Annotated in this window: 101 protein-coding genes and 4 pseudogenes (1 of these 105 only partly in view); 55 read left to right on the top strand and 50 right to left on the bottom strand. The window is 70.5% G+C overall.

The features are described 5' to 3' along the window. The 3 genes and pseudogenes from H180DRAFT_RS10390 to H180DRAFT_RS10380 form a co-directional block, all read right to left on the bottom strand. Positions 1–351, bottom strand: the 5' portion of a protein-coding gene (locus tag H180DRAFT_RS10390; RefSeq protein ID WP_055485743.1) for a hypothetical protein. It extends 246 nt beyond the left edge of the window; only the first 351 of its 597 coding nucleotides appear in the window; its start codon is at positions 349–351; the stop codon falls past the left edge of the window. 26 nt (positions 352–377) lie between these two features. Beyond that, positions 378–455: pseudogene (locus H180DRAFT_RS30940) on the bottom strand (MerR family DNA-binding transcriptional regulator); the annotation flags it as partial. Between the two features lie 97 nt (positions 456–552). Beyond that, positions 553–1074 (bottom strand): DinB family protein, encoded by a 522-nt coding sequence (locus tag H180DRAFT_RS10380; protein WP_079100029.1) that lies wholly within the window; start codon positions 1072–1074, stop codon positions 553–555. 226 nt (positions 1075–1300) lie between these two features. On the opposite strand from H180DRAFT_RS10380, the pseudogene H180DRAFT_RS29065 reads away from it, so the two are divergent. After that, positions 1301–1708: pseudogene (locus H180DRAFT_RS29065) on the top strand (helix-turn-helix domain-containing protein); the annotation flags it as partial. A gap of 460 nt (positions 1709–2168) precedes the next feature. Here H180DRAFT_RS29065 and H180DRAFT_RS10370 read toward each other — a convergent pair. From H180DRAFT_RS10370 to H180DRAFT_RS10350, 5 genes are all read right to left on the bottom strand, one after another. Next, positions 2169–2780 (bottom strand): ClpP family protease, encoded by a 612-nt coding sequence (locus H180DRAFT_RS10370; RefSeq protein ID WP_055485741.1) that lies wholly within the window; start codon positions 2778–2780, stop codon positions 2169–2171. Position 2781: 1 nt separating this feature from the next. After that, complete coding sequence (locus H180DRAFT_RS10365; RefSeq protein ID WP_055485740.1) at positions 2782–3435, bottom strand: ATP-dependent Clp protease proteolytic subunit; 654 nt, start codon at positions 3433–3435, stop codon at positions 2782–2784. 561 nt (positions 3436–3996) lie between these two features. Beyond that, positions 3997–5082: a cobalamin B12-binding domain-containing protein gene (locus H180DRAFT_RS10360; RefSeq protein ID WP_055485739.1), complete on the bottom strand. Its 1086-nt coding sequence runs from the start codon at positions 5080–5082 to the stop codon at positions 3997–3999. Next, positions 5079–6743 (bottom strand): PP2C family protein-serine/threonine phosphatase, encoded by a 1665-nt coding sequence (locus H180DRAFT_RS10355; protein ID WP_055485738.1) that lies wholly within the window; start codon positions 6741–6743, stop codon positions 5079–5081. The genes H180DRAFT_RS10360 and H180DRAFT_RS10355 overlap by 4 nt, the downstream gene beginning before the upstream one ends. Positions 6744–7026: 283 nt before the next feature. Continuing rightward, a complete protein-coding gene (locus tag H180DRAFT_RS10350; RefSeq protein WP_055485737.1) occupies positions 7027–8937 on the bottom strand; it encodes a CocE/NonD family hydrolase in 1911 nt (636 codons plus the stop codon). A gap of 245 nt (positions 8938–9182) precedes the next feature. On the opposite strand from H180DRAFT_RS10350, the gene H180DRAFT_RS10345 reads away from it, so the two are divergent. Both H180DRAFT_RS10345 and H180DRAFT_RS10340 read left to right on the top strand, forming a co-directional pair. After that, positions 9183–10757, top strand: coding sequence for an AbgT family transporter (locus H180DRAFT_RS10345; protein ID WP_055485736.1), 1575 nt, complete (start codon positions 9183–9185; stop codon positions 10755–10757). 19 nt (positions 10758–10776) lie between these two features. Next, positions 10777–11868, top strand: a complete 1092-nt coding sequence (locus H180DRAFT_RS10340) for an ArsR/SmtB family transcription factor (RefSeq protein ID WP_055485735.1) — start codon at positions 10777–10779, stop codon at positions 11866–11868. 274 nt (positions 11869–12142) lie between these two features. On the opposite strand, the gene H180DRAFT_RS10335 is transcribed toward H180DRAFT_RS10340, so the two are convergent. From H180DRAFT_RS10335 to H180DRAFT_RS10320, 4 genes are all read right to left on the bottom strand, one after another. Next, positions 12143–12979 (bottom strand): carbohydrate ABC transporter permease, encoded by an 837-nt coding sequence (locus tag H180DRAFT_RS10335; RefSeq protein ID WP_055485734.1) that lies wholly within the window; start codon positions 12977–12979, stop codon positions 12143–12145. Then, positions 12976–14010 carry a carbohydrate ABC transporter permease gene (locus tag H180DRAFT_RS10330; RefSeq protein ID WP_055485733.1) on the bottom strand — a complete coding sequence of 345 codons (1035 nt, stop codon included), beginning with the start codon at positions 14008–14010 and terminating at the stop codon, positions 12976–12978. The genes H180DRAFT_RS10335 and H180DRAFT_RS10330 overlap by 4 nt, the downstream gene beginning before the upstream one ends. A gap of 2 nt (positions 14011–14012) precedes the next feature. Continuing rightward, a complete protein-coding gene (locus H180DRAFT_RS10325) occupies positions 14013–15314 on the bottom strand; it encodes an ABC transporter substrate-binding protein (protein WP_055485732.1) in 1302 nt (433 codons plus the stop codon). 68 nt (positions 15315–15382) lie between these two features. Then, on the bottom strand, positions 15383–16603 hold the full coding sequence (locus tag H180DRAFT_RS10320) for an aminotransferase class V-fold PLP-dependent enzyme (RefSeq protein WP_055485731.1): 1221 nt from the start codon (positions 16601–16603) through the stop codon (positions 15383–15385). 242 nt (positions 16604–16845) lie between these two features. Here H180DRAFT_RS10320 and H180DRAFT_RS10315 point away from each other — a divergent pair, with 242 nt between their 5' ends. Both H180DRAFT_RS10315 and H180DRAFT_RS10310 read left to right on the top strand, forming a co-directional pair. Then, positions 16846–17568 (top strand): FadR/GntR family transcriptional regulator, encoded by a 723-nt coding sequence (locus H180DRAFT_RS10315; RefSeq protein WP_055485730.1) that lies wholly within the window; start codon positions 16846–16848, stop codon positions 17566–17568. A gap of 264 nt (positions 17569–17832) precedes the next feature. Further along, complete coding sequence (locus H180DRAFT_RS10310) at positions 17833–18684, top strand: hypothetical protein (RefSeq protein ID WP_217628748.1); 852 nt, start codon at positions 17833–17835, stop codon at positions 18682–18684. 223 nt (positions 18685–18907) lie between these two features. On the opposite strand, the gene H180DRAFT_RS10305 is transcribed toward H180DRAFT_RS10310, so the two are convergent. The 6 genes from H180DRAFT_RS10305 to mca form a co-directional block, all read right to left on the bottom strand. Beyond that, positions 18908–19180 (bottom strand): hypothetical protein, encoded by a 273-nt coding sequence (locus H180DRAFT_RS10305; RefSeq protein WP_055485728.1) that lies wholly within the window; start codon positions 19178–19180, stop codon positions 18908–18910. Beyond that, positions 19177–19530 (bottom strand): hypothetical protein, encoded by a 354-nt coding sequence (locus tag H180DRAFT_RS10300; protein ID WP_074466722.1) that lies wholly within the window; start codon positions 19528–19530, stop codon positions 19177–19179. The genes H180DRAFT_RS10305 and H180DRAFT_RS10300 overlap by 4 nt, the downstream gene beginning before the upstream one ends. 580 nt (positions 19531–20110) lie before the next feature. Beyond that, positions 20111–20614 (bottom strand): GNAT family N-acetyltransferase, encoded by a 504-nt coding sequence (locus H180DRAFT_RS10295; protein ID WP_055485726.1) that lies wholly within the window; start codon positions 20612–20614, stop codon positions 20111–20113. 374 nt (positions 20615–20988) lie between these two features. After that, complete coding sequence (gene msrA, locus H180DRAFT_RS10290; RefSeq protein WP_055485725.1) at positions 20989–21654, bottom strand: peptide-methionine (S)-S-oxide reductase MsrA; 666 nt, start codon at positions 21652–21654, stop codon at positions 20989–20991. A gap of 31 nt (positions 21655–21685) precedes the next feature. Beyond that, on the bottom strand, positions 21686–21979 hold the full coding sequence (locus tag H180DRAFT_RS10285; protein WP_055485724.1) for a hypothetical protein: 294 nt from the start codon (positions 21977–21979) through the stop codon (positions 21686–21688). Between the two features lie 4 nt (positions 21980–21983). Beyond that, positions 21984–22853 (bottom strand): mycothiol conjugate amidase Mca, encoded by an 870-nt coding sequence (gene mca, locus H180DRAFT_RS10280; protein ID WP_055485723.1) that lies wholly within the window; start codon positions 22851–22853, stop codon positions 21984–21986. 113 nt (positions 22854–22966) lie between these two features. Here mca and H180DRAFT_RS10275 point away from each other — a divergent pair, with 113 nt between their 5' ends. Together H180DRAFT_RS10275 and greA are read left to right on the top strand one after the other, a co-directional pair. Next, entirely contained in the window at positions 22967–23425 is a 459-nt protein-coding gene (locus H180DRAFT_RS10275) for a DUF4307 domain-containing protein (protein WP_055485722.1), read from the top strand. 131 nt (positions 23426–23556) lie between these two features. After that, a complete protein-coding gene (gene greA / locus H180DRAFT_RS10270; RefSeq protein ID WP_055485721.1) occupies positions 23557–24054 on the top strand; it encodes a transcription elongation factor GreA in 498 nt (165 codons plus the stop codon). Positions 24055–24187: 133 nt separating this feature from the next. On the opposite strand, the gene H180DRAFT_RS10265 is transcribed toward greA, so the two are convergent. From H180DRAFT_RS10265 to ilvA, 3 genes are all read right to left on the bottom strand, one after another. Then, on the bottom strand, positions 24188–25054 hold the full coding sequence (locus H180DRAFT_RS10265; RefSeq protein WP_055485720.1) for an ABC transporter permease: 867 nt from the start codon (positions 25052–25054) through the stop codon (positions 24188–24190). Continuing rightward, complete coding sequence (locus H180DRAFT_RS10260) at positions 25051–26106, bottom strand: ATP-binding cassette domain-containing protein (RefSeq protein WP_055485719.1); 1056 nt, start codon at positions 26104–26106, stop codon at positions 25051–25053. The genes H180DRAFT_RS10265 and H180DRAFT_RS10260 overlap by 4 nt, the downstream gene beginning before the upstream one ends. Before the next feature lie 247 nt (positions 26107–26353). Then, positions 26354–27598 (bottom strand): threonine ammonia-lyase, encoded by a 1245-nt coding sequence (ilvA, locus tag H180DRAFT_RS10255; RefSeq protein WP_055485718.1) that lies wholly within the window; start codon positions 27596–27598, stop codon positions 26354–26356. A 290-nt stretch (positions 27599–27888) separates the two neighbouring features. Between ilvA and H180DRAFT_RS10250 the strand changes: the two genes are divergently transcribed. From H180DRAFT_RS10250 to H180DRAFT_RS10240, 3 genes are read left to right on the top strand one after another with little or no spacing between them, the layout of a single operon-like run. Beyond that, a complete protein-coding gene (locus H180DRAFT_RS10250) occupies positions 27889–28338 on the top strand; it encodes a MarR family winged helix-turn-helix transcriptional regulator (protein WP_055485954.1) in 450 nt (149 codons plus the stop codon). 45 nt (positions 28339–28383) lie between these two features. Next, the gene (locus H180DRAFT_RS10245) at positions 28384–28986 is read left to right on the top strand and encodes a sigma factor-like helix-turn-helix DNA-binding protein (protein WP_175437754.1); all 603 of its coding nucleotides are present in this window, start codon (positions 28384–28386) and stop codon (positions 28984–28986) included. Beyond that, entirely contained in the window at positions 28983–29231 is a 249-nt protein-coding gene (locus H180DRAFT_RS10240) for a hypothetical protein (RefSeq protein ID WP_055485717.1), read from the top strand. Before H180DRAFT_RS10245 ends, H180DRAFT_RS10240 begins: the two co-directional genes overlap by 4 nt. Positions 29232–29386: 155 nt before the next feature. Here H180DRAFT_RS10240 and H180DRAFT_RS10235 read toward each other — a convergent pair whose 3' ends face one another. Then, the gene (locus H180DRAFT_RS10235; protein ID WP_055485716.1) at positions 29387–30553 is read right to left on the bottom strand and encodes a cystathionine gamma-synthase; all 1167 of its coding nucleotides are present in this window, start codon (positions 30551–30553) and stop codon (positions 29387–29389) included. A 109-nt stretch (positions 30554–30662) separates the two neighbouring features. Between H180DRAFT_RS10235 and H180DRAFT_RS10230 the strand changes: the two genes are divergently transcribed. Together H180DRAFT_RS10230 and H180DRAFT_RS10225 are read left to right on the top strand one after the other, a co-directional pair. After that, the gene (locus H180DRAFT_RS10230) at positions 30663–31835 is read left to right on the top strand and encodes a hypothetical protein (RefSeq protein ID WP_055485715.1); all 1173 of its coding nucleotides are present in this window, start codon (positions 30663–30665) and stop codon (positions 31833–31835) included. A 247-nt stretch (positions 31836–32082) separates the two neighbouring features. Continuing rightward, entirely contained in the window at positions 32083–34119 is a 2037-nt protein-coding gene (locus tag H180DRAFT_RS10225) for a thioredoxin domain-containing protein (protein ID WP_055485714.1), read from the top strand. A gap of 76 nt (positions 34120–34195) precedes the next feature. Here H180DRAFT_RS10225 and H180DRAFT_RS10220 read toward each other — a convergent pair whose 3' ends face one another. After that, positions 34196–34879, bottom strand: coding sequence for a TetR/AcrR family transcriptional regulator (locus tag H180DRAFT_RS10220; RefSeq protein WP_055485713.1), 684 nt, complete (start codon positions 34877–34879; stop codon positions 34196–34198). 38 nt (positions 34880–34917) lie between these two features. Beyond that, on the bottom strand, positions 34918–36507 hold the full coding sequence (locus tag H180DRAFT_RS10215; RefSeq protein WP_079099997.1) for an MFS transporter: 1590 nt from the start codon (positions 36505–36507) through the stop codon (positions 34918–34920). 133 nt (positions 36508–36640) lie between these two features. Between H180DRAFT_RS10215 and H180DRAFT_RS10210 the strand changes: the two genes are divergently transcribed. Further along, the gene (locus H180DRAFT_RS10210; protein WP_055485712.1) at positions 36641–37852 is read left to right on the top strand and encodes a pyridoxal phosphate-dependent aminotransferase; all 1212 of its coding nucleotides are present in this window, start codon (positions 36641–36643) and stop codon (positions 37850–37852) included. A 166-nt stretch (positions 37853–38018) separates the two neighbouring features. Here the strand turns inward: H180DRAFT_RS10210 and H180DRAFT_RS10205 are convergent, their stop codons facing one another. Continuing rightward, on the bottom strand, positions 38019–38426 hold the full coding sequence (locus H180DRAFT_RS10205) for an SCO4983 family protein (RefSeq protein WP_055485711.1): 408 nt from the start codon (positions 38424–38426) through the stop codon (positions 38019–38021). Between the two features lie 235 nt (positions 38427–38661). Beyond that, the gene (locus H180DRAFT_RS10200) at positions 38662–40500 is read right to left on the bottom strand and encodes a phosphoenolpyruvate carboxykinase (GTP) (RefSeq protein ID WP_055485710.1); all 1839 of its coding nucleotides are present in this window, start codon (positions 40498–40500) and stop codon (positions 38662–38664) included. A gap of 467 nt (positions 40501–40967) precedes the next feature. Here H180DRAFT_RS10200 and H180DRAFT_RS10195 point away from each other — a divergent pair, with 467 nt between their 5' ends. Both H180DRAFT_RS10195 and H180DRAFT_RS10190 read left to right on the top strand, forming a co-directional pair. Further along, positions 40968–41603 carry a PAQR family membrane homeostasis protein TrhA gene (locus H180DRAFT_RS10195; protein WP_079100027.1) on the top strand — a complete coding sequence of 212 codons (636 nt, stop codon included), beginning with the start codon at positions 40968–40970 and terminating at the stop codon, positions 41601–41603. Positions 41604–41919: 316 nt separating this feature from the next. Next, complete coding sequence (locus tag H180DRAFT_RS10190) at positions 41920–42300, top strand: VOC family protein (protein WP_055485709.1); 381 nt, start codon at positions 41920–41922, stop codon at positions 42298–42300. 161 nt (positions 42301–42461) lie between these two features. Here the strand turns inward: H180DRAFT_RS10190 and H180DRAFT_RS10185 are convergent, their stop codons facing one another. Together H180DRAFT_RS10185 and H180DRAFT_RS10180 are read right to left on the bottom strand one after the other, a co-directional pair. Continuing rightward, positions 42462–44111, bottom strand: coding sequence for an N-acyl-D-amino-acid deacylase family protein (locus tag H180DRAFT_RS10185; protein ID WP_055485708.1), 1650 nt, complete (start codon positions 44109–44111; stop codon positions 42462–42464). A 40-nt stretch (positions 44112–44151) separates the two neighbouring features. Continuing rightward, complete coding sequence (locus tag H180DRAFT_RS10180; protein WP_055485707.1) at positions 44152–45423, bottom strand: type III PLP-dependent enzyme domain-containing protein; 1272 nt, start codon at positions 45421–45423, stop codon at positions 44152–44154. A gap of 119 nt (positions 45424–45542) precedes the next feature. Between H180DRAFT_RS10180 and H180DRAFT_RS10175 the strand changes: the two genes are divergently transcribed. From H180DRAFT_RS10175 to H180DRAFT_RS10155, 5 genes are all read left to right on the top strand, one after another. Then, entirely contained in the window at positions 45543–46631 is a 1089-nt protein-coding gene (locus tag H180DRAFT_RS10175) for a sugar kinase (RefSeq protein ID WP_254665958.1), read from the top strand. Continuing rightward, positions 46628–47392 carry an IclR family transcriptional regulator gene (locus tag H180DRAFT_RS10170; protein WP_055485951.1) on the top strand — a complete coding sequence of 255 codons (765 nt, stop codon included), beginning with the start codon at positions 46628–46630 and terminating at the stop codon, positions 47390–47392. Before H180DRAFT_RS10175 ends, H180DRAFT_RS10170 begins: the two co-directional genes overlap by 4 nt. Continuing rightward, entirely contained in the window at positions 47389–47802 is a 414-nt protein-coding gene (locus tag H180DRAFT_RS10165; RefSeq protein WP_055485705.1) for a RidA family protein, read from the top strand. The genes H180DRAFT_RS10170 and H180DRAFT_RS10165 overlap by 4 nt, the downstream gene beginning before the upstream one ends. 218 nt (positions 47803–48020) lie before the next feature. Next, positions 48021–49487: a GntP family permease gene (locus tag H180DRAFT_RS10160; RefSeq protein ID WP_055485704.1), complete on the top strand. Its 1467-nt coding sequence runs from the start codon at positions 48021–48023 to the stop codon at positions 49485–49487. Positions 49488–49651: 164 nt separating this feature from the next. Beyond that, on the top strand, positions 49652–50554 hold the full coding sequence (locus H180DRAFT_RS10155; RefSeq protein ID WP_055485703.1) for a S1 family peptidase: 903 nt from the start codon (positions 49652–49654) through the stop codon (positions 50552–50554). Between the two features lie 217 nt (positions 50555–50771). On the opposite strand, the gene H180DRAFT_RS10150 is transcribed toward H180DRAFT_RS10155, so the two are convergent. Beyond that, the gene (locus H180DRAFT_RS10150; protein ID WP_368073121.1) at positions 50772–51725 is read right to left on the bottom strand and encodes a chitinase; all 954 of its coding nucleotides are present in this window, start codon (positions 51723–51725) and stop codon (positions 50772–50774) included. A 288-nt stretch (positions 51726–52013) separates the two neighbouring features. Between H180DRAFT_RS10150 and H180DRAFT_RS10145 the strand changes: the two genes are divergently transcribed. The 12 genes from H180DRAFT_RS10145 to H180DRAFT_RS10090 all read left to right on the top strand — a co-directional run bounded on the left by H180DRAFT_RS10145 (position 52014) and on the right by H180DRAFT_RS10090 (position 63994). Then, positions 52014–53396 (top strand): Nramp family divalent metal transporter, encoded by a 1383-nt coding sequence (locus tag H180DRAFT_RS10145; protein ID WP_055485701.1) that lies wholly within the window; start codon positions 52014–52016, stop codon positions 53394–53396. A 216-nt stretch (positions 53397–53612) separates the two neighbouring features. Further along, positions 53613–54698: a hypothetical protein gene (locus H180DRAFT_RS10140; RefSeq protein ID WP_175437753.1), complete on the top strand. Its 1086-nt coding sequence runs from the start codon at positions 53613–53615 to the stop codon at positions 54696–54698. A 3-nt stretch (positions 54699–54701) separates the two neighbouring features. Then, positions 54702–55433: a Flp pilus assembly protein CpaB gene (cpaB, locus tag H180DRAFT_RS10135; RefSeq protein WP_055485700.1), complete on the top strand. Its 732-nt coding sequence runs from the start codon at positions 54702–54704 to the stop codon at positions 55431–55433. A 16-nt stretch (positions 55434–55449) separates the two neighbouring features. Next, the gene (locus tag H180DRAFT_RS10130; protein WP_055485699.1) at positions 55450–57519 is read left to right on the top strand and encodes a CpaE/TadZ family protein; all 2070 of its coding nucleotides are present in this window, start codon (positions 55450–55452) and stop codon (positions 57517–57519) included. A gap of 7 nt (positions 57520–57526) precedes the next feature. Then, entirely contained in the window at positions 57527–58078 is a 552-nt protein-coding gene (locus tag H180DRAFT_RS30780; RefSeq protein ID WP_079099996.1) for a TadE/TadG family type IV pilus assembly protein, read from the top strand. Positions 58079–58109: 31 nt separating this feature from the next. Continuing rightward, positions 58110–59462: a TadA family conjugal transfer-associated ATPase gene (locus tag H180DRAFT_RS10120; RefSeq protein ID WP_055485698.1), complete on the top strand. Its 1353-nt coding sequence runs from the start codon at positions 58110–58112 to the stop codon at positions 59460–59462. A 210-nt stretch (positions 59463–59672) separates the two neighbouring features. Next, positions 59673–60617: a type II secretion system F family protein gene (locus H180DRAFT_RS10115; protein WP_055485697.1), complete on the top strand. Its 945-nt coding sequence runs from the start codon at positions 59673–59675 to the stop codon at positions 60615–60617. Between the two features lie 11 nt (positions 60618–60628). Beyond that, on the top strand, positions 60629–61528 hold the full coding sequence (locus H180DRAFT_RS10110) for a DUF5936 domain-containing protein (protein WP_055485696.1): 900 nt from the start codon (positions 60629–60631) through the stop codon (positions 61526–61528). 295 nt (positions 61529–61823) lie between these two features. Further along, positions 61824–62027: a hypothetical protein gene (locus tag H180DRAFT_RS10105; RefSeq protein WP_055485695.1), complete on the top strand. Its 204-nt coding sequence runs from the start codon at positions 61824–61826 to the stop codon at positions 62025–62027. A gap of 35 nt (positions 62028–62062) precedes the next feature. After that, positions 62063–62614: a hypothetical protein gene (locus H180DRAFT_RS10100; RefSeq protein ID WP_254665957.1), complete on the top strand. Its 552-nt coding sequence runs from the start codon at positions 62063–62065 to the stop codon at positions 62612–62614. Between the two features lie 32 nt (positions 62615–62646). Beyond that, entirely contained in the window at positions 62647–63237 is a 591-nt protein-coding gene (locus tag H180DRAFT_RS10095) for a hypothetical protein (RefSeq protein WP_055485694.1), read from the top strand. Between the two features lie 4 nt (positions 63238–63241). Continuing rightward, positions 63242–63994 (top strand): OmpA family protein, encoded by a 753-nt coding sequence (locus H180DRAFT_RS10090; protein WP_107097625.1) that lies wholly within the window; start codon positions 63242–63244, stop codon positions 63992–63994. A 173-nt stretch (positions 63995–64167) separates the two neighbouring features. On the opposite strand, the gene H180DRAFT_RS29780 is transcribed toward H180DRAFT_RS10090, so the two are convergent. Further along, on the bottom strand, positions 64168–64344 hold the full coding sequence (locus tag H180DRAFT_RS29780; RefSeq protein WP_175437752.1) for a hypothetical protein: 177 nt from the start codon (positions 64342–64344) through the stop codon (positions 64168–64170). Positions 64345–65063: 719 nt separating this feature from the next. Next, positions 65064–66116: an L-glyceraldehyde 3-phosphate reductase gene (gene mgrA, locus H180DRAFT_RS10085; protein ID WP_055485692.1), complete on the bottom strand. Its 1053-nt coding sequence runs from the start codon at positions 66114–66116 to the stop codon at positions 65064–65066. A gap of 83 nt (positions 66117–66199) precedes the next feature. Here mgrA and H180DRAFT_RS10080 point away from each other — a divergent pair, with 83 nt between their 5' ends. The 4 genes from H180DRAFT_RS10080 (at position 66200) to H180DRAFT_RS10060 (ending at position 71608) form a co-directional block, all read left to right on the top strand. Further along, positions 66200–67000, top strand: a complete 801-nt coding sequence (locus tag H180DRAFT_RS10080; protein WP_302622437.1) for an isoprenyl transferase — start codon at positions 66200–66202, stop codon at positions 66998–67000. A gap of 371 nt (positions 67001–67371) precedes the next feature. Next, positions 67372–68694 (top strand): PhoH family protein, encoded by a 1323-nt coding sequence (locus tag H180DRAFT_RS10075; protein ID WP_055485691.1) that lies wholly within the window; start codon positions 67372–67374, stop codon positions 68692–68694. Positions 68695–69172: 478 nt separating this feature from the next. Beyond that, complete coding sequence (locus tag H180DRAFT_RS10070; RefSeq protein ID WP_055485690.1) at positions 69173–69853, top strand: aggregation-promoting factor C-terminal-like domain-containing protein; 681 nt, start codon at positions 69173–69175, stop codon at positions 69851–69853. Positions 69854–70057: 204 nt separating this feature from the next. Beyond that, the gene (locus tag H180DRAFT_RS10060) at positions 70058–71608 is read left to right on the top strand and encodes an AI-2E family transporter (RefSeq protein WP_079099995.1); all 1551 of its coding nucleotides are present in this window, start codon (positions 70058–70060) and stop codon (positions 71606–71608) included. A 240-nt stretch (positions 71609–71848) separates the two neighbouring features. Here the strand turns inward: H180DRAFT_RS10060 and H180DRAFT_RS10055 are convergent, their stop codons facing one another. Next, positions 71849–73579, bottom strand: a complete 1731-nt coding sequence (locus tag H180DRAFT_RS10055) for an alpha/beta hydrolase (RefSeq protein ID WP_254665982.1) — start codon at positions 73577–73579, stop codon at positions 71849–71851. A 523-nt stretch (positions 73580–74102) separates the two neighbouring features. Here H180DRAFT_RS10055 and H180DRAFT_RS10050 point away from each other — a divergent pair. From H180DRAFT_RS10050 to H180DRAFT_RS10015, 8 genes are all read left to right on the top strand, one after another. Continuing rightward, positions 74103–75002, top strand: coding sequence for a helix-turn-helix domain-containing protein (locus H180DRAFT_RS10050; protein WP_055485689.1), 900 nt, complete (start codon positions 74103–74105; stop codon positions 75000–75002). Further along, entirely contained in the window at positions 74999–75385 is a 387-nt protein-coding gene (locus tag H180DRAFT_RS10045) for a DUF397 domain-containing protein (protein ID WP_079099993.1), read from the top strand. Before H180DRAFT_RS10050 ends, H180DRAFT_RS10045 begins: the two co-directional genes overlap by 4 nt. Positions 75386–75526: 141 nt before the next feature. After that, on the top strand, positions 75527–76978 hold the full coding sequence (locus H180DRAFT_RS10040; protein WP_055485688.1) for a catalase: 1452 nt from the start codon (positions 75527–75529) through the stop codon (positions 76976–76978). A gap of 211 nt (positions 76979–77189) precedes the next feature. Then, positions 77190–77717, top strand: coding sequence for a PadR family transcriptional regulator (locus H180DRAFT_RS10035; protein ID WP_055485687.1), 528 nt, complete (start codon positions 77190–77192; stop codon positions 77715–77717). Next, on the top strand, positions 77714–78481 hold the full coding sequence (locus tag H180DRAFT_RS10030; protein WP_079099992.1) for an ABC transporter ATP-binding protein: 768 nt from the start codon (positions 77714–77716) through the stop codon (positions 78479–78481). The genes H180DRAFT_RS10035 and H180DRAFT_RS10030 overlap by 4 nt, the downstream gene beginning before the upstream one ends. 227 nt (positions 78482–78708) lie before the next feature. Beyond that, complete coding sequence (locus H180DRAFT_RS10025; RefSeq protein ID WP_254665956.1) at positions 78709–80952, top strand: FtsX-like permease family protein; 2244 nt, start codon at positions 78709–78711, stop codon at positions 80950–80952. A gap of 170 nt (positions 80953–81122) precedes the next feature. After that, a complete protein-coding gene (locus H180DRAFT_RS10020) occupies positions 81123–82097 on the top strand; it encodes an SPFH domain-containing protein (protein ID WP_055485686.1) in 975 nt (324 codons plus the stop codon). 128 nt (positions 82098–82225) lie between these two features. After that, positions 82226–82405: a type II toxin-antitoxin system antitoxin gene (locus H180DRAFT_RS10015; protein WP_107097624.1), complete on the top strand. Its 180-nt coding sequence runs from the start codon at positions 82226–82228 to the stop codon at positions 82403–82405. A 90-nt stretch (positions 82406–82495) separates the two neighbouring features. On the opposite strand, the gene H180DRAFT_RS10010 is transcribed toward H180DRAFT_RS10015, so the two are convergent. Further along, on the bottom strand, positions 82496–82723 hold the full coding sequence (locus H180DRAFT_RS10010) for an ANTAR domain-containing protein (protein WP_302622436.1): 228 nt from the start codon (positions 82721–82723) through the stop codon (positions 82496–82498). Positions 82724–83394: 671 nt separating this feature from the next. Here H180DRAFT_RS10010 and H180DRAFT_RS10005 point away from each other — a divergent pair. Continuing rightward, the gene (locus H180DRAFT_RS10005; protein ID WP_055485684.1) at positions 83395–83937 is read left to right on the top strand and encodes an alkylhydroperoxidase, AhpD family; all 543 of its coding nucleotides are present in this window, start codon (positions 83395–83397) and stop codon (positions 83935–83937) included. 105 nt (positions 83938–84042) lie between these two features. Here H180DRAFT_RS10005 and H180DRAFT_RS10000 read toward each other — a convergent pair whose 3' ends face one another. The 5 genes and pseudogenes from H180DRAFT_RS10000 to H180DRAFT_RS09980 form a co-directional block, all read right to left on the bottom strand. Further along, a complete protein-coding gene (locus H180DRAFT_RS10000; RefSeq protein ID WP_074466717.1) occupies positions 84043–86469 on the bottom strand; it encodes a SpoIIE family protein phosphatase in 2427 nt (808 codons plus the stop codon). 50 nt (positions 86470–86519) lie between these two features. Continuing rightward, on the bottom strand, positions 86520–87149 hold the full coding sequence (locus tag H180DRAFT_RS09995; protein ID WP_055485942.1) for a class I SAM-dependent DNA methyltransferase: 630 nt from the start codon (positions 87147–87149) through the stop codon (positions 86520–86522). 646 nt (positions 87150–87795) lie between these two features. Further along, positions 87796–88542, bottom strand: a pseudogene (locus H180DRAFT_RS28550) (DUF402 domain-containing protein); the annotation flags it as partial. A gap of 97 nt (positions 88543–88639) precedes the next feature. Further along, on the bottom strand, positions 88640–90034 hold the full coding sequence (locus tag H180DRAFT_RS09985; protein ID WP_055485682.1) for a class II fumarate hydratase: 1395 nt from the start codon (positions 90032–90034) through the stop codon (positions 88640–88642). 282 nt (positions 90035–90316) lie between these two features. Next, a complete protein-coding gene (locus tag H180DRAFT_RS09980; protein WP_055485681.1) occupies positions 90317–92014 on the bottom strand; it encodes a fumarate hydratase in 1698 nt (565 codons plus the stop codon). Positions 92015–92269: 255 nt separating this feature from the next. Here H180DRAFT_RS09980 and H180DRAFT_RS09975 point away from each other — a divergent pair, with 255 nt between their 5' ends. Together H180DRAFT_RS09975 and H180DRAFT_RS09970 are read left to right on the top strand one after the other, a co-directional pair. Then, complete coding sequence (locus H180DRAFT_RS09975; RefSeq protein WP_254665981.1) at positions 92270–92947, top strand: DUF1707 SHOCT-like domain-containing protein; 678 nt, start codon at positions 92270–92272, stop codon at positions 92945–92947. Positions 92948–93168: 221 nt separating this feature from the next. Then, entirely contained in the window at positions 93169–93537 is a 369-nt protein-coding gene (locus H180DRAFT_RS09970) for a WhiB family transcriptional regulator (protein ID WP_055485679.1), read from the top strand. 176 nt (positions 93538–93713) lie between these two features. Here H180DRAFT_RS09970 and H180DRAFT_RS29055 read toward each other — a convergent pair. Next, positions 93714–93818 (bottom strand): annotated as a pseudogene (locus tag H180DRAFT_RS29055) (fructose-bisphosphatase class II); the annotation flags it as partial. Between the two features lie 115 nt (positions 93819–93933). Here H180DRAFT_RS29055 and H180DRAFT_RS09965 point away from each other — a divergent pair. Beyond that, on the top strand, positions 93934–94383 hold the full coding sequence (locus H180DRAFT_RS09965; RefSeq protein WP_055485678.1) for a GNAT family N-acetyltransferase: 450 nt from the start codon (positions 93934–93936) through the stop codon (positions 94381–94383). A gap of 81 nt (positions 94384–94464) precedes the next feature. On the opposite strand, the gene glpX is transcribed toward H180DRAFT_RS09965, so the two are convergent. Next, positions 94465–95499 (bottom strand): class II fructose-bisphosphatase, encoded by a 1035-nt coding sequence (gene glpX / locus H180DRAFT_RS09960; protein ID WP_055485677.1) that lies wholly within the window; start codon positions 95497–95499, stop codon positions 94465–94467. 190 nt (positions 95500–95689) lie between these two features. Here glpX and H180DRAFT_RS09955 point away from each other — a divergent pair, with 190 nt between their 5' ends. Continuing rightward, a complete protein-coding gene (locus tag H180DRAFT_RS09955) occupies positions 95690–96370 on the top strand; it encodes a DUF4245 domain-containing protein (protein ID WP_254665955.1) in 681 nt (226 codons plus the stop codon). 68 nt (positions 96371–96438) lie between these two features. Here H180DRAFT_RS09955 and H180DRAFT_RS09950 read toward each other — a convergent pair whose 3' ends face one another. The 3 genes from H180DRAFT_RS09950 to xseA form a co-directional block, all read right to left on the bottom strand. Then, the gene (locus tag H180DRAFT_RS09950; protein WP_055485675.1) at positions 96439–97032 is read right to left on the bottom strand and encodes a malonic semialdehyde reductase; all 594 of its coding nucleotides are present in this window, start codon (positions 97030–97032) and stop codon (positions 96439–96441) included. 169 nt (positions 97033–97201) lie between these two features. After that, the gene (locus tag H180DRAFT_RS09945) at positions 97202–97549 is read right to left on the bottom strand and encodes an exodeoxyribonuclease VII small subunit (RefSeq protein WP_055485674.1); all 348 of its coding nucleotides are present in this window, start codon (positions 97547–97549) and stop codon (positions 97202–97204) included. Between the two features lie 9 nt (positions 97550–97558). After that, positions 97559–98773: an exodeoxyribonuclease VII large subunit gene (xseA, locus tag H180DRAFT_RS09940; protein WP_055485673.1), complete on the bottom strand. Its 1215-nt coding sequence runs from the start codon at positions 98771–98773 to the stop codon at positions 97559–97561. 224 nt (positions 98774–98997) lie between these two features. On the opposite strand from xseA, the gene H180DRAFT_RS09935 reads away from it, so the two are divergent. Beyond that, entirely contained in the window at positions 98998–99951 is a 954-nt protein-coding gene (locus tag H180DRAFT_RS09935) for a 4-hydroxy-3-methylbut-2-enyl diphosphate reductase (protein WP_055485672.1), read from the top strand. A 76-nt stretch (positions 99952–100027) separates the two neighbouring features. Here H180DRAFT_RS09935 and H180DRAFT_RS28545 read toward each other — a convergent pair whose 3' ends face one another. Then, positions 100028–100555 carry a DUF6542 domain-containing protein gene (locus H180DRAFT_RS28545; protein ID WP_175437751.1) on the bottom strand — a complete coding sequence of 176 codons (528 nt, stop codon included), beginning with the start codon at positions 100553–100555 and terminating at the stop codon, positions 100028–100030. Between the two features lie 406 nt (positions 100556–100961). On the opposite strand from H180DRAFT_RS28545, the gene ychF reads away from it, so the two are divergent. Next, positions 100962–102050 (top strand): redox-regulated ATPase YchF, encoded by a 1089-nt coding sequence (gene ychF / locus H180DRAFT_RS09925; RefSeq protein ID WP_055485671.1) that lies wholly within the window; start codon positions 100962–100964, stop codon positions 102048–102050. 374 nt (positions 102051–102424) lie between these two features. Here the strand turns inward: ychF and H180DRAFT_RS09920 are convergent, their stop codons facing one another. From H180DRAFT_RS09920 to H180DRAFT_RS09900, 5 genes are read right to left on the bottom strand one after another with little or no spacing between them, the layout of a single operon-like run. Continuing rightward, entirely contained in the window at positions 102425–103471 is a 1047-nt protein-coding gene (locus tag H180DRAFT_RS09920; RefSeq protein ID WP_217628747.1) for an ABC transporter ATP-binding protein, read from the bottom strand. After that, positions 103468–104457: an ABC transporter ATP-binding protein gene (locus H180DRAFT_RS09915; protein WP_055485669.1), complete on the bottom strand. Its 990-nt coding sequence runs from the start codon at positions 104455–104457 to the stop codon at positions 103468–103470. The genes H180DRAFT_RS09920 and H180DRAFT_RS09915 overlap by 4 nt, the downstream gene beginning before the upstream one ends. After that, a complete protein-coding gene (locus tag H180DRAFT_RS09910; RefSeq protein ID WP_055485668.1) occupies positions 104454–105317 on the bottom strand; it encodes an ABC transporter permease in 864 nt (287 codons plus the stop codon). Before H180DRAFT_RS09910 ends, H180DRAFT_RS09915 begins: the two co-directional genes overlap by 4 nt. Beyond that, positions 105314–106258: an ABC transporter permease gene (locus H180DRAFT_RS09905; protein WP_055485667.1), complete on the bottom strand. Its 945-nt coding sequence runs from the start codon at positions 106256–106258 to the stop codon at positions 105314–105316. The genes H180DRAFT_RS09910 and H180DRAFT_RS09905 overlap by 4 nt, the downstream gene beginning before the upstream one ends. Next, on the bottom strand, positions 106258–107772 hold the full coding sequence (locus H180DRAFT_RS09900) for an ABC transporter substrate-binding protein (RefSeq protein WP_055485666.1): 1515 nt from the start codon (positions 107770–107772) through the stop codon (positions 106258–106260). The genes H180DRAFT_RS09905 and H180DRAFT_RS09900 overlap by 1 nt, the downstream gene beginning before the upstream one ends. 184 nt (positions 107773–107956) lie before the next feature. On the opposite strand from H180DRAFT_RS09900, the gene H180DRAFT_RS09895 reads away from it, so the two are divergent. Further along, entirely contained in the window at positions 107957–108802 is an 846-nt protein-coding gene (locus H180DRAFT_RS09895; protein WP_055485665.1) for a DUF1028 domain-containing protein, read from the top strand. Here H180DRAFT_RS09895 and H180DRAFT_RS09890 read toward each other — a convergent pair. Next, positions 108783–109424 (bottom strand): helix-turn-helix domain-containing protein, encoded by a 642-nt coding sequence (locus tag H180DRAFT_RS09890; protein WP_079099988.1) that lies wholly within the window; start codon positions 109422–109424, stop codon positions 108783–108785. The genes H180DRAFT_RS09895 and H180DRAFT_RS09890 overlap by 20 nt on opposite strands. A gap of 439 nt (positions 109425–109863) precedes the next feature. Here H180DRAFT_RS09890 and H180DRAFT_RS09885 point away from each other — a divergent pair, with 439 nt between their 5' ends. The 3 genes from H180DRAFT_RS09885 to H180DRAFT_RS09875 form a co-directional block, all read left to right on the top strand. Beyond that, a complete protein-coding gene (locus H180DRAFT_RS09885) occupies positions 109864–110934 on the top strand; it encodes a monodechloroaminopyrrolnitrin synthase PrnB family protein (RefSeq protein ID WP_159033571.1) in 1071 nt (356 codons plus the stop codon). Then, on the top strand, positions 110849–111565 hold the full coding sequence (locus H180DRAFT_RS09880) for an aminotransferase class V-fold PLP-dependent enzyme (protein ID WP_079100024.1): 717 nt from the start codon (positions 110849–110851) through the stop codon (positions 111563–111565). The genes H180DRAFT_RS09885 and H180DRAFT_RS09880 overlap by 86 nt, the downstream gene beginning before the upstream one ends. 117 nt (positions 111566–111682) lie before the next feature. Further along, positions 111683–112626: DUF885 family protein (locus H180DRAFT_RS09875; protein ID WP_139151373.1), on the top strand; the 944-nt coding region annotated here is incomplete at its 3' end.

The following is a 112626-nucleotide window of genomic DNA, read 5'->3' as shown; positions in this document are numbered from 1 at the left end:
GATCAGCCGGCGAGGTGTCCGCAGGTCGAAGAACGCCCCGCAGCGGATGCGCAGTTCACGGTCGTCGACGACATGCGGCCGGGTCACGCCCGCCGCGACGATCGCCAGCACCGCCACCGTCGCGTACAGGTCCACCACCAGTACCAGGTTGCGCAGGCCCGCCAATGCGCCCAGCCCTCGCAGCAGCACCTCCGTGGCGGCCGTCTCCAGCACCGTCACGAAGAGGATCAGCAACAGGGTCGGGCTCTGCTCACGCGAGTACGGCACGGCGACGGCCCCCGCCGGCACCCCGTCCCGGCGGCGGGCGATCCACAGCGCGAGGCTCGCCGTCCCCCGTACGTCGAAGGACATGAGGCGGCGCGGCCCGGGCGGCCGGTGAGGAGCCCGAGGCGGTGGTAGTGCCGCACGGTCCTGGTCGAGACCCCGACCAGGGCGGCGAGTTCGCCGATTCGCATGCCTTGATTGAAGACCTTGACGCAACGGCAAGGTCAACACGAGGCCGAGCGCATCGCCGCGGAGCGCCCCGCGCGAGGAGCCGCCACCACGGCGTCGTTACTGGCCGACCCGCCCGTCGATGCGCTCGCGCAGCAGGTCCGCGTGGCCGTTGTGGCGGGCGTACTCCTCGATCATGTGCACCAGGACGTCCCTGAGGGTGAGCGGCTCCCCCTCGTGCGTGACGGTGAAGTCCATGTCCGGTGCGTCCCGCACGAACCGCTCGGCGAAGGCGACCTCCGCACGCCATGTCTCCCACGCCTCGGCGACGACGTCCGGATCCGCGACCGCTCCGTGGAAGTCGCCGTCGCGGTCGGCCTCGGAGCGGTAGTGGCGCTGCACGTCCTGTCCGGCCAGCACGCCCCGGAACCAGATCTGCTCGACCCCCGCCAGGTGGCGCACCAGGCCCAGCAAGGACATGTCGGACGGCTCCACGGAGCGCCTGGCCAGCGCCGAGGCGTCGAGACCGGAGCACTTCAACTGCAGCGTCAGCCGCTGGGCGTGCAGAACTCCGGTGAGCGAGGCCCGTTCGTCCTCGAATCCCTCCTGGGAGCGGGGGTCGTCGTCGGGGTGCACGAACATGTCCGACCACCCGAAGCGTCGTTCGGTTTCCTTCTCCGCTGCTGATTCCGCGCCGGTCGTCTCCATCCCCTGAGCTTCCGCCCGAACGGGCGTGCACCGCCACGGGTTTTCCGGCAACGGCCGTTCCGGGGCGCGGTGAGGAGCATATGGCGTGGGATCGTTTCGCCGGTGGCGGAAGTGGCTCCCGCCCCCTTCCGGCCCGGCGCGGTGCTCCTAATCTGAAGTGGTGAGCACCCACACGCCCGGCAGGCCCCGCGTCGTTCCGCTGCGTCCGGCAACCGCCGTGCCGGTTCCCGAGGCTCCAGTCCCCGAAGCCGCCGGCCCCGAAGCCGCAGCCCCCGAAGGCACAGTCCGCGAAGGCACCGCAGCCCCCGGAGCCGTGCCCGGAGCAGTGCCCGATGCAGTGCCCGACTCCGCCGGCCGCGCGGCCAAGGAGCCGCTCTGGCGGCACGTCGTCGGCGGCGTGCTGCGCGGTGAACGGCTCGGTCAGAGGCGAACCCTCAAGGACGTCGCCGAGGCTGCCCGCATCTCCATGCCGTACCTCTCCGAGGTCGAACGGGGACGCAAGGAGGCCTCGTCGGAGGTGCTCGCCGCTGCCGCACAGGCGCTGGGGCTGAGCCTGGCCGACGTGCTGGGCCTGGTCCAGGGCGAGTTGGAACGGGAGCTGGAACGGCGTGCGCGGCGCGGTCGCCCGTCCGTGGTCCGCCGGGTGCGGCCGTCCTCTCCCGGCGCTTCGCCGGCTGACGCGCTCCGGGTGCCCGGCGGGGCTCTCCCCGACAGCGGCGCGGCGCACGAGGAGAGCGACGACGGCTCTGCCACGTCCGTGTCGACGCTGAGCACGCGGAGCAGCGGCACCCGGCCGGCGGCTCCGCGGCCGGGTGATGTGCGCCTCGCCGCCTGAAGAACGTCCGAGGAACGGTTCGAGGAACGGTCCGAGGGAGGGCCTGAGAACGCCGCGTGGCACGACGCCGTCCCACGGCACCGTGCCACGGCACCGTGCCACGACGTCACGTCACGCTCGCCGGCATCCGACTGCCGTCGTACGAGGCCGGTCAGGCCGCGCCGGTATCCGACTGCCGTCGTACGAGGCCCCGTCAAAGCCCTCCGGCCGCCAACTGCCGTCGGCTGAGCACTTCGTCCGCCAGCCCGTACGCGACGGCCTCGGGCGCGGTGAAGACCTTGTCGCGGTCCATGTCCGCCCGGAGGACCGCGACTTCGTGGTGGGTGTGCCGCGAGAGGATCTCCTCGACCTCTGAGCGGATCCTCAGCATCTCCTTGGCCTGGAGACTCAGGTCCGAGACGGTGCCACGGCTGCCGCCGCTGGCCGGCTGCCCCAGCAGCACGCGGGAGTGCTCCAGCACGAACCTCCGCCCGGGGTCGCCCCCGGCCAGCAGCACAGCGGCGGTCGAAGCGGCCTGGCCGACGCAGAACGTCGAGATCGGCGCGCCGACGAAGGTCATCGTGTCGTAGATCGCGGTGAGTGAAGTGTAGGAGCCGCCGGGCGAGTTGATGTAGACGGCGATCTCGCGTTCGGGTGCCGAGGACTCCAGGTGGAGGAGCTGCGCGATGACGACGTTGGCCACTCCGTCGTCGATCTCCGTCCCGAGGAAGATCACGCGCTCGGAGAGCAGCCGGCTGTAGATGTCGTACGCGCGCTCTCCGTGCGGCGTGCGTTCCACGACGGTCGGGATCGTGTACTGGCTCATCTCAGAGACCCACCCTCCGCTTCGGTGCGGCCGGGCGCACGTCGTCCAGCGACTGCACGACCCGGTCGACCATCCCGTACTGCAGGGCCTGTTCGGCCGTGAACCAGCGGTCACGGTCGCCGTCCCGCGCGATCGTCTCCTCGCTCTGGCCGGTGTGCTCGGCGGTGATCCGCTCGATGGCCTTCTTCATGTACTCGAGGTTCTCGGCCTGGATCGCGATGTCCGCCGCCGGCCCGCCGATGCCGGCGGAGGGCTGGTGCATCATGATCCGCGAGTTGGGCAGGGCGTAGCGCTTTCCCGCCGCTCCCACCGTGACGAGGAACTGGCCCATGCTCGCGGCGAAGCCCATGGCCAGCGTGGAGACGTCGTTCGGGATGAGCCGCATCGTGTCGTAGATCGCCAGCCCCGCGGTGACCGAACCTCCGGGGCTGTTGACGCACAGGCTGATGTCGGTGCGGGGGTCCTCGGCGGAGAGCAGGAGCAGCTGCGCGCAGATGCGGTTCGCGGAGGTGTCGTCGACCTCGCTGCTCAGGAAGACGATGCGCTGCGTGAGGAGCTGGGCGGCAAGGTGGTCGTCGAACCGCGACCGAAGGTTCTCGCCCTCCTCGGCACGTGGGGGCGAGGGGCGGTCCAGTGGGACGGCGAGTGGAGACATGGGCCCTCCTGATCGTCGTGCGCCTCGGCGTGGTCCGCGGCGCTCACCCCACTGTCGGCCCGTCCGGCCCGTGGGATCAGGGATCTCGCCCCGCAGCAGATTCGCCCAGGGCAGAGCACGTCGTTCCCGCAGGTCACGGCGGGGCCCTGGTGGCCGGGGCGTGGCTCGCCGCTTGCCGGGCCCGCGGCAGCTCCCCACGGCGCGGCCTTCCGCGTCGAGGTCTCCGTCAGACCGGCAGGGACTCCGGCAAGGACGGCCGCGCCCCGGGCTCCCGTCTCGGCAGCCCGCTTCCATGCAGGTGGCGGCGCCCCTTGACCGTGGAGCAAATCGGAGTAATCCTGGCAATTGAGTCGGTGAACAACGGCAAAGCTTCGATACGGAGCATTTGTCGATTCACCGGCTCGTATCCCCCGAAAATTCTGGAAGACGTGAGAGCGCCGACCGGGATTTCCGGGGGTTCTGCGTGTGCGGGGCTTCTCCGGGGGCGGGGGCCGGCCCCGGCGGGCCGGCTCACCCTCCCCACGGGGGTGCCCTCTCACTCACCCTCTCCGCCGTCCTCGCTCATGAGGGACGGCGGGAGCCGTCCTGCTCGACGAGGGTCCGGCGCCCCGCCGCGAGTTTGTCGAGGGCCCGGGGAGACCCGCGTAGCCGGTCCGCCAGCGCATCCGTCATCACGACGAGGCAGCGGGGGTCCACCGAGCGCGTGGCGAGGTATCTCCGGGCGAAGTCGAGCTGACCGGTGAAGACCCGCGCGTCATCCACGAAGACCGCCGCGGCCAGGGCGTCCAGCAGCCGCCCGAGGAGCTCGGCGCTCTCCACGTGCTCCTCGCTCTCCACGTGCTCCTCTTCGGCGGAGCGTCCTCGCAAGCCAGGGAACGGCTCGCACGGCGTGTGAGCCAGGCGCTCCAGCACGGGACGCCGCCGGACGAGCTGTGCGTACGCCTCCACGGCACCCGGCTGGACCGACGACTCCCCACGCAGCACCGGTGGCCAGTGGCGACGCAGTGCTTCCGCGCCGCTGCGGGCGTCGGCCGCGTACAGGTCCGCACCCAGGGTGTCCGCCCAGACGCCCCCGGGTCCGAACCCGGGTCCGCCCGCCATGACGGGGACTCCGGCCCACCGGCATGCCTCGATCTGCCGGTACGCGAGCGGAAGGTTTCCCGGCAGCGTGCACGAGATCGCGACGACGTCGGGGCCGCTCTGCTGTACGTCGGACAGAAGCTCGTAGGGCGACACCGACCCGCCGAGCGGCCGTACGTGGAAGCCGTGCAGTCGCAGCACCGCGGCGAGGATGTGGGAGGGCAGAATGTGCCACTCGCCGTCGCTGCAGGCCACCAGCACGTGGCCCTGTGAGCCGGTCCCGGAGGGGAAGCGGGTGGTGCTGCGGGCGGCGGACGCGACCGCGTCCACGACCTGCCGGCTGACGTGAGTGGCCGCGTGCTCCTGTGCCACCGTCCACTCCCCGGACTCCCACCTGGCCCCGACCTCGATCTGTGCCGGTGACACCAGTTCGAGCAGCACATCCTCAGCGCTCACGCCGCTCGTCAGCAGACGGTCGGCCAGTTCGAGCGCACCGCCCTCGTCCGCACCCGCCAGGCAGGCGTAGAAGTCCGCGCGCACAGCGTCGGTGATCCCGGGGCCGCTCATCGGTTCTTCCGCATACCGTTGCCCGCGGGCCCGCCCGGTTCCTCGTGCCGGTGGCGCGGCGGGGAGCCATGGCGGGGAGGTGCTTGCAGCGTCAGGATGGAGATGTCGTCGTGGGGGCGTCCCGCGAGCCACTCGGTCGTCAGCAGCTCCAGACGCTCCGCCACCGACGCCGCCTGCATTCCGACGCAGCCGGCCAGCGCGTTGACGAGGCGTTCGTCGCCGTAGATCTCCCGCCCGCTCACCCCGCCCCGTGCCTCGGTCACCCCGTCGCTGTAGAGAAGCATCAGCTCACCGGGTGCGAGGCGGAACTCCGTACGGCTGAAGCTGGGATCGGGCACCGCGCCGATGAGCGTTCCTTCGCAGACGATCTCCTCCACCCGTCCGCCGCCGCGGAGTGCGAGCGGGGGGAGGTGACCGCCGCTGGCGATCCCCACGGTCACGGAGCCGTCATGGCCCGGGCGGGCGAAGCCGGAGATCAGGGTCGTGAAGCGGTGGCCTTCGTCGATGACGATGTCGTTGAGCAGCTGCAGATCGTGCAGGGGGTCGGCGCCTTTCGTCACCAGGGTCAGGGTCCGCATGCTCTGCCGGACGTGCCCCGCCAGTACCGCGGCCTCGGCGCCCTTGCCGGAGACGTCACCGAAGAAGAACGTCACCCCGCCCGAGGAGCAAGGGGAAACGTGGTAGAAGTCGCCGCTGACGCGCAGTGCCTCCGCGGCCGGTCGGTAGGCGGCGCCGAGCTGCAGGCCGTCCGCCGAGGGCAGCGGTTGCGGAGCCAGGCTGTCCTGAAGAACGGCGATGGTGTGGGCCTGCTGCGAGTACAGCGCCGCCGTGGCCAGGGCCAGTCCGGCCCTGGCGGCGAACTGGCGCGCCAGTTCGATGTCCACGTCGTCGAAACGGTCACGCTCCGGGCCCCGCAGCATGATCAGCGCGCCGGCCGGCAGGCCCCCTGCGTCGAGCTGGGCCACGAGCGCATCCTCGACCTGAAGGAGATCCCCGGGCACGACGTCGCCGAGGGGCCCCATCTCGTGGGCGCGTACCGCAGCGGGGCGCGGCTGCAGCCCGTGCAGCGCGTCTCTCACCTCGGGCACCCGTTCGAGGATCTCGACGGGCACTTCCCCAGAGGACCGTGCCTCGCCCGGCCCCGCCCGGTGCCAGCCCGTACGCCGCCCTGTCACCGGCAGCACCACCACGGACACGTCCGCCAGCTCCGGGATCACGAGCTCGACGACCGTACGGACGGTGCGGGCGTGATGGAGCGAGGCGCCCAGACGCCTGGTTGTCTCCTCCAGGAACGCCGATCTGCCGCGTTCGTCGACGAGGGCCGCCTCGGCGTCCTCGGCACTGCTCACGTCACGGACCAGCCACACCGCGCGTCCGCCGACGTTCTGCAGGCGGCCGCGGAGCCTGCGGCCCTCGTGACTGGTCGAGAAGCGCTCCGCCCGACGGGCGGCGGCATGAGCGAGAGGTGCGGCCGCGGACGTGCTCAGCTGCTCGCCGGGGCGCAGCCGGGGGAACAGGCAGGCCGCGGCACGGTTGAATCCGCGGACCGTCCCGTCGGCCCGGTCGCACACGACGACGGCCTCTTCGACGAGATCCAGCAGCTCGCCGAGCTCCGCCCGGGGTCTGCCCCGCGCGCCCCAGCCATCCCCGTCGTCCGTCATCGGCCACCACCTCGTGCGCGTTCGACTGCTGCGCCTACAGTGCCCGTGTTGCCCGTTCTGTTCCTGTTTGCTCCTTGGGTTTGATGCAAGTGGCCCGGCTCGGCTCCCTGCGGGTGCTGTGACGGGCCGGCTCGGGTGCGGACGTCGACTTCCGCGGCCCCGCTCCCACCGGGCAGCTCGGGCCGGTGTGGGCCGACTCGCCTCGGGAGCAGGGATGCGGAGGGTGGAGTCGTTCGGCAAGGTTGCACCTCGGGTCCTTCCCGGTCAGCCCTGGCGGCGGGCACTACGTCAGCGCCGTCCGCCCGCCCTCCAGCCACACCAGCACGTGGGAAGGGTGCTCGGCATCCATGTGCACGGTGTTCGCAGCTACGGCGGTACGCCGGACGTCGGCCTCCGGTTGGCCGGTGTTGGTGTTGACGTCGAAGCGGGGGAAGTTGCTGGAGGAGATGTCCAGCCGGATGCGGTGGCCTGCGCCGAAACGGTTGGCCGTGTCGGGGGCGGTCACGTCGATCTCGTACACCTCGCCGGGGGTGAGCAGCTCCGGCCTCTCGTAGGAGCGGTGGAAGCGGCAACGGAAGATGCCGTCGGTGAGGATCATGGCGAAGCCGTGCGGATAGTCCGCGTTGGGCGGGTGCACGTCGATCAGCTTGACGGTGAAGTCGGTGTCCGGGGCCGTGGTGGATATGAAGAGCTTTGCCGTGACCGGACCGGCCAGCACCACGTCCCGCTTCAGCGGTGGCGTCGTCAGGCTGATCACGTCCGGGCGGGAATCCAGCGGCAGATACGGTTCACGTGCGCCGAACACGCGGGAGTCCGGGGCGTTCTGGTCGTACGCCCCGCCCGACATCACCGGCTCGCCCGAGGTGATCTGGCCGCCCATGGTCGGCACCGGGTTGCGCGGATCGAAGTCGTACGTCACCGACCCTGCGACCGCGGTCGGCGGGGTGGTGGTGATCGCGCCGCCGGTGTCCAGGTACAGCGCGACGGGGTTCATAGACGAGGGGGGCCACCGAGTGTCCGTCCGCCACTCGCCGCCGTGCCGCATCCGCCCGTCCGCGTTCCGCAGTCCGTCGCCGCCGCCCATCAGGAAGTACTGGACGGCGGGCGCGTTCCCGGGCTCCGGTCTCCCGCTGCCGATCCGCCCCAGCGCCCGGTCGAACCAGCGGCGGCGGAACTCCAGGTACGACGGGGCGAGGTTGCCGTCCAGTCCGGCCCGTGGGCCGAAGTCGACATCTCCGGCATAGGTCTTGCAGCGGTCACCGTGCGTCCAGGGGCCCATCACCAGGTACGCGGGTGCCGATTTCAGCTGCCGCAGCGCGGTGAAGTTCTCGATGGTGGAGCGGACGTAGGGGTCGTACCAGCTGCCCATGTGCAAGCTCGGTGCGTCCGGGAAGCGCTCGTAGAAGCCGCGCCCGTAGATCGCCGGGTTGCGGTAGTAGTCCCCGAAGGCGTCCTGCCGCCATTGCTCCAGCAGATAGTCCTCGTACGCCGGCAGATGCCGCAGCGGCGAGAGGCCCGGCCGCCACGGCATCGCCCTGAACCAGCCCGCCACATCAAGCCGGCTCAGCTCCTCGGCCAGTACCAGGTCCGCCGTCACTTCCGGGCTGCTCATGGCGTGCCGCAGCGTCCACGTCACCTGCTTGAGTTCGAAGGCGCCGCCCATTCGCATCCCCGCGTCGTATGCGGAGGAGAAGCCCCCCGAGTCCTGGAACATCGCCGCAAGCCCGGCCACCCCCTCGGCGGCCGCGGCCGCCTGGACGTGTGCGGAATAGGACACTCCGGTCATCACGACCCTCCCGTCGCACCACGGCTGCTCCCTCAGCCAGGCGATCGTGTCCGCCCCGTCCGGACCCTCGCCGAGATACTTCACGAACGTCCCCCCGGAGCCGCCACGGCCCCGGCAGTCCTGCCGTACGACGTGGTAACCGGCGTCGGTGAAGTACCGGGCGATGTCCTCCGGCTGCGGGACAGGCGCGTCGCTGCGGTCCTGATCCGATCCGCGCGACTTGCGCCGCCCGTAAGGAGTGCGTTCGAGAAGCACGGGCAGTGGGCTTGCATCCGGTTCCGGTGAGGCGGAGTACAGGTCGGTGGCGAGACCGACGCCGTCCCGCATCGGGATGCGCAGGGTGCGGCGCCACAGGGCGCCCCCCTGGAGGGGCTCGGGGCTGAGGGCAGGGGTGTCGTAACAGGTCACGCACGTGACGCTAGGCAGTGGTCGACGTCATGGGCGATCACTTGACGTCATCAGGTCAACTGTTCCGCCAGACGGTGACGGAGCCGAATACGCGACCTACTGTGACGCGCAACCCAGACGGCCCCGTGCCCCACCACGGCGGCACCCGCGCACCGATCGTGCCCGGCCTTCGTTCGCTTTCCCGCAGCCCGCCCTTGAGCAGCCGCGCCGCCGTGCCCTCACTCGTCGCTCCCCAGGAGATCGCTATGAGTACAACCGACAATCCCACCCGGAAAGTGCAGGCTGTCGAGCCTGACAACGGGGGCCGTGGTTCGCGGTTCCTCGATCTGGTTGAGCGCGCGGGGAATGCGCTGCCGCATCCGTTCTGGCTGTTCTGGATCCTGTGCGGGGTGGTCACCCTCGCAAGCTGGGCCCTGAACGCTGCCGGCCTCGAGGTCGAGGACCCCTCCTCGGGCGACACGGTCGGCGTACGCAGCGCACTGTCGGCGGACGCCGTGCGGGACCTGATCAGCGGGGCTCAGGACTCCTTCGTCACCTTCGGGCCGCTCGGCACCGTGCTGATGGTGATGCTCGGTGTCGCGGTCGCCGAGCGCTCCGGGCTCTTCGAGGCCCTCGCCCGCCGCATGCTCTCCGGCCTCTCCCCGCGCATGGTCGTCCTCGGGGTGGCCCTGGGCGGCGTGCTGGGGAAGTTCCTCTCCGACTCCGCGTACGTGGTGCTCATCCCCCTCGGAGCAGTGGCTTTCCGCGCCGTCGGCCGCTCTCCGATGCTCGGCATGATCGTCGCGTTCGTCTCAATCAACGCCGCGGGCGACGCCAATCCGCTGATCGCCCCGGGAGACGCCCTGTTCGCCTCCGTGGCCACCGAGGCCGCGCAGCTCGTCGACGAGGACGCAGTTGTCCGTGCGACGGACAACATGTACTTCACCACGGTCTCGGCGTTCGTTCTCGCGGGCACCATCGCCCTGGTCGTCGACAAGATCCTCGCGAAGCGCGAGCACCATCTGACACCCGACGAGGACCTGGAAGCCGTCGCATCCCAGCAGGTGGTCGCCGCCGAGGTCGACGACGCCACCGAGGTGCGGGCCCTGAGGCTGACCGCGCTGGCCGTACTCGGTTACGCCGCACTGATCGTGCTCGCCATGCTGCCCGCTTCGTCGCCCCTTCGCGGCGACGGAGGCGCGCTCGTGGAGTCCACCTTCATGAACTCCATCGCCGTCTTCCTCACGATCTTCTTCCTGCTCATCGGCGCGGTGTACGGGCGGCTCACGGGGCGGATCCGCGGGAGCCGCGGTATACCCGAGGCCATGGCGGAGGGAGTGCGTTTCATCGCACCGCTCCTGGTGCTCTTCTTCGCCGTCGCCCAGTTCGTCGCGCTGTTCAAGTGGACCAACATCGCCACCGTCGTCGCGGTCGAGGGGGCCGGCTTCCTCAAGCAGATGGGTGCCCCCACCCTGGTGCTGTTCTCCCTGCTGATCGCCGCGGTTGCCCTCATGAACCTCCTCATCACCTCCGGCTCCGCCCTGTGGGCCCTGGTCGCCCCGGCGCTGATACCGATGCTCATGCTGCTGGGCACCAACCCGGCCACGACCCTGGCGCTCTACCGCATCGCCGACTCCTGCACCAACTCCATCACCCCGATGAGCACCTCGTTCATGCTCTGCGTCGGTTACCTGCAGACCCTCCGCCGCAAGGCCGGCATCGGCACCCTGGTCTCCTTCACGTTGCCTGTCGCCATGATCATGCTGGCGGTGTGGGTGCTGCTGTTCTTCGTCTGGTACCTGCTGGGAATCCCGCTCGGACCAGGGGCGCCGGTGCGTTGAGCAGCCGTACGCTGGCCGAGTGAGCATCGTCCTCGATGTCGGAGGGCTCAGCGCCACGGACCTCGTGGCAGGGCCCTCCGCTCTGTCGGAACTGATGGCGAGCCTGCATGTGCTCGCCGAACCCGAGCACCACCCGGAGGCCACCGGCTGGGCGGCCCGGGCCGTCGCGGCGCGCCCCGGACTGCGGGACGAGCTCTCGGTGTTCGCCCCGTTGTGGGTCCGCTTCCGCTGCCGCCTCTTCTTTCCCCGCACGCTGCCGCTCGCGGCGAGCCTGGACGAAGAGCTGGCAGGGATAGCGGCGCTGTCGGCGGAGGAATTCGTCGAGCTGGTGGCGCCCGGAGTGCTCGGCACTCTCGTGCAGCCCATGCCGCCGGCCCGCGAGCTGCGCCAAGGCACCGCCGCCGCGGAGGAGTACGTGCGGCGTTGCGTGCGCCGCTCGTACGCCCGCGGCGAGCTGGCGCGGCTTCTGATGGCGGCGCCCACGGACACGCGCGACCGGCTGCTGGCGCTGCTGCGGGCCGCCGACACCGCATTCTTCGCCGCGGACTGGCGCGCCCTGCGCCCGGGCCTGGAGCACCACGCGCGTGAGGTGCGCCGTCGGCTGGCTGCCTGGCCGCCCGCGGACGTGCTCGCCGAACTGCTGCCGACGGCGGACAGAGTCGGACCGGGCGAGCGGGTCAGGCTGGACAAGCTCCAGATCGACGAGGTGAAGGTGGCCCCGCGCTCACTGGTCCTCGTCCCGTCCACGCGGGTGTGGCCGCATCTGACGGTCAAGAAGGAGCATTCGTCGTGCGTTGTGGTGCAGTACGCGGCGCGCGGTACCGCCCCGGCCGGGGCGCTGAGCCTTCGGGATCTGCACGACCGGCTACTGGCTCTGGGTTCTCCGACGCGGATGGAACTGTGCCGCCACCTGCTGGGCGAGCCCATCACCACCTCGGAGCTGGCCGTCCGGCTCGGCTCCAGCGAACCGCAGGTCTCCCGCGCCCTGCGGACGCTGCGCGACGCGGGCTTGGTGCGCTCCACCCGGGACGGGAAGCTGGTGCGGCACCGGCTGGCCACGGATGTCATACGGCGGCTGGGCGACGACGTCCTCGCTACCGTGACGCGGTGAGTCGCCGCACGGCGGCGTCTTCATCCGGCGTATGTACTCTGCGTCCGTCCTCCGCTCGAAGAGCACCTGATCACTGCCCGGCCCCGGCGGCGGAAGCCCGGCCTCCGTCGACGAGCTCGGCGAAGTCCTCTTCGCGCCACGGGCGTTGAGAGTGGTCCGGTGAGCCCGGACTCACGGTCGGGTTCGGGCTCATGGCGGGCGGGGGCGGGCGCCCCGTAGTCCCGCACCGGGCGGCCGAGCGCCGGCGGCCCCCGGTTGCAGAGCGCCGTCCCGATCAGCCCTTGGTTGCGCCGGCGGTGAGGCCCTGGACGATGTGCCGGCTGGCGAAGGCGAACAGCACCATCGTCGGCAGGATCGTCAGCACCGCGGCCGCCGACATCGAGCCCCAGTCGATGTTGAAGCTGGAGATGAATCCGTTCAGGGCCGTGGGGATGGTCTTGTTCGTATCGCTGTTCATCAGCGTCACCGACAGGAACAGCTCGTTCCAGCAGTTGATGAAGTTGAAGACGAACGCGGCGATGATGCCGGGCCGCATCACCGGCAGCAGCACCCGGAACAGCGCCCCGAACCGGGACAGGCCGTCGATCATCGCGGCCTCCTCCAGTGCGTCGGGAATGTTCTCGAAGAAGCCGCGCAGCATCACCGTGCAGAACGGGATGCACACGGCGATGTAGACGAGGACGAGCCCGAGCCGGTTGTCGACCAGCTTCAGGTCGGTCATCAGCAGATACAGCGGACCCAGCGCGATGAACGCCGGGATCATCTGGGTGACCAGGGCGGCCATCAGCAGCGCGGACTTGGAACGGAACTCGAAGCGCGCCAGCACGTATCCCGAGAGCATCGCGATCGCCGTGGCCGTGAGACCCGCGAGGGTCGCGACGACCAGGCTGTTGACGACGTACGTGCCGAAGTCCGCCTTGCTGAACAGCCCGCGGTAGTTCTCCAGCGAGAACGTCTCGGGCCAGTAGGCGATCGGGAAGGTGAAGATGTCCCCGGGCGCTTTGAGCGAGGTGATGGTGATCCAGTAGAGGGGGAAGGCGGTGAAGACCAGCCACAGGCCCAGGAAGGCGAACTTCACTGCCCGGCCGCCCGCGGTCTCGTTGCGAATCACGAGTTCACCCCGTCCCGTCGGCTCTTCCGCGTGGTCCGGCTGCTCTTCTCCCGGGTGGCCAGGAGGAAGAACACCGCGAAGACGAGCAGCGACGCGACGATGAGCAGGCCGAGCGCGGAAGCCCTGCCGTAGTCGCCCTGCTGCGTGATCCGGATCATCCAGGTGGTCACGATGTGCGTCTCGTTGTTCGGTCCCCCACCGGTCATGCCGAAGATCAGGTCGGGGAAGTTGAAGATCCAGATGATCCGCAGCAGCACCGTCAGGGCGAGCGTGGTGCGGATGTACGGAATGGTGATCTGGAACAGTGTGCGCGCCTTGCCCGCTCCGTCGAGAGCGGCGGCTTCGTACAGCTCGTCCGGGATGGACTGCAGTGCGGCGAGGATCATGATTGCGAAGAAGGTGACGCCGTACCAGATGTTGGCGACCAGTACGGCGGCCATCGCGCTGTCCGGGGCGGCCAGCCAGGCGATCGGGGCGTCGATGAGACCGGCCTTGTGCAGCAGGTCGTTCACGGCGCCGAACTCACTGTTGAAGAGCCATCGGAAGAGGATGCCGATGAGGAACCCGGAGATCGCCCAGGGAAAGAAGATCAGCGCCTGGTAGAGACCGCGGAAGCGGAACTTCCGGCGCAGCCACAGGGCGAGGGCGAAGCCGATCACGAGCTGCGGGACGATCGAACCGAACACCCAGACTGCCGTGTTGCTCACCACGGTGTCCCAGGCCGGGTCGCCGAAGACGTCCCGGAAGTTCTTCAGGCCCACCCAGGACGTGTCGGTGAGGTCGGTGAGCTTCCAGTTGCGGAAGGCCATCTGGCTGCCCGCGAGCACCGGGTAGTAGGTGAAGACCGCGACGAAGACCGCGGCCGGGGCCATGAAGGCGGCGATGAGCAGACCGCGGCGGTTGCTGAACTCGGGCTTGCGCCGCCCCGGTGCCGTGCCGCGCCCGGGCGGGGCGCCCCCCTTGCGGGAGGGGAGCCCCGCCGCCGGCTGGTTCGACTGGTTCCTCTGTTTCGTCGGGTACGCGGTGGGCACGGCTACTTCTCCTTCGCCCACTTCGCGGTCCAGAAGGCGTCCCATTCGGCCAGCAGCTTCTCGGGCGTCATCTTGCCGAGCAGCACCTTCTGCACGTCGGCGTCGGCCTTCTGCTCCCACTCGGTCCACCAGGAGACACCGCGCGGCTGGGTGACGTTGAGGTACGTGTCCGGGTTCTCCGTCATCGTCACGTAGCTCGCCCAGGGACCGGTCTTGTAGAAGTCGTCCTCGCCCGCCGACTTCAGGATCGGCACCAGGCTGTTCTTCTTGCTGAACGTGGTCGAGGCCTTGCCCTCGGAGAGGAACTTCAGCAGCTTCACGGCCTCGGGCTTGTGGTCGCTGCCTTTCGCGATGCCCCAGCCCGCGGTGGCCAGCGGCTGGACGGTCTTGCCGCTCGGCCCCGTCATCAGCGGTGCCGTGCTCCACTGTTCCTCGGAGACGGTGCTGGACTCCCGGACGGTGGCGATCACTTCGGGGTCCTGCAGCAGGAAGGCGGTGGAGCCGTTGGAGAATCCCTCGACCATCTCCGGATAGCCCCAGGAGACCGACGACTTGGGGGATGCCTTCTTGAAGAGGCCGAAGTACGTCTCGACGGCGTCCTGCGCCTCGGGCGCGGAGAAGATGGTGCTGCCGTCCTTGAGCTTGAAGCCGTTCCGGGGGTCGATCTTCCCGGCGACGTACGCCGAGACGGCGGCGGTGACGTTGCTGTTGCCGTTGGTGCCGCCCCGGAAGGCGTAGCCGTACCGGCGTTTGTCCGGGTCGTGGACGGCGGAGGCCTGCTTCAGCAGGTCCTCCCAGGTGGACGGCGGCTTGCTGAAGCCGGCCTTCTTGATCAGGTCGGTGCGGTAGAAGAGGCTGAGGCCGTAGAAGCCGTAGGGGACGAAGTACGTCCGGCCCTTTTCGTCCTCGGCCGCATTGACGGCGTTGTCCGTCATCTCCTGCCAGCCGTCCCAGCCCTTGAGATCCTTCTTCATGTCGTGGAGCCAGCCGTTGGTCGACCACGGCCCCACGGTGATGTCGCGCACTTCGAGCACGTCGACGCCGGTGCCGGACTGGAGCATCTGCCGCAGCTTCTGATCGGCCTGCTCCGTGGGCGGCGAGATCAGGTTGACCTTGATGCCGGGGTTCTCCGCCTCGAACTGCGCTATGAGGTCCTTCAACAGGTCCGTGCGGGTGGGGTTCGTGAGGCTCTCGGCCATGTTGATGGTGACCGTGCCGCCGTCGCCGCCGCCCATGGCGGAACAGCCGGTCATGACCATCGCGGCGGCGGTTCCGAGTGCCAGGGCTGCCGTCCTTCTTCTCATCGTGCTGACCTCTTCCTTTGTGTGCGCCGCGCCGGAAGCGGCGGCCGGGGGACCGGGGGTGCGCACCGCTACCGCTCGCGGGCCCACTCGCCGAGTGCGGGCACGCATGCCTCGGCGAAGTGCTCGTAGTCGGCGGCGGTGTTGTAGACGTGCGCGGAGAGGCGGAGGTAACCCGCACCTCCGAAACTGGTGAACGCGACCTCGACGCCCAGCTCGCGGGCCACCCGGTCGCGCAGGGCGTCGGCCTCGACACGGTTGGCGGCCAGCCCTTCGGGCAGCCGCACCAGCCGCATGCCGGGCACCGGCATGCCGACGTCGACGGGGCCGGCTGCGTCTGTCAGCTCGGCGAATGCCGCGCCGGTGATCTGCGCGCCGTAGTCGGCGAGCTCGTCCATGTACCGGCGGACGGTCTGCCAGCCCCAGGTGCGCTCGATGAAGCCGAGCGCGGCCGGCGCCGCCAGATAGCCGGTGGCGTCCACCGTGCCCTGCTGGTCGAAGCGCTCGGGATACGGGTCGTCGGCACCCCACGAGTCGATCAAGGGGTGGAGCAGCTCGCGCAGGGGGCCGCGGGCGACCAGCGTGGCGGTCCCCCGCGGTGCGCAGCACCACTTGTGCAGGTTGCCGACCCAGAAGTCGCAGGTGATGCCCTCCAGCGGGGCGTCGATCAGGCCGGGCGCGTGTGCGCCGTCCACCAGCAGCGGGACGGCGCGGCGGTGTGCTTCCGCGCCGATGCGTGCCACGGGGAGCCGGCGCGCGGTGGAGGAGGTGATGTGGTCGACCACGACGAGGTCGGTGGCGGCGGACATCTCACCGACCACGGCCTGGTACGCCTGTTCCTCGTCCGCGTCTAGCGGCACCCGGGCGGTGCGGACCGTTCCGCCCCAGCGTCGCGCCAGCCGCTCGGCGCCCATGGTCACCGCTCCGTAGCCGTGGTCGGTGACGAGGATCTCGCCGCCGCGGCGGCGGGGGAGCCCGGCGTATACGGTGCTGGCGCCCGCGCTGGCATTCGGTACGAGGGCGAGCTCGTCGGGTGCGACACCGAGGAAGCCGGCGAGTTCGGCCCGGGTGGCGGCGACCCGCTGCGGCAGCGCGGGAAACCACACCACCGGGGAGCGGTCCATCTCCGCGCGCAGCGCGTTCTGCCGCTCCTGCGCGACGAGCGGAACCGCCCCGAACGAACCGTGGTTCAAGTGCTTCATGGCGGGGTCGAGCGACCATGCCCCGGCTGCCGGCCGGCCGTCGGGCAGCAGCAGCGGGCGGGGCGCGGTGGTGACCTCGGTCTCGCTCACAACACTCCACATCTGCCGGAACCTGAGCGCCCCCGAGAGCCCGGTGAACAACCGAAGAGGGCCAGAGCACCCCAGGACTTATAAGATGACTCGGGATCCTGGCATGCCTCTTTTCGGACATGCAAGGGGTTGAGAGCACGGAATCATCAGATGACTTGTCATCGAGATCTCTGAGACGTCTGATGACTCGCTACAGTGGCCCCGTCCGGCGACAGCGCCGGACCGTCCTGGGGAGGAGTCCGATGTCCGCGGTCGACAAGGCGTTCCACGGTCTACGGCACATGATCGCCACGGGGCGCATCGAGGCGGGCGAGCGCATCCCGGCCGAGGGCGAGCTCTGCGAGGAACTCGGCGTCTCCCGGGGGCCGCTGCGCGAAGCCGTACGGATGCTGGCGGCGCTCGGCGCCCTGGAGCCGCGGCACGGCTCCGGCACATACGTCTCCCCGCTCCGGCCGGAGGACGTGATCGGCAGCCTCTCTCTGACGCTGGAACTGCTGCCGCTCTCCGGGCTGCTGGAGGTCTACGAGATCCGGCGCGTACTCGAAGGCCACGTCGCGGCCAAGGCGGCCGCACGCGCCACCCCCGAGCAGGTCAGTACGCTCTTCTCGCTGATAGAAGCCATGGACGCCACCGACGACCCCACCGAGGCGTCCGAGCTCGACCACCGCTTCCACGCCGAGATCGCCCGGGCCGGCGGCAACCCCACCCTCGCCTCGCTGCTCGCGGTCTTCCGCGCCCGCTCCCGCAAGTACCAGGTCTTCACCCTCCCCGAAGGTCCTGAGCTGCGCCGCAAGAGCGACGAGGACCACCGCGTACTGGCCACCGCGATCGCCGACCGGGACCCGGGCGCGGCCTCCGGCGCGGCCGAGGCCCACGTCGCCCAGACCGAGCGGTGGCTGCGGGCCTTCATGCCACCGGTGGAGGAGGACGGGCAGGGGCGCTCCGAGGCCACTGGGGCCGCGTGAAAGCGCGCAGTTGCCGGGGGACTTGGGGAACTCCCGGTAAAACTGCGGACCTTGCCGTTCCCGTCGGGCACGGCAGATGCGGTGTGACATTCAGAGGCCGAGGCTAAGGCGCGGACACAGGGCCCGCGTTTGTGGGCCCAAGTTTCGTGACGGGAGAGGTGGTTGGCGGGCCGGGCGGGCAGGTGCCCACGGGCGTCGGGGCCGCCCCCGGCGGGGGCGAAGCCGCCGGTCATGTAACCGCACTCACCTGAGACGATGTTGCGTATGAGTGCGTTCCTGCCATGGCTGGACCGTGTCTCCCGGGCGTTCTGGCGCGTCACGGGCCGGCCGGTCGACTTGGCAGGTGAACATCAGTGGCTGGCAGCTCCCACGCACGACGGCCAAACCGTCGGCGACGGATGGCTGGGCGCTGCCGCGGCGGCGCACGGCGGCACGGTCAGGGAAGCGGCCGGCGGGGGCTTGCTGCCGGACATGTCGCAGCTCGACGGGCCGGACTTCAAGGCCGCCGAACTCCGCCCGGAAATCCGTGACTTCTACGAGCACACGTCCGACTGGCGCCTGGAGGTGTGGACCCAGTGGAGTCCGCTGTTCCGGCCCGGCGGTGAACTCATCTCGCGGTTCTTCGGGCGCCGGGTGCAACAGCTCGCGCTGCCGATGCGGCCACTCGACGTCGCCCACGGCATGGACAGCAGAGTGATTGCGATCGTGGGCGCCGACGGCGGACAGCGGTCCGCGGGCTGGATACGCAAGCTCCGCTCGACGGGCGAGTACGTCTACAGCGGGTGCTACTCGGCACGTGTGCTGCCGCGCTCGGTTCAGCCGAGCGTCCACGTGGCCTTTCCCCTCGAAGCAGGCAACGTCCAGGTCTTTCTGCGACCGCGCGTCTCGTCGGACGGTGCGCTGGAACTGACCTCTCCGGCCGGTGACTTCGGGGACGTCGGTGCCTACGTGGTGGTCGAGCACCGTGCCGGCGCCCATGCCGCCCGCGTCCCGATCCACGAGGCATTCCGCGTCTACGTCGACACAGAGGGAACGCTCCGTACCGATCACGTCCTTCGCCTGTGGTCCGCCCCCGTGCTCCGCCTCCACTACAAGCTGGTTCCGGCGGCGCCGTGACGGTGCTCCGGTCGATGGACGCCACGAAGCCGGGATCATCCCTTGGCAGGCCCCACTCCCACCGGGCAGCTCACGCCCGTCCCCACGAGGGTGTACCGATGTGACGCATGGCCAACTCTACGAGGCGAGCGGTGATTTGCCGTTGGACGGGCCAGGGCCGAGGCATCGCTCAAGCCCTGCATCCGGCGGGGCACCGATCATTCGTCCTGGGTTCCGGCGGAGCCTATAGGTCCATGAACGGCGGGATGATCCGGACGACGACGATCAGGTTGACCCGTGGTGCGACGAGGAAATAGAACCAGCCGCCCGCTGCGTCCATTCTGCGTAGGCCGCCAGAGCGCGGTCCGTTACCGAAATCATCGATGTCGACGCCCACTTCGGCCAGCTCGACGAGCTGTCCGGCAAGGCGTTCCACCTCCGCAACCACATGCTTCGGGACTCCACCGGCCACGTTGGCGTGGTCCGGGTCGTACTCCCAGCGCCATTTGCTGCTCACCGCGACGGGAGCTCGAGCGCGGCGTGTGCTTCATCGAGGAGTCGGCCGAGCTCGGACGCGGCGCGTCTGGCTTGCACCGCGTCACCGGATTCAGCGAGGTCTTCCCAGCGTCGGAATTCGTCGGCGAGCTCCGGCTGCCGCTGAATCTGGACGTAGACGGCCCACTGTGCGATGAAGCGTTGCAACGGCGCGAGATCGCCGCCGTGCCGGGACTGATCGGCCGCCAGGTCGAGTTCTCGGGTAAAAGCCGGTAGCGCGGCGGGGGCGATCTGAGCCAACGCCTGCCGCAGGGCAGACACAGTGGCTGGAGGCTGGGGTACGAGTGGCTGTTCAGCGGCGGGGGTCGACATGGCTGCTCCCATGGATGAGAGTCTGATCTCTGCAACAGCGTACCGAGCCGAATCGGCACGTAGTCACCCCGACGGGTGACCTCACGTACTTGTCCCCGGCGGAGAAGCCGACGCAACGAACGAGCCAGACGAGCCATGTCCCAGAGCACCCGTCCCGGTGGGAAGGCCGCGAAGCCCCCCGATTTGCCTCGGCGGCACCCAGAGACCTGCGTTGTCCGATTTCGCGGGCGCATCGTCACATGCTGGCCCTTGCGCCTGGCGAACCGCATGGGCGCGCGTGCCGTAAGCAGTCTCCTCGTGCGAACTGTCGTACGCGGCGCTGACCGCTGCAGTGAGGCAGCGCCGCCCGGTCTGCAGGCACGATGCCGCCCAGTTCCGGGAGCTCAGCCCTCAGCCGGCCCCACTCCCGCCGGGCAGCTCACGTCCGTCCCTGCGGATCCCGGTTGCCATGTGCCTCAGCTTCGTGGGCTCGGTCTGACGTTCTCCGGGACGCGCAGCTCTCGCGGCTCATAGGCGCAGGCGGTCTCATTGCTGCTTGGCTCTCACCGAGCCATGAGCGTGGGGGACCGGCCGTCGACCGCTATGAACCGGGCCTGGCGTCCAGGTCGTGAAACATGACGTGCAGTCCGACCGGACCCAGCATCGGATGCCGAAACGCTCCAGGGACGGTGCCGACGACGGTGAACCCGAGGCGCTCGTACAGTCTGACGGCAGGCGTGTTGGAAGCCGCGACCGCGTTGAATTGCACGCCGGTGAATCCGCAGGCCGATGCCCAGTCGAGCAGATACTCGACCAGCGCTTGACCGACGCCCTGTCCGCGCGCCTCCGGCGCCACCATGAAGTTGCCGCTCGCGATGTGGGAACCGGGACCGGGCCGATTGGGGTACATGTTCGAGGTGCCAAGCACGCGCCGGCCCTCCACGGCCACCACGACATGGCCCGGGGGCTTCACCACCCACATGTCGTGTGCCTGTGCCTCAGTCTGGAGGGGGTCGTAGCAGAAGGTGTCGCCCTTACGGACGATCTCTTCGACGATCGGCCAGACCTGCGGCCAGTCATGCTCTTCGAACGCCCGGATCTCCATCCGTCGTACGCTAGCGGCGCTCTTCAGCCGTTTCGAGCGGTTTTTTTGCGGCGAAGCAGGGGGCGGAAACCGGCCGTCCGCCGGCGGCTGCACACGAGGAGGCCCAGCTTGCACCTGCCGGTGGCGACCGGCTGTGGGAGCGCTTCGGGTAAGCCGCGTTCTTCCAAACCGCCTGTATCGGCCGCCCGGCCGCCACCTCCCTGACGGACTCAGGGACTTCGACCTCGCCTTGCGGCGATGCAGCGATCAACGGGTCATCCACGCGTCGTGGGGTCACGCCCAGGAACCGCCAGGACGCGTCCGGAATGTGGGCCACAGGGGAGCGCGACGACGGAATGGCCGGACAGCGCAGAGTGGGTGCCCCCGGCCAGAACTCAGCCGTCTGCCGGCGCCACCCCGACCGGGCAGCTCACGCCCGTTCCCCCGATCCCGCAGTAGCCCGCCGGGTTCTTGTCCAGGTACTGCTGGTGGTAGCCCTCGGCCGGGAAGAAGGGGCGGTCGCCCGCGGGGAGGATCTCCGTGGTGATGGCACCGTGTCCGGCGGAGGTGAGGACCTTCTGGTAGGCGTCCCGCGAGGCTTCGGCCGCTGCCTGCTGGGCGGGGCCGTGGGTGTGGACCGCCGACCGGTACTGGGTGCCGGTGTCGTTGCCCTGGCGGAAGCCCTGGGTGGGGTCGTGGGACTCCCAGAAGAGCTTGAGCAGGTTCTCGTACGAGATCTTCGACGGATCGAAGACCACACGTACCGCCTCGGTGTGCCCGGTCATGCCCGAACAGACCTCTTCGTACGTCGGGTTCGGCGTGTGGCCGCCCTGGTAGCCGACGAGGGTCGTCCACACGCCGTCGGCGCGCCAGAAGATCCGCTCGGCTCCCCAGAAGCAGCCCATGCCGAAGTCGGCCACCTCGAGGCCCTCCGGGTAGGGGCCCAGGAGGGAATTGCCGAGGACGGTGTGGCGCTCGGGGACGCTGAACTCGCGGTCGGGGCGCCCCGGAAGGGCCTCGTCCGCGGTCGGGAGGTGGTTCTTGTGGCTGCCGAAAAGCATGGCGGAGCTCCCGTCGTACGTCGTGTACCGGTCAGACGCCGGGCCCGGAATTCTTCCCTTCCGGGGCAGGGGCGGACGAGGAGGGGGCAGGCGGGGCGGAGACGGCGGGCTTCTTGCCGTCGTCCGCGCCGTCCGGAGGGGTCTCCTCGAAGTCGACCTTCTCCATGTGCCGGTGCATCGACTTCATCAGCATCCACACCGCAATGCCCATCACGGCGAAGACGACGAAGCCGAGAACGCCTGGCGTCACCTTGTTCTCGTCCAGGTCCTTCGCCAGCGGAAGGACCTGGACCACGGCGGTATGGGCCGGACTCGTCAGGGTCATGCCTTCAATTGTCGCGGATGCCCGCGAAGAGGTCGTCCTCGGGTAGTGAGGTCTGCACGAGCGACTTGGCGAGCTCGTACTCCTCCGTCGGCCACACCTCCCGCTGGAAGTCCAGCGGGACGCGGAACCAGCCGCCGTCGGGGTCGATCTGCGTGGCGTGCGCGATGAGCGCCTTGTCGCGGATCTCGAAGAATTCGCCGCAGGGTACGTAGGTGGTGATCGTGCGTTCACGGCCCCGCGACTTCCAGCGCTCCAGCCACTCTCCGTAAGGGGAGTCCAGCCCGCGCTCCAGCAGGCCCTTGTGCAGGGCTTCGGTGCGCGGGCGGTTGAAGCCCTGGTTGTAGTAGATCTTCTGCGGCTGCCAGGCGGGACCGGCCTCCGGATACTTCTCCGGGTCGCCCGCTGCCTCGAAGGCCGCCATCGAGATCTTGTGGGTCATGATGTGGTCGGGGTGCGGGTAGCCGCCGTTTTCGTCGTACGTGGTCATCACGTGCGGCTTGAAGTCCCTGATGAGGCGCACCAGCGCACCGGCCGCCACGTCGACGTCCTGGAGGGCGAAGCAGCCTTCCGGCAGCGGCGGCAGCGGGTCGCCCTCCGGCAGCCCGGAGTCGACGAAGCCGAGCCAGGACTGCTTCACGCCGAGGATCTCCCGGGCCTCGTCCATCTCCTTCTTGCGGACCTCGTGGATGTGCTCCTCGAGGTAGGGATCGCCCTGGAGCTTGGGGTTGAGGATGGAGCCCCGTTCGCCTCCTGTGCAGGTCGCGACCAGCACGTCCACCCCCTCGGAAACGTACTTGGCCATCGTGGCCGCGCCCTTGCTCGACTCGTCGTCGGGGTGGGCGTGTACGGCCATCAGTCGCAGCTGCTCAGTCAAGACTCGATCCTCGTCAACTCGTTATGGCGGACGCCACCTATAGTGACCGAATCGGCTTCCCGATGTATTCCCGATGTCCCACACCCTTCAATGCGACGAAAGCGGACCCCGCCATGGTTGACGTGCGACGCGCGGACGGTGGTGAGCGCGCCCCCGGCACGGGCGGTCTGCCCGAGGGGCGGTACGGGGCGTCCGGCGCGGGGCGTGATGCGCGCGCCGACCGGAAGCTGAGGATCGTCGGCTGGGTGCTGGCAGTGCTGTCGCTCGCCGGGCTCGGCTGGATCGGCGCGGACTACGTCGGCGGGCAGCCGGTCAGTGGCCGGGTGATCAAGTTCAAGGTGGTCTCCGGCCGTACGGTGGAAGTGCACCTCGAGGTCCACAAGGACGCCGACGCAACGGGAGTGTGCACGCTGCGTACGCGTGCCGCCGACGGCGGCGAGGTCGGACGCAAGGACGTGACGGTCGCCGACCGCGCGGAGCAGGTGGACCGGATCGTCACGGTACGGACCACGAGGCGTGCCACGAGCGCCGAGCTGGTGGGCTGCGAACCGCGGGAAACCGAAGGTCACTGAGACCGCACGCAGTGTTCGACCTTCTTCCCTTTTCCACCTGAATTGTTAGGCTCGTAGTTTCCGCCCCACCCCGAAGGCGCAGCCTCTGGGCAGGGCGATGTTTTTATTCCCAGTACCGACGAGGAGCACCTGTGACCCAGACCAGCGACAACGTCACCTGGCTCACCCAGGAGGCGTACGACCAGCTCAAGGCCGAGCTGGAGTACCTGTCGGGTCCTGCACGTACCGAGATCTCCAAGAAGATCGAGGCGGCTCGCGAAGAGGGCGACCTCCGCGAGAACGGCGGGTACCACGCGGCCAAGGAGGAGCAGGGCAAGCAGGAGCTGCGCGTGCGGCAGCTCGAACAGCTGCTGGAGAACGCCAAGGTCGGCGAGGCTCCCGCGGACACGGGAGTCGTGGCTCCCGGCATGGTCGTGAAGATCGCCTTCGACGGTGACGAGAACGACACGGTGACTTTCCTGCTCGCTTCGCGCGAGTACGCGAGCTCGGAGATCGAGACGTACTCGCCGCAGTCCCCGCTGGGCAGCGGCGTGAACGGCAAGAAGGTCGGTACGGACGCCGAGTACGAACTGCCCAACGGCAAGATGGCGTCGGTGAGGATCCTGGAGGCGAAGCCGTACCAGGGCTGAGGCGCCGGCCGTCTGCGGAGGTGCGCGGACGGCCCGGGCGGAGCACCGGACCGGAGACCGACCCGAATCAGACAGCCCTGTGGGCCCCGTCCGCTCGATGCGGACGGGGCCCACAGGTGTCTTCAGCCGCCCGTCAGGCTGTTGCTGACTTGTACTTGCGGACCGCGAGGGTGCGGAAGAACGCGATGATCAGGACCGACCAGATCAGCGACGCCCAGGCCGGGTGCTGCATGGGCCACGCGTCCGGCACCGGGTAGTTCGGCGGGAGGTTGCCGAAGAGCTCACGGCAGGCCTGCACCGTGGCGCTGAACGGGTTCCACTCGGCGAAGTGCCGCAGCACCGCGGGCATGTTCTGCGACGGGACGAAGGCGTTCGAGATGAACGTCAGCGGGAAGAGCCAGATCAGACCGCCGGAGGTGGCAGCCTCGGGCGTGCGGACCGTCAGTCCGATCAGCGCGCCGATCCAGGTGAAGGCGTATCCGAGCAGGAGCAGCAGGCCGAATCCCGCCAGCACCTTCAGTCCGTTCTCGTGGGTGCGCCAGCCGACGAGCAGGGCGACGAGGGCCAGCACTATGAGCGTCAGCCCCGTCTGTACGAGGTCGGCGAGCGTGCGGCCCGTGAGCACGGCGCCGCGGGCCATGGGAAGCGAACGGAAGCGGTCGATGAGGCCCTTGTGCATGTCCTCGGCGATGCCCGCGCCCGCTCCAGCCGTGGCGAAGGTGACCGTCTGCGCGAAGATTCCGGCCATCAGGAACTCGCGGTAGAGCCCCGGGTCGAGGCCCGCGCCCGGCAGGTTGATGGAGCCGCCGAAGACGTAGCTGAAGAGCACCACGAACATGATGGGCTGGAAGAGCCCGAAGATGATGACCTCGGGGATGCGCAGCATCCGGATGAGGTTGCGTTTGGCGACCGTCAGGGAGTCGCGCACGGACTGGCGGAGGCCGCCTCCGGCCGGTACGGCCGGCGTGGGTGCCGTCGGTGCCGTGGTCGTGGCAGTCACTTGACGGTCTCCTTCTTCTGCTTCCTGCTCCTGCGCTTCTGCTTCTTGTCCGCGGCCGGGGCGTCGGCCGCTTCCGTGGCGCCGTTCTCCTCGCGGTCCTCCGCGGCGTGGCCGGTGAGGGTGATGAAGACGTCGTCGAGGGTGGGGCGGCGCAGGCCGATGTCGTCGATCTCGACGCCGCGGCCGTCCAGTTCACGGATGACTTCGGCGAGCAGCTTCGCCCCGCCCGTCACGGGCACCGTGAGCCTTCGGGTGTGTTGCTCGACGGTGACGCCCTCCGGGCCGGTGCCCGGCATGCCGTGCTTGGCGAGGACGGCCTCGGCCGTGGCGATCTCGTCGCGGTCGTGCACGACGACCTCGACGCGCTCGCCGCCCGTCTGGGCCTTGAGCTGGTCGGAAGTGCCGCGGGCGATGACCTTGCCGTGATCGACCACCGCGATGTCGTGGGCGAGGCGGTCGGCCTCCTCCAGATACTGGGTGGTGAGCAGGAGCGTCGTGCCGCCGGCCACCAACTCCTCGATGACCTCCCACAGTTGCAGGCGGTTGCGCGGGTCGAGGCCGGTCGTCGGCTCGTCCATGAACATCACGGGCGGACGGACGACGAGCGCCGCCGCGAGGTCGAGACGCCGGCGCATGCCGCCCGAGTACGTCTTGGCCGTGCGGTCCGCCGCGTCCGCGAGGTTGAAGCGCTCCAGCAGTTCGCCCGCCCTCCGCTTCGCGTCGCGCGCGGAGAGCTGGTAGAGCCGGCCGACCATCTGCAGGTTCTCCCTGCCGGTCAGGTATTCGTCGATGGCGGCGAACTGGCCGGACAGGCCGATCGAACGCCGCACCTCGTTGGGTTTTTCGAGGACGTCGAGCCCGGCCACGACGGCTTTGCCGCTGTCGGGCCGGATGAGGGTGGTGAGCACTCGCACGGCAGTGGTCTTGCCGGCGCCGTTGGGGCCGAGCAGGCCCAGAACAGTGCCCTCTGGGACGTCGAGGTCGACGCCGTCCAACGCCCTTACCTCGCCGAAGGTCTTCACGAGACCCTCGGCGTAAATGGCGCCTGGCATAAGTGGGCTCCCGGATGTGGAGAAGTGGCAGTGAATGTCGAACAGGCCGGAGATGTCCGGCGTGACGTGGCAAAGCCGTACCGAGGACCGGTAGGCCAGTAGTATGTGTGAACGCGATACATCGCGTCAACCAGGTTCGAAACTCGCGACAGTCGCGAGTGCTCCGACGTGGAGCTCAGGTGGTCGGGCCAGGGCTTTCGAGTGCAGGAGGCGGCTGCTGCGGCCGACCCCCGGCCGGCCGAGGGTCTCAGCGGGTCAGAACGACCGTGTATCCGGCCGCGCGCAGCTGGTTCCTGACGTCGTCGCAGTGCTCCGGCCCCTTGGTCTCCAAGTGCAACTCCACCTCCACCTCGTCGAGCCCGAGCCGCGGATCGGTCCGAACATGGCCCACGTCCAGGACGTTAGCGTCCGCCACTGACAACTCCTTCAGCAGAGCAGCCAGCGCTCCCGGCCGGTCGGTCAGCCGCAGCCGGAGGGACAGATAGCGACCCGCGGCCGCCATGCCGTGACGCAGCGTCCGCTGAAGCACCAGAGGGTCGACGTTGCCCCCGGAAAGCACCGCGACGACGGGCCCCTCGATCGACTCCGGCCGCGAGAGCAGCGCCGCCACGGGGCTGGCCCCGGCCGGCTCGACCACCATCTTCGCCCGCTCCAGGCAGAGCAACAACGCGCTGGAGAGAGCGTCTTCGGACACCGTACGGACCTCGTCCACGAGCCCGCCAACGATTTTGAACGGCACATCTCCCGGGCGACCGACCTTGATGCCGTCGGCCATCGTGGAGACCGTCTCCAGCGCGATCGGCCTGCCCGCTGCGAGCGAGGGCGGATACGCCGCCGCACCCTCCGCCTGCACGCCGATGATCCGCACGTCGGGCCGCAGTTCCTTCACCGCCACCGCGATGCCCGCGATGAGCCCGCCGCCGCCCACCCCCACCACGATCGTGCGCACCTCGGGGCACTGCTCGAGGATCTCCAGCCCGATCGTGCCCTGACCGGCCACCACGTCGGGGTGGTCGAAGGGATGGATGAAGACGGCGCCCGTCTCCTCCGCGTACTCCTGCGCCGCCCGCAGCGTCTCGTCGACGACCTGGCCGTGCAGCACCACCTCCGCGCCGTACTCCCGTGTGGCGGCGACCTTGGGCAGCGGGGCGCCCTCCGGCATGAAGACCGTGGACGCGACGCCGAGCAGGGAGGCCGCCAGCGCCACGCCCTGCGCGTGGTTGCCGGCGCTCGCCGCGACCACGCCGCGTTCACGCTCCCCGGGTGAGAGCCCGGCGATGCGCACATACGCGCCGCGCAGCTTGAACGAGCCGGTGCGCTGCAGGTTCTCGCACTTGAGGTGCACGGGGGAGCCGACGAGACGGGTGAGGTGCCGGCTGCCTTCCAGGGACGTCGTGCGGGCCACTCCGGCGAGTGTCTTCTGTGCGGCACGCACGTCCTCGACGGTGACGGACGCCGGTACGCCTGTGGCATCGGGGGCGGGGGAGACCATGGCGTCAGTGTCGCAGTTCGCGGCACCGCGGGCGCTGGTAGGTGATGGCCCCCTTCATGCAGCACAGGTACGGGTGAGGCATGCTCCGTTTACGCTGGGCAGCAGAATCAGGTCTTTTCCGTGGAACTTCCCCAAGAAGCGAGCGCCTCGGCATGCCCATGCAACCGGACATGATGACAGTGAACAGCACAGATCAGGCCCCGGATCAGCCCCGTACCGGGCATGACGCGGAACACCACGAGAGCCCCGCAGCTGCCGGCACATCCGACGAGGGGCGCGTCCTTGACGCCATGCAGCACCAGGTCGCCGTCTTCGCACGCCGGGCCGAGCAGACCCGCCTCGGAGGCATAGGCCAGGCGCGCAACTCCATGGACCGCGCCGCATACCTGCTGCTCAACAGGCTCGAGCGGAACGGCCCGATGGGCGTCAAGGCGCTCGCCTCCGGCATGGGGATCGACTCCTCGACGGTGACCCGGCAGGTCGCACCGCTCGTCGAGGGAGGCCTGGTCACCCGCACCACACACCCCGACGACGGCCGAGCCGTCGTGCTCAAGCTCTCCCCGCACGGCACCGCCCGCCTCAACCAGGTGCGCTCTTCACGGCGGGAGCTGATGGCGGTGCTCACCGACGACTGGACCGAAGAGGACCGCGAGACCTTCTGCCGGCTCCTGACCCGCTTCAACACGGCCATGGAGGGCATCCACCCCTCCACCGAGACTCCGGAAGTACCGGCCTCTTGATTTGATCAGTGCGCTTGCCGTCCTATTGCGGTACGGGAGGCGCAGGTGGGAGAGCGGCGGGCGCGAGAGCAACGCCGCCGGGCCCGGGAGTTCGAGGCGTTCGTCGCGGGCGCGGCCGGCAGACTGCTGCATGCCGCCACACTGCTCACCGGTGAGCCGTTCGCTTCCGCCCCGGCAGCGCGGGAACTGCTCGTGGGCGCCCTCTCCCGTACGTACGTGGACTGGGACCGCCTGCGCGGCGAGGACCCCTACGAGCACACACGCCAGGACCTCGCCGCCCACTTCGCACACACCGCCCGGCGCTACAGGCGCGCCCGCGGCGGTCTCCTGGCCGGGCTGCCCCCGCAGGAGCGGCTGATGCTGGTGCTGCGGCTGTACGAAGGGGTCGCCGAGGAACAGGTCGCCGCGGCGCTCGGGCTGCCCGTCGAACGGGTGCGGGCACTGTGCACCCGGGGCATGGCGACGGTCCTCAGCCATGAGAGGGCACGCAGGGGCGGGAGCCCCACCGGTGCGGTTCCGGACGCGGAGTCCGCCGCCACCGGGATCGCGTCCCGCATCGTCACCGGCCTGCGGCACAGGGGGGCGGCGGCCGCCGGGGCCGTGCGGCACGGCCCCGGCGCGGGGGGCGAGCCGAGGGGTGCCGCATGAGGCTTCCCGACCGGAAGGAGACGCAGGTCCGCCGCATCCTGGAGTCCGTGCCGCCGGCCCCCGTGCCGACGGACCTGGCCGCGCGGGCCCTGGCCCGCGGGCTGCGCATCGCGCAGCGGCGGCGCACCGCGGCGCTTGTGCTGTGGGTGTTCTTCGCAGTGGCCCTGGCGGTCGCCGTGTGGGCCGCGGTCGCGCAGCCCTGGGCGGGCGAGCCGGCGCGGACGACACCGCCGGCCGGCTGGTAGCGGCGGGCCCGTGCCGGGCCGCCCGCCGGGTGCTGCACCCGGTCCGGATCTCCCGTCGTCCGGATCTCTCGTCGCCCCGATCACTGTCGCCCGGGTCTCCTCGGCGCCGCGGGGCCGAGGAGACCGTCGTGCGCAGACCCGGACGAGCGGACTGCTCAGCCCAGCGCCTGCTGAAGATCCGCCAGCAGGTCCTCCACCGACTCGATTCCGACGGACAGCCGCACCAGATCCGCGGGGACCTCCAGCGCGGAGCCCGCCGCCGACGCGTGCGTCATCCGCGCGGGGTGCTCGATCAGCGATTCGACGCCGCCCAGCGACTCCCCGAGCGTGAACAGCTGCGCGCGGTTGCACACCTGGACCGCCGCCTCCTCGCCGTCCGCCACCCGGAAGGAGACCATCCCGCCGAAGGCCCGCATCTGCTTCGCCGCCGTCTCGTGGCCCGGGTGGGAGGGCAGCCCCGGGTAGTAGACCTGCGTGACCCGCGGGTGCGCCTGGAGCATCTCCGCCACCCGGGACGCGTTCGCGCTGTGCCGCTCCATCCGTACGGCCAGGGTCTTCGTGCCGCGCATCACCAGCCACGAGTCGAACGGGCCGGCCACCGCGCCCATCGCGTTCTGGTGGAAGGCGATCTCCGCGGCCAGCTCCGACTCGTCCAGGACGAGGGCGCCGCCGACGACGTCCGAGTGGCCGCCCATGTACTTCGTCGTCGAGTGGACGACGACGTCCGCACCCAGGGCGAGGGGCTGCTGGAGATAGGGGCTCGCGAAGGTGTTGTCGACGACCAGCCGTGCTCCTGCGCCGTGTGCGAGCTGGGCGAGTGCGGTGATGTCGCTGATGCCCAGCAGCGGGTTGGACGGCGTCTCGACCCACACCGCCTTCGTACGGTCGCGCAGTGCCGCCCGTACCGCCGCCGGGTCCGAGGTGTCGGCCACCGACCATTCCACGCCCCACCGTTCGGCGACGCGTGAGAAGAGGCGGAACGTCCCGCCGTAGGCGTCGTTCGGGACGACCACGTGGTCTCCGGGCACGAGCAGGGTCCGCAGCAGGCAGTCCTCGGCGGCCAGTCCGGACGCGAACGCGAAGGCGTTGCGCCCGCCCTCCAGGGCGGCGAGGTTCTGCTCGAGGGCGGTACGCGTCGGGTTGGCGGAGCGGCTGTACTCGTAGCCGCCGCGCAGGCCGCCGACGCCGTCCTGCTTGTAGGTGGAGACCTGGTAGATGGGCGGTACGACCGCGCCCGTCGCTGGGTCGGCGGTCTGCCCCGCGTGGATCGCGAGGGTCTCGAAGCTCTGGGGCGTGTGCCCGCTGTCGCGCTGGTCGCTCATGGGGCGAGCGTAATGCGCCGTACGGTGTAGTCAGAGCGGCTCAGGCGAACCGCTCCGGAGGATTACTCCTGTCACGTCCCGTCCGCGTACCAACGGGGAGAACGCAGCCATGGAAGCCCTGCTCGTGATGATCGCGCTGACCGCAATCTTCGGGGTCCTGGTCGCCCCTGCGATGCGCCGCCGAAGGCAGCGTCTGCAAGGTGCTCAAGGAGTCGCCCGCGCCGTCGACCCGGGTGCCGGCCACGGCTTCGTGCCGACCGAGCAGCTGGATGTGCGACTGCCCGGACCGGACCAGGAGTTCACGGAAGCGCTGGACGAGACGCAGCGGACCCAGGACTGGCAGCCGGTCGCGAGGCTGCTGGCCCTCACCGGCGACGAGTGGGAACTGCGCTGGCAGCGGGTGCAGTCGATGGCGGGCGCCGCGGCGATGGAACTGGCGCAGGCGCGGGCGCTCGGCGCACCCGATTCACCGGCCACGGGCAGGGGCGGCTCGGCCGGAGGCGTCTCCTTCAGCAAGGAACCGGGCCTGCGCGACGCGCGCTGGCTTCGCGAGTGGCGCACGCAGCAGCCCGCCGACCCCGGCGGCGCCGAGGTCTACGCCCAGTTCCTGGTGTGGCAGGCCGTCGCAGACCCCTCCTCCGCCGACCACCGCATCATCCTGGAAGAGGCACGCACGGTCTGCGAGGAGGCCGCCCGGCTGGCTCCCGAGGACCCCACGCCGCACATAACCGAACTGTTCATCGCCCGCCATCTCTCGTACAGGCGTGCCGACTTCGAGGAACTGTGGGCGACGCTGCGCCGCAAGGCACCGGACCACATGGGTGCGCATCTGGCGGCACTGCCGTACTGGTCGGAGAAGGGCTGCGGCTCGCGCGCCGAGGCCGACGCTTTCGCGCAGACCGCCGCCGCCCACGCCCCCGAGGGCACGCTGCTTCCCGCGCTTCCGCTCTTCGCGGCCTACGAGCACCTGCCGGAGGTCAACGTCGTGCGCGGGCTCTATCAGAGCGCGGAGATCGAAAAGGCCGTGGAGGCAGCGGAGTTCGCCGTCGACCAGGTCGAGGCCGACCATCCCGTGCGGCCGCACGTCCTGCACCTGCTGGTCTGTTTCCTCGTACGCGCCGAGCGGTACGGCGAGGCGATGGACGCGCTGCACGTCGTCGACGGCTACGTCGGCGCGCTTCCGTGGGCGGACTCGGGCGACCCGGCGAGCCACTACTCGGCGTACCGCGCCCTGGCCGTCTCCGGCTGGGAGGCGACGGGCGGAGACCGCGCCCAGCTCTGAGGCGGCGGGCTCACGGCGGGCGGCTCCGGGGCGGACGGCTCCGGGGCGGACGGCTCCGACGCGGCCGGTCCGATACGGACGATGTGGCCGGCTCCGACACGGACGGTGCGAGTGCCGGAACCGCTCCGCCGTGAGGGGCGCGGGGCCGCACGGAGATGAGCCGTCCGGAGGGCGGACGCACCCGCGAAGACCTCCGCCGGGGGTGCGGGTTGTGGGTGCACGGGGGCACGTCAGGCACGATGGACGGATGGCCAACCGACTCGCGGACGAGACGAGCCCGTACCTCCTTCAGCACGCGGACAACCCGGTCGACTGGTGGCCCTGGTCGGAGGCCGCCTTCGACGAGGCGCGCACGCGGGGGGTGCCGGTGCTGCTCAGCGTCGGTTACGCCAGCTGCCACTGGTGCCACGTCATGGCCCACGAGAGCTTCGAGGACGAGGCCACAGCCGGATACGTCAACTCCCACTTCGTCCCCGTCAAGGTGGACCGGGAGGAGCGCCCCGACGTGGACGCCGTCTACATGGAGGCCGTGCAGGCGGCCACCGGCCAGGGCGGATGGCCCATGACCGTCTTCCTCACGCCCGCCGCCGAACCGTTCTACTTCGGCACCTACTTCCCGCCCGCTCCCCGCCACGGCATGCCCTCCTTCCGGCAGGTGCTCGAAGGCGTCGCCACCGCGTGGTCCGACAGGCGCGAGGAGGTCACCGACGTGGCCGGCCGGATCGTGCGGGACCTGGCCGCGCGGAGCATCCGCTACGACCAGCCGCAGCCGCCCGGCCCCGAGGAGCCGGCCACGGCGCTGCTGGAGCTGACCCGTGAATTCGACGCCGAACGGGGCGGTTTCGGCGGTGCCCCGAAGTTCCCGCCGTCCATGGCGCTGGAGTTCCTGCTGCGCCACCACGCCCGCACCGGCTCGGACGGCGCACTGGAGATGGTCCAGAGGACCTGCGAGGCGATGGCCCGCGGCGGCATCTACGACCAGCTCGGCGGCGGATTCGCGCGCTACTCCGTCGACGCGGGCTGGGTCGTGCCGCACTTCGAGAAGATGCTCTACGACAACGCCCTGCTGTGCCGTGTCTACGCCCACGCCTGGCGGAGCACCGGTTCAGCCATGGCCCGCCGGGTCGCCCTGGAGACCGCGGACTTCATGGTCCGCGAACTCGGCACGCCCCAGGGCGGGTTCGCCTCGGCACTCGACGCCGACAGCGACGACGGCGACGGCAGGCACCGCGAGGGCGCCTACTACGTGTGGACGCCCGCCCAGTTGACCGACGTCCTCGGCGAGGAGGACGGGCAGTGGGCTGCCGCGTACTTCGGCGTCACCGACGAGGGCACCTTCGAGGAGGGCGCCTCCGTCCTTCAGCTCCGGGACGGGGCGCAGCCCTCCGACGACTCACGCGCCGCTTCCGTACGGGAGAGGCTGCTGAGCGCCCGCGGCCGGCGGCCGCGTCCCGAACGTGACGACAAGGTCGTCGCGGCGTGGAACGGACTGGCCGTCGCCGCGCTCGCCGAGACCGGCGCCTACTTCGACCGTCCCGATCTCATCGAGGCCGCCTCCGCCGCCGCACACCTGCTGACCCGCCTGCACCTGAACGGCGACGGCCGTATCGCCCGCACCTCGCGCGACGGGACGGCAGGCTCCGGCGCCGGCGTGCTGGAGGACTACGCGGACGTGGCCGAGGGCCTGCTCAGCCTCTACTCCGTGACCGGAGAGGCCGCCTGGCTCGACAGCGCAGGTGTGCTGCTGGAGACGGTGCTCGACCACTTCACGGATGCCGACGGCGCGCTCTACGACACCGCCGACGACGCCGAAGCACTCATCCGCCGCCCGCAGGACCCCACGGACAGCTCCACACCCTCGGGCTGGACTGCCGCCGCGCAGGCACTTCTCTCGTACGCGGCGTACACCGGCAGCTCACGTCACCGCGATGCCGCGGAGCGTGCGCTCGGCATCGTGCGGGCACTCGCACCCCGCGCGCCGCGCTTCATCGGGTGGGGGCTCGCCGCGGCCGAGGCCGCCCTGGACGGCCCGAGGGAGATCGCCGTCGTCGGCCCGCACACGGACCCCGGCACGGGCACGCTGCACCGTACGGCGCTGCTGGCGACCGCGCCCGGAGCGGTGGTCGCGCTCGGCGAGCCGGGTTCCCCGGCGGCGCTCGACGTGCCGCTGCTGCGGGACCGCCCGCTGCTGGACGGGAACCCGACGGCCTATGTGTGCCGCAACTTCACGTGCGACGCGCCGACCGCCGACCCCGAGGTGCTGGAGCAGTCACTGCGGAACTGACTTCCCCGGGAGCCGGGACGTGGCTCCCGGGTCCGGGCGCGGGGGTCCGGGGCTCGGGGTCCGGGGCATTGCGCCCTCAGCCCTGCGGGCCCGGGGGCGTCCCCGCCCCCTGGGCGCCGAGGGCCTGCGGAATTCCCCGCTCCACCACGCGCAGCGCCCGCTCGACGACCGCGAACAGGTCCTCCTCCGGCTCGTCGCTCCCGGCCCAGAAGAACATCGCCTCGGACATGGCACCCACCAACGCACCTGTGCACACCCGCAGTTCGAGGGTGTCCGCGTCCCGCCCGGTCCGCCCGGCCAGTGCCTCCGCCAGCATCCGCACCGTCTGCGACATCTGCTCGGTCATCCGGGCACGCAGCGCCGGCACTTCCAGCACGAGCCGGATCCGCTGGTGGGCCTCGGCGGGCTCGCGGCCGGGCTCCTGGCGCATGCTCTGCCCGATCACCTCCAGCATGGCCTTGCGCAGCGCGGTGACCGGCGGCTCGTCGGCGGGACGGGCCAGCAGCGCGTCGTGCATCAGAGGGTCGTACTCGTCGGTGAGGACGATGTCTTCCTTGGTCGGGAAGTAGCGGAAGACGGTGCTGGGGGAGACTTCCGCCTCCTCCGCGATCCGCTCGACGGACGTGGCGGCGTAGCCCTGCTCGCCGAAGAGCCGGTAGGCGGCCTTCCGGATCGCCTGCCTGGTCTTGATCTTCTTCCGCTCGCGCAGCCCCGGACGGGACTCGGACACGGCGGAGGGCTCGGTACGTGCAGGGGCCATGGGCCTCATTGTCTGCCATCCGGGTCCACCGGGGCCAGCTACGAGCCGTGTGCGGAGCGCACGGAGCCGGGCCCGGGCCCCTCCTCCGCCCTGCCGGCCTCCTCGGCGGCTTCCGTTTCCGGCGCCTGCCGGCGGCTCCCCGCCGGGAGCAGCGCCGTGGTGAGCGCCGCCGCGAGCGCGGCGCAACCGCAGACGAAGAGCACCTGTGTCATGCCGTCGACGAAGGCCGCGTCCGCCGAGGCCGCCAGCTGTGCCGAGTGCATCCTCGCGGCGACGGCGTGGGCGGCGATCACGGAGTCCCCGGCCGCCTCCGCGGCGGCCGCGGGCAGTCCGTCCGTAACGAGCCGGGCGGTGTACGTGCCGGACAGCAGGCTCCCCAGCGCGGCGATGCCGATGGCGGCGCCCGTCTGACGCACGGTCATCAGCAGCCCCGAACCGCTTCCCGCATGCGTGGCGGGCAGCGCCGCGAGAGCACCGTCCATGGCCGGCACCATCGCGAAGCCGACACCGAACCCGGTGATCGTCAGCCAGGTGGCCGTCGGCCCGTATCCGTCGCCCACTTCGGTACGGGCACCGAGGAAGGCGGCGAACGCCAGCACCACCAGCCCTGCGCTGATCACCGGCCGGGAGCCGAACCGTGCGGCCGCCGGCCCCGATGCGCGGGCCGCGACGAGGAGGCCGGCCATCAGCGGCAGCAGGCGCAGCCCCGTGCCGAACGCGTCGACGCCGAGCACCGCCTGGAGGTACTGCGGCAGCACGAACAGCAGCCCCGCCAGCACGAGGGTGATCAGTGTCGCGGTGAAGGCGTGCCGTGCGAACGTGGGCCGTGACAGCAGATTCAGGTCCAGCATCGGCCGCTCGACCCGGCGCTCCCGCAGCACGAGCGCCGCCAGCAGCACGGGTGAGGCCGCGAGAGTCCCGACGACGTACGGGTCGCTCCATCCTCGCGCGGGTCCCTCGATGATGCCGAAGACGAGGGCGCCGAGGCCGGTGACGCTCAACACCGCGCTGAGCGCGTCCACATGGGGCGCTGACTCGTCACGGGACTCGGGCAGCAGCGTGAGGCACACGAGAATGCCGAGCGCGGCGAGCGGCACGTTGACGAGGAAGACCGAACCCCACCAGAAGTGGTCGAGGAGCCAGCCGCCGAGCAGGGGCCCGAGCGGCATGCCTCCGGCCACCGATGCGGTGATGATGCCGACGGCCTTGGTGCGCTCCTTCTCGTCCTGGAAGAGGGACGGGATCACCGACAGTGCGAGCGGCGTGACCAGGGCGGCTCCGAGGCCCATGAGGGCACGGGCCGCGATGACCCACCCGGCGTCGCCGGCGAGGCCGCCGAGCAGTGAGGCGGCAAGGAAGACCGTCAGACCCGCGACGAGCAGCCGTCGCCGTCCGAAGCGGTCACCGAGCAGTCCCGCCGGCAGCATCGCGGCGGCGAAGACGACGATGTACGCGTCCACGATCCACTGCATCTGCCCTGTTCCGGCGCCGAGTTGGCGTCCCATCGCGGGGAGGGCGACGTTGAGGATCGTCAGGTCGAAACCCAGCACCAGCATGCTCGTGCCGAGAGCTGCGAGGGCCCACCAGCGGCGCGGGTCGGGCTGTGTCGTCATGGTCGACGTCGTCATGGCCAACTCCGATGGTCAGTGTCTTTTGACAGTGACTCTCAAAAAGTTTCACCTGTCAAGACGCGTGCCCCGCCGTACCCCGGGTGGCCAATAACACGTGGCCGCGCTCCAGGCCGGCCCGTAAGGTGGCGGAATGCAGGTGATCCAGTCGGCGAAGCTCGCAAACGTCTGTTACGAGATCCGGGGCCCCGTCCTGGAAGAGGCGATGCGGCTGGAGGCAGCAGGGCACCGCATCCTCAAGCTCAACACCGGCAATCCGGCGCCCTTCGGGTTCGAGTGCCCGCCGGAGATCCTCGAGGACATGATCCGCAACGTGGGCGAGGCCCACGGCTACGGCGACGCGAAGGGGCTTCTCTCCGCGCGCCGCGCGGTGATGCAGCACTACCAGACGCAGGGCATCGAGCTCTCCGTCGAGGACATCTACCTGGGCAACGGCGTGTCCGAGCTGATCCAGATGTCGATGCAGGCCCTGCTCGACGACGGGGACGAAGTCCTCGTGCCGGCCCCCGACTACCCGCTGTGGACGGCGTCGGTCTCCCTCTCCGGCGGCAAGGCCGTGCACTACCGCTGCGACGAGCAGTCGGACTGGATGCCGGACCTGGCCGATATCGAGAGCAAGGTCACCGACCGCACCAAGGCGCTCGTCGTCATCAATCCGAACAACCCCACCGGTGCGGTGTACGACGAGGAGATGCTGCGCGGCCTCACGGACATCGCGCGGCGGCACGGGTTGATCGTCTACTCCGACGAGATCTACGACAAGATCCTCTACGACGGCGCGACGCACACGCCCACGACTCTCATCGCCCCCGACCTGCTCACCGTCACCTTCAACGGGCTCTCGAAGGCCTACCGGGTGGCCGGGTACCGCAGCGGCTGGATGGCGGTGTGCGGGCCCAAGAGCCATGCGCAGAACTACATCGAAGGGCTGACGATCCTCGCCAACATGCGGCTGTGCGCGAACATGCCCGCGCAGCATGTGGTGGCGGCGGCGCTCGGCGGCCGGCAGTCGATCAACGACCTCGTGCTGCCCGGTGGGCGGCTCCTGGAGCAGCGCGACATGGTCCACGGGCTGCTGACGCAGATCCCCGGTGTGACGTGCGTGAAGCCGAAGGGTGCGATCTATGCGTTCCCGCGGCTCGACCCCAAGGTGTACAAGATCAAGGACGACCGGGAGATGGTCCTCGACCTGCTGCGCGCCGAGCAGATCATGATCGTCCACGGCACGGGCTTCAACTGGCCCGACCCCGACCACTTCCGCATCGTCAACCTGCCGCCGGTGAACGAGCTGGAGGACGCGGTGACGCGCATCGGAGCCTTCCTGGAGGGCTACAGCCAGCCCTGAGTTCCGCTTCCTCGCGGGTGCGCGGGCGCGCATGTCCCCGCGTCATGGGTGCGGCCCGCACCTCCCGCCGTCGGCGGCCGCCGGCGCAGCTCGACGTTCCTCGGTCCAGTGCCGCTCATCTGCCTCACGCACCTCGGTGCACGTGTGTGCTCTCGGCGCCTCGCGGTCAGGCAGCCGTGAGGCCGAGGGCCGAGGCGTGGAAGTCGCGGGACTGGCTGGCCACCACGACGGCGGGTTCGTCGTTCCGGTACGTGGCGATCACGACCGCGTGGCCCGCGAGGGTGTGGGCCCTGTGGTGCAGGGAGTCGATGTGCGCCGGGTCGGCGAGATGCTCCGACGGCGCGGCCCGCAGGGGGGCGGTACCGTCGCGCAGGCGCGTGACCTGGGCGGCCAGCTCCTCCGCGGCCTCGTCCAGTTCGTCGGACGGAGTGAGGGCCCGCAGCTCGTCCGTCACCGTCAGCAGTGCCGTGAGGTGCCCGGCCAGACGGATGTCCAGCTCCTCTTCCCGCGTGCGGTGGGGGAAGTCGGCCTCGGCCATGGCATGTACCGACTTGCTGCGGATCGGTTCGTACACGGTCGGCCTCCTGCGTCGCGTCGCCTGGATGACAGCCTAACTTAGACTCGGTCTAAAGTTGAGCCATGTACATTTAAGGTCCGGACGACAAGTGCCTCCGTCACATGGCGCGCATGGAACGGGACGGACCGGCACGCACCTGTCCGCGGCGCTCGCGGCGAACGGTGTCCGCACACAATGGCGCCCCTCACCCGACGGTGAGGGGCGCCATTGTGCAACCGGAAGACGGCGGGCGTCAGCCCAACCGCTCGACCAACGCGCGGTATTCGTCCCACAGTTCCTTCGGCGTGTGGTCACCGAAGGTGTTGAGGTGCTCCGGGACCAGCGCGGCTTCGTCGCGCCAGACCTCCTTGTCCACCTCCAGCACGAAGTCGAGCTCCGCGTCCGTCATGTCGAGGCCGTCCCGGTCGAGGGCCTCCTTCGTGGGAAGAACGCCGATGGGCGTCTCGACGCCCTCCGCCTCGCCGTTCAGCCGCTGCACGATCCACTTGAGCACGCGGCTGTTCTCGCCGAAGCCGGGCCAGACGAACTTGCCGTCCTGGTCCTTCTTGAACCAGTTGACGTAGTAGATCTTCGGCAGCTTGGCCTGGTCGGCGTTCTTGCCGACGTTCACCCAGTGGGCGAAGTAGTCGCCCATGTTGTAGCCGCAGAAGGGGAGCATCGCGAACGGGTCGCGGCGCAGCTCGCCTGCCTTGCCCTCGGCCGCGGCGGTCTTCTCGCTGGCGACGTTCGCGCCGAGGAAGACGCCGTGCTGCCAGCTGAAGGACTCCGTCACCAGCGGCACCGCGGTGGCGCGGCGGCCGCCGAAGAGGATCGCGGAGATGGGCACGCCCCTCGGGTCCTCCCACTCCGGCGCGATGATCGGGCACTGCCCGGCCGGGGTGGTGAAGCGGGCGTTGGGGTGGGCTGCCGGCGTCCCCGACTCGGGGGTCCAGTCGTTGCCCTTCCAGTCGGTGAGGTGAGCGGGCGTCTCCTCGGTCATGCCCTCCCACCACACGTCGCCGTCGTCGGTGAGGGCGACGTTGGTGAAGACCGAGTTGCCCCAGAGGGTCTTCATGGCGTTGGCGTTGGTGTGCTCGCCGGTACCGGGGGCGACGCCGAAGAAGCCGGCCTCCGGGTTGATGGCGTACAGCCGTCCGTCCTCGCCGAAGCGCATCCACGCGATGTCGTCGCCGATGGTCTCCACGGTCCAGCCCTTGACGGTGGGCTCGAGCATGGCGAGGTTCGTCTTCCCGCAGGCCGAGGGGAATGCTGCGGCGACGTACTTGGACTCACCGCGCGGCGGGGTGAGTTTGAGCACGAGCATGTGCTCGGCGAGCCAGCCCTCGTCGCGCGCCATGACGGAGGCGATGCGCAGCGCGTAGCACTTCTTGCCGAGCAGGGCGTTGCCGCCGTAGCCCGATCCGAAGGACCAGATCTCGCGGCTCTCGGGGAAGTGGGAGATGTACTTGGTGTCGTTGCACGGCCAGGGCACGTCCTGCTCGCCGGCCTCCAGCGGGGCGCCGACGCTGTGGACCGCCTTGACGAAGAAGCCGTCCTCGCCGAGCTCGTCGAGGACCTGCTGTCCCATGCGCGTCATGGTGCGCATCGAGACGGCGACGTACGCGGAGTCGGTGATCTCGACTCCCAGGGCGGAGAGCGGGGAGCCGAGCGGGCCCATGCAGAAGGGGACGACGTACATGGTGCGGCCGCGCATGCAGCCGCGGAAGATTCCTCCCTCACCGTTCTCGCCCTGGAAGACGGCCCGCATCTCGTCGGGGGCCTTCCAGTGGTTGGTGGGGCCGGCGTCCTCCTCCTTCTCGGAGCAGATGAACGTGCGGCCCTCGACGCGTGCGACATCGCTGGGGTCGGAGGCGGCGTAGTAGGAGTGCGGCCGTTTCACCGGGTCCAGCTTGGTGAACGTGCCCTTCTCGACGAGCTCTTCGCACAGGCGCTCGTACTCCGACTCGGAGCCGTTGCACCAGACGATCCGGTCCGGTTCTGTGAGAGCGGCGATTTCCTCGACCCAGGAGACCAACTCCTGGTGGCGGGTGGGAACGGGGTTGATGGCGGGAGCCGCAGAACTGCGCGCCACGATCTCTCCAGACGTTGAGGGTTCGGCGGACAACTGCACTGGTATCCGCATTTTTTCTGCTTTGTGCTTGAACTCGCCCCTTGGGGGCCGCGACCCGGATGCGTTCGTGGTGGTGGTGCTGTGCTGGTGCGTCGGCGCGGCTCGCTCATCCGGTGTCACCCTTGCTCCTCTGAGCATGGGAGCGTATCGGCCGCCTGTCCAGATGGAAAGGATGTGTCCATCACCACTCCGATGAGCGGCCTGTGGCCTCGAAAGAGCATGTCGCCGGTTACGGCCCCGTAGCTACGATGGGCCGTATGACTGACGCGCCCCCTCCGCTTGAGCCTGTGAACTGCGCGGACTCCGAAGACGGGGCGGACGGGATCCAGAAGCCGGAGAGCACCGGCAGTTCTGCCGCCGCCACCTTGGAGTCGGCCGCCACGGCGGTCACTTCGGCTGCTTCCCGGGGTGCAGCCGCGATCCCCGCGATGATCAAGCCGCGGCTGCGCGGCTGGCTGCACGCCGGGATGTTCCCCGCCGTGCTCGCCGCCGGGATATTCCTGACCGCGCTCGCCGACAGCACCCGCGGCCGCATCGCCTGCGCCGTATACACGCTGACGGCGTGTCTGCTCTTCGGTGTGAGCGCCCTCTACCACCGGGGGGAGTGGGGGCCGAGGGCAAACGCCGTACTGCGCCGCCTCGACCACGCCAACATCTTCCTGATCATCGCCGGGACGTACACGCCGCTGACCATCCTGCTCCTGCCCGCCGGACCCGGATCGCCGCTGCTGTGGGGGATCTGGGCCGCGGCTCTCCTCGGCATCGGCTTCCGCGTGTTCTGGGTCGGCGCCCCGCGCTGGCTCTACACGCCGTGCTACATCGCGATGGGGTGGGCGGCCGTCTTCTACCTGCCCGACTTCCTGCGCGAGGGCGGCATCGCCGTGCTGGTGTGCGTGGTCGTCGGCGGACTGCTGTACAGCGCCGGCGGTGTCGTCTACGGCATCAAGCGGCCCAACCCGTCACCGCGCTGGTTCGGGTTCCACGAGGTCTTCCACTCGTTCACACTGGCCGCGTTCATCGTGCACTACGTGGGGATCTCGCTGGTGGCCTACCAGCACGCGTAGCCCTTGCGCCCGGCGAGCCCGGGACGCAGGCCCGGGCGAGCCGGGGCGGGCCCGGAGCCGGCACGGGCGCCGGGCCGTCCGGGGCGACGCCCGGCACGCACCTGCCGGTCAGGGCCCTGCCCGGTTCCGTCCTCACGGGCGCGAGAGAGCTCAACTCCGGTTCTGCGGCCCGGGGATGCCCCTCAGGAAATCCCTTCGCACCTGCTCGCCCCGCCCAGTACGGTCTCGGGGTCTGTGCCCTTCCGGGAGCCAGGAGATCAAGAGATCCGCGCGCGGCCGTCCCGGCAGTCGGTTCCCACGCTGAGAGTAGGTTCGTATGGCTTGTCGCATCAGTGAACTCGTGCTCGGTTGCCGCGAGCCCGACGTGCTGGCGCGGTTCTGGTGCGAGGTCCTGGACTTCGTGGTGCTCGACCGCGAGGACGACGGCACCCTCGAGATCGGGCCGCGCGAAGGGTTCGGCGGCCCGCAGCCGACGATCATCCTCAGCAGCAGGGACGAGCCGGAGAAGGGGAAGTCCCGGCTGCACATCGACGTCAACGCCACCGACCGCGACATGGACGCGGAGCTCGAACGCCTGCTGAAGCTCGGGGCGCGCCGGGCCGACATCGGCCAGAGCGGCGAGGAGCCCTGGCACGTCCTCGCCGATCCCGAGGGCAACGAGTTCTGCCTGCTCAAGGCCCGCCTCAACCCGCTCTGACGGCTCTGGTCCCGCGGCACGCCCCTGATGCCCGACGTCGGTTCTCCGCCCGGCCGCGGCGAGAGCCGCACGGCGTCCGCCCGGGCCGCAGCCAGGGCCTCGCGTTGTCGGAGGGCTGCGCCGGGGAGGATCCCCCGGGCCCGCGCCGCACGCCGGTAAGGTCAGCGCGGCGGGGCCGCCTGCCGCGGGGTGCGCCGGACCGAGCGCCCGGCCAGGACATCGGTGCGGCGGCCGTCCTCCATGACGAAGCGGCCGTCGATCAGCACGTGCGGGATGCCTGTGGGCAGCACGCGCGGATTGTCGAACGTCGCGCCCGGGGCGACCGTGGCCGGGTCGAACAGGACGAGGTCCGCCCGGTAGCCCTCCCGGACCAGGCCCCGGTCGGGCAGGCGCAGTCGTGCGGCCGGGCGCGAGGTGAGGTGGGCGACGCACTCCTCCAGGGAGAGCACGCCCAACTCCCGTACGTAGCGGCCGAGATACTGCGGAAACGTCCCGTACGCGCGCGGATGCGGCTTCGCGCCCTGGAGGATGCCGTCGCTGCCGCCGGTGTGGGCGGGGTGGCGCATCATGTGGCGCACGTTCTCCTCGTGGCCCACGTGCTGGAGGATCGTCGTGCCCAGCCTGTCCTCGATCAGCAGACGCCGGGCCGTGGCGAAGGGCTCCTCGCCCGCCTCCGCCGCCGACTGCGCGACGGTCCTGCCGACATGGCCGGCCAGGGCCGGGTCGCCGACACCGGAGATCTCGATGGTGTCCCAGTCCATCGGGACGCCGTGGCAGCCGTCGGCTCCCTCGACCTCCATGACATGCCGGATGCGCGCACACGTCTCCTCGTCCGACAGCCTCGCCATGACGGCCTCGGGGCCGCCGGCGCTCGCCCAGCTCGGCAGCATCGCCACCAGCGTCGTGCAGCCGGGAGTGTAGGGATAGGTGTCCAGGGTGATGTCCGCGCCGGCGGCGAGCGCACGGTCGAGGAGGGCCGTCAGTTCGGGCGCTCTGCCCTTGTTGACGCCGAAGTTCATGGTGGCGTGGGCGAGATGGAGGGCGCAGCCCGCCTCCCGTGTGAGGGCGACCATCTCCTCGTAGGCCTGGAGCGCGCCCTTGCCGTACGAGCGGTGGTGCGGGCAGTAGTAGCCGCCGTGGGTGGCCACCGTGCGGCACAGTTCGGTGAGTTCGGCGTCGGAGGCGTACATGCCCGGCGTGTACGTGAGGCCGGAGGACATGCCCACCGCGCCCTGTTCCAGGCCCTCGGCGACCAGGCGCCGCATGGTCCCGGTCTCGGCGGGCGTCGCGGGCCGGTCGTCCCAGCCGACGGCGAGCATGCGGACGCTGCCCTGCGGCACGAGGTAGGCGGCGTTGACGGCGGTGCCCTGGCGGTCGATGCGGTCCAGGTATTCGCCGACGGTGCGCCAGTCGAAGTCGAGGGCATCGGGGGAGGTGTCCCCGGGCGGGCTGCCGTTCCAGCCGCTGATGGCGCTGCGCACCTCTTCGAGGGTGCGGTCGTCCACCGGGGCGTAGGAGAGCCCGTCCTGGCCGAGGACTTCGAGCGTGACGCCCTGCGCGGCCTTCGCCGAGTGGTCCGGGTCGCGCAGCAGGGCCAGGTCGGAGTGGGCGTGCATGTCGATGAAGCCGGGAGCGAGGGCGAGGCCCGTGGCGTCGAGTGTTCGCCGGGCTCCGGCCGCGCGGGCGCCCGCGCCGTCCGACTCGCGTGTGACGGCGGTGATCCGGCCGTTCTCCACGGCGACGTCGGCGCGGTACGGGGCGCTCGTCCCGGAGCCGTCGACGACGTCGGCGTTGCGGATGAGCAGGTCCATGCGGGCGGTCCCTTCGGAGCCGGTGCGGGCCGTCCGGCGCTCAGAAGAACGTGCGGACGTAGCCGGTCACGGTGCCGTCCGCGGTCGTCTCGGGGATGAGCTGCCACTTGTCGAAGATCGTGCACGGGTGCGACAGGCCGAGGCCCACCCATTCCCCGACCTCCAGGGGCGCTTCGGTGCGGACCCAGGCGTGCTGGTCGGAGAGGGCGGTGACGGTGATGCCGTCCGCCGCTCTCGTCGTGCCGTCGCCGGCGCGGACGGTGTGCGGCTGCGGCAGGTGCAGGTCGAAAGCGGCGTCGCGCTTGCCCGCGTTGAGGAACGCCTGGCCGGGAGCGGGACGGGAGACGACCTGCGCCCAGAGCGTGAACGCCGCCTGGAGCGCGCCCTCTTCGGGGACGCGGTTGAAGGGGGTCTTCTCGCGGTAGGCGCCGTCGTCGTGCGACACGTAGGCGCCCGAGCGGAGCAGCTTCAGCACCGGCAGCGTCAGCGGGGGCAGTTCGGCGAAGACGTCGGCGACCGCGTCGAACCATGCGCTGCCGCCGGCGCTGAGGACGATCTCGGTGAGCCCGTCGAAGCGCCCGGCGGCGTCGAAGTCGACGGCCAGCGCGGTCAGGCGGCGCAGCCATGCCGTGACCGTCTCCGGTGAGGCGCCCGGGACTTCGCCCTCGTAGCCCGCGACGCCGGCCAGGCGCAGGGTGGACGCGTCGGCGACGGCGTCGGCGACCGCCTCGCACTCGGCCTCGGTGCGGGCTCCGGTGCGGGCGCCCTCGCCGGCGGCGAGTTCGGCGACGACGTCGACGGGGCGTGTCGCCCCGGCCTCCTTCAGGGCGGCGTCCATCTGTGCCACGCCCTCGGTGGAATCGGCGTAGCAGACGAAGCGGAAGTCCGGGTCGGTGTCGAGCTCCTGGGAGATCCAGCGGAGTGCGGCGGGGTCGACGAGTTCGTTGGCGAGGAAGATCCGCTGGACTCCGAACGCCCTGGCCACACGCACCTGATGGGGCACGGCGAGGGTGATCCCCCAGGCGCCGTGGGCGAGTTGGCGGTGGAAGAGCTGCGGGGCCATGGAGGTCTTGCCGTGCGGCGCGAAGGCGAGGCCGTGCCGCTCCGTGTAGGTCCGCATCAGGCCGAGGTTGTGCTCCAGGCGCTCCGCGGACAGCGCGAGAACCGGTGTGGTGAAACCGCCGGTGAAGAGGTTGCGGCCCTCCGCGGTGAGGGCGGCGACGGTGGAGCCGGCGGCGTCCGGAGGCAGCCCCTTGAAGCGGTGGTCGATGCGCTCCTCGGAGAGGGAGGCGAGAGGGTCCGCGCCGGCCATATGGACTCCTGCTCCGCTGCACCGAGCCGTGCCGTTGCAGCATCTGCAATAGACATTGCGTATTTCGCTCAGAGCTGTTTAGCATCCCGCCGAACACCCGTCAATCGATGAGGGAGCGGATGCCGGCAGTGGTGAGCAGCGACGTCGTCTGCCTCGGCGAATCCATGGTCACGTTCCTGCCGTCGCAGGCCGGACGGCTCGCGGACGTGCCGTCGTTCGACCGGGCCATCGGCGGGGCGGAGTCCAACGTGGCCTGTGCGCTTGCCGGTTCGGGCCACCACGTGCGGTGGGTCAGCCGCGTCGGCACCGACGGGTTCGGCGACCACCTGGTGGAGACCGTCGCCGCCCGCGGGGTCGACGTCGGCTTCGTCGGACGCGACCCGGGACGCCCCACGGGCATCTATTTCCGCACGGAGGGCGAGCGGCCCACCACCCTCGACGCATCCGGCGGCGGCACCGCCGAGGTCGTCTACTACCGCGCCGGGTCGGCCGCTTCCGCCATGTCGCCCCGCACCGTGGACCTCACGTCCGTCGACGACACCTCCGTGCTGCACGTCACCGGCATCACCGCGGCGCTGTCCGAGGAGTGCCTGGAGCTGATGCGGCTGCTCACGGGGCCGCGCCCGTACCGTCCGCTCGTCTCCTTCGACGTCAACTACCGCGTCGGTCTGTGGGACCGCCCGGACGGCGACCCCGCACCCGGCCCCGGCGTGCTCCTCGAACTCGCCCGCGGCTGCGACCTCGTCTTCGCCGGCGAGGACGAGGCGGCCGCGGCGTGGGGCGTGACCGGCGGACCTGAAGGGATCAGGGAACGGCTGCCCGAACCGGCGGTGCTCGTCGTCAAACAGGGACGCAAGGGAGCGACGGCGTTCGTGCGCGGCGACGGAGACGGGGACGGGGACGGGGACGGGGAGGCCGCCGACACCGTCCACTTCGAGCCGGCCCTGCGGATCGACGTCGCCGGAGCCGTCGGCGCCGGCGACGGATTCGCCGCCGGGTTCCTCTCGGCGACGCTGCGCGGGCTGCCCCTGCGCGAACGGCTGCGGCACGGTCATCTCACCGCGGCGGCCGCCCTCACGGTGCCGGGCGATCTCGCGGAGCCCCCGTCGCGCGAGGTCGCCGACCGGCTGGCCGCCCTGGACGACGAGGACTGGCGGGCCCTGCACCTCGCCCCGGGATGGAACACGCGGAAGGCGGACGCATCATGAGCCAGACCGTGGACCGGGCACTGAGCATCCTGCCCCTCCTGGCCGAGGGGCCGGCGAACCTCGAGCAGGTCGCGAACCGGCTCGGCGTGCACAAGTCCACCGCCCTGCGGCTCCTGCGCACGCTCCACGAGCACGGCATCGTCCACCGCCAGCCCGACCAGCGCTACCGGCTGGGAACGCGGCTCTTCGCGCTCGCGCAGCAGGCCGTGGAGAACCTGGACGTGCGCGAGATCGCCCATCCGCACCTCGTGGAGCTGAACGCGAGGACGGGACACACCGTCCACCTCGCCGTCCACGAGGAGGACGAGGTCCTCTACATCGACAAGGTGGAGAGCCGCTACCCGGTGCGGATGTACTCGCGGATCGGCAAGCCGGTGGCCATCACCGTCGCCGCGGTCGCGAAGCTGCTGCTGGCCGATCTGCCGGAGGGCGAGCGCCGGTCGATCGCCGAGCGGCTCGACTACCCCCGCTACACGTCCCGTTCGATCACCGACTCCGCGGCGTTCCTCGCCGAACTGGCGAAGGTGCGCGAGCAGGGCTGGGCCACCGACCTGGGCGGCCACGAGGAGTCCATCAACTGTGTCGGCGCCCCGGTGCGCGGCCCGGACGGGCGCGCCGTGGCCGCCATGTCCGTATCGGCGCCCAACGTCGTCGTCAGTGCCGAGGAACTCCTCACCCTTCTCCCGCTGGTGCGGCGCACCGCCGACGCCATCAGCGACGAGTACTCCGGAAAGACCCCCTCCAAGGAACGGCAGCCATGAGCGAGAAGCCGGCCAAGACGGCCCTCACACCCCCCACCCACACCACTCCGCCCGCGAAGTTCTCGCACGGCGTGCGCAAGGGGAACATCCTCCAGGTCGCGGGGCAGGTCGGCTTCGCGCCCGCCGCGCCGGGCAGGGCGCCGGAGCCGGTGGGCCCGGGGCTGCGTGAACAGACGCTGCGCACCTTCGCCAACGTCGAGGCCATCCTCCGGGAGGGCGGGGCGAGTTGGGAGGACGTGGTGATGATCCGCGTCTACCTGACCGACACCGGGCACTTCGCGGAGTTCAACGAGATCTACAACGAGTACTTCGCGGACCTCACCGAGGCCCCGGCGGCCCGTACGACCGTATACGTCGGCCTGCCGGCCGGGCTGCTCGTCGAGATCGACGCACTCGCCGTTCTGGGCTGAGCAGGACCGGGCCCTGCGCCGGCCGGGCCCTGCGCCGGCCGGGTTCCGCGCCGGCCGGGCATCGCCCGGGCTCCGCCCGGCCGGGCCCCAGCGCGCCGCCGCGATCGGGCGCCCTGCCCCCGCAGGCTCCGCCCCCGCGCTCCCGCGCACCACACCCCCACGCGCCCCCGTCCCCCCGAAAAGCCACGGCTGTTGACACAGAAATCCCGAGGTCCACCATGCTGCTCGCATCCGCGTCCGAGAAGGCGCCCCCGCACACAGGCGGCCTGCTCGCGCTCATAGGCGGCACCCCAGGTCTGCTGACCGTCGCCGCCCTGGGCATCCTGCTGCTGCTGTTCCTGATCATCAAAGTCCGGCTGCAGCCCTTCGTGGCGCTCCTGGGCGTCTCCATAGCCGTCGGTCTCGCCGCCGGGCTCTCCGTGACCGAACTCTTCGGCACCGTGCAGAAGTCCGACGCCGTCTCCCTCATCGAGGACGGCATGGGCGGCATCCTCGGCCACGTGGCCATCATCATCGGGCTGGGCACCATGCTGGGCGCGATACTCGAGGTCAGCGGTGGAGCCGAAGCGCTCTCCAGCCGTCTGCTGGCCCTCTTCGGGGAGAAGCGCGCACCGCTGGCCATGGGCCTCACCGGCCTCATCTTCGGCATCCCGGTCTTCTTCGACGTCGGCATCTTCGTCCTCGCGCCGATCGTCTACGCCGCGGCCAAACGCTCCGGAAAATCGATCGTCCTCTACGCGATGCCGCTGCTGGCCGGACTGTCGATGACGCACGCGTTCCTGCCGCCCCACCCGGGCCCGGTGGCGGCCGCGGGACTGCTGAAGGTCGACCTCGGCTGGGTCATCCTGATGGGCGTCGTCACCGGCATCCCGGCCGTGATCGCGGCCTGGGCGTACTCCGCCTGGATCGGCAACCGCCTCTTCGTCGAGGTGCCGCACGACATGGTCGAGGCGGCCGAGGAGGCCAAGGCGGCCGTCGCGGCCGAGCAGAAGGCGGCGGGAGTCTCCACCGAGCGGCCCGTCTCGCTCGCCGTGGTGCTCGGCATCATCGGCACCCCGCTCGTGCTGATCCTGCTGGCGACGTTCTCCTCGATCGCACTCGGCCCCTCGACGCTCCGCTCGGTCATCGAGTTCTTCGGGCACCCCTTCGTGGCGCTGACGATCGCGCTGCTGCTGGCGTACTGGCTGCTCGGCCTGAGGCGCGGCTGGTCGCGTCAGTCGCTGGAGACCGTCTCTACGGCCTCGCTGAAGCCGATCGGCAACATCCTGCTCGTCGTCGGTGCGGGCGGGGTCTTCGGTGCGGTGCTGGACGGCAGCGGCGTCGCCCAGGCGCTCGCGGACACCTTCGGCGACGCGGGACTTCCCGTCATCGTGCTGTCGTACCTGCTCTCGCTCGTGCTCCGGGTCGCACAGGGGTCCGCGACGGTCGCGATCGTCACCACGGCGGGCATCGTGGCTCCGCTGCTGTCCTCCGGTGACTACTCGCAGCCGCACATCGCGCTCGTCATCATGGCGATCTCGGCGGGTTCGATCTTCGCCTCGCACGTCAACGACGGCGGATTCTGGATCGTCTCGAAGTACTTCGGCATCTCGGAGCGGGACACTCTCAAGTCGTGGACGGTGCTGGAATCCGTCCTGTCGGTGGCCGGCTTCGCCGTGGCGGCGCTGATCAGCCCGTTCGTCTAGACGGATTCCCGCGCGACGGCGCCCCCCTGGCGGAACATCATCATCCGCTTCTGGGGGCGCAGTCGGGGTCTTGTGGGGGTGCCTCTCCTGCCCAAGAATGCACGGCGTCACCCCCGACGAATCACCGTCACATCGATTCGCTCAAGGAGAGGAACCCCCCCACGATGAAAAGACCTCTCGCCGGCGTCCTGGCCACGGCGTTCTTCGGAGCCGTCGCCGTCACCGCCGTCGCCCCCGCACCCGCCTTCGCCGCCGAGGCCCCCAAGGCCGAGGCCGCCGGCAGCGCCGCCGACACTGCCGCCCGGACTGCCGCGAACGCCGCCGCGAAGGCCGCCGCGCCGGACTTCGCGGGCACGGTCGCGCTGAGCAACTGCTCCGGTTCGCTGGTGAAGATGCCCGAGTCGAAGGCGTCCGACCCCGGGCTCGTGCTCACCAACGGGCACTGCCGTGAGGCGGGCATGCCGGAGCCGGGCCAGGTCATCGTCGACGAGGACGTGAAGCGCAACTTCACGCTGCTGGACGCCAAGGGCGGCGACGCCGGCTCGCTGACCTCCACGAAGATCGCCTACGGGACGATGACGGACACCGACGTCGCGCTCTACGAACTCGACGCCACATACGAGGAGATCAAGAACGACACGGGCATCGACCCGCTCGAGGTCCAGGCGGAGCACCCGGAGGAGGGCACGGCCATGACTGTGGTCTCCGGGTACTGGAAGGAGACCTTCAGCTGCTCGATCGACGCCTTCGTGCCCGAGCTGCGCGAGGACGGCTGGACCATGAAGGACTCGATCCGCTACACGAAGGAGTGCGAGACCAAGGGCGGCACCTCGGGTTCTCCGGTCATCGACGACTCGTCCGGGAAGATCGTCGGGATCAACAACACCCGTAACGAGGACGGCGAGGAATGCACCCTCAACAACCCGTGCGAGGTGGACAAGGACGGCAAGGTCACCGTTCACGAGGGGATCGCCTACGGGCAGCAGACCCACACCCTCACCAGCTGCATCGCGGCCGGGAACAAGGTCGACCTGAGCCTGCCGGACTGCAAGCTGCCGAAGCCGTAAGCGCCGGGCCGCCTGTGACGGAGCCCGGCAGCTGCCGGCCGGCGGTGTGGTGCGGCGGCACCATGGCGCCGGCCCGGCGGTGAACTCCGCACACGGCCGAGTACGGAGGACGCCCCCCGGAGATGCTCTCCGGGGGGCGTCACGTGCGAACGGGACCGCGGAGACCCCGCAGCGGCCGGCGGGCCGCCCCGGCGGGGGAGCGCCCGCGCGCCCGGAGTTACGGCAGCCCGTGCACGTGCGGGCCGACCGTGCCCGCCCACTTGTTGCCGTTGGCCGCGTCCCAGTTGGTCGACCAGGTCATCGCCCCGCGGATGCCGGGGTACTTCTTCTCCGGCTTGAAGCTCCCGCAGTTGGTGCCCTCGGCCAGGCAGTCCAGGGCGTCCGTCACCACGCCGGGCTCGACGTGGCCCGAGCCCGCGGCGCTCGGTGAGGCGGGCGTGCCGATGCCCACCTGTGAGGGGTCGAGGCCGCCTTCGAGCTGGATGCAGGCGAGTGCCGTCAGGAAGTCGACGCCGCCCTGCGCGTAGGTCTTTCCGTCGCAGCCGTTCATCGAACCGCTGTTGTAGTACTGCATGTTGACGACCGTCAGGTAGTCCTTGATGTTCAGCGCCGTCTTGAAGTACTCGGTCGAGGTGGACTGCATGTCGATGGTCTGCGGGGCCATCGTCACCACGACGTCGCTCTTCTTGCTGTGGATGTCGTCCAGCGCCTTGGTCATGTAGGTCGAGTTGAGGCCGTTCTCCAGGTCGATGTCGACTCCGTCGAAGCCGTATTCGTCCATGAGGGAGACGATGCTCTCGGCGAAGGCGCCGGCGGAGGCCTCGTCGGCCACGCTGACGGCGCCCTTCTCGCCGCCCACCGAGACGATGACGGACTTGCCCTCGTCGTGCTTCGCCTTGATGTCGGCCTTGAAGTCCTCCTCCGATCCGTAGCCGGTCGCCGGGTCGAGCTTGAAGTCCACCTGGCCCGGTGTGCCCGTGGCGTCGGCGAAGGCCACGGCGATGATGTCGTAGTCGTCCGGCAGGTCGGAGAGCTTCTGGGTCGTTGCGCCGTTGTCGAAGTTCTGCCAGTACCCCGTCACGGCGTGCGCGGGTACGGCGGATGCTCCGACGGCCGGAGCCTTGCCGGCCGCCGGTGCTGCGCCCGCGTCGGCGGCACCGGCTGTGAGCAGTCCGCACAGAGTCAGTGCGCCCGCCGTGACGGCGGCGAGGACGCGGGGGCGTGCGTAGGAGTGGGACAGGAATCTTGCGCGTGCCACAACTGCCTCCGGAGTGGGGGGAGATGGGGAGAAAAGGTCTGGAGCGTGGTGCGCGGGCCCTGCGCTTGACCGACAAGATGGTCCAGACCAATCTTCCTGTCAAGGCTTCCGGCAGCCGTCCCAGCTCTTGTGCTGATCGTCCTCGGGATATTGGATGCGCCGGGCAGGACCTCTTGAGGGGACGAGCAAAGGCGGTCAGTGATGACAACCGAGGACAGCGAGCAGGGCGGAGCGTCCGCCTCCACCCCGGACTCGCCCGGCAGGTCTCAGGCGCAGACCCGGCCGCAAGTACGCAAGGCAAGCTGGAAGTTGATCGGCCCCGGCATCGTCGTCGCCGCGACGGGAGTCGGTGCCGGCGACCTGGTCGCCACCCTGATCGCGGGCAGCAAGTTCGGCTACACCCTCCTGTGGGCGGCGGTCATCGGCTGCATCGTCAAGGTGGCGCTCGCCGAGGCGACCGGCCGCTGGCACCTGGCCACCGGCCGCACCATCTTCGAGGGCTGGCGTTCGCTCGGCTCCTGGACGACGGTCTACTTCGCCGTGTACGTCGTGATCTGGGGCTTCGTCTACGGCGGCACGGCCATGTCCTCCGCCGGGCTTCCACTGGACGCGCTCTTCCCCGGCGTGCTCGACCTCAAGGGGTGGGCGATCATCACCGGGCTCGTGGGCCTCGTCTTCGTCTGGTTCAACCGCTACGCCGTCTTCGAGAAGGTCATGACGGCAATGATCGGCGTCATGTTCGTGGTCGTCGTCTACGTCGCGGTACTCGTCTCGCCCGACATCGGGGCCGCCTTCTCCGGGCTGGTGCCGGTCCTGCCGGACGGCTCGGTCTTCTACACCCTCGGCCTGATCGGCGGGGTCGGCGGCACCATCACCATGGCCGCGTACGGGTACTGGGTGAACGCCAAGGGCTGGACCGACAGCAGCTGGATGAAGATGATGCGGCTCGACAACCGCGTCGCCTACATCACCACCGGCGTCTTCGTCGTCGCCATGCTGATCGTCGGCGCCGAGCTGCTGCACTCGGCGAACATCGCGATCGCCGAGGGCGACAAGGGCCTGGCCGACCTCGACAAGGTCCTCGCGGACCGCTTCGGCTCGTTCACCTCCACCCTCTTCCTCGTCGGGTTCTTCGCCACGTCCTTCACGTCGCTGATCGGCGTGTGGCACGGAGTCAGCCTGATGTTCGCCGACTTCGTGGAACGGCTGCGTGCCGCACGCGCCGCGGGCGGCGAGGACGGCACCGGCGGGGACGGCGGGGACGCCACCGGCGAGAAGGCGGTGCGGGCCGTGGCCGGCGGTCAGCGTGAGCGGTCACTGCCGTTCCGCGCGTACCTGCTGTGGCTGACCTTCCCGCCGATGGCCCTGCTCTGGCTGGAGCAGCCGTTCCTGCTCGTCGTGGTCTACGGCGTGCTCGGCGCGTTCTTCATGCCGTTCCTCGCGCTCACGCTCCTGTGGCTGCTCAACTCGGACCGCACTCCGCGTGAATGGCGCAACGGCATCGTCAGCAACGTGATGCTCTTCGTCTCCGGGATGCTCTTCATCGTGCTGTGCGTGCAGCAGGTCAGGGAGATTCCCTGGTAGGAGGTGCCGAGGACCCGGCACTCGTCCCCGCCCGGGACGAGTGCCGGCCCGCGAGCCGATTGACCTACGGACGGCGCGGGGTATGGCAGGTAGAGCGGCAGGGGCCGAAGTTGTTCCGAGGCAGGGCTCCCGGCCGTAAGGTGTGGTGTCGTCAGATCGGCATCGGTGATCGGGAACTCGGGCCTCAAGGGTCCGACTTGGAGCTCGGGGGCGGGGATGACCACTGCAATAGCAGTCACCAGCCACGGCCACATGCTGCCCCCGCCGGACCGGCACACACCGCGGGCGCATGTCTTCCAGCCGCCGGACGAGCAGCCGTTCGACGTGGCGGTCGCCCAGACGCAGCGGCTGATCGACCAGAACGGTCACCTGATCGTCGTCCACCCCACGACGCTGCCCAAGCCCTTCCTGCACAGGCTCCACGCCATCCGCTCCGTCCTGGAGAGCGACCGGGTCGCCCTGATGCCCACGGCTCTCCCGCCGCTGGGCACGGCAGTCCTCGTACGGCAGTTGAGGCAGCTCTCGCTGTGCGAGTTCAGTCCCGGAGTGCTGGGCGCCTCCGTGCGCCTCCTCGCGCATTACATCTACGCGGGCGCGCTGCTGAGTTCCGTCGCCAAGCTCGACCACCTGCCGCTCTCCTACACGACGGCCGCCAGGTCCTGGAACCCCAAGGCGCAGTTCGCGGTGCTGGCCACGCCCACGCCGCAGCTGGTGCGCACCGACAGCGGCGCGCGCGGCGTGGTCAGGGCCGCGCTCACCGGCCCCCAGTTCCCCACGCATCTCACCTACGCCATCGGCCAGCTCAACTCCGACTGGGTCACCGCCTCCCTCGCCCCGCAGTGGCGCGTCGGCAATGTGCAGGAGGCGTATCTGCCGGAGGAGTCGGCCGGCTGGTGGGGGACCGGCAGGCTCGTCGAGTTCGCCGCCGCGATCCCCGACGTCTCGGTGCTGTACCGGCTGGTCTCCTCCGTGCGACGGGACGAGTGCCACTGGTGCGGCCTCGAACTCATCGGAGACCGCTGCGCGTTCTGCGCGGCGCCCGCACCGTACGGTGCCGGTTCGCGGAAGGCGGCGGCGGTGCGCCCGGCGCCCGCCCGTGGCCGCTCCGGCTCCGCGCTCTCCTCCCGCTCCGCCGCCGGCTCCGCTTCCGGTTCCTCCCCCGGCACCGCCGGAGACCGCGCGGGCAGCGCCCGCAGGGGCTCCGGCCTGGGCACGTTTCTCAAGCAGAGGCACGCGGCCGCCGCCGAACGCTCCGACTCGCACCCCAGTCACGCCGTTGTCGCCGATCCCCGAGGTCTGTAGTCCATGAATTCACGCCAGCGCCGTGGCGTCATCCTGCTGGTCGTCTCCGTCCTGTGCGCCCTCGCGGCGTTCGGTGGCGTACTGGCGTTCATACGCGACGTGGAGTCGAGGGTCGGCTCCGAGACGACGGCCTACGAGCTCAAGGCGGACATTCCCCCCTACAAGTCCCTGGACGAGGGGCAGTTCAAGAAGGTGTCCGTACCGAAGCGCTGGCTGCCGGACACCGCGGTCACCGACCTCGACGAGGTGCGCGACAAGGTCGCCGCCAACAAGCTCCGCAAGGGCTCGCTGCTGCAGACGGACATGATCGACCGGCGGCCCGAACTCAAGCCGGGCCAGCAGGAGATCGCCATCATGATCGACGCCGAGACGGGAGTGGCCGGCAAGATCAACCCGGGCAGCCGGGTCAACATATTCGCCACCTTCGAGGGCGAGCAGCAGACCGCCGGCAAGGGCAGGTCACCGAACCAGTCGAAGGTCATCGTCAGTGACGCGAAGGTCATCGACGTCGGGAAGCTCACCCCGTTCAAGGAGAACTCCGGCGATGAGGACCGCTCCCGGCTGAGCGAACGGGACGGGGTCCCCATCACCTTCGGGCTCTCCACGGCGGACGCGCAGCGCGTCGCCTATGCGGAGTCCTTCGCGGAGCACGTCCGGCTCGCTCTCGTGGCACCCGGCGACGGCAACGACATCCCCGAGAGCGACAGGACGTACACGCTCACCGGGGACAAGTGAGGCAGGGAATCAGCCGATGGTCACCCGCATCCAGCCAGCCGTCAGCGACCAGGAAGCAGCCCGGTCGGTCAGCGGTCTGCTCAGCCAGCTCCCGGACAGCGAGCCGGTGCCGCCCGCCGCCGACTCCACCCAACTGCTCGACTCGCTCGCGCGGTTGGCCGAGGGCACCGTGGCGGACCTGCCGGAGGTCGTGCTCGTCCACGAACTCATCCGCCCGATGCCCGCGCTGGAGCTGATCCGTGAGATCGCGCTCCGCTTCCCCGCCGTCGGCGTCATCCTCATCACCCGCGACACCAGCCAGCCGCTGTACTCGGCGGCGATGGACGCCGGGGCGCGCGGCGTCCTCGGGCTGCCCCTCAGTTACGACGATCTCGCCGCGCGGGTCGGCGCCGCCGCCTCATGGGCGGTGGGCGTGCGGAAGCATCTGGGCACCCTGCCCGAGGAGACGGTCGGTCCGGGCGGGACCGTCGTCGCCGTGACGGGAGCGAAGGGGGGCGTCGGTACGACGCTCACCGCCGTCCAACTGGCCCTCGCGGCACAGGCGTCGGGGCGCGGCACCGCACTGGTGGACATGGACCTCCAGTCCGGGGACGTCTCCTCGTTCCTGGACGTGCAGTTCCGCCGCTCCGCGGCGGACCTCGCGGGCATCGCCGACATCTCCAACCGTGTGCTCCAGGACGCGCTCTTCGCGCACGAGTCGGGGCTCGGGCTGCTGCTCGCCCCCGGCGAGGGCGAGCGCGGCGAGGAGGTCGACGACCGAGCTGCACGGCAGATCATCTCCGCGCTCAAGGCCCGGTACGACATCGTCGTGATCGACTGCGGCACACAGCTCAACGCCGCCAACGCCGCCGCGATCGAGACCGCGGACAACGCGGTGCTGCTGACGACACCGGACGTGATCTCCGTACGGGCGGCCAAGCGCATGGTCCGGATGTGGGACCGGCTTCAGATCCGCAAGGCCGAGGAGACCCTCACCCTCGTCAACCGGACCTCGCGCTTCACCGAGATCCACCCGGGTCTCATCGCCCGCATCGTCGGCACATCCGTGGCCGGGACGACGATCCCCGCCGGTTACAAGGAACTACACGGCGCCGTCGACGCCGGACGCATCCAGGACCTCGACGCCAAGAGCTCGGTGAAGCAGGCACTGTGGTCGTTCGCGGCCGAACTGGGCCTCGTCACGGCGGCGGAGGCCGGCAGCAGCGGCGGCGGCAAGCACAGCGCCAAGGCGGTCAAGGGCCACGGCGGACAGTCCAAGCAGCCGCTGTCCGACTCCGCCTCCGAGCCGGAGAGCCGCGCGCTGCCCCCGGGCGGTCCGGGGAGTTCACAGGTCCAGGCGGTGCAGGGAAACCAGGGAGCCGAGGGCCGGGCGGACCAGTCCGGCCGCGCGGCTCCGCGCCCCCCGGCGACCCCGCCCGCCCCCTTTCCCCCGCCGCGCACCCCTCAGGCGAGGCAGGGCGGCGCCCCCGCGAACGGCCCGCAGGCCCTGCCGCCCGGCGCGTCGGGCGGCAACCACGTCATGCCCGGAGAGGCGCCGGGGGCGCCCGCGGGCAACGAGTACCGCGACCACCGCAGGCCGCACGAACCCAACAGCGCGGCGCCCTTCCACACCCGCACCCGCGTGGGGCCGGTGGGCCCCGAGATCGGGCACGTCCCGGGGGGACGGCCGGCCCGGCAGCCGGTCGACGACTTCGACGACGAGGGCGAGACGAGCGTGTGGGGCGACAAGGGCTCCGTGACCGTGGAGTTCGCGGGAATGGCGCCGATCGTGCTCGCGGTCCTGGCCGTCCTGTGGCAGTGCGTCCTCGTCGGCTACACCTTCTCGCTCGCCGGAAACGCCGCCGACGAGGCGGCACGCGCCGCGACGGCCGCCGCGCTCGGCGGTGACCCGGAGGGCGCCTGCGAGTCCGCGGCGACGAAGAACCTGCCCGCCGAGTGGCGGGAGAACTCCTCGGTCAGCTGCCGTCTCGACGGCCACCTGTGGAAGGCGGACGTCGACCTGTCGGCGCCCGTCCTCTTCCCCGGCGCGGGGAAGCTTCCCTTCAGCATCAGCGGCACCGCAGGCGCCGCGGAGGAGGGGAAGTGAGCACCGCATGAGACGCACGGCACCGGCGGCAGCGACACCCCCGACGTCACCGGCACCGGCACCGGTACGGGCACCGGCCCCGGCACGGGTACGGGCGGCGGCACCGGCACCGGCACCGGTACGGGCCCGGGCGGCGGCACGGGCCTCGGCACCGGCACCGGTACGGGCGGCGCGAATCCGGGGTCCGCGGGCCGCCGGTGTGAGGGGCGCGGAGCGTGAACGCGGCGCTTCCAGCCTGGAGTTGGCAGGCATGATGCCGCTGCTCCTGCTGGTGGCCATGGCCGCGATCCAGCTCGGCGTCGCGGGCTACACCATCCAGCAGGCCGGCACCGGTGCCCGCGCCGCCGCCCGCATCGCCGGCCAGGAGGACATCGCCGAGGACTACGCGGCGACCGGCAAGGCGGCCATGTCCGAGTGGACGGCCTCCCGCGCCAGTTTCGACCTCGGAGGGGGAGAGGACGAGGTGCGGGTGACCACGACCGTCACCATTCCGTCCGTGGTCCCCGGTGTCGACGACTTCGGCGACGCGACCCGCTCCGCGACCATGCCGCGCGACTGACCACCGCGAACGCACAGAGAGGAGGCCGGAGTTGAGTCTGCGGGCCCGCATGACCACGCCCGAGTCCCGGACGCGCACCGGGGCGGCGGCCGACGGCGGCACCGCCCACATGGTGTCCGCCTACCGCACGAAGCTCCTCGAAGAGATAGACCTCGCGGAGATGTCCGCCCTTCCCTCACAGGAGCGCAGGGCCCGCCTGGAGCGGGTGCTGGGACACCTCATCAGCCGCGAGGGGCCCGTACTGTCCACGGTCGACCGGGAGTTGCTCATCCGGCGCGTCGTGGACGAGGCTCTCGGGCTCGGTGTGCTCGAACCGCTGCTGGAGGACGCCTCCATCACGGAGATCATGGTCAACGGGCCGGATCAGGTGTTCGTCGAGCGGGCGGGCCACGTCGAGCAGGTGCCGGTCCGGTTCGCCTCCGAAGAGCAGCTGATGCAGACCATCGAACGCATCGTCTCGACCGTCAACAGGCGTGTGGACGAGTCGAATCCGATGGTCGACGCCCGGCTGCCCTCCGGCGAGCGCGTCAACGTCATCGTCCCGCCGCTGTCCCTCACCGGCCCGACGCTCACCATCCGCCGCTTCCCCCGCGCCTACGCGCTGCACGAACTGATCGCGATGGGCACGCTCGACGAGCACATGGTGGCGCTGCTGTCGGGCTTCATCCGCGCCCGCTTCAACGTGATCGTCTCGGGAGGGACGGGCAGCGGCAAGACGACCCTGCTCAACGCGCTCTCCGGGCTCATCCCCGACCACGAGCGCATCATCACCGTCGAGGACGCGGCCGAACTCCAGCTCCAGCAGCGGCACATCATCCGGCTGGAGACGAGGCCGCCCAACGTCGAGGGCCGGGGCCAGGTCACCGTCCGCGACCTCGTACGGAACTCGCTGCGCATGCGGCCCGACCGGATCATCGTCGGAGAGGTGCGCGGCGGGGAGACGCTCGACATGCTCCAGGCCATGTCCACGGGGCACGACGGTTCCCTGGCGACGGTGCACGCCAACAGCGCCGAGGACGCGCTGATGCGCCTTCAGACCCTGGCCTCCATGTCGGAGGTCGAGATCCCCTTCGAGGCGCTGCAGGACCAGATCAACTCCGCCGTGGACGTGATCATCCAGCTTGCGCGCTTCCCCGACGGCTCGCGGAAGGTCGTGGAGATCGTTCTTCTCGCCTCGCACGGACGCGAGGTCTTCCGCATCGCCTCGGTCGCCCGGTTCGACGCCGAGCCCATGTCCTCGGACGGCCAGGTGCACGGGAGTTTCCAGCATCTGCCCGTCCCGAGGCGTGCCGCAAACCGCCTCCACATGGTGAGCGAGCCCGTGCCGCCGACCTTCGGAGTCGCGGACGACGCCGGCCAACTGGCGACGAGGGAGGCGGTGTAGAGGGCCCCGGAGCCACCGGGTCGCCACCGGGAGACACGGAACACCGCACGCACGCGAACCACGGACCGCACACCACGGGCCGCGAAACCACGGACCGCGTGCCCACGGCCGCATGCGGAACCGGCAGCCACGCACAACCGCAAGCACGAACCGCACTCATGCGGGACCACAACCGCACCCAGGACGGACCACAGGACCCAGGACCACGTCATGGACACCACCGCACAACTCGCGCTCGGCGCCTTCCTGCTGGCCGGCGCCCTCGCCGTCGCCGCGGTCATGGCGTTCGCGTCGGGGCGCGCACAGAACAAGGAGCTCCTCGAGCGCCTCGCCGAGGAATCGGCGGACCGCGAACTGCCGCCCGGCCGGCGCCGTGTCTTCACCGGTGTGGACAAGCGGCTGCGCCGCACCCGGCTGGGAGGCCGCGTGCAGAGCGGACTGGCCGCGACCGGACTCGACATCACGCCGGGGGAGTTCACCGTCTACGTCGGCGTCGTCGTCGCCGGTCTGTGGCTCGTCGCCGCGTCCGTCCTCGCGCCCTTCTTCGGGCCGATCGCCGCGATCCTGGGCGTGCTGGCAGCGAGTGCCTTCCTCAGCCACCAACGGCAGCGCCGCACCGAGCAGTTCATCAGCCAGCTCCCCGAGCTGTCCCGCATCCTCGCCAACGCCACCTCGGCGGGGCTCGCGCTGCGCACGGCGCTCGGCATGGCCGCGGACGAGCTGGAGGCCCCGGCGGGAGAGGAACTCACCCTCGTCAACAATCAGCTGGCCGTCGGCCGCTCCGTCGAGGACGCCCTGAACGAACTCGCCGAGCGTCTGCCGTCGCGTGAACTCGTCGTCCTCGTCACGACGCTGGTCCTCGCCAACCGCGCGGGCGGCACTCTGGTGGCGTCGCTGCGCAACCTCACCGACACACTCGAGGAGCGCAAGGAGACCCGCCGCGAAGTGCGCACCATGCTCGCCGAGGTGAACGCGACCGCCTTCACGGTGCCCGTGCTGGGTCTCGGTGCGATGCTGATGATGAACTCGATGATGCCGGGCGCCCTCGCCCGCGTCACGGGGTCGGCGGTCGGCCAGCTCGCGATCGTCGGGGCTGTCGGCCTCTTCGCCACGGGCTTCTTCGTCATCCGCCGCCTCGGCAAGATCGAGATCTGAGGAGGAGTCCCGTGAGCGCCGTTCTGCCCTACCTCCTCGCCGCCGTCGCCGGCCTCGCCGTGTACGGGGCCATCGCGGGCATACGCATGTACCGCGCCCAGATCGAGCTGCCGAGCGACCTCGCCGTCGCGCTCGAAGTCGGCGCGACGCGAACGACGGCCCGTGAGGCGGCCGTCGACCGGCTCGGCATGCCCCTCGCGCCGCTCGTGCTGCGGCTCATGGGCGAGGAGCGCGTCAACGCCAAGCGCCGCAAGATCGACCGGGCCGGCAACCCGGGCGGCCTGACCATCCACCGCTACGCCGCGCGCCGCGCCGCGTACGGGGTCTTCGGCATCGTCATGGCGATCGTCGGATTCGCCGCCGACAGCTGGCTGTTCGCGTTCATCGTGCTCGCCTTCGGCTTCACGGCCGCCGAGCTGGGCATCCGGCAGGCCGTCCGCGACCGCCGGCGCGTCATCGAGCGGACGCTCCCCGACTTCCTCGACGTGCTCGCCGTCGTCGTCTCCGCGGGGCTCAGCTTCCGCCAGGCGCTGGAACGCGTCGCCGAGCACTACGAGGGCCCCTGGGCCGACGAACTGCGCATCACGCTGCGGCAGATGGACCTCGGCGTCAGCCGCCGGGCCGCATTCGACGAGCTGCGCAAGCGCAACGACAGCGAGCAGGTCGACCAGTTCGTCACGGCCCTCCAGCAGGGAGAGGAACTCGGCGCGCCCATCGCGGACACGCTCATCCAGATCGCGACGGACATGCGGCGCACCGACGCGCAGAACGCCCGCCGCCAGGCCGCCAAGACGGTGCCGAAGGCGACGATGACGACCATCGCCTTCCTGCTGCCGGGGACGCTGCTGCTGATCGTGGCCACCTTCCTGCTCGGGTCGGACACCGACTTCGGTTCCGTACTGAACGGGTGACGCGATGACAGCCCAACGGCCGGGCGCCACAAGCGATTCCGCCAAACTCCACAGGCGTTCCGCTCACCCCTTAATCGGAGGCGGCCGATGTGGCACAGTCTGCATTCGGACAACAACAGCGGGCGACGCAGCGGAGGGGAAGCCGGAATGACTGGTCGTCGGCTCGTCACCGCCCTGCCCGGCCTCCGCCGCGCGGCGGCCCGTTTCACCGGCGTCAGGACTGTGCACAACTACAGCAGACAGGCCGGGGGCGTGCCGTCGCGTCCCGACCCGGCCATCACCGAAGGAGATCGTGATGTCGAAGGCCATGCTCCACTGGCGCCACCGCGTCGTGGACAGACTGCACGGGCGATGGTCGGACAGAGGCGCGGGGGCGATCGAATACGCGGGCATCGTGATCATCGTCGCCGGAATCATCCTGGCGATCCGGGGACTCGGGCTGGACACCGCCATCTCCGGCGGGATCGCGAAGGCGGTCAACAGCATCCTGGGCGGCTGAGCAGACGCCACGGGGCCGGGGACGAGGGGGCCACGGTGATCCTCTACGGCGCCGTGATCACCGGTCTGCTCTTCCTCGCCTTCGCCTTCTTCGCCGTGGCCCAGGCGGGGACCGTCCGCAACGGAGGACAGTCGGCGGCCGACGCCGCCGCGATCGCCGCGGCACAGGACGACCGGGACGAGCTTTTCGAGGACTTCCTCGACGCCATCCTCGAGGGCGAGTCACTGGAGGACATCCTCGACGGTCTGGGCTCCCTCTTCGGTGACGGCTGCGGCGAGGCCGACCACTTCGCCGACCGCAACCGCTCGGACGTCCTCAGCTGCGACGCGGTCACAGCGGAAGGCCACAACGGGTACACGGTGAAGGTCCGCACCCGTTTCGACACCGGGGACACGATCGTCCCCGGCGCCGACAACAAGAAGGCCGAGGCCAGCGCGACCGCCGTCATCAAGCCCCGGTGCGAGCTCGAGGACGACGGCGAGCTGATCGAAATCACGTGTGACGGCGAGGACTTGACCATCGACCCGGACGATCTCGACCTCGAGCTGAGACCGTCGGATCTGTTCTCGGTGGTGCTGGTCGATTGAGCCGCGGACGACGAACAGGGGACGAGCTATCCATGACCATTCGGCGCGCCTTCAGAGCCCGCGGACGGACGACCGCGCTGGCGGTCACCACCGGCCTGGTGCTCGCAGTGGCCGGTTGCAGCAGCGGTGACGACGGCGGGGACGAGGGCAAGAAGCCGGACGGCGCCTCCCAGGAGGACGGCAAGGGCGGCACGGGCGGCGGCTCGGACGGCACCGGCGAAGTGCTCGCCCAGGTGAAGGGCGGCAAGGGCGGCAAACTCGTCCTGACCATCAACTCCGCTCAGCGCGACGACTCCGGATTCACCACGTTCAAGGGGACGTTGAAGAACGAGGGCCCGTCGGTCGTCGTGCTGCCCGGATGGGCCAGCGAGGAGTCCGAACTCAAGAACAACGGGCTCTCCATGGCCGGGGCGACGATGGTCGACAAGAAGGGCAAGAAGCGCTACTTCATCCTCCGCGACACCAACGGCCACTGCCTGTGCACCAGATTCACGGGCGGCCTCGACCAGGGCGAGACATCCGAGTGGTACGCCCAGTTCCCCGCTCCGCCCGCGTCGACGGAGTCGGTCGACTTCCAGGTGGCGGACATGCCCAGCGCGAGCGTGAAGCTGTCAGGTGAGTGACGAGATGAGACCCCCCGCCGCGCATGTGCTGCGCACCGTCCTTTGCACCTCCGCCTCGGCCGTGCTGCTGACGACGTTCTGCGCCAGCAGCGCCCGGGCCGACGACCCCACGCCGAAACCGACGGTCAAGGTCCCCAGCGGGCCGACGTCCCTGCCCGGCGCGGACGACCCCACGACCATCCCCACCACCGCCCCCTCCCTTCCCGGGGAGGGAGGCGCGCCGGCACCGGACTACAGCGAACCCCCGGACAACATCGGGGACTCCAAGCCGCCGGTGAAGGTCGACCCGCAGGCCGCCGGGCTCAAGCTCGCCGACGGGGCGAAGCTCGCGCCGTCGCGAGTGCTCGACATCAAGTTCGTCACCGAGGACCTGAGCGGCGAGGAACGCCGCGAAGACAGCACGGAGAAGACGAAGTTCACGCTCCAGGCCGAGGTGCTCTTCCCGAAGGACAGCTCGAAGCTCGACAGCGGCGCCCGGTCACGCATCCAGGACATCGCGGACGAGATCGACTCGCAGCAGGCTAAGGAGATCAACGTCTTCGGCTTCACCGACGACCTGGGCTCCTACGAGCACGGGAAGACGCTCTCGAAGAAGCGGGCCGACGCCGTACAGAAGGCGCTGGCCGAGGAGTTGAACTCTTCGATCGCCTTCAACGTGCGCGGCTACAGCGAGGACTACCCGATCGCGGAGAACACCAGCGAGGAGGGCCGGAAGAAGAACCGCCGCGTCGAGGTGTCCTTCCCCCGTCAGGACTGAGCACGGGGCCCGGAACGTCCCGGCGGCATGCCCCGCCGGGGCCCGCTCCGGGCGGATTGGAGAGTGCGGGGCCGGGTCCGTACCCTGGCGGCCGGCCGCCGGAGGATTGCCGGTGGCCGGTGGCCGGTGGGCCCGGCGCCGGAGGGCGCCCGGCCCGTGCGGGGGCGCGGGGCTCAGGCCGCTCGCGTGACCGCTGCCTGGACGGCGCGCCTCCAGTCCGTACGCAGCCGGTCCAGCTCCGCGAGGTCAGCCTGGGACCAGATCGTACGGCCGGAGACATACTCCCGGATCGCCTCGTTGGCCTGGGCGATTGTCTGACCGTCGGTAACTGGTGGCTGGGAAGTGGACATGGGTAAAGACTAGGGCCTTCCACTGACAGCCTCGGCCAAATAGTGGGCGATTTAGGTCACGTGACGCCAACTCAGCTCATGTAAACCCCTCATGGGGCGATGCGCGACGACTGCCCCGTAACCGCCCTGACCGGCGTCTTCACTGCGAGGATCACGCCGGCGCGGGCATCGCGCGCGGGCACTCCCCTCACGGGAACCGGCCCCGGCCGTGAGGCATGCCTCACCGGGACGTCGGGCGAACCACGCGGAAAGACGGGACGCGGGGGCGGGAAGCGGACGCAGCGGGAGCAGCGGAACCAGTGGAGGCCCTGGCGCCGGCGCCCCGGAGCCGGCGCCCCTGCCGCAATCCCCGGCCCCGGCCCGCCCCGGCCCCGCCCCGCGTCAAGCCGGCGTGCGTCGCGGAGGTCGCCCTTCGGGGTACTGCGTCCCGGCCCCCTCACCGGTGCGGACTCACCCGGAAGGGCTTGGGTGCAGGCCTCGACAGGCCCGCCCCGGCCACGGAATGTCCTGCGGGCCAGGCGGTTCGTACCCGGCCGGGCCCGCGGCAGGCGCTAGGGTGGGAACCCCCCCTCGGGCCGGTCCGTATCCCCCCACGGACCGGCCCGCTTTACGTTCCCGGCCCCTACGTCCCGGGCCCGCTCTCCGCCCCGTGCCCCACCGCCCCACCGCCCGGCGGGCGGTGCCCGGGCGCCGGGCGGGCGAGGGGCCGGCGGGCCCCGTCAGCTCTCGCTGCTCCGGGCCCAGATGTTGGTGCCGGGCTCGGAGACGGCGTACGAGTCGATCTCCCGCAGCTCCTCTTCGGTGAGCTCCGGTCCTTCCAGCGCCGCCACGTTCGCCTCCAGCTGCCGCACGCTGCTGGCGCCGATGAGGGCCGACGTCATGCGCGGATCGCGAAGCACCCACCGCAGAGCCAGCTGGGCGAGGGACTGGCCGCGCTGCGCGGCGATGTCGTTCAGTCCGCGCAGCCGCCGCTGTACGTCCTCCGTCAGCAGGCCCGGGTCCAGGGAGGTGCCCTTCGAGGCGCGTGAGCCCTCCGGGACGCCCTGGAGGTACTTGTCGGTGAGCAGGCCCTGCGCGAGCGGCGCGAAGGAGATGCAGCCCATGCCCTCGGACTCCAGGGTGCCGAGCAGCCCGTCCTCCTCCGTCCACCGGTTGAGCATCGAGTACGAGGGCTGGTGGATCAGCGGACGCACGCCCATCTCCCGCAGCAGCGCCGCGGCTTCGCGCGTGCGCCGGGAGTTGTAGGAGGAGATGCCGGCGTAGAGGGCCTTCCCCTGACGCACGGCGGTGGCGAGCGCCCCCATCGTCTCCTCCAGCGGCGTCTCCGGGTCGAAGCGGTGGGAGTAGAAGATGTCGACGTAGTCCAGGCCCATGCGTCCCAGGGAGGCGTCCAGCGACGAGAGCAGATACTTGCGTGAACCCCAGTCGCCGTAGGGGCCGGGGTGCATCGGATAGCCCGCCTTGGTCGATATGACGAGCTCGTCCCGGTACGGCCGGAAGTCCTGCTCCATCAGCTTGCCGAAGTTCAGCTCCGCGGAGCCGGGCGGCGGACCGTAGTTGTTGGCGAGGTCGAAGTGGGTCACGCCGAGGTCGAAGGCACGGCGCAGGATCGCGCGCTGCGTCTCCAGTGGACGGTCGTCGCCGAAGTTGTGCCACAGGCCCAGCGAGACGGCCGGGAGCTTCAGGCCGGAGCGGCCGGTACGCCGGTACTCCATGGAGTCGTAGCGGGAGTCGTCGGCGCGGTGCGGGTGCAGGGAGGAGTCGTCCGTCATGGCCCCTTCCTATCAGCAGGGCGGAATGCCGACGGCGGGAGCGGCCCGGCTTCATCCCGGGGCTTCACCCGCAGTAAGGTTCAGTGGTCCCGGACTCGCCGAAGGAGGGGCTGGTCATTTACAACAAGCTTCGCAACCTGGTGTACAGGCTCTACGCCCGCCGGGTGGAGTACCGCCTCGACACCGACCAGGTGCCCAAGCACATCGGCGTGATCCTGGACGGCAACCGGCGCTGGGCACGGGCCTCGGGCGGAACGACGGAGCAGGGCCATCAGGCGGGCGCGGAGAAGATCCGCGAACTGCTCGGATGGTGCGAGGAGACGGACGTCAAGGTCGTCACGCTCTGGCTGCTCTCCACGGACAATCTCAACCGTGCGGAGAACGAGCTCCTGCCGCTGCTCGGCATCATCGAGGACACCGTGCGGGACCTGGCCGCCGACGGCCGCTGGCGCGTCCACCACGTCGGCCAGCTGGACCTGCTGCCCGACCGTACGCAGCAGGTGCTGAAGAAGGCCGAGGAGAAGGCCGGCGACGTCGACGGTGTGCTGGTGAACGTGGCCGTCGGCTACGGAGGCCGCCAGGAGATCACCGACGCCGTCCGCTCGCTGCTCTCGGACCGTGCCGCCGGCGGGACGAGCCTGGGGGAGCTGGCGGAGACGCTGACCGTCGAGGACATCTCCGAGCACCTCTACACCCGTGGCCAGCCCGACCCGGACCTGGTCATCCGCACCAGCGGCGAGCAGCGGCTGTCGGGCTTCATGCTGTGGCAGAGCGCCCACTCGGAGTACTACTTCTGCGAAGTTTTCTGGCCGGCCTTCCGCAAGGTCGACTTCCTGCGTGCCCTGCGTGATTACGCGGCCCGGCACCGGCGCTACGGCAACTGACACGAGCCCCTCGGAGCCCCGGTGCGCGGCAGCTCCGAGAGGCGCGTCGCCCGGGGTGCGAGCGCGTTTCCGCCGGTGAGCGGGGCGGGTGTCCCCGGCACGGGTGCCAGGGATCACCCTGGCGGGGCGCTCAGCCTGCGCCGTTGCATGCTTGCGCTCGCCCAGGGGAATATCCTCTCATGGCTGGGTGCCCTCCACAGGCCCCCGCCGCCGGGAGGCCCGATTGCAGACCACGGACCGTCGCAGGACTTCTGCGGCGACTGGGATGTCGCGGAGGGCCGGTGCACGGCCCGCTCCGCGCGGGTCCGGACCGGTCTCTTCCCTTGCGACGCCGTCGCACCCCGACCTCTTCCGAGGGGGTTCGTCCACCCGTGGTGACAAGCAAGAAGCGCAACGAAGCCGACCGGCGCACGTATGTCATCGACACCAGCGTGCTGCTCGCAGACCCGATGGCGATGGACCGTTTCGAGGAGCACGAGATCGTGCTGCCCGTCGTCGTCGTGACCGAGTTGGAGGCAAAGCGGCATCACCCGGAGCTCGGCTACTTCGCCCGGCAGGCGCTGAGGAGGCTGGATGAATACCGCGTCAAGTACGGCCGTCTGGACGCCCCCCTCCCGATCGGCGACGTGGGCGGCTCGCTCCGCGTCGAGCTGAACCATTCGGACCCGGGGGTCCTGCCCGCCGGTTTCCGGCTGGAGGACAACGACTCCCGGATCCTCGCCGTGGCGAGGAACCTCCAGGCAGAGGGGTTCGACGTCACCGTCGTCTCCAAGGATCTGCCGCTGCGCATCAAGGCCTCGTCCGTCGGACTCCACGCGGAGGAGTACCGCGCGGAGCTGGCGATCACGGAGTCCGGCTGGACCGGCATGTCCGAGCTGACGCTGCCGGGGGAGGAGATCGACGAACTCTTCGCCGCCGAGAGCGTCTTCGTGGCGGAGGCCGCCGAACTCCCCGTCCACACGGGCCTGGTGCTCCACTCGGAGAAGGGGAAGGCGCTGGGGCGGGTCACGCCGCAGGGCCGTATCAAGCTTGTCCGGGGTGACCGCGAGGCGTTCGGCATCAAGGGCCGCAGCGCCGAGCAGCGCATCGCACTGGACATGCTCCTGGACCCCGAGGTCGGCATCATCTCGATGGGTGGCCGCGCCGGTACGGGCAAGAGCGCGCTCGCGCTCTGCGCCGGGCTGGAGGCGGTGCTGGAGCGCCGTCAGCACCGGAAGGTGATGGTCTTCCGTCCGCTGTACGCGGTCGGTGGCCAGGACCTGGGCTATCTGCCGGGCACCGAGGCCGAGAAGATGAACCCGTGGGCGCAGGCCGTCTTCGACACGCTCTCGGCGGTCACCAGCCGGGAGGTGATCGAGGAGGTCGTGGAGCGCGGCATGCTGGAGGTGCTGCCGCTGACGCACATCCGCGGCCGGTCGCTGCACGACGCGTTCGTGATCGTCGACGAGGCGCAGTCGCTGGAGCGGAACGTGCTCCTGACCGTCCTCTCGCGGATCGGCGCCGGTTCGCGGGTCGTTCTCACCCATGACGTCGCACAGCGGGACAATCTGCGCGTCGGCCGGTACGACGGAGTCGTCGCCGTGGTGGAGAAGTTGAAGGGCCACCCGCTCTTCTCGCACATCACGCTCAGCAGGTCCGAAAGGTCCCCGATCGCTGCGCTTGTGACCGAGATGCTCGAAGAGGCGCACATCTGAGAGGAGTTCCCCGGTTTGCCGGATGCCGGACGCCGGCCGTCCTCAAGGGCGGTCGGCGTCCGCGCTGTTCAGCGGCCTTTCCCTCATCATTCCCTCGTTCGGGGGGCGATGAAGCCGAGGCAGGCTAGCCCCCGGAACGGCCGCGCGCGCGTGTTTCCGGGCAATGTGACAGGCAAACCAGGTGTGACCTATCCCACTCAATGTGGAATTGCCTCAGCCCACTCGCGTCCGGCAGGGTGTGGTTCCTGTCAGGCCCCGCATACGGCACACCGGCACCAGTGATGGTGCTGCACCACAAAGCGGTACAGAACTGAAAAGCAGTCACGCCGTATGCCGCCCGAAGTACCACGCGGCCCTCCCCGCCCAAGGAGGGTCCACGGGCCCGTATCTCCAGTGACCACGTTCCGCGGAGGTCAGTGTCAGGGGCACGATCGGCGCCCGCGCGGTCACTCGAGCGGGCACGTTGGAAGGAAACCGTGTGACTCGGATCTCCGTCCGGGGATTCGCAGTGGCGTCCGCCACCGCGGTCACCACCGTCGGCGCTGTCGTCGGTGTGGCCTCCGGAAGTCAGCAGGGTCAGACGACGAACGATGTCGAGGCCACCGCTGCTGACTCGACGCTCCTCGAAGACATACCGGCGGGTCAGCAGGCCCGGGTACAGACCGCTTCCCTGACACAGCAGGCGGACACCGCGCACGCCGAGGCGCGGAAGGCCGCCGAGGAAGCAGCGCGCAAGCAGGCAGCCGAGGACGCAGCAGCCAAGAAGGCGGCAGCGGAGAAGGCAGCCAAGGAGCGTGAGGCGAAGGCCGCCGCGAGCCGTTCGGCCGCCCGCGCCGACGCAGGCGACTTCCCCGCTCAGGCCTCGTACTCGATCAGCGAAGTCAAGTCGATGGCGCAGAAGATCGTCGGCAGCGGCGACTTCCAGTGCTTCTCGAACATCGTCGAGCGCGAGTCCGGCTGGAACTACCGTGCCAGCAACGCCTCTTCGGGTGCCTACGGGCTGGTCCAGGCGCTGCCGGGCTCGAAGATGGCCTCGGCCGGAGCCGACTGGCAGACGAACCCCGCCACCCAGATCAAGTGGGGCCTGAACTACATGAACGACCGGTACGGCAGCCCCTGCGGAGCCTGGGACTTCTGGCAGGCCAACAACTGGTACTGACCGGAACGGCCGTTGCGGCCCGGCGCTGAGCCGTACAACTTCACAAGCTTCGCCGCTCACCCCCGTCCCGGGCCCGGGACGGGGGTGAGCGCTTGCCGTGACCGGGTGGTGAACATCATCGGGCTCCCGTCCCGGAAGCAACCTTCACGCCGGTAACGTCGTCACTCAACGGCAGCGGGTCATTCCCGGGGGCGGAGGAAACGGATGACGAGCAGGGCGGACAGGCTCCGGGACAGCGTGGCGCGCATTGCGTCACGCATCGCCGAACGGCGCGAGGAGCAGCTGGCGAAGGAACGGGCCCGGACCAGGCCCGTGGGCGGGCCGGACCCGAGGCCGGAGAGCCCCTCTGCACCGGCGCCGGCGGTACCGCCCGCCACACCCCCGGAACGTCCGGCGGACACGGGGGGCAGCAGACCCGCGCCTGCGATGGCGGTGCCCTGGGGCATGCGCGTCGCGGCCGAGGCGGGCTGGCGGCTGCTGGTTCTCGCGGGTGTCGTGTGGGTGCTGATACAGGTGATCAGCTCGATCAGCCTGCTCGTGCTCTCGTTCTCCGCCGGGCTGCTCGTGACCGCGCTGCTCCAGCCGACGGTCGCCCGGCTCAAGCGGCACGGCGTCGCGCGCGGGTTCGCCACCGCGATCACCTTCATCACCGGCTTCGTCGTGATGGGCCTCGTCGGCTGGTTCGTGGTCTGGCAGGTCACTGAGAACCTGCCCACGCTCACCGAACGGGTGCAGGACGCCATCGAGGAGGGGAAGCGCTGGGCGATCCAGGGCCCGTTCCACGTGTCCGAGGACCAGGTGAACAACGTCGCCGAGAACCTGAGCCAGTGGCTGGGGGACAACAGCCAGGAGGTGACCTCCGCCGGGCTCACCGGCGTTACCGTCCTGCTGGAGTTCCTCTCCGGCGCGGTGCTGACGATGTTCATCACTCTCTTCCTGCTCTACGACGGGCGAGGCATCTGGGGGTGGTTCCTCAAGCTGGTGCCGCGCGGAGCACGTGAGGGGGTCGCGGGCGCCGGTCCGCAGGCCTGGGTCACGCTGACCGGATACGTACGCGGGACCGTGATCGTCGCTCTCATCGACGCGATCTTCATCGGGGTCGGCATCTACATCCTCGAGGTGCCGCTGGCGGTGCCGCTCGCCGTCCTGATCTTCATCTTCGCGTTCGTGCCGATCGTCGGTGCCGTCGTCTCGGGGGCGTTGGCGGTACTGGTCGCGTTGGTCACCAACGGACCCCTCACGGGTCTGCTCGTGCTCGGCGTTGTGCTCCTCGTGCAGCAGATCGAGAGCCACATCCTTCAGCCCTTCATCCTCGGCCGGCTGGTGCGGGTGCATCCGCTGGCGGTGGTGCTCGCGGTCACCGGCGGCAGCCTCATCGCGGGAATCCCCGGGGCGGTCGTCGCCGTGCCTCTCGTCGCGGTGCTCAACACGGCGACCAGCTATCTGCGGGCCTACTCCGAGGCCCGGGCCGCGGGCACGCCGCTTCCGGCTGCGGGCGGACCGCCGGGGCCGGGCGTCGCGGCCGGTGCCGGGCCGGGCGACGGCGGCGGTGCAGCAGGCGGCGGCGCCGGCGCCGGAACGGAGAAACCGGGCACCGGCAGGACCGGAAAAGGCAAGGCCGGCGGGGCGGGGCGCGATACGGGTGCCGCGACGGAACCGGGCGCACCTCCGACGGAGTCCGCGGACGGGCCGCCGCCGGCGGAGTCCGGCCCGGGCGACGGGGAGCCGGACGGTCCCGGCCGGCCGCAGAAGTAGACGGTGCCCCGGGCCGCGGATGCAGCCCCGGGCACCCCGGCGGTGGCGCCGGGCTTCCCGCGTACCGCTGAACTGCCGCCGTGCGGGCGGCCGTCGGGGTGCGGCGGGAGGTCCGGCCGGGTCCTTCCGGTCCGTACGGATGCCGCGGACGGGCCGCCCGGCCCCGGCTTGTCCCTCCGCGCCGCCGGCCCCTTGCCGGGGCTGCCGCCCAGCAGGCATGTCCCTCCGTGCCGTGCCGGTTCAGTACGGCGCCTTCCGCCGCTCCATGTACCGCTTCAGCCGCTGGTGGTCCGCGGCCTCCCAGTCGTCGGGCGGTGCGACGGCGGTCCACGCCTCGACCGAGCCGGTGCCGTAGCGGTGTCCGTGCGGGGCGTCGACGTCGTACGAGACGGCCAGGTCGACCGTCGTCTGCCAGAAGGTGACGAAGGGGAACCAGCGGACCTCGTCCGTGATGTCCGGGCCCAGGGGTTCGCGCAGCCACCGCGGCCGCTCCACCGCCAGGTCCCAGGACCACCACACGATCGGGTCGGAGGCGTTCTGGAGATGGACCACCCGCGGCTTCTGCCAGGGGCCGCGAGGGCGGGCCAGGTCCTTCGCAGGCCACTGCGCGAAGCGGAAGTTCCTGCCTCCCTCGTACTGCGGCCGCCACACGGGACTGCCCGCGTCGCGGCGGGCGGTGATCTCCTTGCGGATCGGTGAGTACCCGGGTGTGCCCGCCAGTACGGCGCCGTCGACCTTCGAGAGCAGATCGCCGGGACCGTCGAAGGCCGCCTCTATGCCGTACGCCCCCAGGCTCTCGCCGAAGACGACAAGCCGGGGGCGGCCGGCTGCCGGCTCCTCCAGCCAGCGCGCCCGCACGGCCTTCACCAGCGCCCGGGTGGCCCGCCCGGCCTGCTCCTTGTCGACGACGAAGGACAGCCAACTCGGCAGGTAGGAGTACTGCATCGCGACGATTGCCGTGTCGCCGTCGTGCAGATACTCCAGCGGCTCGGCGTCGGTCGAGTTGACCCAGCCCATGCCGGTCGTGCCGGCGATCGCCAGCACTTCACGGTCGAACGCGCCCGTACGCTCCAGCTCGGCGACGGCCAACTCGGCGCCCGCCTCGTAGGCTTCGGCCTCGCCCGGGCCGCCGCCCTCGAAGGCGCGCCTGCCCACGTACACCCGTACGGGGGCCTCGGCGGGGCGGTGAGTGACTTCGCTGATCCGGCGGGGCGTTGGCGTGGAACCGGTGAAGTTGCGGCCCTGGTAGCCCAGTTCGTCCCAGGAGACCAGGGAGTGCGGGCTTCCCGAGACGAAGCGGGAACCGGACTGGACGACGCCGTCCTTGGTGCCGCGGTCGGTGCTTTCGGCCACCTCCGCCACCACGTCCACGACCCCGCGGTCGAAGACGACGTCCCGTGTGCCCACGACCACCGCCGTCGCGCTGATCAGCAGTCCCGCGACGACGGCGACCGGACGCGGCACGAAGCGGCAAAGGGCACGTATCAGCGTCCGGGTGCCCAGCCGGACCGCGCGGGCCAGGAGCAGCAGCAGGCCGCACAGGACCCCGGCCATCACGGTGATCATCATGGAGTGCCACGTCAGCGTCTCGGGCAGATCCTGGAGTGCCCTCAACTTCCGCTGCATGCGGGCGCTTTCGGAGAGGGCGAGGACGGTGAGCCCGAGGGCGCAGACGTAGTACGCCTGCCACGCGCGGGCCCGTGCCCGCCCGCTCACGAGACGCGGGATGAACCGCCGGCAGACGGACAGCAGCGCGTGCCGTGCCGCCCGGCCGAGCAGGGTGCCGATGCCGTAGCCGATCGCGGCGGTTATCCCGCCGATGACGCCCTGCAGCAGCCACGGACGCGGAACCAGCGACGGTGTCAGGGAGAGCCAGAAGAAGAGGGTGGCCAGGCATGTACCGCTCAGGTCCGGCCAGCGCCGCACGACGCGGGCCGGGTCGGTGTGCGGGCGGTACGGGTGACGGGCCACGGCGACGGCCCGGGAGACGAGGGCGAGCCACCCCCGTCGCACCAGCCGCCCCAGCCGGTGCGGCGCCCGGCGGTCCCGGGACGGGGGCGGGCCGACGGGCCCCGGCCCGCCGTGGTGCCGGCGTTCCGGGGCCTGCTCCGGGTGCTGTTCCCCGGGGTGCTGTTCCGGGCGACGAGGTCCTGGCAGACGCCCCGGCTGCGGCGCTCTCCCGCCGTCGACCTGCCCGGGCCCTGTGCGGGGGGCGGCGCCCGGCGCCTGCGCGGTGCTTCCGCCCCTGCCCCGGCCCGTCCCGGTGCCGTCGGCCGTGACCGCGGCGGGCCGGTCGGCCCGAGGTCTTTCCTCCGTTCTGTACCCCATGTCCGCCCCCACCCCATACCGGAACCTGGTCACCGTTACGGCTGACGCAGTGGGCGACGCGCGGGTTGAGTGCATATCCGTCCCGAAAACGGGTTGTCGCACCCACCACCGCTCGGTAGGGCTGGTGTGGAAGTCCGTCCCGCAGTGCAATCAGGGGGGAATCGCGATGCCCGCACGGAAGTCCGGTCACGGGCGCAGGCCGTCGGCCCGGCTCGTACTGGCGGCGGAGGCGGCACGCCTGCGGAAGCGCTCGGGAAGGTCGCTGGAGGAGCTGGCGGCGGGCACGGCCTGCGAAGCCGCGTATCTGCGGCAGCTGGAGAGCGGCGAACGGCTCGGTACGCCCGCCGTGTTCGCCGCCCTGGACGCGATGTACGGCACCGGCGGGCACCTCGTCGAGCTGTGGGAGCTGGCCCGGGACACGGTGTTCCGCGAGCGCTTCAGGCGCTTCATGGAGCTGGAGCGGCGGGCCGTCGCACGCCACGAATATGCGGCGGCGACGGTGCCGGGGCTGTTCCAGACCGAGGAGTACGCACGCGAGCAGCTCCGGACGGCGCGCCTGGGCAACGAGCAGGAGCTGGAGGAGCAGGCCGCCGCCCGCGTCGGCCGGCAGGGTCTGCTCGTCGGTGACACCGCGCCGCGCTTCGTGGCCGTTCTGGACGAGGCCGTGCTGCGGCGGCGGCTGCGCGATCCGGCGTCCTGGAGGCGGCAGTTGCAGCGTCTGCTCGATGTCTCGAGGCTGCCGCGGGTGAGCCTTCAGGTGCTGCCGTTCGCGTCCGGGCTGCAGCATCTGCTCGGCAGCTCGCTGACGGTGCTGTGGATGCCGGACGGCTCCACCGTGGCCTACACCGAGGGTGCCTGGTCGGGGGAGCTGGTCGAGGAGGGTGACGACGTGGACAGGCTCCGCCTCTCCTGCGACGTGCTGCGGGACTCCGCGCTTCCCCCGGATCGTTCCGCGGCCTTCGTCCGGCGGCTGATGGACGGCACGGAGGGAGCCGGGGGAGCGGAGGACGCGGAGGGAGCCGGGGGAGCGGAGGAAGCCGGAGGGCTGGAAGGAGAAGCACCATGACCGCACGGGCCGCCGCGGACAGTTCCGCACATACCTCCGCGGACACTTCCGCAGACACCTCCGCGGGCCGCAACGCCCTCACGGCCGCCCGGGCGGCGGCAGGGCCCTGCGTGCACGCTGCGCGCCGCGGTGCCGGTCGCGCGCGCTGGCAGGCCTCCAGTTACAGCAACGCCGAGGGTGGCAACTGCGTCGAAGTCGCCCGCGGTGGCGGCGCCGGCGGCGTCGTCCCCGTCCGGGACAGCAAGTGCCCTTGCGGGACGGTGCTGTTCTTCGAGGCCGGGGCGTGGACGGCCTTCGTCCGCACGCTCAAGGGGCGGGGCCGGCCCTGTGGGGCTCTCGTGGGCGGACAGGCGCGGCGGCCGGGAGTGCGCCGAGCGGAGTGATGCCCGGCACAAGAGTGCCCGGTGGTTTCGTCTTCTTTGACGGGGTACAGGGTTGGACTAAGTCCAAGTTCTCGCGGCCCGCAGCGCGCGGGATGCGAGGAGTCGGCGCCGAGCAGCAACCCCGTTCACGGGAGGAACCCCATGCCGGACCCCATGACCACCAACAACACCGGCATCCCGGTCGAGAGCGACGAACACTCGCTCACCGTCGGCCGGGACGGCCCGATCCTGCTCCAGGATCACTATCTGATCGAGAAGATGGCCCAGTTCAACCGCGAGCGGATCCCCGAACGGGTGGTTCACGCCAAGGGCGCCGGAGCGTACGGGGTCTTCGAAGTCACCAACGACGTGAGCCAGTTCACCAAGGCGGACCTCTTCCAGCCCGGCCGGAGCACGGAGATGCTTGCGCGCTTCTCCACGGTCGCGGGCGAGCAGGGAAGCCCGGACACCTGGCGGGACCCCCGTGGGTTCGCGCTCAAGTTCTACACAAAGCATGGCAATTACGACATGGTCGGGAACAACACCCCCGTCTTCTTCGTGCGCGACCCCAGCAAGTTCCAGGACTTCATCCGCAGCCAGAAGCGCCGCCAGGACAGCGGCCTGCGCGACCACGACATGCAGTGGGACTTCTGGACGCTCTCGCCCGAGTCGGCGCACCAGGTGACCTGGCTGATGGGCGACCGCGGCATCCCCCGCACGTACCGGCACATGAACGGCTACAGCTCGCACACCTACATGTGGGTCAACGCCGGCGGCGAGAAGTTCTGGGTGAAGTACCACTTCAAGACCGACCAGGGCATCGAGTTCCTCACCCAGGAGGAGGCGGACCGCCTCGCCGGGGACGACGCCGACGTGCACCGCCGCGACCTGTTCCGGGCCATCGCCGAGGGCGACGCACCGACCTGGACGATGTACGTGCAGGTGATGCCCTTCGCGGACGCGCCCGACTACCGGTTCAATCCCTTCGACCTGACGAAGGTGTGGCCGCACGGCGACTACCCGCTCATCGAGGTCGGGCGGATGAGGCTCGACAGGAATCCCGACGACTTCTTCGTCCACATCGAGCAGGCGGCCTTCGAGCCGGCGAACCTCGTGCCCGGCATCGGCCCCTCACCGGACAAGATGCTGCTGGGCAGGCTCTTCTCCTACCCCGACACCCACCGCTACCGGATCGGCCCCAACTACGCGCAGCTGCCGCCCAACCGGGCGCACTCGCCGGTCAACTCCTATGCCAAGGACGGCCCGATGCGGTACGAGCCGCCGCGGACCGCCCGTCCGTACGCGCCCAACTCCTACGGCGGGCCCAGCGCGGACACCGCACGCTTCGGCCACGAGGCGGGCTGGAGCGTGGAGGAGCAGGAGATGGTCCGGGGGGCGTATGCGCTGCGCCGTGACGACGACGACTGGGGTCAGGCCGGCACGCAGGTGCGGAAGGTCCTGGACGACGCGGCCCGGGAGCGGCTGGTGAACAACGTCTCCGGGCATCTGCTCGACGACGTCAGCGGGCCGGTGCTCGCACGCGCACTGCAGTACTGGCGGAACATCGACAAGGAGATCGGCGACCGCATCGCCGCGAGCGTCGGCGAAGGCTGAAACCGGCGGGAGTCCGCCCGGGCGGGCGCCGGAGCCTGCCCGGGTCCGCCGGAGCCGCCCGGGTCCGCCGGAAGCCGGCAGGGCGTCGGGGCACGGGCGTCCGGCCCGCAACTTCCCGTCGACGGCCCTGACCTGACGGGCCATCCGCAGGTCAGGGCCCTCTTAGCGGAATCTATACACGGTATGTATACCCGTGATGTATAGTCCCCGCATGTCCATCAGCCACACGCTGCTCGGGCTCCTGGAGGAGTCCGGTCCCCGCCACGGCTACGACCTCAAGCGGGCCTTCGACGAACGCTTCGGGCACGACCGCCCCCTGCACTACGGCCAGGTCTACTCGACGATGTCGCGCCTGCTGAAGAACGGCCTCGTCGAGGTCGACGGGATCGAACCGGGCGGCGGTCCCGAACGGAAGCGGTACGCCATCACCGACGCGGGCATCACCGACGTCGCCGAATGGCTCTCGCGCCCCGAAAAGCCGGAGCCGTACTTGCAGAGCACCCTCTACACCAAGGTCGTGCTCGCCCTGCTCACCGGGCGGGACGCGGGCGAGCAGCTCGACACCCAGCGCGCGGAGCATCTGCGCCTGATGCGGGAGCTCACCAGACGCAAACAGGGTGGGGATCTGGCGGACCAACTCATCTGCGACCACGCGCTCTTCCACCTCGAAGCCGACCTGCGGTGGCTGGAGCTGACGGCCGCGAGGCTCGACAAGCTCGCCACGGAGGTACGCCAATGACGTCAACAACATCGACCGCGTCGCCGGGCCACGACGGAGCCGCGGCATCCGCGACGGGCTCCGGCGCCCAGGAGGCGGGCACCGCACCGGACTTCCTGCTCAGCGCGAGCGGGCTGCACAAGACCTACGGGTCGACCGCCGCCCTCGACGGCGCCGGCTTCGCGATCCGGCCCGGTGAGATCGTGGCCGTCATGGGCCCCTCGGGGTCCGGCAAGTCCACGCTGCTGCACTGCCTCGCCGGCATCGTCCCCCCGGACGCCGGCACGGTGACGTACCGCGGGCAGGAGCTGTCCGCGATGAGCGATGCGGAGCGCAGCGCCCTGCGCCGCTCCGACTTCGGCTTCGTCTTCCAGTTCGGGCAGCTCGTGCCCGAGTTGACGTGCCTGGAGAACGCCTCGCTGCCGCTGCGTCTCGCCGGGTTCGGCCGCAAGGAGGCCGAGTCGCGCGCCGGGGCGTGGCTGGAGCGCCTGGAGGTCGAGGACGTACGGCGCAAGCGCCCCGGCGAGGTCTCCGGAGGCCAGGGTCAGCGCGTCGCCGTCGCCCGTGCGCTCGCCTCCGGCCCACGTGTGCTCTTCGCGGACGAGCCGACGGGCGCGCTCGACTCGCTCAACGGCGAGCGCGTGATGCAGCTGCTGACCGAGTCCGCTCGCGAGACCAGGGCGGCGGTCGTGCTCGTCACTCACGAGTCGCGCGTCGCCGCCTACTCGGACCGCGAGGTCGTCGTGAGGGACGGCCGCGCCCGCAGCATGGCGGGGGCACTGTGAGCGGCGCGGGCACGCGTGAGGAACAGAGCACGAACGAGCATCCCGGGGAGGCCGGACCGGCACGACCAGCCGGAGCGGCCCGTCGGACAGGAGGAACCGGCAACGCTGCGCGAAGGCGAAACAGCGGTGCCGCCGGTCCCCGGGAATGGGCTCGCGATCTCGCTCTGGGGGCCAGGTTCGCGACGAGCGGCGGGCGGCAGGGGTGGCTGCGTACGCTGCTGACGGCGGTGGGAGTCGCCCTGGGGGTCACCGTGCTGCTGCTCGCGGCGGCGGTGCCGGAGATGGTCCGCAGCCAGGACACCCGTGAGGAAGCCCGCTCGGGCGCGTTCAACACGGCCCCCGCCGACGTGGAGCGCAGCGAGTACTCGGTCCTCGGCAAGGACGCCAACAACCGCTGGGACGGCCGCCAGTTGTACGGGCGGCTGCTCCAGGCCGAGGGGTCCAGCCCTGCCACTCCCCCCGGGCTGGACCGCATACCGGCCCCCGGTGAACTGGTGGTCTCGCCCGCGCTGAAGAAGCTTCTCGCCTCTCCGGGCGCCGCGGAGCTGCGCGAGAGGCTGGACGGAAAGATCACCGGCACCATCGGTGACGAAGGTCTGCTGGGCCCGTCCGAACTCGCCTTCTACAAGGGCGCGGACGACCTGTCGGTCTCCCAGGGAGCCAAGAGGGTCACCCGGTTCGGCAGCCCGGCGGACGAGGAGCCGATGGATCCGGTGCTGGTCCTCCTCGTGGTGGTGGCGTGCGCGGTGCTGATAATGCCGGTCGCCATCTTCATCGCCACGGCGGTGCGCTTCGGCGGAGAGCAGCGCGACGTCAGACTCGCGGCCCTGAGGCTCGTGGGCGCGGACATCGCCACCGCGCGCAGGATGGCGGCGGGAGAGACGCTGGTCGGTGCGCTGGTCGGGCTGCTGCTCGGCGGCTGGTTCTTCCTGCTCGGGCGGGTCTTCATCGGCGACGTCCAGTTGTTCGACATCAGCGTCTTCCCTGCGGACGTCACGCCCGGTCCCGCCCTCGGGCTGCTGATCGTCGCCGGCGTCCCGGCGACCGCGGTCGCCGTGACCATCTTCGCGCTGCGCGGCGTCGCCATCGAGCCGCTGGGCCTGGTGCGCAAGAGCCAGTTGCGCAGGCGGCGCCTGCTGTGGCGGCTGCTGCCGCCGGTGGGCGGCACGGCGCTGCTGCTTCCGGTGGACCTGGCCGGCGGCGGAGGCGGCAGCTTCAGCGAGGTGCAGGTCACCGCCGGCGTCGTGCTGCTCCTCAGCGGAGTGGTGCTTCTGCTGCCGTGGCTCGTGGAGCGCATCGTGGGACGGTTGCGCGGCGGGCCGCTCGCGTGGCAGCTGGCCACCCGCCGTCTGCAGCTCAGCAGCGGCAACGCCTCCAGGGCGGTCAGCGGGATCACCGTCGCGGTGGCGGGGGCGATCGCGCTGCAGTTGCTCTTCTCCGTCGTGCAGCGGGACCAGGAGCACAACGAGCATCTTCAGCGGAACGAGTCCCGGTTGAGTATCTGGGGCCCGAGTTCCACGCTCGCCCACTCCGAGGCCCTGGCCGGGAAGCTGGCGCGTACCGAGGGCGTGACGAAGGCCCACGGCCACCTTCAGGCGTGGCAGGAGGCCAGGGGCCTGGAGAACGGTGTGGAGATCGTGATCGGAACCTGCGGGACGCTGCGCGGGGCGGCCCGCATCGGCGACTGCCGCGACGGTGACGTCTTCCTCGTGCCCCCGACGGCGGGCCAAGACACCGGCATGGTGCCGACGCCGGAGGAGACCGGCGACCGCGTCGGCCGGGGCACCGAGGTGATTCTGGACGGCGCCTCGCCCGAGGGCGCGAAGGAGAGGAACATCTGGCAGGTTCCCGACTCCGCCCGCACGGTGCGGGCCCTGCCCTCGCCGCACGGTCATGCGGAAGGGGCCGTCCTGATCACGCCGTCGGTGCTTCCCCAGAAGCGGCTGGAGAGCCCGTCGTTCAACGGCTGGGCCATGACGGAGCGGAACGGTGCGGCCCTGGAGCGGCTGCGCACCACGGTCTTCGAGGTCGACCCCTCCTACACCATCTGGGAGTCGGCCGACCAGGAGGCGGCCGCGCAGCTCGACACCCTCCGGCGGGCCGTCATGGCTGCGTCAGTTGCGGTGCTGCTGCTGATCGGCGCAAGCATGACCGTCTCCATGCTGGAGCAACTGCGCGAGCGCAAGCGGCAGTTGTCGGTCCTGGTCGCCTTCGGCACCAAGCGCTCCACGCTCGGCGCCTCGGTGCTGTGGCAGACGGCGGTGCCGGTCGTGCTGGGCGTCGGCCTTGCGGTCATCTTCGGGCTGGGCCTGGGGTGGGTGCTGCTGCGCATCGTCGGCCGGACGGATGCGGACTGGCTCGTCTTCCTGCCTTCGGCAGGCGCCGGTGTCGCTCTGATCGCGCTGGTGACGCTGGTCAGTCTGCCGTTCCTGTGGCGGATGATGCGTCCGGACGGCCTGCGCACGGAGTGAATCCGCCGGGAGGTCCGGGGAGTTGACCTGGGCCTCCGCCCCGGCACACGGTTCCGGCCAGGCCCCCATGCTGGCCGGAACCGTGTTTTCGCGCTAAAGTGATATCACTTTGCTAGACAGTGAGGGCGGCAGGGCCGCCGCTCGCCCGACACGGATACGGGGGAACCCCTATGTCAGCGCACGACCCGTCATCAGGTACACCGAAGAAGACGCTCGACGTGGAACCGCGGGATGCTCCCGACATGCCCGATCCGGAGGTCCGCGAAGTCACCGCGCACAGCATCCCCGGGGGTCTCGCCCTCCTCCTCGGCCTGATCGGCTTCCTCCTGGGCGTCGGAGGCATAGTCCTCGGCGGCGGCCTCGCCTCGGACGGCACGGTCGGAACGGGCGCGACGCTGATCGTCGTCGGCGTACTGGTGCTCATCGGCTCGGTGTTCGCGATGTGCGGTCTGAACATGGTGGCGCCGGGCGAGGCTCGCGTCGTCCAGCTCTTCGGGCGCTACACCGGAACGATCCGCACGGAGGGGCTGCGCTGGGTCAATCCGCTCACCAGCCGCCGCAAGGTCTCCACGCGTGTGCGGAACCACGAGACCGCCGTCCTGAAGGTCAACGACGCCTACGGGAACCCGATCGAGCTCGCGTCGGTGGTCGTGTGGCAGGTCAAGGACACCGCTCAGGCGACCTTCGCGGTGGACGACTTCGTCGAGTTCGTCTCCACCCAGACCGAGGCGGCCGTCCGGCACATCGCCATCGAGTACCCCTACGACGCGCACGACGAGGACGGCCTCTCACTGCGCGGCAACGCCGAGGAGATCACGGAGAAGCTCGCCGCGGAACTGACCCTGCGGGTGGAGGCGGCGGGAGTGCGGATCATCGAGTCACGCTTCACGCATCTCGCCTACGCGCCGGAGATCGCCTCGGCCATGCTCCAGCGGCAGCAGGCGGGCGCGGTGGTCGCGGCCCGGAAGACGATCGTCGAGGGCGCGTGCGGCATGGTCGAGGACGCCATCACCCGCATCGCTGCTCAGGACTTCGTCGAGCTGGACGAGGAGCGCCGGGCCTCCATGGTCAGCAACCTGCTCGTCGTGCTCTGCGGTGACCGCTCGCCCCAGCCGGTGATGAACACGGGGACCCTCTACCAGTGACCGACCCCCCTGAACGCGACGGGTCCGCGCAGCCCGCGGAGTCCGTGCCGTCACCGGACGGCACGGACGGCGGGCCCGCGGACGCTTCCCGCGAGAGCAGTGGCAGAGCTCAACGCCACCGCAAGCAGGTGCTGTTGAGGCTCGACCCGGCGATGTACGAGGCGATCGCACGCTGGGCCGCCGACGAACTGCGGTCCACCAACGCGCAGATCGACTACCTGCTGCGCAAGGCGCTCTCCGAGGCGCGGCGGCTGCCCCGCAACGCCCGGCCCCACCCGCGCAGGGGCCGTCCGCCGCGCGAGGAGTGACCGGGCCCGCCGCGCGGCTCACCGACGGCTGGGCGCACCCACCCGCACGGAACCGTGCGGGCGCCGCGCCGGCTCCGCAGCCGCCGGCCCCTACTGAAGGACCTTGCGCAGCGCACAGGTGATCGCGGCTCGCAGTGCCTCGGGCGGGGACTGGGAGTTCCGCTCCGCAACCACCAGGACATTTCCGGCCACTGTATGCAGTTCGGTGCCGGAACTCCTGGCGACCCCGCTCAGGATGCCCGCGGCCACCTGTGCCGTGCAGTTGTGTACGGCCATCAAGACGCCCTGAGCTCGGCAGATCACTTCTCGGCAGGCCATGTCATGGCCCATGCGGTCGATGTCGTCCCCAACGTGCTCTGCACAGTTCACAGTTGCCCCACTCTGTGCACAGGAGAACCGGGTGGCCGGAATGCGCACCCGATGTCGTGAAGACAATCACACAGTGTGCCTCTGTGGCCACCCTGAGGCTCACCGACTTGACTTCGGGGCCGCCATCCCACTCATAGGTGGACCGGGTTACGGGGCTTTGCCGGTGTTCGTCCTTTCACCTCGTCCTTTCACCTCGTCCTCCGGCGTCCGTCCTGCTCGATGTCCGCCGACCCGACGTCCTTTCCGCGACCTCCTTCCCGGCGACGTCCTTTCCGCGACCTCCTCCGCCTCGTCGCCCTCCACCTTGTCGTCCCGGCGTCGCCGACGGCCGCGCGACCCTGGACGAAGGGTCTCGGCCCGGTGCGCGCAGCCGGTGCTTCCGGCCCGCGGGCGTCACGGACCCCGGACCCTGGCCCCTGTGGCACGCTGAGTGGCGATCAACGTCCGCAAGCAGCGGGCAAATACGCCATTTCCCGTTCCGCATGGCCCAAGGAGTGCGCTTTGCTCACCGCAGGTGACAGGTCCCCCGAGCCCGGTCCGGCGTGCTCCTGCGGCGGGACCCGCGGCCAGGAGTCACCCGGCGACACCCGCAAACTGCCGGCAGGGGGGTGAGCGTTGCCATGGCTCTCGACGACCTGAAGTCGGCGCTCCCCGGCTACGCCGACGACCTCCGGGCCAACCTCGGCTCCGTCACGGGCCGTTCGCGGCTGAACCAGCAGCAGCTCTGGGGCACCCTCCTGGCCTGCGCCTTCGCTTCCCGCTCCGGAATCGTGCTCCGGGCGCTGGAGCCCGAGGCCAGGGAGAAGCTGAGCCCGGAGGCGTACGAGGCGGCCAAGTCGGCTGCCGCCTCCATGGAGATGAGCAACGTCTTCCACCGCACCCGGCATCTGCTCTCCGACCCGGAGTACGTCACGCTGCGTGCCGGGCTGCGGATGAACGTTCTGGGCGACCCGGGGGTGGAGAAGGCGGACTTCGAGCTGTGGTCGCTGGCGGTCTCCGCCCTGAACGCGTGCGGGCAGTGCCTCGACTCCCACGAACAGGCGCTGCGCAAGGCGGGCATGGACCGCGAGACGGTCCAGGAGGCATTCAGGGTTGCGGCCGTCGTACAGGCCGTGGGCACCACGCTGGAGGCCGAGGCGCAGATCCGGTCCCGGGACGCCTGACGCCCTGAACGGGACGACGGCCGCCCGGGGCGGAAGCGGCGCCGCGGTCCGCCCCGGCGGAGCCGCGGCGGACCGCAGCAGGTCACCGGCCGGGCCGAACCGCGGTCAGGAGACCGGCAGTTCGAACCAGACCACCTTGCCCGTCGACAGCCGGGTCGCGCCCCAACGCCGCGCGAGGCGGTTCACGAGATACAGCCCCCGGCCGCCCTCGTCCGTCGCCCGCGCCTGCCTCAGCCGCGGCAGCTGCGGCACGTCGTCGCCGACCTCGCACCGGAGCGTGTCCGTGCGCAGCAGCCGCAGCGTGATGGGGCGTTCGGCGTACCGCACGGCATTGGTGACGACCTCGCTGACCAGCAGCTCGACCGCGTCGGACAGGTCCTCAAGGCCCCACCGGGCCAGTGCTCGCCGCGCCAGCCTGCGCGCCTGGCCCGCCGTCTGCGCACGCGGGTCGAGGAACCAGTACGCGACGTCGCTCGGCGCGATCCCGTCGAACCGGGCGGCGAGCAGGGCGATGTCGTCGTCCCGGTCGCCCGGGCCGAGGATGTCCAGCACCTCGTCGCACAGCGGCTCCAGCGGGGCCGAGGCATCCGGACGTGTCAGCCTGGCCGTGGCCGTGAGCTTCTCGCGCAGGTGCTCGATGCCCGTCCATACGTCACGCTGGCGCGATTCGACCAGGCCGTCGGTGTAGAGCAGCAGCGTGGCGCCCGCCGGGGCGTCCAGCTCCACCGCTTCGAAGTCGACACCGCCGACGCCGATCGGCGCGCCCGCCGGTATGCGCAGCACCTCCGCGCGGCCGTCGCGGTGCAGCAGTACGGGCGGCGGATGCCCGGCGTTGGCGATGATGATCCGGTGCGCGACCGGGTCGTAGACCGCGTACAGGCAGGTCGCCATGCGGTCGCTGCCGAGGCGCTGCGCCTGCTCGTCGAGGTGGTGCAGAACCTCCTGCGGCGGAAGGTCGAGCCCCGCGAGCGTCTGAGCCGTCGTGCGGAGCTGACCCATGATCGCCGCGGACGTCATGGAGTGGCCCATCACGTCGCCCACGACGAGGGCGACCCTGCTGCCGGGCAGCGGGATCGCGTCGTACCAGTCGCCGCCGACCCGGGCCGTCTCGGCTGCCGGCAGATACCGGCTCGCCAGGTGGCAGCCCGTCGGCTGCGGCAGCTCGTCGGGAAGCATGGTGCGCTGGAGCTCGTCGGCGATGTACGCCTCGCGCCCGTAGAGCACGGCCTTGTCCACACCGAGCGCCGTGTGCGTGGCGAGCTGCGCCGCGATCAGCAGATCCTCCGGCTCGAAAGGGGCACGCTCCGGGCCCCGCAGGAAGACGGCGGCGCCGATGACTCTTCGCCGCCCACGCAGGGGAGCGAGGATGGCGCGCTGCCCCGCGGGCACATCGGGCCCGGAGCCGAGCAGTTCGGGAAGCGCGTCACGGGCGGCGGGCGAGTCGGCGAAGACGGGACGCACGCCCCGCAGCACCTCCGCCAGCGGACCGCCGGAGACGACCTCGGCGTACTCGGCCGCGCCGGCCGTGCCGTCCGTCACGGCGGAGCGGGAGGGGCCCGCGGTGCTGACGGGGTTGGCGGGGACTTCGCCGTCGGCCCGTGCCCTGCCGTCGGCCGCCGACACCGCGGCCACCATCGCGTGCGGGTCGTCGGGGATGCGGTCGCTGCGCCGCAGCCGCAACACCACGGGGCCCGTGGGCCGTTCGTCGCCGACGGGCAGCGGGTCCCGCAGGTAGACGAGGATCGCGTCCGAATATGCGGGCACGCTCGCACGGCACAGTCCGAGCACGGTCTCGTCGAGGTCCATGCCGCGTGCGATGCGGCGGGTCGCGGCGCCGACGAAGCGCAGCCGGTCGCCTCCCCTCCGCTCCCGCTCGGCGGCGTCGCCGTTCCCGGCCATCACGTCACGTGCGCCGGTGTCGGAGGCCGCGACCTGTGGGGCGGCGGGTGGTACGTCGGCGGCGGTCATGTCGCCGGTGGTCGGATGAGACACGGCACCGCTCTCCGCGGTAGGGGATTGGGACGGGCCCCGGGAGGACCGCTCGGATGCGGATCCCGGGCCGCCATGGGACGGTTCGGGGACGGCTCGGCCCGTGCCGCCCCTCCCGCCGGAGCCCGGTGAGGCTTCGGCGGTTTCCTGCTGTGACGTGTGCCCCGAACCGGGCCTCGGACGCGAACCGGGGCGCGCCTGCTCCACTTCCTCACCCCCGGAGCATGCAGCCCCCGGAGGCGCCGCGCCGCGGGAGCGGCGGGTCGCGCCCGCCGGGCGTGCCGTGCCCGCGAGGCCCCCGGAGTCCTCCTGCGGGTCATGCGCACCGGACCGCATCGCGGGCGCCTGGCTCGTCGCAGTGCCCGCGCCGACGGTGCGGGAGGATGTCCCGGACGGCACACCGGCGCCGGGGCTCACCCCGGTACGGGACGTGAGGGGCGCAGGCTGGGGCCCTCCCGCCGTGGGGGCGTCCACGGGTGGGAGCGGCGGCAGCGCCGTACCGGTCGCAGGCTCTTGGTGCTCCGTCACGCGTTCGGTTTCCATCCATTCGGGGCCGCGCGTCTCACGCGCACAGCGATCACTGCCTCCGCCCCCTACGGCCGCCGTCGGCACTGCAGGAAGATCTGGAGCTCGGGCGGCACATCGGTGCTGGCCGGAGCGTAGGCATAGGCGTCCTCCCCGGCGATCTCGAAACCCGCATCGCGCACGACCTCGCGCAATTCGTCCCGCAGATAGCCGGATACCCGGATCGTGTTGCCCAGGAACGGCAATGAGAAGTCATCGACATCCGCTTCCACCATCGACATGGCCATCGGTGCGCCTTCCCGCATCTGCTGGTGCAGCATGCGCAGCGTGAAGGGAATTTCGGCCCGAGGCAGCATCAGGAGGGAGAAGAAGGCGGCGACGCCGTCGAAGGGCCCGAGGTCGTACCTCTCGACCTCGTAGATGTCCATACGGCGGAAATCGCCGTCGGGCACGTTCCTCTGAGCGAGCGTCACCATGCCCTGGGAGAGATCGATGCCCGTGACCCGGTGGCCCGCCTCGACGAGCTGACGCGCTGTCGGAAGCCCCGTGCCGCAGCCCAGATCCAGCACGTGGGAGCCGGGGGGCAGTTGCTCGGCGAGCCACGCTCCGCCTGCGATCTGGCCCTCCTTGTGCGGGAAGGCCTCGTCGTAGCGGTCGCCGATCGAGTCGAACGCGGCGGCCTGCCCCAGCCGGTCCATCGTGTTCCAGTCGAAGTCCTTGTAGGCACGCGCCTCCGACTTCGGGGGTGGTTGCCCCTCGGTTTCCGATGCGGGGAGGTCCCCGTAGTTGCCGTCGGTGCTGCTCACGCTCGATCTCCTCTCTGGCGACGCGCCAAATCCCCGAGGGGGGAGGGGAGTTGTTGCAGCAGTGCGCCTACGGAGGTTGATCCTACGTTTGCGGTATGGGGGCGCAGCAAGGGGCAAAGGGAGGTCGAAGCGGGCGCGTGTCGTCCGACAGATCCGGCACATCCGTGCAAGTGCGGAACAACCCGTCCTCCACGGTGCCCGACTCCGGGTTCCGGGGGGCGCATCGCCGTCCACGTGACGCGGGGAGTCCGGCTGCCGGGACCAAGACGCCGTGTGTGCACCGGATTCCGGACGCCGCAGGCGCGGGGGCAGCGGCGGTTCACGGGCGCCGGCGCCCGTTTCGCCACGGCTGGGGTGGGGGTGTGTCCGCCCCGGTCCCGGGGGAGCCGGTGCCGTTCGCTCCGGTGCCGTTCGCTCCGGTGCGGTCCGCTTCCGCTCCGTTCGTTCCTGGTCCGTTCGCTCCTGTTTCCGTCGCCCCTGCTCCAGTTCCGTTCGACCCGGGGCCGAGGGGTCCTGGTCCTCCCGGCGGCGGCCGACCGTCCCAGTCCCGCGGGAGCAGCGGTACGGGCCACCGGGGGTCGGGCCGCCAGTTCTCCCAGCCGTCCCGGAAGGGCGCCGCCCACGCGCCGATCTGCTCGACCACCGCGCTGCCCGCGGCACGCACCCGCGCGGCGAGGCCGTCGTCGACGAGGCCCGCTCGCCGTGCGGCCGCGAACTCGTCCTCGTCCCGCCACTCCCAGCTGCGGTCGGGGTAGACGGCGATGTCCAGGAAGTGGTCCTCGGAGTCGATTCCGCCCGCCCAGCGGCGATGCGGCTCCTCGAGATTCACGTACCAGTTCTTGAACTGCCAGTCCCGCTCCCAGAACAGCCACACCGACCATGGCTCGTCCGGACGTGCCAGCTTCAGCACCCCCGTACCGAACCAGCGCGAGAGCACGGTCCTGCGCGGCTTGGTGTAGCGGGTGGCCAGCGGCTCGTGGTGGACGGGCGTGCCGTCGGCGATCTCCGGCTTGACGCAGACGGTGCCCGGCGCGACCCACGCGGCCAGCAGCTCGGGGGTGTCGCGGACGACGGTGACGGGACGGCAGATGTGCGGGTGCCCGGTGCCGTTGGCTCGGTAGCGCCACAGGATGCGTGTTCCGGGCGCCCAGTATCCGCCGCCCCGCGTCTCCGGGCCGGTACGGCCGGTGCCGGTGCCGGTGCCGGCCGCCTCGTGCGCGGCCTGTGCGCCGGCGGTTCCTGCCGCCCCTGCCGTTCCGGATGCTCCCGCCGTTTCCGCTGTCATGCGCAGATCCTAGGTTGACGGGGCATCAGCCGCCGTGAGCCGAGGCCCGAATGAGCCACGGCCCCGCCACCCGCCTGTGCCCGCACCCCGAGGCCCCTCAGGGACGGGTCATGCGGAGGACGTCGAGCGCTTCGTCCAGCTCTTCGAGGGTCAGATCGCCCCGCTCGACGTGTCCCGCCTCCAGCACCGCCTGCCGGATGGTCTTGCGCTCGGCCAGCGCCTTCTTGGCCACTGCCGCGGCGTTCTCGTACCCGATGTGCTTGTTGAGCGGAGTAACGACGGACGGCGAGGACTCCGCGTACTCCCGCGCCCGTTCCTCGTCGGCGGTGATGCCGTCCACGGTGCGTTCCGCGAGGAGGCGCGAGCCGTTGGAGAGCAGCCGCACCGACTCCAGCAGGTTCTTGCCCATCACCGGCAGCATGACGTTCAGCTCGAAGTTCCCGGACGCTCCGGCCGCCGCGATGGTCGCGTCGTTGCCGGTGACCTGCGCCGCGACCATGAGCACAGCCTCGGGAATCACGGGGTTCACCTTGCCCGGCATGATCGACGAACCGGGCTGGAGGTCGGGAAGCGCGATCTCGGCGAGGCCCGTGCGGGGGCCGGAGGCCATCCAGCGCAGGTCGTTGCAGATCTTGGTGAGACTCACGCCGATCGTGCGGAGCTGCCCCGAGGTCTCCACCAGGGCGTCCCGGGCGCCCTGTGCCTCGAAGTGATCGCGGGCCTCGGTCACCGGCAGCCCGCCGTCCGCGGCGATGCGTTCGACGACGGCCGCGGCGAAACCGGGCGGGGTGTTGATGCCGGTGCCCACCGCCGTTCCGCCCAGCGGAAGCTCGGCGAGCCGCGGCAGCGACGCCCGCAGCCGTTCGACGCCGTATCGGATCTGGGCCGCGTAGCCGGCGAACTCCTGCCCCAGCGTGACGGGAGTGGCGTCCATCAGATGGGTGCGGCCGGACTTGACGACGGCGGCGAACTCTTCGGCCTTGCGCGTCAGCGAGGTCTCCAGCGTCTCCAGCGCCGGGATCAGATCGCGGAGCACAGCGGCGGTGGCGGCGATGTGGATGGAGGACGGGAAGACGTCGTTCGAGGACTGGCTCGCATTGACGTGGTCGTTGGGGTGTACGGGCGCCCCGAGCCGTTCCGAGGCGAGCGTGGCGACGACCTCGTTCATGTTCATGTTGGACGAAGTGCCGGAACCCGTCTGGAAGACGTCGACGGGGAACTCGTCGTCCCAGCGTCCCTCGACGACCTCCTCAGCCGCCGCGCGTACCGCCTCGGCCAACTCGAACTCCAGCACGCCGAGTTCGCCGTTGACCCGGGCGGCGGCCGCCTTGATGCGTGCGAGGGCCTCGATGTGGGCGCGCTCCAGCCGCTGTCCGCTGACGGGGAAGTTCCACACCGCACGCTGCGTCTGCGCCCGCCACTTGGCGTCCGCGGGCACCCGGACCTCGCCCATCGAGTCGCGCTCGGTCCGGTACTCCTGACTGTCGCTCATTCGTGTGCACCTCCGTACGGCACAGCGTCCCCGCCGCGCAAGGACATTCCCGGCCGCGCCGGGTACCCCGCGACGCGGTGCACAGTTACGCGTGCCGCTGCCGGTTACGAGCCGGCGCGGACCGGGATGGAGGTGACGAAGGGCTGCGAGGGGCCCGGGTCGGTGAAGAAGTCGTTCCCCTTGGCACCGTTCCCGATGGCCGCCCTCGCATTGCTCGGCCCGGGGGGCCTCGCAAGCTTCGGCCGGCTGCGCCGGACTCCGTCCGTCGAGGGGCGCTGCCGGTTACGAGCCGGCGCGGACCGGGATGGAGGTGACGAAGGGCTGCGAGGGGCCCGGGTCGGTGAAGAAGTCGTTCCCCTTGTCGTCCACCACGATGAACGCGGGGAAGTCCTCCACCTCGATCCGCCAGACCGCCTCCATGCCCAGCTCCTCGTACTCCAGGACCTCGACCTTCTTGATGCAGTCCTGTGCGAGCCGCGCCGCCGGACCGCCGATGGAACCCAGGTAGAAGCCGCCGTGCGTGGCGCACGCCTCGGTGACCTGCGGGCTGCGGTTGCCCTTGGCGAGCATGACCATTGAGCCGCCGGCGGCCTGGAACTGCGCGACGTAGGCGTCCATGCGGCCGGCTGTCGTCGGCCCGAAGGAGCCGGAGGCATAGCCCTCGGGGGTCTTGGCGGGGCCCGCGTAGTAGACGGGGTGGTCCTTGAGGTACTGCGGCATCTCCTCGCCCGCGTCGAGCCGTTCCTTGATCTTCGCGTGCGCGATGTCGCGCGCGACGACGAGCGTGCCGGTCAGGGACAGCCGCGTCTTGACGGGGTGCCGGGAGAGCTCGGCGAGGATCTCGGGCATGGGACGGCCCAGGTCGATGTGGACGGCGTCGTCGTTGTCCGCGCCGGCGCCCTCGGTCAGCTGCTCGTCCGTCGTCTCCGGCAGGAAGCGCGCCGGGTCGGTCTCCAGCTGCTCCAGGAAGACGCCCTCGGCGGTGATCTTCGCCTTGGCCTGCCGGTCCGCGGAGCACGAGACGGCGATGGCGACGGGGCAGGACGCCCCGTGCCGGGGCAGCCGCACCACGCGCACGTCGTGGCAGAAGTACTTGCCGCCGAACTGCGCGCCGATGCCGATCCTCTGCGTCAGTTCGAAGACCTGCTGTTCCAGTTCCTTGTCGCGGAAGCCGTGCCCCGCGGGGGAGCCCTCGGCGGGCAGCTCGTCGAGGTAGTGCGCGGAGGCGTACTTGGCGGTCTTCAGCGCGTACTCGGCGCTCGTGCCGCCCACCACGATCGCCAGGTGATACGGCGGGCAGGCGGCCGTGCCCAGTGAACGGATCTTCTCCTCCAGGAACTTCATCATGCTCGCCTCGTTGAGGACGGCCTTCGTCTCCTGGAAGAGGAAGGACTTGTTGGCGCTGCCGCCGCCCTTGGCCATGAAGAGGAACTTGTAGGCGTCGCCGTCCGTCGCGTACAGCTCGATCTGCGCGGGCAGGTTCGTGCCGGTGTTCTTCTCGTCCCACATGTTCAGCGGCGCCATCTGCGAATAGCGCAGATTGAGCTTCGTGTACGCGTCGTAGATGCCGCGCGAGAGGGCCTCCTCGTCGCCGCCGCCGGTGAGGACCTGCTGGCCGCGCTTGCCCATCACGATGGCCGTGCCGGTGTCCTGGCACATGGGCAGCACGCCCGCGGCGGCGATGTTCGCGTTCTTCAGCAGATCGAGTGCGACGAAGCGGTCGTTGGCGCTCGCCTCCGGGTCGTCGAGGATCCTGCGCAGCTGCACCAGGTGCCCGGGCCGCAGGTAGTGCGAGATGTCGTGCATGGCCTCGGCGGCCAGCTTGCCGAGCGCCTCGGGTTCGACCTGGAGGAAGGTGCGCCCGTCGGCTTCGAAGGTCCGCACTCCCTCCGCGGTCACCAGGCGGTACGGAGTGGTGTCCTCGCCCAGCGGGAGCAGATCGGTGTACGTGAAGTCCGGTCGGGACGGGCTGGCGGCCATCGTGGGGTCTTCCTCTCGTACGGCGCGTGAGGCTCTCGGCTGGGCCACCCTCCTTGCTGTCCTTGCCCTCCCGGGCGGGAGCCGGGGAGGAAGCAGTAGGAGAGCGCGTCCATCAGCGTAGAGCGCCGGGCCGCGGCCGTGTGGGGGAGGTCGGCTTCAGCTCTCCCGGGCAGTGGAGGAGTGCATTGTTGCGACCACAGCCCCTAGTCGCGATCTATCGCGTTTGGGTAGGCTGCTCGTGTGACTGATTCGCCGCTGGAAAAGAAGCACCAGGAGACCAGGCCCGCGGTCAAGGAGGCCGAGGCCGGCGGTGATTCCGTGCGCGCCTCGGACGCCGACCGCGACCGCGTCGCCGACATCCTCCGCGAGGCGATGGCGGAGGGCAGGCTGGACGCGGAGGAGCACTCTGAACGCGTCGACGCCGTCTACAAGGCCAAGACGCTCGGCGAACTCGAGCCCCTCGTACGGGATCTGCCCGCCGGCCGCACCCACGAGGCGGCCGCCCCCGCGTCCGCGGAGTACCGGACGCAGGCGCCCGCGCACGGAACCGGCACCAAGGACAACTTGGTCGCCATCTTCAGCGGAGCCACGAGGAAGGGCCGCTTCCGGGTTCCCGCGAAGATCAACGCGTTCGCCTGCTTCGGCGGTATCGACATCGACCTGAGCGAGGCGGTCTTCGAGCAGCAGCATCTCCAGATCAACGCGACGGCGATCTTCGGCGGCATCGACATCCGCGTCCCCGAGAACGTCACTCTCCGGCAGAAGGGCGCCGGGATCTTCGGCGGCTTCGACATCCACACCGCCGAGTCCGGCGATCCGCACGCCCCCGTCGTGCTGGTCGAGGGGGCCGCGGTCTTCGGCGGCGTCGAGGCGAAACCCAAGCGGGGCAAGCGGATCCGGGATCTGCGTGACCGGATGCGCAAGGAGCTCTGAGTACCCGGGCGGGCGCTGGAGCGGACTCGGCGTGGACAGCGCGCGTGTGGGAGACGGGGTGGAGATCGGGCACAGAGAATGCGCCGCATTCCTACGGTATGCATACCGGTGCACACAGCGGGTAGAGCTCCGGCATCGTTTCACGTACGGCGGCAGCGCGAACTGCCGTGCGCAGCAAGTCGGGTGAAGGTGCCCCCCGTCGTCCCCTTCAGGAGTACACCGTGCTGCAACCGCCGCATCAGTCCCTTCAGGCAGCCGCCTCGGTTCCCGCGCAGCGACCGTCCGCGCGCGAGGACGAGGAGGGCCCCTGGCACTCGGAGGCGGTCTGCCGCCGGGACGAGGCGGGACTCTTCTTCGCGCCATCGAAGGAGCCCACGGCGGCGAGGCTCTCGCGCGAGCAGGCCGCGAAGCGGGTCTGTGCCCGCTGCCCCGTGATGATCGAGTGCCGTGAGCACGCCTTGGTCCTCCCCGAGCCGTACGGAGTGTGGGGAGGGCTGACCGCCGCCGAACGAAGGGTCGTTCTGGCCAGGCGCCGCAGGCGTGATGCGGCCGCAGCCGCCGAAGCGGGGCAGGTCTCCCGCATCGCCTGACCGGCCCGCTTCGCGTCGCCGCACGAGCCGGTGCACCGGGACGCCCGTTCATGCCGCGTCCGCCCCTGCCGATCCGTGCCGGCCCGCGCCGAACCTGGGATTCCGCAGCGCCCCGTGGCCGCGACCGGCCGCGGGGCCGCGAGCGTGCCCTGTTCCCGCGGAGCTGTGTCCCCCTCGCCGTAAGCACCGCTCTTGTCTGCGCGGCCCATCCGGCGTCGGGTGGCCATGGCACCGGCCTCGGTGACCCGTACGAGTTCGAGCGCCGGGTTGCGGTCCGGAGCCGGGCCGCGAGCGTCCCCGCCCCCGTGGAGCTCCGTCCCCCCGAGCGAGCCCGGCCACCGGCGGGAACGCCCGGCTTCACGCGGCCGAAACAGTGCCCCGGCACAATCGCGCCGCATGAGGATCGAGCAGGTCGCGTGGACGGACGCGGACGCCGTGGCCCTGCGGGCCAGGCAGCGGGTCGAGATCGCCGAGAGATACGGCACCCCGGACAGCGAACCCGGTGTGCCTCCCTCCGAGGCGGACGTCGTGGTGTTCGTCGTGGCGTACGAGCACGGGGGCACCGCGGTGGGCTGCGGCGGGCTCCGGGACCTCGAAGACGGCACCGGCGAGATCAAGCGGATGTATGTGACCCCGCCCTGGCGCGGGTCCGGGTTCGCGTCCGGGATTCTGCGCGCCCTGGAGGACCGGGCGCGCGCCAGAGGATGGCGCAGCCTCCGGCTGGAGACCGGGGACCGCCAGCCCGAAGCCGTCCGCTTCTACACGCGCGCCGGCTATGTGCGGATCCCCAACTTCGGCGCGTACGCCGGGGTCGGGGCGTCCCGCTGCTTCGAACGGAAACTGTGACGGGCCCGCCGCGAACCGGCCGGCCTTCCCGGCCCCGCACAGGCCGGAGAGGCCGGAGAGGCCGGAGACGCCGGAGACGGCCTAGCGTGCGCGGTCGAAGTCGACGGCGCTGTACGCCCGCAGCTTGGAGAGCTTGTGCGTCGAGTCGATCATCCGGATCGTGCCGGACTTCGACCGCATCACCAGTGACTCGGTGTAGGCCCGCTCGCCCCTGTAGTGCACGCCGCGCAGCAGTTCGCCGTCGGTGATGCCGGTGGCGACGAAGAAGACGTTCTCCCCGCTGACGAGGTCCTCGGTGTGCAGGACGCGGTCGAGGTCGTGTCCCGCGTCGAGCGCCCGCTGCTTCTCCTCCTCGTCCTTGGGCCACAGCATGCCCTGGATCGTGCCGCCCAGGCACTTGATCGCGCAGGCCGCGATGATGCCCTCCGGCGTGCCGCCGACGCCCAGCAGCAGGTCGACGCCGGTGCCCTCCCGCACGGCCATGATCGCGCCGGCGACATCGCCGTCCGAGATGAACCTGATGCGGGCGCCGGCCTCCCGCAGCTCCTTGACCAGGCCGTCGTGCCGGGGGCGGTCGAGGACGACGACCGTCACGTCGTCCGGAGTGCATCCCTTGGCCTTGGCGATGCGGCGGACGTTGACGGCGGGCGGGGCCGTGATGTCGACGAACTCCGCGGCGTCCGGGCCGGTCACCAGCTTGTCCATGTAGAAGACGGCGCTCGGGTCGAACATCGAGCCGCGTTCCGCCACCGCCAGTACGGACACCGCGTTGGACATGCCCTTGGCGGTGAGGGTGGTGCCGTCGACCGGGTCCACGGCGACGTCGCACTCCGGGCCCGTGCCGTCACCGACCCGTTCCCCGTTGTAGAGCATCGGCGCCTCGTCCTTCTCGCCCTCGCCGATGACGACGACCCCGTTCATCGAGACCGTCGAGACGAGGTGCCGCATCGCCTTCACGGCCGCGCCGTCGGCGCCGTTCTTGTCGCCGCGGCCCACCCAGCGTCCGCTGGCCATGGCACCGGCCTCGGTGACCCGTACGAGTTCGAGCGCCAGGTTGCGGTCCGGAGCCTCGGGGCTGACGTCGAGCGGGGCGGGGAGGTGCTGATGATCGGTCATCGGGGCACACCTTTCTGCACGGCTGTGACGACTCGGCCGGGCTGCTGAGGGTCCTTCGAGGGTACCCAGCAACCGCCAGAGTGAGCAGAGGGCCCCACGGATGAGCGGGCGGGGCCGGGGTCGCCAGGCATCGGGGACGTGGGCCGGACCCGCGGGCCGGGCGGTTTCCGGCATGGGCGACGATGGGGGCGTGGCAGCACAAGCAGAGCAGGCGGAGCGCAGGCAGGGCAGCCGGACGGTGCGGGGCATGGTGCCCTCGCTGGCCGTGGTCCTGCTCGCCGCGTTCTTCATCTACCTCTTCGTCCCGCACGACGAGAGCCAGGACCCGGTCAAGCCCGTCGACTACAAGGTCGAGCTGGATTCCGCCCGCCGGGCCGCGCCCTACCCCGTGCTGGCGCCCGAGGGACTCCCGGAGAAATGGCGTGCCACCTCGGTGCGGTACGACGCGGACAGCCCCGACGGCCGGGCCTGGCACCTGGGCTTCATCACGCCCGACACCCAGTACGCCGCCGTCGAGCAGAGCGACGAGAAGCGCCCCGTCAAGTACATCGAGGACGTCACGCACGGCGCGCGGAAGACGGCGAAGACGGTGCGTGTGCGGGGCGAGGAGTGGACGCGGTACGAGGGTGAGAAGTACGACGCGCTCGTGCGGGTCTCCCCGGGCGGCTCCGGCTCCTCCGCCGACGACGCAGGGGCGGCCGATGGCAAGGGCCAGGGCGAGGGCCGGGACAAGACCGAAGACGACACCCGGGACAAGGGCAAGAACCGCCCGTACACCACCGTCGTCACCGGAACCGCCTCCTTCGCGCAGCTCCAGAAGATGGCGGCGGCTCTCAGCCCCGGCGAGAGCGGCGGCGCGGGCAAGGGCTGACGGCCCCGCCGCGCCGCCGGGCGGGCCGCCCCGGCGGGAACAGCGCCCTGACCGGGGTCTCAGCCCCCTCAGACCGTCGTCACCGCGTCGTCGTAGGCGAGACGCGGCAGGCGCGGCTTGTAGGCGTCCTGGCCGGGCCTGCCGATGTTGATCACGAGCAGCGACTTCTGCCTGCCGTCGCCGAAGAACTCCTTGTCGACGCCGTGCCGGTCGAAGCCGCTCATGGGGCCCGCGGCCAGCCCCGCGGCGCGCACACCGAGGATGAAGTAGCCGGCCTGGAGCGTCGCGTTGAAGGTGCCCGCCGCCTCGCGCTTGTCGGCCTCGGCGAAGAAGGTGTCCTTCAACGTCGGGGCGTGCGGGAGGAGTTCGGGCAGGCGCTCGTGGAACTCGAGGTCGACCGAGAGCACTGCGGTGAGCGGAGCCGTGGAGGTCTTGGGGCGGTTCCCCTCCGCCATGTGCTTCACCAGGCGGCTGCGGGCTTCGGGGGAGCGGACCAGGGTGATCCTCAGCGGGCACTGGTTGAACGCCGTGGGCGCGTACTTCACCAGCTCGTACACCGCTTTGATCTGCTCCTCGCTCACCGGCTCGTCGGAGAAGGTGTGCGCGGTGTGCGCGTCGCGGAAGAGGAGATCCTGGGCGCTCGGGTCGAGGGCGAGAGTCATGTGGGGATGCCTTGCCTTTGCTTGCTGGTCTTCGAGAGGGGACTCGAAGGAATCGGAACAAGGGGACTCGGGACGAAGGGCCCGCCGCGGGCGGACCTTTCGCTGCCCTCACCGAACAAACTGGCGGCGCGCAATCTTCCGCTTCGCCGCCCCTGATTCCCCGCCGTGCTCAGCGGCCGTCTCCGGCCCCCTCCGCTTCCTCGGCCTCGTCCGCACCGAGCGGGCCGGACTCCGCTTCCGCCGCGGCATCCGGATCCGCGTCCTCGCCCGCTTCGGCTTCCGCCTCCAGCACCGCGTCCAGCCGGGCCCGGGCCCCCTCCAGCCATTCGCGGCAGACGCGGGCCAGTTCCTCGCCGCGCTCCCACAGCGCCAGCGACTCCTCCAGCGTCGCGCCGCCGGCCTCCAGCTGCTGGACGACACGCACCAGTTCGCCCCGGGCCTGCTCATAGCTGAGCGCGGAACGCACCTGCTCCCTGTCCGTCTCCACGCCCGATTCCGTCCCAGTGTCCGAGGTCATACGGCAACCCTAAGCGTCCGGTCCGACAGTGACGCCGAACTCCCCTTCCGCGACCCGGGCGCGCAGCTTCTCCCCTTCCGAGGTCTGCTCGGGGCTCCGGACGACGCTGCCGTCCTCGCGCTGGAGCACCGCGTATCCCCGTTGCAGCGTCGCCGCCGGCGACAGCGCGACGACACGGGCGCGCGTGTGCGCGAGCTCGTCCTCCGCCCGCTCCAGGCGGTGCCCCAGCGTGCGCCGGGCGCGGGCCAGCAGGAAGCCGACCTCCTCGGCGCGCTCCTCGACCATCGAGTACGGGTCCGCCATCGCGGGGCGGCTCAATACGTCGGAGAGCCCCCTGCCCTCCCGGTCCAGGAAGGCGTTGATCACCCGGTAGGCACGGGCCCTCAGCTCCCGTACGCGCTCGTGCTCCTCGCCCACGTCGGGGACGACGTCCTTCGCCGCGTGCGTCGGCGTGCGGGAGCGCAGGTCGGCCACGAGGTCGAGCAGCGGGGCGTCCGCCTCGTGCCCGATGGCCGAGACCACGGGCGTACCGCAGCCGGCGACCGTGCGCACGAGCTGCTCGTCTGAGAAGGGCAGCAGGTCCTCCATGCTGCCGCCGCCGCGCGTCACGACGATCACGTCGACGCCGGGGAGCGCGTCGAGCTCCCGCACGGCCTCGATCAGCTGCGGAACGGCCCTCACCCCCTGCACCGCGGTGTGCCGCACCTCGAACCGGACGGCCGGCCACCGCTCCCGCGCCGTGTGCAGCACGTCCCGCTCGGCGTCCGAGGCGCGGCCGGTGACGAGGCCCACCCGCTGCGGCAGGAACGGCAAGGGCTTCTTGCGCTCGGCCGCGAACAGCCCTTCCGCAGCAAGGGACTTCTTGAGCTGCTCCAGGCGGGCCAGCAGCTCGCCGATCCCCACCGGCCGGATCTCGGACGCCCTCAGCGACAGCGTGCCCGCCCGCCCGTACCAGACCGGCTTGGCGTGCACGACGACCCGCGCGCCCTCGGAGACGACGTCCTTCACCCGGTCGAAGACGTCGCGGAAACAGGTGACGCTGATGGACACATCGCGCGAGGGGTCCCGCAGGGTGAGGAAAGCCACCCCCGCTCCCGGCCTCGGCGAGAGCTGGATGATCTGCCCCTCGACCCACACCGCGCCGAGCCGGTCGATCCAGCCGCCGATCAGCCGGGAGATCTCACCGACCGGCACCGGCGCCTCGGGGGAGGTGATGAGAGCCATGGGAGGACCCTAACGGCCGCCACCGACACCGCCGCCCGGTGCGGACATGCCCTTCACACGGCACCCGCCCGCAACGCCCTTACGATGGACGCATGTCTGCAACGCCCTCCCGTCCCGACGGGCTCCGCCCCCTCGATCCGCTGGGGGGACCCCCAGGGGAGACCCCAAGGTCCGCCGCCGACGCCCCCCAGACCTCCGACCCCGGACCCGGCGGCCGCCGCCGCGTGCTGCTCGCCGCCCCCCGCGGCTACTGCGCCGGCGTGGACCGCGCGGTCATCGCGGTCGAGCAGGCCCTGGAGCAGTACGGCGCCCCCGTCTACGTACGCCACGAGATCGTGCACAACAAGTACGTGGTGAAAACGCTGGAGAAGAAGGGCGCGATCTTCGTCGAGGAGACCTCCGAGGTACCGGAGGGCGAGATCGTCATCTTCTCCGCGCACGGCGTGGCCCCCGTGGTCCACGAGGAGGCGGAGCGCGGCAAGCTGGCGACGATCGACGCCACATGCCCGCTCGTGACGAAGGTGCACAAGGAGGCCGTGCGCTACGCCAAGGAGGACTACGACATCCTCCTCATCGGGCACGAGGGCCACGAGGAGGTCATCGGCACCAGCGGCGAGGCACCCGACCACGTGACGCTCGTCGACGGCCCGGAGGACGTGGAGAACGTCGAGGTGCGCGACCCCGAGAAGGTCGTGTGGCTCTCGCAGACCACCCTCTCCGTCGACGAGACGATGGAGACGGTCGACGCCCTCAAGGGCCGTTACCCGAACCTGCTATCCCCGCCCAGCGACGACATCTGCTACGCGACGCAGAACCGCCAGACCGCCATCAAGCAGGTCGCCGAGGACTCCGACCTCGTTCTCGTCGTCGGCTCGAAGAACTCCTCCAACTCCGTGCGCCTGGTGGAGACCGCCGTCGCGCACGGCGCCCGCGACGGCCGCCTCGTCGACGGCGCGGAGGAGATCGACGAGGCATGGCTGGAGGGCGTGACGACCATCGGCCTCTCCTCGGGTGCCTCCGTGCCGGACGTGCTGGTCGAAGGCGTGCTGGAGTGGCTCGCGGAGCGGGGCTGGGAGGACGTGGAGATCGTCCAGCCCGTCGAGGAGCGCATGCAGTTCTCCCTGCCGAAGGAACTGCGGCGCGACCTGCGTGCCGAAGCGGCCCGCAAGACGGGCTGACCCGGCCGCAGTCCGCGAGCGCGGGCCGGGCGGCGCCGGAAGGAGAGCCCGGCCGGCACAGGCCGGCCGGCGGGCGTCAGTAGCCGCCGGCCTCCGCCGCTGCCTCGTCCTCGGCGTCCTCGGCCTCCATCAGCGCACGGACGCGCGACTGCTGGATCATGAGCGCGATCTTCCGCACCGTGACGACGAGCACCGCGAGCAGCGTGCCCGAGTAGAGCCAGAGGGCGTTGACGGCCAGTACCGGGAAGAGGTTCGTCAGACGCTCCGTCAGGGACTGGCTTCCCGTTCCGCCGCTGATGAAGAAGAGGCCGGCGGTGAAGGCGAGCGGCACGGCGACGGGGGTGGCGACGAGGTCCGTGGGACGCACCCATGCCGCGCAGACGAGGCAGACGACGAGGAACGCAGCCCCGTACACGGTGGGTGAGCTGCCCAGCAGCCACCTGTCGGCGGCGCCGGTCAGCAGCATCAGCAGCACGGCGAGGAGACCGTCCCCGAGCGCGGTGAGGCGGGCGCGCGGCAGCCAGGAGAGCGCGTCGGTCAGCGGTGCGGGGATGAGCGGGAAGCGCAGCTGTGCCTGGTAGAGCGCCGCGGCCTCCTGACGCACGGCGCCCGGACCGGTCCGCCGTCGTGGCGCCCGGGAGGCGGGGTCCGGGACCGCTTGCGGTGTCTGCGCGCGGGCGGCGGGCGGCTCCGCGGATCCGGCTGCCTGTGCCGCGGCCGCCGCGGCGGCTCTCGGTTTCCCGCCACGTGGCCGGCGCTGCTTGTGTCCCCGGATCTGCGGCTGCTCCCGTTCCTGCCCCTGCGCCTGCCCCTGACCGGGGTCTTTCCCACCCGTGTGAGCGCTGTGCTGCTGTTCCACTGCACCAACGTAGGCCGCGTCACCGCTGTTCACCGGGGACGGACACGCGTTGGCCGTCAGTTCGAGCCCGTAGACTGGTTGACCGGCCGGGCTCGCTCCGCGCGCCCCACGTCCTCTGCACACCTCAGATCTCGCTACGGGAAGTCGCCACGTGTCGCTCACGATCGGAATCGTCGGCCTGCCCAACGTCGGCAAGTCGACCTTGTTCAACGCCCTGACCAAGAACGAGGTGCTGGCGGCCAACTACCCGTTCGCCACGATCGAGCCGAACGTCGGCGTGGTCGGCGTGCCGGATCCGCGGCTGGGCACCCTGGCCGAGCTGTTCTCGTCCGAGAAGGTCCTGCCCGCCACGGTGGACTTCGTCGACATCGCGGGCATCGTGCGAGGAGCGAGCGAGGGTGAGGGCCTGGGCAACAAGTTCCTGGCCAACATCCGTGAGTCCGACGCCATCTGCCAGGTCATCCGTGCCTTCCACGACGAGAACGTCGTCCACGTCGACGGCAAGATCTCGCCGAAGGACGACATCGAGACGATCAACACCGAGCTGATCCTCGCCGACCTGCAGACCATCGAGAAGGTGCTGCCGAGGCTGGAGAAGGAAGCCCGGGTCAAGAAGGACAAGCAGGCCGAGGTCAAGGCCGTGCAGGAGGCCAAGGACATCCTCGAACAGGGCCGGACTCTCTTCTCCGCCGGCCTCGCGCAGGGCAGCGAGGCCGCGGCACCGCTGCACGACCTGCACCTGCTGACGACGAAGCCCTTCATCTACGTCTTCAACGTCGACGAGGACGAGCTCACCGACGAGGAGTTCAAGGAGAGCCAGCGCGCGCTCGTCGCGCCCGCCGAGGCGGTCTTCCTCAACGCCAAGCTGGAGGCGGACCTGGCCGAGCTCGACGAGGAGGAGGCCCTGGAGCTTCTCCAGACGGTCGGCCAGGAGGAACCGGGCCTGGCGACGCTCGCCCACGTCGGTTTCCGCACGCTCGGCCTGCAGACCTATCTCACGGCGGGCCCGAAGGAGTCCCGTGCCTGGACGATCAAGAAGGGGGCCACGGCTCCCGAGGCCGCCGGCGTCATCCACACGGACTTCCAGCGCGGCTTCATCAAGGCGGAGGTCATCTCCTTCGACGAGCTGGTCGCGGCGGGCTCCGTCGCCGAGGCCCGCTCGAAGGGCAGGGCCCGTATGGAGGGCAAGGACTACGTGATGCGCGACGGAGACGTGGTCGAGTTCCGCTTCAACGTGTAGTTATGCCATTACCGCGGCAAACTGAACCTGGCAAATATGCAGGTCAGAAGGGCGTGCGTGCATTAGTGCGCGACCCCATAGCGGTTCCCGTGCTGGATCGGTGCTGGATTTTCTGATCCCCCATCACCTGGCCGACGGCGTCGGTGGTAGGTCCGCTCGATCCAGGTGACATCGCGGTGCGGAGGTCCTGCCGGGTGGCCCAGGGGCGTCGGTCCAGGTCCCCCCACCGGGCCACGACGGCTTCGAGTCCGAAGAAGTGCTGCTCAGGATGTACCACATGACGAAGTTGTCGCCGTAGGGGGTGAGATGGGCGCGCGGCCATGCGTTGTCCCCACTCCCGTTGGCTCTCATTCGTAGACGGATCTCACTGCTCGTCAGTGCACGAGTCTGCGCAGTCGGTCCGGCGACAGCGATTCGTCGGTGCGGACGCACCAGGCGGCATGGTCGTCGGAGAGCGTCACCGGTGGCACCGGCTCGGCGCACTCGTCTGCAGCCAGGGGGCAGCGGGTGCGGAACACGCATCCGGACGGCGGATCGAGCGGGCTGGGCGGGTCGCCGCTGAGCAGGATCCGCTCGCGGTGCTTCTCCGCGGTCGGGTCGGCGTCAGGCACCGCGGACATCAGCGCCTGGGTGTACGGGTGTGCCGGCCGGGCGTAGAGGTCGTCGGTGCTGCCGGTCTCCATGAGGCGGCCGAGATACATCACGACCACGCGGTGGCTCATATGCTCGACGGCGGCGAGGTCGTGGGAGATGAACAGGTAAGTCAGGCCGAGTTCGCCCTGGAGATTCCTGAGCAGGTTCATGATCTGGGCCTGGACCGATACGTCGAGGGCGGCGGTCGATTCGTCCAGGACGATCAGGTCCGGATCGGCCGCCAGCGCACGGGCGATGCTCACGCGCTGTCGCTGACCGCCGGAGAGTTCGTGCGGGTACCGTGTGGCGGTCCCCGGTACGAGCCCTACGAGGTCGAGCAGTTCGGCCACTCTGCGGTTGCGTTCGGCGCGCCCGGGGAGCATCCGGTGCACGTCCAAGGGCTCCCGCACGGTCGCACCGGCCGTGCGCCTCGGGTCGAGCGAGGAGTACGGGTCCTGGAAGACCATCGCGATCCGCCGTCGCAGTTCACGCGCTTGGGCACCCCGAGCTGCCAGGACGTCCTGTCCGTCGAGGTGGACCGTTCCCGAGGTGGGGCGGACCAGACCGGTCAGCGCGTTGCCCGTCGTCGACTTGCCGGACCCCGATTCGCCTACGAGGCCGAGTGTCCGCCCACGCTGGATCGCGAAGGACACGTCCTCGGCCGCGTGCACCCAGGAGCGGCGACGACCACTACGCGGGCCGGGGAACCGTACGCACAGGTTCCGCACGTTCAGCAGCGGTGTGGGCCGTGTCTCCTGGGCCGCCTGTGGGCTTGGTTCGCTTCTCACTGGTCCTCCGGGCAGAACGTGCGGGCGTAGTGGCGCCGGCCGACCTCCGAGAGCGCCGGGACCTCGGTTTCACACCGCGGGTCTCCCTTGACGGGGCAGCGGTCGAAGAAGACACAGCCGGACGGCAGTTCACGAGGGTCAGGGGGCGTGCCCGGGATGGCGGTGAGCTGATCACGCCGGCTGCCGAGGAGTGGACGTGCTCCCAACAGGCCGCGTGTGTAGGGGTGCGCGGGCGCCCTGTGCAGGGTCTCGACCGGTGCCTGCTCGACCACCTGTCCCCCGTACATGACGACGACGTCGTCGGCGAGTCCGCCCACCACTCCGAGGTCGTGGCTGATCCACACCACGGCCATGCCCATGCGTTGCTGCCGCTCGCGCACGATCTCGAGGATCTGCGCCTGGGTGGTGACGTCGAGCGCCGTCGTCGGCTCGTCCGCGATGAGGACGTCCGGCTCGCAGGAGAGCGCGATCGCGATCATCACCCGCTGACGCATTCCGCCGGACAACTGGTGCGGGTACGCGTCCAGGCGCCGTTCGGGGTCGGGGATGCCGACCGATTCGAGCAGTTCGAGCGCGCGGCCCCGGGCGACCCGCCGCGTGGTGCCCAGATGTTCCTCGATGCCCTCGGTGATCTGCCGTTCCACTGTGAGAAGCGGGTTGAGCGAGGTCATCGGCTCCTGGAAGACGAATCCGAGGCGCCGCCCCCGCACGCCCTCGAGCTCCCGACGGGAGAGTTTCAGCAGATCCGTGCTCCCGACCAGGGCGCTGCCTGTGACGGCTGCGGACGGTGGGACGAGTCCGGCCGCGGCGAGGACCGTCATCGACTTGCCCGAGCCGGATTCGCCGACGACGCCCAGGGTCGCTCCCGGCGCCACCGACCAGGAGACCCCGCGCACCACGTGTGCTGCCCGGGTGCCGCGGCCGAGCACGACGGTCAGGTCCCGTACGGCGAAACCGGGCGATTTCATCGGCCCTTCCTGGGTCATCGGCTCCTCCTGGACTCGAGAACCGATCGCTGCCGCGGATCGAGAACGTCCCGCAGACCGTCTCCGACGAGGTTGAACGCCAGCACCGTGACGAAGATCGCCAGCCCCGGGAAGACGCTCATCCACCAGGCGTCCGTGAACGCCTTGCCGTCGAAGAGCATCCGTCCCCAGGACGGCTGGGGCGGCTGCACGCCGAGCCCGAGAAACGACAGCGCCGCCTCGGAGAGAATCGCGAACGCCAGGCTGAGCGAGGTCTGGACGATGACAGGCGCCATGACGTTCGGCAGCACATGGGTGCGGATGATCCGCAACGGCCGGGCGCCGATGCTGACCGCTGCCCGCACGAACGGCTCCTCCCGCAGGGCAAGAGCACTCGCGCGGGTCACCCGGGCGAACACCGGCACGTACACCACGCCGATCGCGATCGTCGCCGTGTTCAGCCCGGGGCCAAGCACGGCGACGATCGCGATGGCCAGAAGCATGATCGGAAATGCGAACAGCACGTCGACTACTCGCATGACCACGGCATCGGCCCAGCCCCGGAAGTAGCCGGCGAGGAGACCGAGAGTCACTCCGACTGCCAGCGCGATGCTCACGCTGACCAGGCTGACCTGAAGCGAGACCCTGGCGGCGAGGACGACCCGGCTCAGCACGTCGCGCCCCAGGTCGTCGGTGCCGAACCAGTGCTCCGGGCCGGGGGGTTGCAGGGCTCGGCTGACATCGGCGGCGTTCGGGCCGTACGGCGCCAGGAGCGGTCCCAGGACGGACAGCAGGACGAGCAGGACGATCACACCGAGCCCGGCCGCCGATACGGGACGCCGCAGCAGATGACTCCACGCGGAGAGGGGCTGTGCGGTCATCGCAGCGAGATCCTCGGGTCGATACGGCCGTAGAGCAGGTCGACGATCAGACTGACGACCAGGAAGAGCGCCGCTACCAGCAGCACCGCCCCCTGGACCACGGGGTAGTCGCGGGCCGCCACGGCATCGAAGGTCAGCCGGCCCAACCCGGGCCAGGCGAAGACCACTTCGACGACGATGACTCCGCCCAGCAGAATCGCCGTCTGCACTCCGATCACGGTGATGACGGGCACCATCGCGTTGCGCACCACGTGGCGGCTCATCACCAGGCGGTGCCGCAGCCCCTTGGCACGGGCAGTGCGGGCGTGATCCGAGCCCAACGACTCGAGCACCGCGCTGCGTACGAAGCGGGTAATGATCGCACCCGAGGTGAGCCCCACTGCCGTAGCAGGCATGGCCGCCCGGGACAGCCAGCCGACGGGGTCCTCCGTCAGCGGCACGTAGCCGGAGGGCGGCAACCATCCGAGGGTGCTCGAGAAGAGCAGGATGAACAGGATGCCCAGCCAGAAGTCGGGGACGGACACGCCGAGTTGGCTCACGATACGTACGATCGTGTCGCTGACCTTGCCCTGGTGCGTCGCCGCGTAGATGCCCAATGGGAAGGCGATCAGTACGGCTATCACCATCGCGGCGAGGGCCAGGGAGAGCGTCGCCGGGAGGCGTTCGAGCAGCACGAGGGTGACCGGTTCGCCGGTGCGGAAGCTGACCCCCAGGTCACCGGTGGCCGCACTGCCGACGTAATGCAGATACTGTCCGATCAAGGGCCGGTCGAGCCCGGAGGCCGCACGCAGCGTGTCGTAGGACTCCTTGGTGTACTGCGTGCCCAGGGCGACCCGCACCGGGTCGCCGGGCACGAGGTGCACCAGAGCGAAGACGACGACTGTCACCCCTGCGAGAACGAGGGCGGCGTGGCCCGTGCGGAGAAGGGCGAAACGCAGCATCAGTCCGTCAGTTCCGCGTCACGGAAACGGATCGCACTGTCGCTTCGGACCTTGTATCCCTTGAGCTTCGGGTCCCATGCGTGAACGACGTCGGGGTTGTAGAGATAGATGTAGCTGGCGTCGTCGGCGATCTTCCGGGCCGCTTCGGCGTAGAGGGCCTTGCGGGCCTTCTCGTCGCTCTCCGACCGTCCGGCCTCCAGCAGCTTGTCGACCTTGGAGTCGGAGTACTTCTGGAAGTTGAAGTTGCCCTTGGAGTGGTGCTGTGCGTAGTAGAACTGGTCCGGGTCCAGGTTGCCGAGCCAGCCGAGCATCAGCATGTCGTACTGACCCTTGCCCTGCTTGTCCAGCCAGGTGGCGAAGTCGACCTCGCGGGGCTTGACGGTGATTCCGACCTTCTTCAGCTGGGATGCGATCAGCTGGCCCGCGGTGACGGTCTCCGGGTACTCCTTCGTCACCAGCATGTCGATCTTCAGATCGGTCACGCCGGCGTCGTCGAGGAGCTCGGATGCGCGGTCCGTGTCGTGTGAGTAGGGCGAGTACTGCGTGTACCAGGGGTTGGTCTTCGGTATGGCCAGCTGGTTGACCGTCGCGTTGCCGTACTGGGTCGCCTTGGTGATCGCCTCACGGTCGATGCCGTAGGCGATGGCCTGCCTCACTCGGGGGTCGTCGAACGGCTTGCGCTTCTCGTTGGCCGACAGGTACCAGTAGTCGTTGCTCACGACGGAGTCGAGCTTCAGGCTGTCGTCCGCGGAGAGCTTCTTCACCTGCTGCGGTGGGAGGTTGTCGGTCCAGTCGATCTCGCCCGCCCGGAGGTCGGCGAGGGCAGTGGTGGGCTCGGGTATGAAGCGGAAGGTCAGCGACGGGATCTTGGGCGCACCGCCCCACCAGCGCGAGTTGGCCTTCAGCTTGATCGACTCGCCGGGCTTGTAGTCCTCGACGGAGAAGGGCCCCGTACCGATCGGGCGCTTGCTGATCTTGCCGCTCTCGACGTTCTTCTTCTGGACGATAGCCAGGCCCTTGTGCCCGCCGATCCTGGAGAGCAGGTTGGTCATGGGCTCCTTGAGCTTGATCACGACTGTCGACCTGTCGGGAGCGGTGATGTCCTTGACACCCTCGAAGCGCCAGGCGTTCCCGAGCTTCTTATCGATGATGCGCTTGTAGGAGTAGACGACGTCGTCCGCGCTGAACTTCGAGCCGTCGTGCCAGGTGACGCCGTCGCGGAGGGTGAACGTCCAGGTGAGTTCGTCCTTGCTGGCCTTCCAGCGCTTGGCCAGCGCCGGCCGCATCTGAAGGTTCCCGTCGGGCTCGACCAGCGTGTCGAAGGTGTTCTCCAGCACCTCGAAGGAGAAGTACGCGGACGTGCGGTGCGGATCGAGCTGGTCCGGCTCACCGGCGATCGCGGCCACGACGCCGGAGCCGTCCTTGCCACCGCGGTCCACCCCTTCGCCGGGCGAGCAGGCGGCGAACAGGCCCATCGCGAGCAGCGCACCGGCCCATCGGACTGTCCTTCTCATGATTCCTCCTCAGGTCCGGTGCTTGCCCGTTCAGGCATGCCATCATCATTATGATGAAGCTTCGTCATTATGTCGAAGCTTTGGCGAGACGGTACGAACCCGGGGCGTCCAGGTCAAGACAGGAACCGGATCTGTTTCGCGAAATTCACAGGGGCGGCAGCCCGGGGCGTTTACGGAGGAAGACGTGACCTATTCCCTGGTGGTACGGGACGGTGAGGGGAACTTCGGGGTCGTCACGGCGTCGAAGTCCCTTGCCGTCGGCGCCACCGTGCCGGCACTGGCCGCGGACACCGGCGCCCTCGTGACCCAGGCCCACACCAACACTACGTTCGCCAAGCGAGGGATCGAAGAGCTGAGAGCTGGATGCGATGCAGCTCAGACGGTCGACCGTCTCATCCGCTCCGACCCCGGACGTTCACGGCGACAGCTCGCGGTGCTCGCCTCGACTGGGGAAGCCGCCGTATGGACCGGTTCCGGCTGCACGAGTGCCGCCGGACATCTCCTCGGTCCCGGATGTGTGGCCGTCGGAAACTGTCTGAGCGGAACCTCCGTTCTCAGCGCCCTGCGCGACACCTTCCTGGCCTCGACCGGTACACTCCCCGACCGCCTGATCGCGGCGCTCGCCGAGGGAGAGAAGGCCGGCGGGGACCACCGGGGCAAGCAAAGTGCCGCACTGCGTGTCGTCGGCCCGGCCGACGACGGCCGCCTTCGCAGCACGGCCTGTGTCGACCTCCGCGTGGACGATCACCTCGACCCTGTCGGCGAGCTGCGCCGCCTCCTCGAACTGCACCATGCCTTCGTGGGCCCCGCGGACCCCGTCTCGGCGCTGCCGCTGACGGGCGAGGTCGCGCGCGAGGTCGCGGCGCTGCTGGAAGCCGACGGATCGAGCGAGCTGCCTCTTGAGGAGCGTCTGGCGGGGTGGGCCCACAACGAGAGCCTCGAACACCGCCTTCTGCACGGCCTGATCGACCTCGCGCTGCTGAACAGGCTGCGCACGCGCGGCAAGTCGGTCAGAAGGCCAGGGGTGTGACGGCTCCGAGCACCACAGTCGTCTCCGTCCCCGGGTTGGACCACCAGTGAGCCGCTGTGCAGTCGTAGGTGATCGTGTCACCCGGCGACAGATCGACGACCTCCTGACCGACGCTCACCCTGAGCCGGCCCGACAGCACGACGACACACTCCTGACCCAGGTGGCGATAGGAACGTCCCTCGTTGCTGAACCCAGGAGGCACCTCGCTGCGGATCACCTGCAGCCGGCCTCCCGAAGGGGTCAGCAGTTCGCGCTGCACTTCCGAATCGCGTGTGTCGCCGCCCGGCGCGGGCAGTCGAGGCCGCTGACCGGCCCGGACGACATGGTGCTCGGGTGCGGTGACTCCCTGGAGCAACTGCACCAGTGGAATGCCGAGCGCGGTGGCCAGACGTTGCAGTGTCTGGAGGGATGGATTCCCCTGCCCCCGTTCCAGGTGGCTCAGCGCGCCCGTACTCACACCCGCACGGGACGCAAGCGCCTCCACAGTGAGGCCCACGACGCGCCGCGTGGTACGAACCGTCGCCCCCACCGTGGAGGCGAGTCCCTCGTTCCCGTCCCCAGCGGGAACATCCGGGAACTCCTCCGGCACCCCCGCCGAACCATCGGATTCCCCCGTCGGCATCCTCGGCATCCTTCACCCCCTCCCTGCCTGGCCCGGTCAGGCCCCGTCTGAGTGCGTCAGGATTCTATGCGTCCACTCGCCCCTCACCGGAAGTCCCCGTCCCCTGCGCAGCACGTGAAGCTCGCGCGCAAGGTCTGAGCATGCCCGAACCCGGCTCACCCACGCACGCCCTCACCGCATCGAGGCCGATCCCCGCGGCCCGAGAACGGACAAACGCCCACTGCGGCCGAACCCACGGGAACAACACGGTCGTCGGAGCACGGCTGGGCCTCGCGTGTAGATGACGGGGTGTCTGTGATCCTTTCCGCTGTCTCGGCGGTGTCGGTAGGTAGCCGGCTGGCGCTCTGATGCTGATCTCGAACAACCGGCCGTAATGGTTCGGTCAACCCGCTGGTCTTTGGACCTGTTCAATAGTCCACTGCGTGCGCACATTGACGCCATGGCTCATACACCGATGCGGCTCGATGCCGCGGCAGAACGATTCGAAAGCTGGCTGCGTAATGATTTCGTCGAGGTGAACACCCAGCTGGAAGAGGCCTATTTCGCCGCCCGGTCGGAGAGCCTGGAGGGGCGGCCGGACCTCGAGGACACCAAGCGGGAGCTGGCGTGTGCGGGTGGTGCGCTGATCGAACGGGTTGCCGCCGAGTACACCCTGGACGCGGCGGCCTGCAACCGGTACCAGCTCCTCGGTGCGGTGGGGTTCTACCTGGCCGCGTGCAGTCGGCACAGCGTCGACGGCGAGTATCACGGGTCGCTGCGCTCCGCCTGGTCGCTGGCGCAGTTGCTCGGCTCGTCGCTCGGTGTCGCGCCGAGGTACGTGTTCGCGCACCAGTCGATCTACAACCCGGCCGAGTGCGGCGCCTACCGGCGGTTCACCTCACTCCCTGACGAGCAGGTCTTCGTCACCCACAACGGGCTCGCGGTGCTCGCCTACCAGCGTGCCGCGGATGCGCTCCGGCGAATTCCCCCGATGGGTGTCTCCAACCCGATGGCGACGTACTTGTTCGAGCAGGCGAGCGCGTCGCTCGCCGTCGTGATGCGGTTCAACCGAGCTCTCGCCGAGACCCTCGACGTCGACCGCTTCTACTTCAACATCCGGCCGTACTTCAAGCCGTACCGTGTCAACGAGGTCGTCCACCGGGGCGCGAACGCCGGCGACTTCTCCGCAATCAACGAGGTCGACCTGCTGCTGGGCCTGGTCTCGGCCAAGGACCCGTTCTACCAGTCGGTGCTCGCGGAGAAGTACCCCTTCCTGCCGCCCGAGGACCAGGTGCTGATGCGGCGTGCCGTCGGGGAGGAGTCGCTGCCCGACCGGCTCCTGGCCGAGGCTGCGGAGGGGCCGCCCACGCCGCCGCTCCGGACGAACGGCGAGCTGTTTCTCGCGGTTTGCCGCGCGCACGGCGCCGCCTACTCCTTCCACCACCATCAGCTCGTCAAGCCGTTCCTCGAGGCGCCGGCGGCTGCGGCGCCGCCCGAGCAGCCCGTACGGCCAGCGGCTGCCGATCGATGAGATCACCGCGCTTGCCCGCCGCCGCGGCGCGCAGGTTTTCGTCGACGCCTACCAGGCCGCCGGCGTCGAACCGGTCGACGTCACCGCGCTCGGCTGCGACTACCTGGTCAGTGGCGCCACGAAGTACCTGCTCGGCCTGCCGGGACTGGCATTCCTGTACGTCCGGGAGGGTACCGCCCACGACCTGGACCCGGAGCTGACCGGCTGGTTCGGCCGAGTCGAGCCATTCGCCTTCGACCCCCGGCGCCTCGATTTCTCCCCCACCGCCCGTCGCTACGAGACCGGGAGCCCGCCCGTGCCCGCCGCGTACGGCGCCGTCGCCGGGATGCAGCTGCTCGCGGCGACCGACCCGGCGGCGGTGGCCGCCCACGTCTGCGCACTCACCGGTCACCTGCACGACCTGCTGACCGCGCAGGGCGAGGACATCGCCTCACCCGCCAACGACGATCTACGCGGCCCGCAGGTAGCGTTGCGCGACCGCAACCCCGACCACCTCGCGGGGCACCTGGCCGCCCGGAGGATCATCACCAGCCCGCGCAATGGCCTGCTCCGGCTCGCCGTCCATTACTACACGACCGAGTCCGATGTGGACTCGGTCGTGCGGGAAATCGCACGCTACCGAACATGTTGACCACACCACGGACTCACGTGGGCGTGAGCCGTGCCTTCAGCACTGCGCGCGGCCGGTTGGTTCCCGGCGCGGCTGCTGCTGGTGACGCCGGGGGCCAGCACATACCAGGATGGGAGCATGTCCGATCCCATGAACTCCACCCCCCTGCCGCGACAGGTCGCCGACGCCTACGTCGACGCGCTCGTGGAGCTCGACCCGATCGCCGGTACGTACCTCGGAGTGCCGGAGAGCCACAGCCGCCTTCCCGACTTCTCGCCCGCAGGTCAGGAGGTGCTCGCCGAGCTGAGTCGGACGACTCTGCGCAGGCTGGCCGAGGCCGAGGAGCGGCCCGGTGCCGACAGCGAGGCGGAACGGCGCTGCGCCCGGCTGCTGCGGGAGCGGCTGACGGCGGAACTCGCCGTTCACGACGCCCAGGAGGGCCTGCGTGCCGTGAGCAACCTCCACTCACCGGTCCACGCGGTACGCGGGATCTTCACGGTCATGCCGTCCGAGACCCTTGCGGATTGGACGACTGTCGCCCAGCGGCTGCGTGCCGTGCCCGACGCTCTGGACGGTTACCGGGAATCTCTCGAAGCAGGCCTGGCCAAGGGGCTGCACGCGGGCCCCCGTCAGGTCTCGACCGTCCTCGGGCAGTTGGACGAGTGGGTCGGCGACGGTGAGGACGGTGACGGCCGGGGATGGTTCTCGGCGTTCGCGGCGGAAGGCCCCGACGCGTTGCACGAGGTTCTCGCGTCGGCCGCCGACGAGGCGACCGGCGCGGTCAGGGAGCTTCGCGACTGGCTGCGCGAGGTGTACGAGCCGGGCGTCGCCGGGTCACCCGATACGGTCGGCCGCGAGAGGTACGCCCGCTGGGCGCGCTACTGGAACGGGGCGGACCTCGACCTGGATGAGGCGTACGCCTACGGCTGGTCGGAATTCCACCGTCTGCTCGGTGAGATGCGCACCGAGGCGGAGAAGATCCTCCCGGGTGCGGCCACACCGTGGGAGGCGCTGCGTCATCTCGACACCGAGGGTGAGGCCGTCGAGGGCGTGGAGGAGGTGCGCGAGTGGCTTCAGGGACT

Source organism: Streptomyces sp. WMMB 322 (genome assembly GCF_900090145.1).
In the GTDB taxonomy this organism is placed as follows: Bacteria; Actinomycetota; Actinomycetes; order Streptomycetales; family Streptomycetaceae; genus Streptomyces.
The sequence above is the reverse complement of the archived record's forward strand: the minus strand, read 5'-3'. Positions and strand labels throughout refer to the sequence as shown.

What these genes read in the sequence shown, in the direction of transcription:
- H180DRAFT_RS09980 (WP_055485681.1), bottom strand. Translation starts at nt 92,014, where the DNA reads ATGGCCGCCAGCCCGTCCCGACCGGACTTCACGTACACCGATCTGCTC.
- H180DRAFT_RS10345 (WP_055485736.1), top strand. Translation starts at nt 9,183, where the DNA reads ATGAGTACAACCGACAATCCCACCCGGAAAGTGCAGGCTGTCGAGCCT.
- H180DRAFT_RS10175 (WP_254665958.1), top strand. Translation starts at nt 45,543, where the DNA reads ATGCCGGCAGTGGTGAGCAGCGACGTCGTCTGCCTCGGCGAATCCATG.
- H180DRAFT_RS10210 (WP_055485712.1), top strand. Translation starts at nt 36,641, where the DNA reads ATGCAGGTGATCCAGTCGGCGAAGCTCGCAAACGTCTGTTACGAGATC.
- H180DRAFT_RS10315 (WP_055485730.1), top strand. Translation starts at nt 16,846, where the DNA reads ATGTCCGCGGTCGACAAGGCGTTCCACGGTCTACGGCACATGATCGCC.
- cpaB (WP_055485700.1), top strand. Translation starts at nt 54,702, where the DNA reads ATGAATTCACGCCAGCGCCGTGGCGTCATCCTGCTGGTCGTCTCCGTC.
- H180DRAFT_RS09945 (WP_055485674.1), bottom strand. Translation starts at nt 97,549, where the DNA reads ATGACCTCGGACACTGGGACGGAATCGGGCGTGGAGACGGACAGGGAG.
- H180DRAFT_RS10050 (WP_055485689.1), top strand. Translation starts at nt 74,103, where the DNA reads ATGCCCGCACGGAAGTCCGGTCACGGGCGCAGGCCGTCGGCCCGGCTC.
- H180DRAFT_RS10005 (WP_055485684.1), top strand. Translation starts at nt 83,395, where the DNA reads ATGGCTCTCGACGACCTGAAGTCGGCGCTCCCCGGCTACGCCGACGAC.
- H180DRAFT_RS10000 (WP_074466717.1), bottom strand. Translation starts at nt 86,469, where the DNA reads ATGGAAACCGAACGCGTGACGGAGCACCAAGAGCCTGCGACCGGTACG.
- H180DRAFT_RS10170 (WP_055485951.1), top strand. Translation starts at nt 46,628, where the DNA reads ATGAGCCAGACCGTGGACCGGGCACTGAGCATCCTGCCCCTCCTGGCC.
- H180DRAFT_RS10215 (WP_079099997.1), bottom strand. Translation starts at nt 36,507, where the DNA reads ATGACGACGTCGACCATGACGACACAGCCCGACCCGCGCCGCTGGTGG.
- H180DRAFT_RS10030 (WP_079099992.1), top strand. Translation starts at nt 77,714, where the DNA reads ATGACGTCAACAACATCGACCGCGTCGCCGGGCCACGACGGAGCCGCG.
- xseA (WP_055485673.1), bottom strand. Translation starts at nt 98,773, where the DNA reads ATGGCTCTCATCACCTCCCCCGAGGCGCCGGTGCCGGTCGGTGAGATC.
- H180DRAFT_RS10060 (WP_079099995.1), top strand. Translation starts at nt 70,058, where the DNA reads ATGACGAGCAGGGCGGACAGGCTCCGGGACAGCGTGGCGCGCATTGCG.
- glpX (WP_055485677.1), bottom strand. Translation starts at nt 95,499, where the DNA reads ATGACCGATCATCAGCACCTCCCCGCCCCGCTCGACGTCAGCCCCGAG.
- H180DRAFT_RS10115 (WP_055485697.1), top strand. Translation starts at nt 59,673, where the DNA reads ATGGACACCACCGCACAACTCGCGCTCGGCGCCTTCCTGCTGGCCGGC.
- H180DRAFT_RS10240 (WP_055485717.1), top strand. Translation starts at nt 28,983, where the DNA reads ATGAGGCTTCCCGACCGGAAGGAGACGCAGGTCCGCCGCATCCTGGAG.
- H180DRAFT_RS10310 (WP_217628748.1), top strand. Translation starts at nt 17,833, where the DNA reads ATGAGTGCGTTCCTGCCATGGCTGGACCGTGTCTCCCGGGCGTTCTGG.
- H180DRAFT_RS10260 (WP_055485719.1), bottom strand. Translation starts at nt 26,106, where the DNA reads ATGCCAGGCGCCATTTACGCCGAGGGTCTCGTGAAGACCTTCGGCGAG.
- H180DRAFT_RS10045 (WP_079099993.1), top strand. Translation starts at nt 74,999, where the DNA reads ATGACCGCACGGGCCGCCGCGGACAGTTCCGCACATACCTCCGCGGAC.
- H180DRAFT_RS09905 (WP_055485667.1), bottom strand. Translation starts at nt 106,258, where the DNA reads ATGCTGCGTTTCGCCCTTCTCCGCACGGGCCACGCCGCCCTCGTTCTC.
- H180DRAFT_RS09985 (WP_055485682.1), bottom strand. Translation starts at nt 90,034, where the DNA reads ATGAGCGACAGTCAGGAGTACCGGACCGAGCGCGACTCGATGGGCGAG.
- ilvA (WP_055485718.1), bottom strand. Translation starts at nt 27,598, where the DNA reads ATGGTCTCCCCCGCCCCCGATGCCACAGGCGTACCGGCGTCCGTCACC.
- H180DRAFT_RS30780 (WP_079099996.1), top strand. Translation starts at nt 57,527, where the DNA reads ATGAGACGCACGGCACCGGCGGCAGCGACACCCCCGACGTCACCGGCA.
- H180DRAFT_RS09995 (WP_055485942.1), bottom strand. Translation starts at nt 87,149, where the DNA reads ATGGACCGGCTGGGGCAGGCCGCCGCGTTCGACTCGATCGGCGACCGC.
- H180DRAFT_RS10095 (WP_055485694.1), top strand. Translation starts at nt 62,647, where the DNA reads ATGACCATTCGGCGCGCCTTCAGAGCCCGCGGACGGACGACCGCGCTG.
- H180DRAFT_RS10300 (WP_074466722.1), bottom strand. Translation starts at nt 19,530, where the DNA reads ATGTCGACCCCCGCCGCTGAACAGCCACTCGTACCCCAGCCTCCAGCC.
- H180DRAFT_RS10040 (WP_055485688.1), top strand. Translation starts at nt 75,527, where the DNA reads ATGCCGGACCCCATGACCACCAACAACACCGGCATCCCGGTCGAGAGC.
- H180DRAFT_RS10250 (WP_055485954.1), top strand. Translation starts at nt 27,889, where the DNA reads ATGCAGCACCAGGTCGCCGTCTTCGCACGCCGGGCCGAGCAGACCCGC.
- H180DRAFT_RS09965 (WP_055485678.1), top strand. Translation starts at nt 93,934, where the DNA reads ATGAGGATCGAGCAGGTCGCGTGGACGGACGCGGACGCCGTGGCCCTG.
- H180DRAFT_RS10160 (WP_055485704.1), top strand. Translation starts at nt 48,021, where the DNA reads ATGCTGCTCGCATCCGCGTCCGAGAAGGCGCCCCCGCACACAGGCGGC.
- H180DRAFT_RS10235 (WP_055485716.1), bottom strand. Translation starts at nt 30,553, where the DNA reads ATGAGCGACCAGCGCGACAGCGGGCACACGCCCCAGAGCTTCGAGACC.
- H180DRAFT_RS09900 (WP_055485666.1), bottom strand. Translation starts at nt 107,772, where the DNA reads ATGAGAAGGACAGTCCGATGGGCCGGTGCGCTGCTCGCGATGGGCCTG.
- H180DRAFT_RS10020 (WP_055485686.1), top strand. Translation starts at nt 81,123, where the DNA reads ATGTCAGCGCACGACCCGTCATCAGGTACACCGAAGAAGACGCTCGAC.
- H180DRAFT_RS10225 (WP_055485714.1), top strand. Translation starts at nt 32,083, where the DNA reads ATGGCCAACCGACTCGCGGACGAGACGAGCCCGTACCTCCTTCAGCAC.
- H180DRAFT_RS10380 (WP_079100029.1), bottom strand. Translation starts at nt 1,074, where the DNA reads ATGTTCGTGCACCCCGACGACGACCCCCGCTCCCAGGAGGGATTCGAG.
- H180DRAFT_RS09950 (WP_055485675.1), bottom strand. Translation starts at nt 97,032, where the DNA reads ATGACTCTCGCCCTCGACCCGAGCGCCCAGGATCTCCTCTTCCGCGAC.
- H180DRAFT_RS29780 (WP_175437752.1), bottom strand. Translation starts at nt 64,344, where the DNA reads ATGTCCACTTCCCAGCCACCAGTTACCGACGGTCAGACAATCGCCCAG.
- H180DRAFT_RS10195 (WP_079100027.1), top strand. Translation starts at nt 40,968, where the DNA reads ATGATCAAGCCGCGGCTGCGCGGCTGGCTGCACGCCGGGATGTTCCCC.
- H180DRAFT_RS10140 (WP_175437753.1), top strand. Translation starts at nt 53,613, where the DNA reads ATGACCACTGCAATAGCAGTCACCAGCCACGGCCACATGCTGCCCCCG.
- H180DRAFT_RS10190 (WP_055485709.1), top strand. Translation starts at nt 41,920, where the DNA reads ATGGCTTGTCGCATCAGTGAACTCGTGCTCGGTTGCCGCGAGCCCGAC.
- H180DRAFT_RS10180 (WP_055485707.1), bottom strand. Translation starts at nt 45,423, where the DNA reads ATGGCCGGCGCGGACCCTCTCGCCTCCCTCTCCGAGGAGCGCATCGAC.
- H180DRAFT_RS10325 (WP_055485732.1), bottom strand. Translation starts at nt 15,314, where the DNA reads ATGAGAAGAAGGACGGCAGCCCTGGCACTCGGAACCGCCGCCGCGATG.
- H180DRAFT_RS10035 (WP_055485687.1), top strand. Translation starts at nt 77,190, where the DNA reads ATGTCCATCAGCCACACGCTGCTCGGGCTCCTGGAGGAGTCCGGTCCC.
- H180DRAFT_RS10370 (WP_055485741.1), bottom strand. Translation starts at nt 2,780, where the DNA reads ATGAGCCAGTACACGATCCCGACCGTCGTGGAACGCACGCCGCACGGA.
- H180DRAFT_RS10010 (WP_302622436.1), bottom strand. Translation starts at nt 82,723, where the DNA reads ATGGCCTGCCGAGAAGTGATCTGCCGAGCTCAGGGCGTCTTGATGGCC.
- H180DRAFT_RS10105 (WP_055485695.1), top strand. Translation starts at nt 61,824, where the DNA reads ATGTCGAAGGCCATGCTCCACTGGCGCCACCGCGTCGTGGACAGACTG.
- H180DRAFT_RS09890 (WP_079099988.1), bottom strand. Translation starts at nt 109,424, where the DNA reads ATGCCGACGGGGGAATCCGATGGTTCGGCGGGGGTGCCGGAGGAGTTC.
- H180DRAFT_RS10185 (WP_055485708.1), bottom strand. Translation starts at nt 44,111, where the DNA reads ATGGACCTGCTCATCCGCAACGCCGACGTCGTCGACGGCTCCGGGACG.
- H180DRAFT_RS10220 (WP_055485713.1), bottom strand. Translation starts at nt 34,879, where the DNA reads ATGGCCCCTGCACGTACCGAGCCCTCCGCCGTGTCCGAGTCCCGTCCG.
- H180DRAFT_RS10355 (WP_055485738.1), bottom strand. Translation starts at nt 6,743, where the DNA reads ATGACGGACGACGGGGATGGCTGGGGCGCGCGGGGCAGACCCCGGGCG.
- H180DRAFT_RS10295 (WP_055485726.1), bottom strand. Translation starts at nt 20,614, where the DNA reads ATGGAGATCCGGGCGTTCGAAGAGCATGACTGGCCGCAGGTCTGGCCG.
- mgrA (WP_055485692.1), bottom strand. Translation starts at nt 66,116, where the DNA reads ATGACGGACGACTCCTCCCTGCACCCGCACCGCGCCGACGACTCCCGC.
- H180DRAFT_RS10285 (WP_055485724.1), bottom strand. Translation starts at nt 21,979, where the DNA reads ATGACCCTGACGAGTCCGGCCCATACCGCCGTGGTCCAGGTCCTTCCG.
- H180DRAFT_RS10365 (WP_055485740.1), bottom strand. Translation starts at nt 3,435, where the DNA reads ATGTCTCCACTCGCCGTCCCACTGGACCGCCCCTCGCCCCCACGTGCC.
- H180DRAFT_RS10130 (WP_055485699.1), top strand. Translation starts at nt 55,450, where the DNA reads ATGGTCACCCGCATCCAGCCAGCCGTCAGCGACCAGGAAGCAGCCCGG.
- msrA (WP_055485725.1), bottom strand. Translation starts at nt 21,654, where the DNA reads ATGCTTTTCGGCAGCCACAAGAACCACCTCCCGACCGCGGACGAGGCC.
- H180DRAFT_RS09885 (WP_159033571.1), top strand. Translation starts at nt 109,864, where the DNA reads ATGGCTCATACACCGATGCGGCTCGATGCCGCGGCAGAACGATTCGAA.
- H180DRAFT_RS10165 (WP_055485705.1), top strand. Translation starts at nt 47,389, where the DNA reads ATGAGCGAGAAGCCGGCCAAGACGGCCCTCACACCCCCCACCCACACC.
- H180DRAFT_RS10145 (WP_055485701.1), top strand. Translation starts at nt 52,014, where the DNA reads ATGACAACCGAGGACAGCGAGCAGGGCGGAGCGTCCGCCTCCACCCCG.
- H180DRAFT_RS10275 (WP_055485722.1), top strand. Translation starts at nt 22,967, where the DNA reads ATGGTTGACGTGCGACGCGCGGACGGTGGTGAGCGCGCCCCCGGCACG.
- H180DRAFT_RS10230 (WP_055485715.1), top strand. Translation starts at nt 30,663, where the DNA reads ATGGAAGCCCTGCTCGTGATGATCGCGCTGACCGCAATCTTCGGGGTC.
- H180DRAFT_RS10360 (WP_055485739.1), bottom strand. Translation starts at nt 5,082, where the DNA reads ATGAGCGGCCCCGGGATCACCGACGCTGTGCGCGCGGACTTCTACGCC.
- H180DRAFT_RS09910 (WP_055485668.1), bottom strand. Translation starts at nt 105,317, where the DNA reads ATGACCGCACAGCCCCTCTCCGCGTGGAGTCATCTGCTGCGGCGTCCC.
- H180DRAFT_RS10090 (WP_107097625.1), top strand. Translation starts at nt 63,242, where the DNA reads ATGAGACCCCCCGCCGCGCATGTGCTGCGCACCGTCCTTTGCACCTCC.
- H180DRAFT_RS09915 (WP_055485669.1), bottom strand. Translation starts at nt 104,457, where the DNA reads ATGACCCAGGAAGGGCCGATGAAATCGCCCGGTTTCGCCGTACGGGAC.
- H180DRAFT_RS10155 (WP_055485703.1), top strand. Translation starts at nt 49,652, where the DNA reads ATGAAAAGACCTCTCGCCGGCGTCCTGGCCACGGCGTTCTTCGGAGCC.